This is a genomic window from Streptomyces sp. NPDC053665 (assembly GCF_055585285.1).
Map to the genome: position 1 here is coordinate 338595 of NZ_JBVJKK010000005.1, position 112258 is coordinate 450852.

At 73.4% G+C, this 112258-nt stretch carries 104 protein-coding genes, 1 tRNA gene, 2 pseudogenes and 1 riboswitch (1 of these 108 running past the window's edge); of the genes and pseudogenes, 61 read left to right on the forward strand and 46 right to left on the reverse strand.

The genetic code is table 11. From position 1 onward, the window contains the following. Window positions 1-577: the 5' portion of a hypothetical protein gene (locus ACZ6ZN_RS21605; protein ID WP_469648504.1), read on the reverse strand. The gene continues 392 nt to the left of window position 1, outside the view; only the first 577 of its 969 coding nucleotides appear in the window; it begins with the start codon at window positions 575-577; the stop codon falls past the left edge of the window. Between the two features lie 162 nt (window positions 578-739). Next, window positions 740-1180: a hypothetical protein gene (locus ACZ6ZN_RS21610; protein WP_469648505.1), complete on the reverse strand. Its 441-nt coding sequence runs from the start codon at window positions 1178-1180 to the stop codon at window positions 740-742. 124 nt (window positions 1181-1304) lie between these two features. On the opposite strand from ACZ6ZN_RS21610, the gene ACZ6ZN_RS21615 reads away from it, so the two are divergent. The 10 genes from ACZ6ZN_RS21615 (at window position 1305) to ACZ6ZN_RS21660 (ending at window position 12252) form a co-directional block, all read left to right on the forward strand. Further along, a complete protein-coding gene (locus ACZ6ZN_RS21615; protein WP_469648507.1) occupies window positions 1305-2549 on the forward strand; it encodes a PP2C family protein-serine/threonine phosphatase in 1245 nt (414 codons plus the stop codon). Between the two features lie 415 nt (window positions 2550-2964). Continuing rightward, the gene (locus ACZ6ZN_RS21620) at window positions 2965-4026 is read left to right on the forward strand and encodes a serine/threonine-protein kinase (RefSeq protein ID WP_469648510.1); all 1062 of its coding nucleotides are present in this window, start codon (window positions 2965-2967) and stop codon (window positions 4024-4026) included. Window positions 4027-4149: 123 nt separating this feature from the next. Next, window positions 4150-4440, forward strand: coding sequence for a hypothetical protein (locus ACZ6ZN_RS21625; protein ID WP_333932011.1), 291 nt, complete (start codon window positions 4150-4152; stop codon window positions 4438-4440). Window positions 4441-4444: 4 nt separating this feature from the next. Beyond that, window positions 4445-7045, forward strand: coding sequence for a hypothetical protein (locus tag ACZ6ZN_RS21630; RefSeq protein ID WP_469648513.1), 2601 nt, complete (start codon window positions 4445-4447; stop codon window positions 7043-7045). Beyond that, entirely contained in the window at window positions 7045-8442 is a 1398-nt protein-coding gene (locus tag ACZ6ZN_RS21635; RefSeq protein WP_469648933.1) for an extracellular solute-binding protein, read from the forward strand. Before ACZ6ZN_RS21630 ends, ACZ6ZN_RS21635 begins: the two co-directional genes overlap by 1 nt. A gap of 100 nt (window positions 8443-8542) precedes the next feature. Continuing rightward, the gene (locus tag ACZ6ZN_RS21640; protein ID WP_469648516.1) at window positions 8543-9421 is read left to right on the forward strand and encodes a helix-turn-helix domain-containing protein; all 879 of its coding nucleotides are present in this window, start codon (window positions 8543-8545) and stop codon (window positions 9419-9421) included. After that, window positions 9351-9545 (forward strand): DUF397 domain-containing protein, encoded by a 195-nt coding sequence (locus ACZ6ZN_RS21645; protein ID WP_469648519.1) that lies wholly within the window; start codon window positions 9351-9353, stop codon window positions 9543-9545. The genes ACZ6ZN_RS21640 and ACZ6ZN_RS21645 overlap by 71 nt, the downstream gene beginning before the upstream one ends. After that, entirely contained in the window at window positions 9542-9739 is a 198-nt protein-coding gene (locus tag ACZ6ZN_RS21650; protein WP_469648521.1) for a DUF397 domain-containing protein, read from the forward strand. Before ACZ6ZN_RS21645 ends, ACZ6ZN_RS21650 begins: the two co-directional genes overlap by 4 nt. A 258-nt stretch (window positions 9740-9997) precedes the next feature. Continuing rightward, window positions 9998-11341, forward strand: a complete 1344-nt coding sequence (locus ACZ6ZN_RS21655; protein WP_398109080.1) for a helix-turn-helix domain-containing protein — start codon at window positions 9998-10000, stop codon at window positions 11339-11341. Window positions 11342-11472: 131 nt separating this feature from the next. Then, entirely contained in the window at window positions 11473-12252 is a 780-nt protein-coding gene (locus ACZ6ZN_RS21660) for a GAF and ANTAR domain-containing protein (RefSeq protein ID WP_451875886.1), read from the forward strand. A gap of 19 nt (window positions 12253-12271) precedes the next feature. On the opposite strand, the gene ACZ6ZN_RS21665 is transcribed toward ACZ6ZN_RS21660, so the two are convergent. Beyond that, window positions 12272-13060 carry a hypothetical protein gene (locus ACZ6ZN_RS21665; protein ID WP_398109078.1) on the reverse strand — a complete coding sequence of 263 codons (789 nt, stop codon included), beginning with the start codon at window positions 13058-13060 and terminating at the stop codon, window positions 12272-12274. Window positions 13061-13397: 337 nt separating this feature from the next. Here ACZ6ZN_RS21665 and thrS point away from each other — a divergent pair, with 337 nt between their 5' ends. From thrS to ACZ6ZN_RS21680, 3 genes are all read left to right on the forward strand, one after another. Then, the gene (gene thrS / locus ACZ6ZN_RS21670) at window positions 13398-14639 is read left to right on the forward strand and encodes a threonine--tRNA ligase (protein ID WP_469648526.1); all 1242 of its coding nucleotides are present in this window, start codon (window positions 13398-13400) and stop codon (window positions 14637-14639) included. Between the two features lie 45 nt (window positions 14640-14684). Then, window positions 14685-15659: a nucleoside hydrolase gene (locus tag ACZ6ZN_RS21675; protein ID WP_451875883.1), complete on the forward strand. Its 975-nt coding sequence runs from the start codon at window positions 14685-14687 to the stop codon at window positions 15657-15659. Between the two features lie 70 nt (window positions 15660-15729). Continuing rightward, window positions 15730-17412 carry a glycoside hydrolase family 13 protein gene (locus ACZ6ZN_RS21680; protein ID WP_469648527.1) on the forward strand — a complete coding sequence of 561 codons (1683 nt, stop codon included), beginning with the start codon at window positions 15730-15732 and terminating at the stop codon, window positions 17410-17412. Window positions 17413-17611: 199 nt separating this feature from the next. Here the strand turns inward: ACZ6ZN_RS21680 and ACZ6ZN_RS21685 are convergent, their stop codons facing one another. Together ACZ6ZN_RS21685 and ACZ6ZN_RS21690 are read right to left on the reverse strand one after the other, a co-directional pair. Continuing rightward, on the reverse strand, window positions 17612-18100 hold the full coding sequence (locus tag ACZ6ZN_RS21685) for a hypothetical protein (RefSeq protein WP_451875882.1): 489 nt from the start codon (window positions 18098-18100) through the stop codon (window positions 17612-17614). A gap of 64 nt (window positions 18101-18164) precedes the next feature. Beyond that, window positions 18165-18539: a DUF6479 family protein gene (locus ACZ6ZN_RS21690; protein WP_398109073.1), complete on the reverse strand. Its 375-nt coding sequence runs from the start codon at window positions 18537-18539 to the stop codon at window positions 18165-18167. 352 nt (window positions 18540-18891) lie between these two features. On the opposite strand from ACZ6ZN_RS21690, the gene ACZ6ZN_RS21695 reads away from it, so the two are divergent. Continuing rightward, window positions 18892-19455 (forward strand): tellurite resistance TerB family protein, encoded by a 564-nt coding sequence (locus ACZ6ZN_RS21695; protein ID WP_469648531.1) that lies wholly within the window; start codon window positions 18892-18894, stop codon window positions 19453-19455. Between the two features lie 31 nt (window positions 19456-19486). Here the strand turns inward: ACZ6ZN_RS21695 and ACZ6ZN_RS21700 are convergent, their stop codons facing one another. Next, complete coding sequence (locus tag ACZ6ZN_RS21700) at window positions 19487-19609, reverse strand: hypothetical protein (protein ID WP_469648533.1); 123 nt, start codon at window positions 19607-19609, stop codon at window positions 19487-19489. A gap of 92 nt (window positions 19610-19701) precedes the next feature. Between ACZ6ZN_RS21700 and bla the strand changes: the two genes are divergently transcribed. Beyond that, window positions 19702-20679 (forward strand): class A beta-lactamase, encoded by a 978-nt coding sequence (gene bla, locus ACZ6ZN_RS21705; RefSeq protein WP_469648534.1) that lies wholly within the window; start codon window positions 19702-19704, stop codon window positions 20677-20679. Then, entirely contained in the window at window positions 20676-21038 is a 363-nt protein-coding gene (locus ACZ6ZN_RS21710) for a DUF952 domain-containing protein (protein WP_469648536.1), read from the forward strand. Before bla ends, ACZ6ZN_RS21710 begins: the two co-directional genes overlap by 4 nt. A 49-nt stretch (window positions 21039-21087) precedes the next feature. Here ACZ6ZN_RS21710 and ACZ6ZN_RS21715 read toward each other — a convergent pair whose 3' ends face one another. The 6 genes from ACZ6ZN_RS21715 to pip all read right to left on the reverse strand — a co-directional run bounded on the left by ACZ6ZN_RS21715 (window position 21088) and on the right by pip (window position 26053). Next, window positions 21088-21621 (reverse strand): hypothetical protein, encoded by a 534-nt coding sequence (locus tag ACZ6ZN_RS21715; protein ID WP_469648538.1) that lies wholly within the window; start codon window positions 21619-21621, stop codon window positions 21088-21090. Beyond that, entirely contained in the window at window positions 21605-22096 is a 492-nt protein-coding gene (locus tag ACZ6ZN_RS21720; RefSeq protein ID WP_398109068.1) for an RNA polymerase sigma factor, read from the reverse strand. Before ACZ6ZN_RS21720 ends, ACZ6ZN_RS21715 begins: the two co-directional genes overlap by 17 nt. Next, on the reverse strand, window positions 22093-22737 hold the full coding sequence (locus ACZ6ZN_RS21725) for a class F sortase (RefSeq protein ID WP_451875876.1): 645 nt from the start codon (window positions 22735-22737) through the stop codon (window positions 22093-22095). Before ACZ6ZN_RS21725 ends, ACZ6ZN_RS21720 begins: the two co-directional genes overlap by 4 nt. Next, the gene (locus tag ACZ6ZN_RS21730) at window positions 22734-23132 is read right to left on the reverse strand and encodes a sortase-dependent protein (protein WP_469648541.1); all 399 of its coding nucleotides are present in this window, start codon (window positions 23130-23132) and stop codon (window positions 22734-22736) included. Before ACZ6ZN_RS21730 ends, ACZ6ZN_RS21725 begins: the two co-directional genes overlap by 4 nt. A 122-nt stretch (window positions 23133-23254) precedes the next feature. After that, window positions 23255-24898: an alpha/beta hydrolase gene (locus ACZ6ZN_RS21735; protein ID WP_469648935.1), complete on the reverse strand. Its 1644-nt coding sequence runs from the start codon at window positions 24896-24898 to the stop codon at window positions 23255-23257. A gap of 174 nt (window positions 24899-25072) precedes the next feature. After that, window positions 25073-26053 carry a prolyl aminopeptidase gene (pip, locus tag ACZ6ZN_RS21740; RefSeq protein WP_469648543.1) on the reverse strand — a complete coding sequence of 327 codons (981 nt, stop codon included), beginning with the start codon at window positions 26051-26053 and terminating at the stop codon, window positions 25073-25075. A 52-nt stretch (window positions 26054-26105) separates the two neighbouring features. Here pip and ACZ6ZN_RS21745 point away from each other — a divergent pair, with 52 nt between their 5' ends. After that, window positions 26106-26588, forward strand: coding sequence for a MarR family winged helix-turn-helix transcriptional regulator (locus tag ACZ6ZN_RS21745; RefSeq protein WP_469648545.1), 483 nt, complete (start codon window positions 26106-26108; stop codon window positions 26586-26588). A gap of 152 nt (window positions 26589-26740) precedes the next feature. On the opposite strand, the gene ACZ6ZN_RS21750 is transcribed toward ACZ6ZN_RS21745, so the two are convergent. Further along, window positions 26741-27091 carry a winged helix-turn-helix transcriptional regulator gene (locus tag ACZ6ZN_RS21750; protein ID WP_451875872.1) on the reverse strand — a complete coding sequence of 117 codons (351 nt, stop codon included), beginning with the start codon at window positions 27089-27091 and terminating at the stop codon, window positions 26741-26743. A gap of 52 nt (window positions 27092-27143) precedes the next feature. Between ACZ6ZN_RS21750 and ACZ6ZN_RS21755 the strand changes: the two genes are divergently transcribed. Next, window positions 27144-28070: an imine reductase family protein gene (locus tag ACZ6ZN_RS21755; protein ID WP_398109062.1), complete on the forward strand. Its 927-nt coding sequence runs from the start codon at window positions 27144-27146 to the stop codon at window positions 28068-28070. Window positions 28071-28278: 208 nt separating this feature from the next. On the opposite strand, the gene ACZ6ZN_RS21760 is transcribed toward ACZ6ZN_RS21755, so the two are convergent. Together ACZ6ZN_RS21760 and ACZ6ZN_RS21765 are read right to left on the reverse strand one after the other, a co-directional pair. Continuing rightward, window positions 28279-29718 carry a DEAD/DEAH box helicase gene (locus ACZ6ZN_RS21760; RefSeq protein WP_469648548.1) on the reverse strand — a complete coding sequence of 480 codons (1440 nt, stop codon included), beginning with the start codon at window positions 29716-29718 and terminating at the stop codon, window positions 28279-28281. Between the two features lie 149 nt (window positions 29719-29867). Further along, entirely contained in the window at window positions 29868-30071 is a 204-nt protein-coding gene (locus ACZ6ZN_RS21765) for a cold-shock protein (protein WP_003991681.1), read from the reverse strand. A gap of 347 nt (window positions 30072-30418) precedes the next feature. On the opposite strand from ACZ6ZN_RS21765, the gene ACZ6ZN_RS21770 reads away from it, so the two are divergent. From ACZ6ZN_RS21770 to ACZ6ZN_RS21780, 3 genes are all read left to right on the forward strand, one after another. Continuing rightward, on the forward strand, window positions 30419-32626 hold the full coding sequence (locus ACZ6ZN_RS21770; protein WP_469648550.1) for an MMPL family transporter: 2208 nt from the start codon (window positions 30419-30421) through the stop codon (window positions 32624-32626). Window positions 32627-32748: 122 nt separating this feature from the next. Further along, window positions 32749-33984, forward strand: coding sequence for a sensor histidine kinase (locus tag ACZ6ZN_RS21775; protein ID WP_469648553.1), 1236 nt, complete (start codon window positions 32749-32751; stop codon window positions 33982-33984). Continuing rightward, window positions 33981-34658, forward strand: coding sequence for a response regulator transcription factor (locus tag ACZ6ZN_RS21780; RefSeq protein WP_469648555.1), 678 nt, complete (start codon window positions 33981-33983; stop codon window positions 34656-34658). Before ACZ6ZN_RS21775 ends, ACZ6ZN_RS21780 begins: the two co-directional genes overlap by 4 nt. An 11-nt stretch (window positions 34659-34669) precedes the next feature. On the opposite strand, the gene ACZ6ZN_RS21785 is transcribed toward ACZ6ZN_RS21780, so the two are convergent. The 5 genes from ACZ6ZN_RS21785 to ACZ6ZN_RS21805 form a co-directional block, all read right to left on the reverse strand. Next, window positions 34670-35833 carry a serine hydrolase domain-containing protein gene (locus ACZ6ZN_RS21785; RefSeq protein ID WP_469648558.1) on the reverse strand — a complete coding sequence of 388 codons (1164 nt, stop codon included), beginning with the start codon at window positions 35831-35833 and terminating at the stop codon, window positions 34670-34672. A gap of 94 nt (window positions 35834-35927) precedes the next feature. Continuing rightward, window positions 35928-36638, reverse strand: coding sequence for a response regulator transcription factor (locus ACZ6ZN_RS21790; RefSeq protein ID WP_469648560.1), 711 nt, complete (start codon window positions 36636-36638; stop codon window positions 35928-35930). Beyond that, the gene (locus ACZ6ZN_RS21795) at window positions 36635-37786 is read right to left on the reverse strand and encodes a sensor histidine kinase (protein WP_469648562.1); all 1152 of its coding nucleotides are present in this window, start codon (window positions 37784-37786) and stop codon (window positions 36635-36637) included. Before ACZ6ZN_RS21795 ends, ACZ6ZN_RS21790 begins: the two co-directional genes overlap by 4 nt. A 77-nt stretch (window positions 37787-37863) precedes the next feature. Beyond that, complete coding sequence (locus tag ACZ6ZN_RS21800; RefSeq protein WP_451875866.1) at window positions 37864-38184, reverse strand: GYD domain-containing protein; 321 nt, start codon at window positions 38182-38184, stop codon at window positions 37864-37866. Between the two features lie 125 nt (window positions 38185-38309). Then, window positions 38310-39344, reverse strand: a complete 1035-nt coding sequence (locus tag ACZ6ZN_RS21805) for a medium chain dehydrogenase/reductase family protein (RefSeq protein WP_451875865.1) — start codon at window positions 39342-39344, stop codon at window positions 38310-38312. 115 nt (window positions 39345-39459) lie between these two features. On the opposite strand from ACZ6ZN_RS21805, the gene ACZ6ZN_RS21810 reads away from it, so the two are divergent. The 8 genes and pseudogenes from ACZ6ZN_RS21810 to cobM all read left to right on the forward strand — a co-directional run bounded on the left by ACZ6ZN_RS21810 (window position 39460) and on the right by cobM (window position 48445). Continuing rightward, window positions 39460-40134, forward strand: a complete 675-nt coding sequence (locus tag ACZ6ZN_RS21810) for a TetR/AcrR family transcriptional regulator (RefSeq protein WP_469648566.1) — start codon at window positions 39460-39462, stop codon at window positions 40132-40134. Between the two features lie 148 nt (window positions 40135-40282). Next, window positions 40283-40795, forward strand: coding sequence for a hypothetical protein (locus ACZ6ZN_RS21815; protein WP_451875863.1), 513 nt, complete (start codon window positions 40283-40285; stop codon window positions 40793-40795). Between the two features lie 188 nt (window positions 40796-40983). Continuing rightward, window positions 40984-42480, forward strand: a complete 1497-nt coding sequence (locus ACZ6ZN_RS21820; protein ID WP_451875862.1) for an SPFH domain-containing protein — start codon at window positions 40984-40986, stop codon at window positions 42478-42480. Between the two features lie 698 nt (window positions 42481-43178). Beyond that, window positions 43179-44507 carry a cation:proton antiporter gene (locus ACZ6ZN_RS21825; protein WP_469648569.1) on the forward strand — a complete coding sequence of 443 codons (1329 nt, stop codon included), beginning with the start codon at window positions 43179-43181 and terminating at the stop codon, window positions 44505-44507. Further along, window positions 44494-45597: a PucR family transcriptional regulator gene (locus ACZ6ZN_RS21830; protein ID WP_398109051.1), complete on the forward strand. Its 1104-nt coding sequence runs from the start codon at window positions 44494-44496 to the stop codon at window positions 45595-45597. Before ACZ6ZN_RS21825 ends, ACZ6ZN_RS21830 begins: the two co-directional genes overlap by 14 nt. A 238-nt stretch (window positions 45598-45835) precedes the next feature. Continuing rightward, window positions 45836-46280 (forward strand): annotated as a pseudogene (locus ACZ6ZN_RS21835) (hypothetical protein). Window positions 46281-46423: 143 nt separating this feature from the next. Further along, window positions 46424-47665, forward strand: coding sequence for a precorrin-6y C5,15-methyltransferase (decarboxylating) subunit CbiE (gene cbiE / locus ACZ6ZN_RS21840; protein WP_451875859.1), 1242 nt, complete (start codon window positions 46424-46426; stop codon window positions 47663-47665). 30 nt (window positions 47666-47695) lie between these two features. After that, complete coding sequence (gene cobM, locus ACZ6ZN_RS21845) at window positions 47696-48445, forward strand: precorrin-4 C(11)-methyltransferase (RefSeq protein WP_369196736.1); 750 nt, start codon at window positions 47696-47698, stop codon at window positions 48443-48445. Window positions 48446-48475: 30 nt separating this feature from the next. Here cobM and ACZ6ZN_RS21850 read toward each other — a convergent pair whose 3' ends face one another. Next, window positions 48476-49615, reverse strand: coding sequence for a cobalt-precorrin-5B (C(1))-methyltransferase (locus ACZ6ZN_RS21850; protein ID WP_469648574.1), 1140 nt, complete (start codon window positions 49613-49615; stop codon window positions 48476-48478). 30 nt (window positions 49616-49645) lie between these two features. Between ACZ6ZN_RS21850 and ACZ6ZN_RS21855 the strand changes: the two genes are divergently transcribed. Together ACZ6ZN_RS21855 and ACZ6ZN_RS21860 are read left to right on the forward strand one after the other, a co-directional pair. Continuing rightward, window positions 49646-50410, forward strand: a complete 765-nt coding sequence (locus ACZ6ZN_RS21855; RefSeq protein ID WP_469648576.1) for a cobalt-precorrin-6A reductase — start codon at window positions 49646-49648, stop codon at window positions 50408-50410. 277 nt (window positions 50411-50687) lie between these two features. Continuing rightward, window positions 50688-50954 (forward strand): hypothetical protein, encoded by a 267-nt coding sequence (locus ACZ6ZN_RS21860; protein ID WP_469648578.1) that lies wholly within the window; start codon window positions 50688-50690, stop codon window positions 50952-50954. A 94-nt stretch (window positions 50955-51048) separates the two neighbouring features. Here ACZ6ZN_RS21860 and ACZ6ZN_RS21865 read toward each other — a convergent pair whose 3' ends face one another. From ACZ6ZN_RS21865 to cobG, 3 genes are read right to left on the reverse strand one after another with little or no spacing between them, the layout of a single operon-like run. Further along, complete coding sequence (locus ACZ6ZN_RS21865; RefSeq protein ID WP_469648581.1) at window positions 51049-52536, reverse strand: precorrin-2 C(20)-methyltransferase; 1488 nt, start codon at window positions 52534-52536, stop codon at window positions 51049-51051. Beyond that, entirely contained in the window at window positions 52533-53207 is a 675-nt protein-coding gene (locus ACZ6ZN_RS21870; RefSeq protein ID WP_451875855.1) for a precorrin-8X methylmutase, read from the reverse strand. Before ACZ6ZN_RS21870 ends, ACZ6ZN_RS21865 begins: the two co-directional genes overlap by 4 nt. Beyond that, window positions 53204-54628: a precorrin-3B synthase gene (gene cobG / locus ACZ6ZN_RS21875; RefSeq protein WP_469648939.1), complete on the reverse strand. Its 1425-nt coding sequence runs from the start codon at window positions 54626-54628 to the stop codon at window positions 53204-53206. Before cobG ends, ACZ6ZN_RS21870 begins: the two co-directional genes overlap by 4 nt. Before the next feature lie 105 nt (window positions 54629-54733). After that, window positions 54734-54807, forward strand: a riboswitch (cobalamin riboswitch). Between the two features lie 85 nt (window positions 54808-54892). On the opposite strand from cobG, the gene cobN reads away from it, so the two are divergent. Next, a complete protein-coding gene (cobN, locus tag ACZ6ZN_RS21880; RefSeq protein ID WP_469648583.1) occupies window positions 54893-58504 on the forward strand; it encodes a cobaltochelatase subunit CobN in 3612 nt (1203 codons plus the stop codon). 149 nt (window positions 58505-58653) lie between these two features. Here cobN and ACZ6ZN_RS21885 read toward each other — a convergent pair whose 3' ends face one another. Continuing rightward, window positions 58654-59436 carry a TSUP family transporter gene (locus ACZ6ZN_RS21885; protein ID WP_469648586.1) on the reverse strand — a complete coding sequence of 261 codons (783 nt, stop codon included), beginning with the start codon at window positions 59434-59436 and terminating at the stop codon, window positions 58654-58656. A 438-nt stretch (window positions 59437-59874) separates the two neighbouring features. On the opposite strand from ACZ6ZN_RS21885, the gene ACZ6ZN_RS21890 reads away from it, so the two are divergent. Beyond that, the gene (locus ACZ6ZN_RS21890; RefSeq protein ID WP_469648588.1) at window positions 59875-60120 is read left to right on the forward strand and encodes a hypothetical protein; all 246 of its coding nucleotides are present in this window, start codon (window positions 59875-59877) and stop codon (window positions 60118-60120) included. 45 nt (window positions 60121-60165) lie between these two features. Next, on the forward strand, window positions 60166-60720 hold the full coding sequence (locus tag ACZ6ZN_RS21895) for a CGNR zinc finger domain-containing protein (RefSeq protein WP_398109040.1): 555 nt from the start codon (window positions 60166-60168) through the stop codon (window positions 60718-60720). 105 nt (window positions 60721-60825) lie between these two features. Here ACZ6ZN_RS21895 and ACZ6ZN_RS21900 read toward each other — a convergent pair whose 3' ends face one another. Both ACZ6ZN_RS21900 and ACZ6ZN_RS21905 read right to left on the reverse strand, forming a co-directional pair. Further along, window positions 60826-61110 (reverse strand): DUF4190 domain-containing protein, encoded by a 285-nt coding sequence (locus ACZ6ZN_RS21900; RefSeq protein ID WP_398109039.1) that lies wholly within the window; start codon window positions 61108-61110, stop codon window positions 60826-60828. Window positions 61111-61256: 146 nt separating this feature from the next. After that, the gene (locus tag ACZ6ZN_RS21905; RefSeq protein ID WP_469648941.1) at window positions 61257-62801 is read right to left on the reverse strand and encodes a SulP family inorganic anion transporter; all 1545 of its coding nucleotides are present in this window, start codon (window positions 62799-62801) and stop codon (window positions 61257-61259) included. Between the two features lie 325 nt (window positions 62802-63126). Between ACZ6ZN_RS21905 and ACZ6ZN_RS21910 the strand changes: the two genes are divergently transcribed. The 4 genes from ACZ6ZN_RS21910 to ACZ6ZN_RS21925 all read left to right on the forward strand — a co-directional run bounded on the left by ACZ6ZN_RS21910 (window position 63127) and on the right by ACZ6ZN_RS21925 (window position 65578). Next, complete coding sequence (locus tag ACZ6ZN_RS21910) at window positions 63127-63516, forward strand: MerR family transcriptional regulator (RefSeq protein WP_451876079.1); 390 nt, start codon at window positions 63127-63129, stop codon at window positions 63514-63516. A 116-nt stretch (window positions 63517-63632) separates the two neighbouring features. After that, window positions 63633-64985, forward strand: a complete 1353-nt coding sequence (locus ACZ6ZN_RS21915) for a phosphatase PAP2 family protein (RefSeq protein WP_469648592.1) — start codon at window positions 63633-63635, stop codon at window positions 64983-64985. Between the two features lie 90 nt (window positions 64986-65075). Continuing rightward, the gene (locus ACZ6ZN_RS21920; RefSeq protein WP_469648595.1) at window positions 65076-65309 is read left to right on the forward strand and encodes a hypothetical protein; all 234 of its coding nucleotides are present in this window, start codon (window positions 65076-65078) and stop codon (window positions 65307-65309) included. 44 nt (window positions 65310-65353) lie between these two features. Further along, the gene (locus ACZ6ZN_RS21925; RefSeq protein ID WP_469648597.1) at window positions 65354-65578 is read left to right on the forward strand and encodes a hypothetical protein; all 225 of its coding nucleotides are present in this window, start codon (window positions 65354-65356) and stop codon (window positions 65576-65578) included. A 71-nt stretch (window positions 65579-65649) separates the two neighbouring features. On the opposite strand, the gene ACZ6ZN_RS21930 is transcribed toward ACZ6ZN_RS21925, so the two are convergent. From ACZ6ZN_RS21930 to ACZ6ZN_RS21940, 3 genes are all read right to left on the reverse strand, one after another. After that, window positions 65650-66237 carry a hypothetical protein gene (locus tag ACZ6ZN_RS21930; protein WP_469648599.1) on the reverse strand — a complete coding sequence of 196 codons (588 nt, stop codon included), beginning with the start codon at window positions 66235-66237 and terminating at the stop codon, window positions 65650-65652. 44 nt (window positions 66238-66281) lie between these two features. Further along, a complete protein-coding gene (locus ACZ6ZN_RS21935) occupies window positions 66282-66698 on the reverse strand; it encodes a hypothetical protein (protein WP_469648602.1) in 417 nt (138 codons plus the stop codon). Between the two features lie 162 nt (window positions 66699-66860). Further along, complete coding sequence (locus ACZ6ZN_RS21940) at window positions 66861-69887, reverse strand: FG-GAP repeat domain-containing protein (RefSeq protein ID WP_469648604.1); 3027 nt, start codon at window positions 69885-69887, stop codon at window positions 66861-66863. A gap of 202 nt (window positions 69888-70089) precedes the next feature. Between ACZ6ZN_RS21940 and ACZ6ZN_RS21945 the strand changes: the two genes are divergently transcribed. Continuing rightward, window positions 70090-70674 (forward strand): hypothetical protein, encoded by a 585-nt coding sequence (locus ACZ6ZN_RS21945; protein WP_469648607.1) that lies wholly within the window; start codon window positions 70090-70092, stop codon window positions 70672-70674. Between the two features lie 210 nt (window positions 70675-70884). Here ACZ6ZN_RS21945 and ACZ6ZN_RS21950 read toward each other — a convergent pair whose 3' ends face one another. Further along, window positions 70885-71271 carry a hypothetical protein gene (locus tag ACZ6ZN_RS21950; RefSeq protein WP_469648609.1) on the reverse strand — a complete coding sequence of 129 codons (387 nt, stop codon included), beginning with the start codon at window positions 71269-71271 and terminating at the stop codon, window positions 70885-70887. Window positions 71272-72656: 1385 nt separating this feature from the next. Between ACZ6ZN_RS21950 and ACZ6ZN_RS21955 the strand changes: the two genes are divergently transcribed. Beyond that, entirely contained in the window at window positions 72657-72986 is a 330-nt protein-coding gene (locus ACZ6ZN_RS21955; RefSeq protein ID WP_469648611.1) for a hypothetical protein, read from the forward strand. A 104-nt stretch (window positions 72987-73090) separates the two neighbouring features. Next, window positions 73091-73333, forward strand: a complete 243-nt coding sequence (locus tag ACZ6ZN_RS21960) for a hypothetical protein (protein WP_469648613.1) — start codon at window positions 73091-73093, stop codon at window positions 73331-73333. 261 nt (window positions 73334-73594) lie between these two features. Here ACZ6ZN_RS21960 and ACZ6ZN_RS21965 read toward each other — a convergent pair whose 3' ends face one another. Then, complete coding sequence (locus tag ACZ6ZN_RS21965; protein ID WP_469648616.1) at window positions 73595-74641, reverse strand: DUF1152 domain-containing protein; 1047 nt, start codon at window positions 74639-74641, stop codon at window positions 73595-73597. Window positions 74642-74838: 197 nt separating this feature from the next. Beyond that, window positions 74839-75060, reverse strand: coding sequence for a hypothetical protein (locus tag ACZ6ZN_RS21970; RefSeq protein ID WP_451875842.1), 222 nt, complete (start codon window positions 75058-75060; stop codon window positions 74839-74841). 264 nt (window positions 75061-75324) lie between these two features. On the opposite strand from ACZ6ZN_RS21970, the pseudogene ACZ6ZN_RS21975 reads away from it, so the two are divergent. Then, window positions 75325-75822: pseudogene (locus ACZ6ZN_RS21975) on the forward strand (tyrosine-type recombinase/integrase); the annotation flags it as partial. A gap of 79 nt (window positions 75823-75901) precedes the next feature. Here ACZ6ZN_RS21975 and ACZ6ZN_RS21980 read toward each other — a convergent pair. Then, a tRNA-Gly gene (locus tag ACZ6ZN_RS21980) sits at window positions 75902-75975 on the reverse strand. A 545-nt stretch (window positions 75976-76520) separates the two neighbouring features. On the opposite strand from ACZ6ZN_RS21980, the gene dcd reads away from it, so the two are divergent. Together dcd and ACZ6ZN_RS21990 are read left to right on the forward strand one after the other, a co-directional pair. Next, window positions 76521-77096, forward strand: a complete 576-nt coding sequence (dcd, locus tag ACZ6ZN_RS21985) for a dCTP deaminase (RefSeq protein WP_469648619.1) — start codon at window positions 76521-76523, stop codon at window positions 77094-77096. Window positions 77097-77148: 52 nt separating this feature from the next. Beyond that, window positions 77149-77646, forward strand: coding sequence for a phosphoribosyltransferase (locus ACZ6ZN_RS21990; RefSeq protein ID WP_398109029.1), 498 nt, complete (start codon window positions 77149-77151; stop codon window positions 77644-77646). Window positions 77647-77718: 72 nt separating this feature from the next. Here ACZ6ZN_RS21990 and ACZ6ZN_RS21995 read toward each other — a convergent pair whose 3' ends face one another. The 7 genes from ACZ6ZN_RS21995 to ACZ6ZN_RS22025 all read right to left on the reverse strand — a co-directional run bounded on the left by ACZ6ZN_RS21995 (window position 77719) and on the right by ACZ6ZN_RS22025 (window position 88950). Next, window positions 77719-78771, reverse strand: coding sequence for a Yip1 family protein (locus ACZ6ZN_RS21995; RefSeq protein ID WP_469648623.1), 1053 nt, complete (start codon window positions 78769-78771; stop codon window positions 77719-77721). 83 nt (window positions 78772-78854) lie between these two features. Continuing rightward, window positions 78855-80282 carry an FG-GAP repeat domain-containing protein gene (locus ACZ6ZN_RS22000; RefSeq protein ID WP_469648625.1) on the reverse strand — a complete coding sequence of 476 codons (1428 nt, stop codon included), beginning with the start codon at window positions 80280-80282 and terminating at the stop codon, window positions 78855-78857. 52 nt (window positions 80283-80334) lie between these two features. Continuing rightward, a complete protein-coding gene (locus ACZ6ZN_RS22005) occupies window positions 80335-81774 on the reverse strand; it encodes an FG-GAP-like repeat-containing protein (protein ID WP_469648627.1) in 1440 nt (479 codons plus the stop codon). A gap of 124 nt (window positions 81775-81898) precedes the next feature. After that, entirely contained in the window at window positions 81899-83317 is a 1419-nt protein-coding gene (locus tag ACZ6ZN_RS22010) for an FG-GAP-like repeat-containing protein (RefSeq protein ID WP_469648630.1), read from the reverse strand. Between the two features lie 35 nt (window positions 83318-83352). Continuing rightward, window positions 83353-84753, reverse strand: coding sequence for an FG-GAP-like repeat-containing protein (locus ACZ6ZN_RS22015; RefSeq protein ID WP_469648632.1), 1401 nt, complete (start codon window positions 84751-84753; stop codon window positions 83353-83355). A 79-nt stretch (window positions 84754-84832) separates the two neighbouring features. Beyond that, complete coding sequence (locus ACZ6ZN_RS22020) at window positions 84833-86353, reverse strand: VCBS repeat-containing protein (RefSeq protein WP_469648634.1); 1521 nt, start codon at window positions 86351-86353, stop codon at window positions 84833-84835. Window positions 86354-86616: 263 nt separating this feature from the next. After that, complete coding sequence (locus tag ACZ6ZN_RS22025) at window positions 86617-88950, reverse strand: (Fe-S)-binding protein (RefSeq protein ID WP_398109022.1); 2334 nt, start codon at window positions 88948-88950, stop codon at window positions 86617-86619. A 243-nt stretch (window positions 88951-89193) separates the two neighbouring features. On the opposite strand from ACZ6ZN_RS22025, the gene ACZ6ZN_RS22030 reads away from it, so the two are divergent. From ACZ6ZN_RS22030 to ACZ6ZN_RS22060, 7 genes are all read left to right on the forward strand, one after another. Continuing rightward, window positions 89194-90204: an MraY family glycosyltransferase gene (locus tag ACZ6ZN_RS22030; protein ID WP_469648637.1), complete on the forward strand. Its 1011-nt coding sequence runs from the start codon at window positions 89194-89196 to the stop codon at window positions 90202-90204. A 94-nt stretch (window positions 90205-90298) separates the two neighbouring features. Further along, complete coding sequence (gene dnaK, locus ACZ6ZN_RS22035) at window positions 90299-92152, forward strand: molecular chaperone DnaK (protein ID WP_469648639.1); 1854 nt, start codon at window positions 90299-90301, stop codon at window positions 92150-92152. After that, window positions 92149-92805: a nucleotide exchange factor GrpE gene (gene grpE, locus ACZ6ZN_RS22040; RefSeq protein ID WP_398109019.1), complete on the forward strand. Its 657-nt coding sequence runs from the start codon at window positions 92149-92151 to the stop codon at window positions 92803-92805. The genes dnaK and grpE overlap by 4 nt, the downstream gene beginning before the upstream one ends. Window positions 92806-92838: 33 nt before the next feature. Further along, window positions 92839-94017 (forward strand): molecular chaperone DnaJ, encoded by a 1179-nt coding sequence (gene dnaJ, locus ACZ6ZN_RS22045; RefSeq protein ID WP_469648642.1) that lies wholly within the window; start codon window positions 92839-92841, stop codon window positions 94015-94017. Between the two features lie 5 nt (window positions 94018-94022). Continuing rightward, window positions 94023-94475 carry a heat shock protein transcriptional repressor HspR gene (locus tag ACZ6ZN_RS22050; RefSeq protein ID WP_398109017.1) on the forward strand — a complete coding sequence of 151 codons (453 nt, stop codon included), beginning with the start codon at window positions 94023-94025 and terminating at the stop codon, window positions 94473-94475. A gap of 281 nt (window positions 94476-94756) precedes the next feature. Then, window positions 94757-95863: a sugar ABC transporter substrate-binding protein gene (locus tag ACZ6ZN_RS22055; RefSeq protein ID WP_451875833.1), complete on the forward strand. Its 1107-nt coding sequence runs from the start codon at window positions 94757-94759 to the stop codon at window positions 95861-95863. A gap of 295 nt (window positions 95864-96158) precedes the next feature. Further along, window positions 96159-97199 (forward strand): helix-turn-helix transcriptional regulator, encoded by a 1041-nt coding sequence (locus tag ACZ6ZN_RS22060; RefSeq protein WP_398109015.1) that lies wholly within the window; start codon window positions 96159-96161, stop codon window positions 97197-97199. On the opposite strand, the gene ACZ6ZN_RS22065 is transcribed toward ACZ6ZN_RS22060, so the two are convergent. Next, a complete protein-coding gene (locus tag ACZ6ZN_RS22065) occupies window positions 97162-98148 on the reverse strand; it encodes a helix-turn-helix transcriptional regulator (protein ID WP_469648646.1) in 987 nt (328 codons plus the stop codon). The two genes, ACZ6ZN_RS22060 and ACZ6ZN_RS22065, sit on opposite strands and share 38 nt — an antisense overlap. Next, the gene (locus ACZ6ZN_RS22070; protein WP_398109013.1) at window positions 98145-99104 is read right to left on the reverse strand and encodes a helix-turn-helix transcriptional regulator; all 960 of its coding nucleotides are present in this window, start codon (window positions 99102-99104) and stop codon (window positions 98145-98147) included. The genes ACZ6ZN_RS22065 and ACZ6ZN_RS22070 overlap by 4 nt, the downstream gene beginning before the upstream one ends. A 370-nt stretch (window positions 99105-99474) precedes the next feature. Here ACZ6ZN_RS22070 and ACZ6ZN_RS22075 point away from each other — a divergent pair, with 370 nt between their 5' ends. Continuing rightward, window positions 99475-99810, forward strand: a complete 336-nt coding sequence (locus tag ACZ6ZN_RS22075; RefSeq protein ID WP_094054633.1) for a Rieske (2Fe-2S) protein — start codon at window positions 99475-99477, stop codon at window positions 99808-99810. Window positions 99811-99988: 178 nt separating this feature from the next. Here the strand turns inward: ACZ6ZN_RS22075 and ACZ6ZN_RS22080 are convergent, their stop codons facing one another. After that, window positions 99989-100405 carry a pyridoxamine 5'-phosphate oxidase family protein gene (locus ACZ6ZN_RS22080; protein ID WP_469648649.1) on the reverse strand — a complete coding sequence of 139 codons (417 nt, stop codon included), beginning with the start codon at window positions 100403-100405 and terminating at the stop codon, window positions 99989-99991. Window positions 100406-100543: 138 nt separating this feature from the next. Here ACZ6ZN_RS22080 and clpB point away from each other — a divergent pair, with 138 nt between their 5' ends. Continuing rightward, the gene (gene clpB / locus ACZ6ZN_RS22085; RefSeq protein ID WP_451875830.1) at window positions 100544-103144 is read left to right on the forward strand and encodes an ATP-dependent chaperone ClpB; all 2601 of its coding nucleotides are present in this window, start codon (window positions 100544-100546) and stop codon (window positions 103142-103144) included. Between the two features lie 22 nt (window positions 103145-103166). On the opposite strand, the gene ACZ6ZN_RS22090 is transcribed toward clpB, so the two are convergent. Continuing rightward, the gene (locus ACZ6ZN_RS22090; protein WP_469648650.1) at window positions 103167-103661 is read right to left on the reverse strand and encodes a hypothetical protein; all 495 of its coding nucleotides are present in this window, start codon (window positions 103659-103661) and stop codon (window positions 103167-103169) included. 177 nt (window positions 103662-103838) lie between these two features. Between ACZ6ZN_RS22090 and ACZ6ZN_RS22095 the strand changes: the two genes are divergently transcribed. Together ACZ6ZN_RS22095 and ACZ6ZN_RS22100 are read left to right on the forward strand one after the other, a co-directional pair. After that, a complete protein-coding gene (locus ACZ6ZN_RS22095) occupies window positions 103839-104369 on the forward strand; it encodes a YbjN domain-containing protein (protein ID WP_398109009.1) in 531 nt (176 codons plus the stop codon). A 268-nt stretch (window positions 104370-104637) separates the two neighbouring features. Continuing rightward, entirely contained in the window at window positions 104638-105189 is a 552-nt protein-coding gene (locus ACZ6ZN_RS22100) for a Uma2 family endonuclease (RefSeq protein WP_469648653.1), read from the forward strand. A gap of 9 nt (window positions 105190-105198) precedes the next feature. Here the strand turns inward: ACZ6ZN_RS22100 and ACZ6ZN_RS22105 are convergent, their stop codons facing one another. Then, entirely contained in the window at window positions 105199-106395 is a 1197-nt protein-coding gene (locus tag ACZ6ZN_RS22105) for a pyridoxal phosphate-dependent aminotransferase (RefSeq protein WP_469648656.1), read from the reverse strand. 128 nt (window positions 106396-106523) lie between these two features. Here ACZ6ZN_RS22105 and ACZ6ZN_RS22110 point away from each other — a divergent pair, with 128 nt between their 5' ends. The 6 genes from ACZ6ZN_RS22110 to pyrE all read left to right on the forward strand — a co-directional run bounded on the left by ACZ6ZN_RS22110 (window position 106524) and on the right by pyrE (window position 112251). Beyond that, window positions 106524-106805 carry a hypothetical protein gene (locus ACZ6ZN_RS22110; RefSeq protein WP_469648658.1) on the forward strand — a complete coding sequence of 94 codons (282 nt, stop codon included), beginning with the start codon at window positions 106524-106526 and terminating at the stop codon, window positions 106803-106805. A 620-nt stretch (window positions 106806-107425) separates the two neighbouring features. Beyond that, window positions 107426-107953 carry a DUF2617 family protein gene (locus ACZ6ZN_RS22115; protein WP_469648661.1) on the forward strand — a complete coding sequence of 176 codons (528 nt, stop codon included), beginning with the start codon at window positions 107426-107428 and terminating at the stop codon, window positions 107951-107953. A gap of 129 nt (window positions 107954-108082) precedes the next feature. Continuing rightward, on the forward strand, window positions 108083-109747 hold the full coding sequence (locus tag ACZ6ZN_RS22120; RefSeq protein WP_469648662.1) for a polyamine aminopropyltransferase: 1665 nt from the start codon (window positions 108083-108085) through the stop codon (window positions 109745-109747). Window positions 109748-109868: 121 nt separating this feature from the next. After that, window positions 109869-110834, forward strand: a complete 966-nt coding sequence (locus ACZ6ZN_RS22125; protein WP_469648663.1) for an SRPBCC domain-containing protein — start codon at window positions 109869-109871, stop codon at window positions 110832-110834. Window positions 110835-110903: 69 nt separating this feature from the next. Then, window positions 110904-111692 carry an aldose epimerase family protein gene (locus ACZ6ZN_RS22130; protein ID WP_451875823.1) on the forward strand — a complete coding sequence of 263 codons (789 nt, stop codon included), beginning with the start codon at window positions 110904-110906 and terminating at the stop codon, window positions 111690-111692. A 10-nt stretch (window positions 111693-111702) separates the two neighbouring features. Further along, the gene (gene pyrE, locus ACZ6ZN_RS22135) at window positions 111703-112251 is read left to right on the forward strand and encodes an orotate phosphoribosyltransferase (protein WP_398109002.1); all 549 of its coding nucleotides are present in this window, start codon (window positions 111703-111705) and stop codon (window positions 112249-112251) included. The last annotated feature ends 7 nt before the right edge of the window (window positions 112252-112258 follow it).

Consider the following 112258-nt stretch of genomic DNA (forward strand, 5'->3'; position numbering starts at 1 on the left):
TCTCCAGCACGTGGTACCCCTTGCGCAGTCGGTCCGCCTCCTCGGCCGGGAGCAGCGCGATCCGGGCGTGCGTGACCGGGATGCGGTGGGCGAACGGCACATGATCGTCGGCGAGTTGCTGTTTGACGCGGGCGAGGACGGGAGCCGGGTCGACGGTGACCGGGGCGCCGTGTGCGCCGTCGTCGCGCAGGGCGCGCACCACGGCGTCGTGGACGGTCCGGTTCGTCGCGTCCCAGGCCGCGCGGAACGTCTCGGTGCGGGTGAAGGAGCGGGCCGCGTCGTGCACGAACGGGGCGATCGCACCGCGCAGCGACCCGGTGTCGAGGTCGTGCGCGGTCTCCCGCAGGACGCCGTCGCCGAGGGCGTCCGCGACCGCGAGGCGCACGTCCGGGTCGGCGGACAGCGGGGCCATCGCCCGGACGTAGCGGCCGGTGTCGGTCAGGCCGTGGGCCGCCCAGGACGCGACCGCGCCGAGCGGCAGGAGCAGGCACGCGAGGACGAGCAGAACGGCCGACAGGGCGTTCCGCAGGCGTGGGGGCGCCTGCGCGGCGGCGGGCGCCCGCTGGGGCTCGGGCACCCTTCCAGGCAAGGCGCCCCCGTCCGGGCCCGCGACCGCTGCACCGGGGCCCGGCCCCGCCCCGCAGTCCGGTGACCGCGCTCACCTGCGTGAACGGGCGCCGGGGCGGCCGCCGCCGGGCTCACCCGGACGGGTGGCCCGACGGGAGCCGGAACCGGCGGGTCAGGTGCGGTCGAGGGCCGCTCGATCCTCGCGGGTGAAGAAGCGGTAGACGTTGATCAGCAGGACGCCCACCCCGGTCACCAGCCCCACCCCGGCGGAGCTGAGGACGGACAGGTTGCTCTGGCTGGCGAGGAAACCGGCCGCGCAGCCGGCGAACACGAACCACACCACGGCGTGCGGGATGCGCCCCAGCCGTGGCGACACGCGCCAGAGGGCGGCGAACACCACCGCGAAGACCAGCGCGGTGACGAAGCCGAACAGCAGGTTCCAGCCGGTGATGGGCCCGCCGAAGCGCCGGTTGGCCGCGGCCCAGAAGCCGTAGATCAGCCCCAGGGCGACGGGCAGTGCCACGTTCAGGGCGGCGTGGGTGCGGGCGCTGAGGATGTCGGGCCTGCGCCGCTGCCGGGCCATCCTGCGTGGAGCGGGTGCCGCATGAGCCATGAGAGCTCTCCTCTCTGTCCCTGCCCCTGCTCTCCAGGGCACACCGGCGCGCCGGTACGGGCAAGTCGGCGGACGCGGCGCGCAACGGGATGCGGCCGGTGCGGGCCCGTGATTCGCTGATGCGGTGAGCCGCCAGCGCACGGGGCACGGCCCGTTCGACCGGTACGCCCGGGCCGGCCGCGGGGACGTCGTGCGACGGCAGGAGCTGCTGCGGGTGCGGGGGCGCAGCGTGGCCTGGGCGCCGCCGCTGCTGCTGCTTGTCGCGATCCTGTTCGGCGACTGGAACACCACCGGCGACTTCCGCATGGTGTCCTGGATCGTGCTGGTGCCGGGCATCGCCGCCGCGCTGTGCGGGGTGGGGGGAACGGCCGTGTTCGCGCTGCTGTCCCTCGTCGCCTACGTCCTGGCGGACGGGGCCTGGCCGCACGAGTACCAGGCCGGACCGGCCGACTTCGTCCTCGTGGCCATCGGCGGCGTCCTCGCCGTGCTGGCCTGCGTGGTCCGGGTGCGCGACGAGCACCGCGCGCTGCACCTGGGCGACGTCACCGACACCATCCGGCGCACGGTGCTGCGCCCGCTGCCACCGGGCTGGGGCGGGCTCGACCACGCCGGGGTCTACCTCACCGCCGACGCCCACGCCCGCGTCGGCGGCGACTTCTACGACATCCAGCCCGGCCCGCACGGCACCCGCGTGCTGCTCGGCGACGTGCAGGGCAAAGGGCTGGGGGCGGTGGAGGCGGCCGCCGCGCTGCTCGGCACGTTCCGGGAGGCCGCCTACCACGAGGCGGACCTGGCGACGGTCGCCGAGCGGCTGGAGACGCGGATGCTCCGGCACCGCCGGCACACGGTCGCCCTGGGCCGCTCGGACGGCGACCGGTTCGCCACGGCCGTCCTGCTCGGCTTCCCGGACGACGACCCGGGGGTCGTGGACCTGATGCTGTTCGGCCACGAGGCACCGCTCGCCGTCGGCCCGGGCGGGGTCCGCCGCCTGGCGGCCGAGCCCGGGCTGCCGCTGGGCCTGCGGGACCTTTCGCCCGGCCCGCCCCGGGCGCGGCGGGTGCCGGTCTGCGCCGGGGAGACGCTGCTGCTGGTGACGGACGGGGTGACCGAGGCCCGCGACGCGGCGGGGGCGTTCTACCGGCCGGCCGAGGACATCGCCCGGGCCGTCGCCGAGGACCCGGGCGTCACCGAGCCCACCCGGCTCGCCGCGTTCGTCCGCGACGGCACGCTGCGGCACGGCGGCGGGCGCCTCGCCGACGACACCACGATCTTCACCATCCGCCGCCACCCCACCCCCGACACTCCGGCCCCCGCCCCCGTCCCCGGCGGCCACCCCCCGCCCTCCGGCACCCCCGTCTCCGAAAACTGATCCCCCGCCCCCGGCGGCCACCCCGCGCCCTCCGGCACCCCCATCTCCGGAGGATGATCCCCCGCCCCCGGCGGCCACCCCCCGCCCTCCGGCACCCCCATCACCGGAGGCTGATCCCCCGCCCCCGGCGGTCACGCCCGCGCCCGTGGCGCCCCCGCCTCCAGGAGCCGTGCCTCCGGCGGCTAGCCCCGCCCCCGGCACCTCCGCCTCCGGCCCGCGTCCGGGAACCCCCGTCTCCGGCGGTGGCGGTGGCGGTGGCGCCGTCGCGTGACGCACCCCGTCCGGCGCGCACGCGGCGCCTGCCCGGGGGCGTGGAGAGGCCCCCGGGAGGCGGACGTTGGTGGTCCGTTGCCCCTCCGCGCCGTCGCAGCGGTTACGGTGCTGCCGTAGGCGATCGACGCGAGGGGGAGGGACGATGCCGGGAACCGTGCTGCTGCTGGCGGCCTCGCCGGTGGGCCGAGGGCGTCTGGTCGACGCCGCCTCCGTGCTTCCCGTCCTCGCGGCCGTGCCGCCCGCCGTACTGGCCGGCACGGACACCGCCAACGTCGTCGAACTCGCCGATCCGCTGGAGCCGCAGGCCGTCCTCACCCGGCTGCGCGCCGCCGCCGCGGCCCCCGGCCCGCTCACCGTGTACGTCGCCGGCCAGCTCCAGCTCGACCGTCGCCAGCGACTGCCCCACCTGGCGCTGGCCCGCACCACCGCCTCCACCGCCCGCTACACGGCGTTCCCCTGGCACTGGTTCCGCGAGGAGCTGCGGCTGCGGCCGGCCGGCGCCACCACCCTCCTGGTCGACCTGCACGCCGACGCCGAGACATGGGAGCTGCTGCGCGCCATCCCGCTGGACTCGGGGCGCGGCAACGCCGTCCACGGCCGTATCGCGCCGCCGCCGTCCCGGCGCACGGTCGCGGAACCCGCGTACATGAAGGCCGTCGCGACGATCCTGCGCAGCGGATTCAGGCCGCCCGCCGGGCAGTTGCACGAACAGGCGCTGGCGCGGATCGCGCCGGGGAGCGCGGGCCGGGACCTGGTGCTGAACACGCCCGGCCCGGTCGGCGGGGACCCGCACGCCGCCCTGGCCGCCGCCGTGCGGGCCGGCCGGCACGCCGACGCCGACGCCTTGGCCGCCCGGCACGAGCAGGCCGCCGTCGCCGCGCACGGACCCGCCTCCGAGGAGGCCCTGCACTGGGCCGAGGTCCGCGCCGACGTGGCGATGCTCGCCGGGGACGCCGCCCGCAGCTGCCGCACCTGGCTGACCGTCGCCACCACCCGCCTCAACGCCGGGCAGGCACCCGACGCCCCCGCGGTGGAGTCCGCGGCGGACCGGGCCCACCACCAGTGGGGGCGGATCCGCGATCCGCTCCGCGCCCGCGAACTGGGCCCGGCACTCGCCGTGTTGCGCAGCCGCGTGCCGGGCCGGCGCGAGGGGGCGCTCGACCATGTGCAGCGGCAGCTGCGGCAGTTGCAGACCCAGCCCTGAGACCCCGGGGGCACGTCACGGGTCTGCCGCCGGGGCCGGGTCGGGTGTCATGATGGCGGGATGACAGAGGGGGACCGAGTGGCTGTCTTAGGCGTACGCGTCCGGCTGGGTGCCGGCGCGACCATGGAGGACGTCAGAGCGCTGCGGGCGTGGCTGGAGCGCGACGAGCCGCTGGAGGAGCTGCTCTCGGGCGGGCACCTGCGCATCGAGGAGCGGACCACGGCCGACGGGCCGAAGGGACGCCTCGGGCCGGACGTGGAACTCGTCCTCCAACTGCTCGGCGACGTCGCCACGATCGCGGCGCTGACCGAGTACACCGCCCGCGCGGTGAAGACCTGGAAGAACAACCGCCGCAGGCTCCAGGGCGGCGAACCCGATTCGGACATCCGCCCGTTGGGACCCGACGGGGAGTAGCCGGGTGAGCCGCTTCGACCCGCGCGGCAGAGCGAACCGGGCGCTGCTGGCCGGCGTGTCCGAGTACGACCACACGGCACCCGACCCCCAGGGGGTCAGCGGACAGCTGCCCGCCGTCCGCCACAACCGCAAGGTGCTGGAGGACGCCCTGCACCGGGGCGGGGTCTTCCGCGCGGGCGAGATACGGGTGCTGGCGTCCCCGGCGCCGGACGACTTCACCGGCGAACTGCGCCGCGCCGTCCGCGAGACCGACGGTGTGCTGCTGCTGTACTTCGCCGGGCACGCCGTCGTCACCGACACCTCCGTGCACAAGCTGCACCTGCAGATGCGCACCGCGCGGATGGTCGCGGGCGAGGAACTGCCCGGCGCGGTGAGCTTCGCGGGCGTGCTGGGCGAACTGTGCGCCCCGGAGAGCCGCCCCGAGCGGGTCCTGGTGATCCTGGACTGCTGCTACGCGGGTAACGCCGCCGAGATCTGGCACCGTTTCGAGGCGCCGCAGGAGCGCAAGGAACGGGTCCTGCTGCTGATGAGCGTGCAGCCCAACCGGTACATCCTGGGCGGCGACGCCGACGGTGCGACGCCGTTCACCCACGAGGTGGCGCGCTTCCTCGACGAGGGCGGGGAGGTGTGGCTGTCCACGCTGTACCCCGCGCTGAAGCAGCGGATGGCCGCGGCGGGTTACCGGGCGGAGGACGACGACCTCCAGAAGCCGCAGGCCCTGGCCCCGCCCTGGAACCCGGACGCCGACGTGCTGCTGGCGGCCGGACCGGTCCCCGCGCCCCCCGCGCCGGGCCCCGTCCACGACCCGGACCCCCACCCCGCCCCGGACCCGCACCCCGCCCCGGATCCCGGCCGCGACCCGAACCCTCCGGGGCCCCCGCCCAAGCCCTGGCCGGTCAGGGCCGCCCGGGCCCTCGCCGGCCGTCTGGGCCGCACCGCCCTCACGCTGCTGCTGGCGCTGCTCGCCACCGGCGCCGGCGGCTACGGCCTCTACACCCTGATCGGCGACTCCGGGGACTGCGGCCCGGCCCTGGAGTTGCGGCTGCTCGTCGACCCGGACCTGGAACCGGCGCTGAACGCCGCCCGGGACGACTTCCTCACCTCCGGCGCCAACCGCACCGACGAGGGCTGCCGGCGCAGCGGCATCACGGTCTACAGCGCGGCCGCCGCCGACGTGGTGACCGCGCTGGGGGAGCGCACCGACGCCTGGCAGAAGCCCCGCGAGGACGTCAACCCGCAGCGCGACATCGGCCCGCAGCCGGACGTGTGGATCCCCGCCACCCGTGCGACCGCCGAGCGGGCCGTCGTCGACGCCGCCCGGCAGGACCGCGTCTTCGCTGCACTGGAGCCGGACACCGAGCCGTTCGCGTACTCGCCGATCGTGCTGGCCCTGCCGGACGGCCTCGACACGGGCGTCGCACGGACCGGGCAGTCCGTGACCTCCCTGGTCGGCGCCCTGGAGGAGGCGGACCGGGCGGCCGAGGTGCACCGCCCGGACCCGGACTTCACCGACGCGGCCCTGCTGGCGACGGTGGGCCTGTACGGCGAGGACGCCCCCGCCCGGGGTGCCGAACGCCTGCTCACGCGCGCGGGGCGGCCCGAGCCGTCGGCCGTGCGGCTGCTGTGCACGCTGCCGGACACCGACGCCGTGGACAACCGCAGTGCCGCCCTCGTGCCGGAGTTCCTGCTGGAGAGCGGCACCGGCTGCGACTCGGCCACCCGCGTCGCGCGCACCGCCGCCTACCCCGACGACGTGCCCCCGCTGGAGCCCACGTTCGTGCGGGTGCGCTGGGAGGACGGCGACCGGGACGCGGACGCGCGGGACGACGCGGTGCGCCGCTTCCGGGCCTGGCTGACGGGTGCGGAAGGCCGGGCGGTACTCGGCGAGCAGGGCTTCCGCTCGCCCTCCGGTGCCCACGCGCTCCTCGACCCGGGACGGGTCCCCGCGGGGTTCACGGCGTCCGTCCGTCCCGTGAAGTCGGCCGAGGCGGCGGCGCTGGACCTGACCCTGGAGCGGTACCGCAGGGCCCACGGGAACGGCCGGGTCCTGTACCTCCTCGACAGCTCCGGCTCGATGGCCCGGGTGTGGAAGGGACCCAGCGGCGGCCCCGGCATCCTCGGGCAGACGCTGCCGGGGCTCGGCGGGGAGGACGAGTACGGCGTGTGGGCGGTGCACGGCACCGGCCGGAGCACCCACACCCAGGTGCTGGGCTTCGGCACCCACGCCCGCGCCGAGGCCGAGGACAGGCTCGACGCCGCGCGCTGGCGGGACGCGGAGGCCGACCCGGCCGCGGCGCTGGAGGACGCCCTGGAGTTCATGCGCGAGCGGGGCAGCGGCGACGACCGTCCGCAGCTCATCGTGTACCTCAGCGACGGCGAGGACGACGACCGGCTGACCGGCGAGGCCCTCGCCGCGGTCGAGCGGCGGGCCCGCACCTCGGGCGTCCCGGTGGTGATGGCGTCCCTGAACAGCTGGGGCTGCGACCGGAACCGCCCGGCGCGCAGGATCGCCGACGCCGCCCGGGGCAGCTGCCTGGACACCGGGGACGACCTCGTGGCCATGGTGCACGACGAGGTGTCCCGCATCGGATCGGGGGAGGAATGATGGTCCGCCGCGTGACGGCCGCCGCACTGTCCCTGCTGTCGCTCGTCGCGCTCGCCTCCTGCACCGGCGGGGGCACGCAGGAACAGCCGCCGGAGACCGACCCGCCCCGGATCGTGGTGGCCAGCGGGCAGGACGTCACCGGCAAGAACGGCATCCGCCAGCAGCTCATCGACGTGTGGAACGACCGCCAGGGCGAGCACGGCTACCGGGCCCGGCTCGTCGAACTCCCCGGCTCCGCCGACCAGCAGCGCAGCCAGCTGCTCGGCGCACTCCAGTCCGGCAGCGCCGAGTACGACGTGGTGAACCTGGACGTGACGTGGGTCCCGGAGTTCGCCGCGGCCGGGGTGATCCGGCCACTGACCGGTGCGGCCGTCGAGTCGCCCGGGGACATCATCCCGTCCGTGGACAGCACGGCCCACTGGGACGGCGAGCGGTACGCGGTGCCGTTCAACAGCGACGTCGGGCTGCTCTACTACCGCAAGGACCGGCTGCGGGAGATCGGCGCCTCGCGGACCGACCTGAGCGCGGGCGTCACCTGGGACGAGGTGCGGGAGTGGATCAGCACCGAACCCCCCGACCCCGCGCCGGAGGACTTCGGGGACGGCTGGACCACCCAGCTCGCCCCCTACGAGGGCCGCACCGTCAACGCGATCGAGGCGTTCGCCTCGGCCGAGCCGGACTTCGCGCTCACCGACGACCGGGGCCGCTACGCCGCCGACGCCGCGCAGCTGACGGCCGGGGTGACCGAACTGCGCGAACGCACCGCCCGGCCCTACACGCTGGAGGAGGCCGCCGAGTCCCGGGAGGCCGAGTCCCTCAGCGCCTTCGCCGAGGGCCGCGCGATCTTCCTGCGGCACTGGCCCTACGTCTACCCGGCGCTGCGCGAGACGTTCGGCGACGACCTCGGCGTGACGCAGCTGCCCGGCAAGGCGGTGCTCGGCGGGCAGAACCTCGCCGTCGCCTCCTCCGCGTCCGAGCGGCGGGCCGCGAAGGCCGCCGAGCTCATCGCGTTCCTCACCGACCCCGACAGCGAACGCTGCCTGCTGCGCGCCGGGTTCGCCGCGACCCGGACCTCCGCCTACCTCGACTCCGGCTCGGCCCCGGAGTGCCGGCACGTCGCCGCCTACGCCGAGACGCCGTCGGCGTCCCCCACCGGCGAGAGCGCCGAGCACACGGTGCCCGACCTGCTGCCGTCCGGGGGCAGCTACTTCCGCCACGTCCTGCGGCCGGCGCTCCAGGAGGCCGTCCACCGCCCCCGCACCCCCCTGTACGGCGCGGTGACCCAGACCCTCATCACCGGCCTGGACCCCCTGTACGACCGCAAGAAGGACCGCCCCTCCGACGCGGAGATCGGACGCCGGCTCGACGCCGCCCTGCGCGAGATCCTGCCGGACTGACTTATCCGATTCGCCCCACCTGTGCGCAGCCGGGCGCTTACGCTCGGCGACGGAACGACAGGGGCGCCCCAGGGCGTTCGGACCCGGGGGTGACCGCTTCATGGCCAACGTCCGTCGACTCGACCCCACCGCGTCGCCGCTGGACTACTTCGGCTCGGAGCTGCGCCGCTGCCGCGAGGCCGCGGGGTTGTCCCAGAAGGAGCTGGGCGACTGCATCTACTGCACGGGCTCACTGGTGGGCCAGATCGAGACGGCCCACAAGGTCCCCACGAGGGAGTTCGCGGAACGCGCGGACGCGGCCCTCATGACCGACGGCTGCTTCTCGCGGCTGGTGGGGTTGGTGCTGCGCAGCCGTTTGCCGACCTGGTTCCAGGCCTACGCCGAGATGGAGGCTCGGGCGACGTACATCTCCGCGTATCAGGGGCAGTTGATCTACGGACTCCTGCAGACTACGGAGTATGCGCAAGCGGTCCTCACGACGGGCATGCCGGGCAACGTCGACGAACTCGTGGCGGCTCGAATGGAGCGCCAGCGCCTCCTGGCGTGCGGGCAACCGCCGCTGATCCTGGTGGTGCTGGACGAGGCGGCGTTGCATCGGCCGATCGGTGGCCGGGCGATCATGCGGGCGCAACTTGCTCACCTGTTGAGCTTTCGGGACCACCGCTGGGTGAGCGTCCAGGTGCTGCCCTTCGAGTCCGGTGAACACGCGGGCCTCATCGGCTCCTTCAACATTCTCCGCTTCGCCGACGACCCGGAGATCGTCTACACCGAGGACATGATCTCCGGCCACACGACGGCCAACCCCGACACTGTCAGGGAAGCCGCCCGCCGCTACGCTTCCTTGCAGGCCGCTGCCCTCTCGGTGAGGGACTCCGCGGCACTGATCGCTCGCGTGATGGAGGAGCGCTATGGGGAGCAGCCGGAACGTGACCGAACCGCGGTGGCGCAGGTCGTCGTACAGCGGCAATACGGGCGGTGATTGCGTCGAGGTCGCCGAACTTCCGTCCGCCGTTGCAGTCCGAGACTCCAAGCACCTCGGCGTCGGAATGGTCAGCTTCTCCCCGGAGGCCTACACCGCCTTCATCGCCGCTGTGAAGTCATGACCCGTAAAACGGAGTTCACCGAAGCGCACTGGCGTAAGTCGTCCTACAGCGGAAACACCGGCGGCGAGTGCGTGGAGGTCGCTCAACTCGGGTCGACCGTCGCCGTGCGGGACTCCAAGAACCTCCGCGGCGGAATGATCAGCCTGTCACCGGAGGCCTACGCCGCCTTCGTCGGTCACGTCACTGTGGAGTGACGGCTCGGGGCGGTGCTCCCCCGCCCTCGCCGGGCCCGCGTTCGCGGCCAGCAGCAGCGTGGCCACGGCGACGAGCGCGGCGGTGAAGCCTCGGGCGTACCGCTCGGCGGTGCGTGTGCGTTCGAGCACGGCGACCTCGCAACTGGGGCGGCTCCTGCGACGGGCAACGTATTAAGCAGGTTCGACAAATCTGCTTAACACTCCGTTTAACCTAGGGGCTGTTCCGGCCGAACGGCAAGAGGCACAAGGGGAGTTGGCGTGGGGGAGCGTGACGACCCGGGGACCATCGGGCGCCGGGTGCAGCGGTTGCGTGTGGAGCGCGGACTGACCCAGCGGCAGCTGGCGGAACCCGTGTACACACCCGCCTACATCTCCACCCTGGAGTCCGGCCGGGTGCGTCCCTCCGACGACGCCCTGCGGCATCTCGCCGGCCGGCTCGGTGTCGCGTTCGACGAGCTGGCCACCGGCCACTCCGCCCGCCTCGTGACCGAACTGCGGCTGCGGCTGACCGAGGCGCAGCGCACTCTCGCCCTGGGCGAGGCCGAGGCGGCGGCGGAGCAGTACACCGGGCTGCTGGCCGAGGCCGAGACGCACGGCCTGCCGGCCGAGCAGTCCGCCGCGCTGCTGGGACTGGGCGAGTGCGCCCTGGAGACGGGCGAGCTGGTGACCGGCCGGGAGCACTTCGAACGGGCCGAGGCCTGCCTGGCCGGTGCGCCGCTGCCCGCCCGGGTACCGGCCCTGCGCGGCCGGGCCGTCGCGCACTACCTCGCCGGTGAACTGCGCTACGCCGTCTACCTGCTGGAGACGGCCCTGGACGAGCTGAACCGCGGCGGTCTGCACGATCCGGACGCCCTGCTGCTGCTCTACGCCAGCGCCATCGGCCCGTACATGGACATGGGCGCGCACGCCCGGGCCGCCCAGGCCGCCGAGTTCGCCCTGGCGCTCGCCCCGCAGTCCGGCGACCCGGCCCTGGTGGCCCGGATGCACCGGTCGGTGGCCCGCACCCTGGTCGCCGAGGGCCGGCTCGCCGAGGCCGACGCGTCCCTGGCCAAGGCCGCCGAGCTGTACCGGGGTCTGCAGATCCGCACCGAGCTCGCCAACTGCCACTGGATGCGCGGCTACGTCTACGCCCAGGACGGCCGGCTGGAGCGGGCGGAGGAGGAGCTGCGCGAAGCCCTCGGCATGCTGTCGGCCCGCCGCGCGGCCCTCTACAGCAGTCAGGTCGCCGTGGAACTGGCCGACGTGCTGCACCGGCGCGGCAGGTCGGCGGAGGCCGAGGCCCTGCTGCACGACGTGCTGGAGCACCTGACGTCCGAGCGCGGTGCCGTGCACTCCGCCGCCGCGCACCGGCTGCTGGGCATCATCGCGGAGGACGCCCGCCGCACCGAGGACGCCGAGGAGCACTACGTGCGCGCCCTCAGCCTGCTGGAGCGGGCCGGGGCGGCCGGTGACCTCGCCGACCTGTGCCGGCTGCTCGGCGACCTGCTGCGGCGCACCGGGCGGGTGGAGGCGGCCCTGGACGCGTACCGGACGGGACTGGGCCACCGTACGGCCCCCGGCACCACCACCCTGGGACCCGCTCCTGCGCAGCCCCCGCTGTGAGGGTTTTGCCCCACCGGCACCGGGTAGTCGGGCCGGGATCGCGGGATGCACGCACCGGCCGGGTGCCGGTGCGCGTGCGCCCGTGACCCGTCGACGGTGTGTGCCGCGGTGATCGAAGGAGGCGGTGGCCCGTGCGGCCCAGGCACGACCCCCGAGGCGCCCCGGACGGCGAACCGGGCTGCGGCGCGGGCGGCGAGCTGGAGGTGGACGGGCTCCAGGCCGTCGACGCGATCGCCCGGGGCGTGCGCGGCGCCGAGCCCGTGGAGGTGCCGGGGCGGTTGTGCCGGGTGGCCGTGGAACTGCTGCCGGTGACGGGTGCCAGCGTCTCGCTGCGCAGCGACGGCATGCCGGTCCAGCTCAGCGCCAGCAGCGAGGAGGCCGCGCACCTGGCGCACATCCAGGCCACCCTGGGGGACGGCCCGTGCCAGAGCGCGCTGGAGGACGGTGCGCCCGTGCTCGCCTGCGACCTGACGACCGGCGCGGACGCCGGCCGCTGGCCGGTCTTCGCCCAGCAGGCCACGGCGGCCGGGGTGCGCGCGGTCTACGCGGTGCCGCTCGGCAACGAATCGGTGTGCGTCGGCACCCTCGACCTGTACCGCGACCGGCCCGGCGGCCTGTCCGAGCGGCAGCTGCACGTCGCCCGGATCGTGGCCGGGGTCATGACCGTGGCCCTGATGTCCCTGCCCCGCGGGGACGACCCCGAGGTCCCCGACGGCGAGGCCTGGCTGAGCGGGCTCGGCGCGGACCACGACGCCGTCTACCAGGCCGTCGGCATGATCATGGCGCAGCTCGGCGTGTCGGCCGACGAGGCGCTCGCCCGGCTGCGGGCCGACGCCTTCTCGCGCGGCCTCACCGCCCTCGACGCGGCCCGCGACGTGATCACCCACCGCAAACGCTTCGACCGGGACTGACGGACGCGCCGGGGGCGCCTCAGATCTGTGCCCGGCCCGACCTGCCGAGGTCGGCCAGCCGCTGCGCGCCGACCTGCACGGCGTGCCGGGTGACCTCCTCGTACACCTCGCCCAGACCGGCGTTGGTGACGGTGACGGCCTGCTCCCCGACGCGGACGCCCGCGATGTCGAACGTGAGGTAGGTCGACTCCCCGTCCTCCGTCTCACCGGCCAGGGTCACCCGCAGGGCCCGGCGGGCGTCCCCGGCCGAGGGCAGCGGCAGCTCGGAGACCTGCACCTCCTGGACGCCGCCGCGGGAGGCCGTCGCCTCGAACCGGCCGCAGCGCTCCGGCAGCGTCCCCAGCCAGTCGAGGGCGCGGTCGGCGTCCGCCGGGCGGTGGACGGCGACCTGGTAGCGCAGCTGGGCGTCGGTCTCGTCGTCGTCGAGCGCCGACTCCGCGCGCGGGCCGCGGGGGGCGCCGAACAGCTCCTCCGTGTACAGGACGTCCAGCAGCCGCCGGCACTCCGGGTCCTCGGTGGTGCCCTTGAGCACGCCGTCCCGCCACGTGCGGGCGCCCCGCGTCGGCACCCACGGCTCCCCCAGGTCGGCCTCGGTGATCAGCGCGGCCCTGACCAGCGCCGCGGCGAGGTCACCCCCCGGGGCGACGGGCTGCTTGCCGGCCGGTGACGCGGTGGTCGGCGAGGGCGGGACGGTGAACCACCGGGGCCGCGGTTCCTCCTGGAGCGAGCAGCCGGCCGCGGCGGGCAGGACGGTCAGGGACAGCGCGGCGAGCAGGAGGGCACGGGCGGCGGCCGGAGAACGGGTCATCGGGTGCCTCCTGAGGGCGGGCCGGGGCTCGGCCGGGATCTTCGGTGCTCTCACGGCACCACCGCGCCCGCGCGTCCACCAGCGTGACGGTCCGTCCGGGTGAGGAACGGCGGGGGAGCAGCGCGGCGGCGGCGCCGGGCCCGGAAATCGCCTCGCCCCGGCCTCGCCGTGCCTGTTACGTTCGCGCCATGCAGCGCGTCCAGCCCTTCCCGTCCGCCACGACGACGCCGGAGAGTGTCCCGGCGCGCTGACAGCTGACCCAGTGTCCGAAGCCCCGGGGCGAGTGCCCCGGGGCTTCGTCGCGCGGTGCTCGCTCCGTCCCCCTGGAGGAGCCCTCATGCACGACCACCGCCGACTCGGCCGTGAACTGGACCTGTTCGACACCGACCCGCTGATGGGCGCGGGACTGCCGTACTGGCTGCCCGACGGCGCGGTCGTGCGGCACACCCTGGAGGAGTACGTCCGCGACGCGGAGCGCCGGGCCGGGTACCGGCACGTGTACTCGCCCGTCCTCGGCAAACGGGAGCTGTACGAGATCTCCGGCCACTGGGACCACTACGGCGACGACATGTTCCCGCCGATGGACCTGGGCGCCGAACAGGTCCTGCTGCGCCCCAGCCTGTGCCCCCACCACGCCCTGATCTACCGCGCACGCTCCCGCAGCCACCGCGAACTGCCGTTGCGGATCGCGGAGGTGGGCGGCATGTACCGCTCCGAGCTGTCCGGGGTGCTGGGCGGGCTGACCCGGGTACGGGCCATCACCCTCAACGACGCCCACATCTTCTGCACCCTGGAGCAGGCCGTCGAGGAGGCCCGCGCCGCGCTGGAACTGATCGCCCGTGCCTACGCCGACCTGGGCATCAGCGCCGCCCGCCACCGGCTCTCCCTGCCCGGCGAGGGCGGCAAGTACGTGGCCGACCCGGAGCTGTGGCGGCGCGCCACCGCCCTGCTCCGCGAGGTCCTGGACGGCTCCGGCATCGCCTACGAGGAGGCCGGGGGCGAGGCCGCCTTCTACGGGCCCAAGATCGACGTGCAGATCACCGACCCGGCCGGGCGGGAGGCCACCCTGTCCACCGTCCAGATCGACTTCCACCAGCCCGAGCGCTTCGACCTGCGCTACATCGGGCCCGACGGCGCCCGGCACCGCCCGGTCATGGTCCACCGGAGCGTCATCGGCAGCGTGGAGCGCGCGGTCGCCCACCTGCTCGAGGCGCACGGCGGCGCCTTCCCGGTGTGGCTGGCCCCGGTGCAGCTGGTGATCCTGCCCGTCGGTCAGGAGCAGGCCGGGCCCGCCCACGACCTGGCCCGGAGCGCGCTCGGCCTCGGCCTGCGCGCCGAGGTCGCCGGTCCCGACCGGGGCACCCTCGCCGCGCGCGTCCGCGAGGCCCGGCTGGTGCCGTACCAGGCGGTGATCGGCGCCCGGGAGGCCACCGCGGGGCTGGTGGCGCCTCGTCTGCGCGACGGCCGCCGCCCCGGCGCCCTGCCCGCCGGGGAGCTGCTGCGCCGGATCGCGGAACGGGCCGCGGCGCGCGGGACCGGCCTGTGGGAGGGGGACGAGGCGGGCCCCGCACGGCCGTAGGGTCGCCGGTGGAGCCTCGGGCGTACCAGTGGAAGGAGCCCCGCCGTGACGGACGGTCAGCGCATCCCGGTGATCATCGACTGCGACACCGGCGTCGACGACGCCCTCGCCCTGCTGTTCGCGGTACGGCATCCGGCGCTCGACCTGCGGGCGGTCACCTGCGTGGCCGGGAACACGGACGTCGACGGGGTGGTCCGCAACACCCTGACCGTGCTGGAACGGGCCGGGGCCGGGGACGTCCCCGTCGCCCGGGGCGCCGAGCGGCCGCTGATCGAGGCGCCCCGCTCGGCCCGGCACGTGCACGGGCACGACGGCATGGGCGACCTGGGCCTGCCGGCCCCCGCCCGCGAGCCCGCCGGTGTCGACGCCGTCACCCTGCTGCGGCGCGAGATCCTCGCCTCCCCGCGGCCGGTCACCCTCGTGCCCACCGCCCCCCTCACCAACATCGCGCTGCTCCTGCGCACCCATCCGGAGGTGGTGCGCAACATCGAGCGGATCGTCTTCATGGGCGGCGCGGCGGCGACGGGCAACGCCACTCCCGTCGCGGAGTTCAACGTCTGGCACGACCCGGAGGCCGCCGCGATCCTGCTCACCGCGGGGGTGCCGATCACGATGTACGGGCTGGACGTGTTCACCCGGGTCGTCGTCCCGGCGGCGGACGTACGGCGCCTGCGCGCGAGCCGCGAACCGGGTGCGCGGCTGGCCGGCGACCTGCTCGCCCACCGCCCGGCCCACCCGGGCAGCCGCCCGGACGACCCCGCCGAGACGGCCGGCGGCCTCGGCGACGCGGGCGCGGTGTGCGCGGTCGCCGACCCGGAGGGCCTGACCACCCACCGCCTCCCGGTGGAGATCTCCCTCGCGCCCGGCCCCACCCGCGGCATGACCGTCGTGGACCGCCGCCCCCGCCCCGGCGAGTCCGAACTGCACGAGGGCATCCGGGAGCAGGCCCTGGTGGACGTCGGCCTGGACGTGGACGTGGAGCGCTACGTGAAGCTGTATCTGTCGACGGTCGAGGGGTGACGGGCGCCCCGGCACCCACACGGTGGTTCCTTTTTCCGGCATTCTGGACAGATTCAATGCTGTCGCCCGTATGCCCTGCCAAGGAGACCGCGTGACCGATCGCTCCGCTCCCGACCTGTCGTCCCGCGACCCCTACTGGTGGCGGCAGGCCGTCGTCTACCAGGTCTATCCGCGCAGCTTCGCCGACGCCGACGGTGACGGACTCGGCGACCTGCGCGGCATCACCCACCGCCTCGGGCATCTCGCCGCGCTGGGCGTGGACGCCCTGTGGCTGAGCCCGTTCTACCCGTCCGAACTCGCCGACGGCGGCTACGACGTCGCCGACCCGCGGGACGTCGACCCGCGCCTGGGCACCCTGGACGACTTCGACACGCTGGTGGCCGAGGCGCACCGGCTCGGCCTGAAGGTCATCGTCGACATCGTCCCCAACCACTCCTCCCACCAGCACGTGTGGTTCCAGGAGGCCCTGCACGCCGGGCCGGGCTCCCCGGCCCGCGACCGGTACGTCTTCCGCGACGGCCGCGGCGAGCACGGCGAACTGCCGCCCACCGACTGGCAGTCGGTCTTCGGCGGCAGCGCCTGGAAGCGGGTGCCCGACGGGCAGTGGTACCTGCACCTGTTCGCCCCCGAACAGCCCGACCTCAACTGGGACAACCCCGAGGTCCGCGCCGACTGCCGCACCACCCTGCGCTTCTGGTCCGACCGCGGGGTCGACGGGTTCCGCATCGACGTCGCCCACGCCCTCGTCAAGGACCTCGCCGAACCGCTGCGCGACCTCGGCCGGCCGGAGCTGAGCCGCGAGGAGGCCCTCACCGCGCTGCCGCCCGGCACGCACCCCTTCTACGACCGCGACGAGGTGCACGAGATCTACCGCGACTGGCGCAAGATCTTCGACTCCTACCGGCCGCCCCGGATGGCCGTCGCGGAGGCGTGGGTGCCCGGAGCACGCCGTGCGCTGTACGCCCGCCCGGACGAGCTGGGCCAGGCGTTCAACTTCGAGTACCTCCAGGCGAACTGGGACGCCGAGGAACTGAGGCGGGTCATCACCGACTCCCTCGACACCGCCCGGGCGGCCGGTGCCTCGGCCACGTGGGTGCTGTCCAACCACGACGTCGTCCGGCACGCCTCGCGCCTGACGCTGCCGCCGGACACCGACCTCAACGCCTGGCTGCTCTCCGGCGGCCACGCACCGGCCGTCGACCGGGAGGCCGGGCTGCGCCGGGCCCGGGCGGCCACGCTGCTGATGCTGGCGCTGCCCGGGTCGGCGTACCTCTACCAGGGCGAGGAGCTCGGGCTGCCCGAGGTCGCGGACCTGCCCACCGAGGTGCTCCAGGACCCGATCTGGGAGCAGACGGGCCACGTCCGCAAAGGCCGTGACGGATGCCGGGTGCCGCTGCCGTGGACGACGACCGGGCCGTCGTACGGCTTCGGGCCGGCCGGGGCGTGGCTGCCGCAGCCGGGTGTCTTCGGGGAGCTCGCCGTCGAGGCGCAGGACGGGGTCGAGGGGTCGACGCTGGAGCTGTACCGGACGGCGCTGAAGTTGCGGCGGAAGCTGCTGGAGGGGGAGGAGCTGACGTGGGCTGCGGACGCGCCGGAGGGGGTGTTGCAGTTCGACCGCTGCGAGGGGTGGCGGTGTGTGGCGAACCTGTCCGGGGAGGTGGTGCCGTTGCCGGCCGGTGAGGTGCTGCTGAGCAGCGGGCCGCTGGAGGAGGGGCGGTTGGGGCCGGACACGGTGGTGTGGCTGGGCCGCTGAGCGCTTCGCGGGGTGGGGGTGAGGTCGGTGGTGGTGTCCGTCGTGCCTTGGCCGCGGCGCCGTGGGGGTGTTTCCGCAGTTCCCCGCGCCCCTGAAGGGGGTGGGGGTGGCTGTTGGACCTCGGGTGCGGCGCCGTGGGGGCGTTTGCGCAGTTCCCCGCGCCCCTGAGGTCTTCGCGCCCCTGTTGGGTGTCGCGGGGTCAGTAGCGGACGGCGCGGGCTACGGCTGTGGTGATCTTTCCGGTCAGGTCGTGGGTGCTGCGGGCGGTGGCCGTGGCGGACTCGCCGGGCTGGACGTGGTCCACCGTCACGATGACCGTGTCCTTCACACGGCCCCCGCCGTCCGTGAAGTTGATCTGGACGGCGTAGGAGCGGGCGCTGTCGTCCGTGTTGGTGACCGTCACCTCGGCGCGGGCGCGGCCGCCTTGGGTGACGGACGGGGCGGCGACCTTCACGTCGCCCTTGGCGTCGACGCCGTCCTGGATGTCGTCGAGGCGGCGTCCGGCCTCCGCCGTCGCCGACTCCACCGCCTCGGTGGCCTGCGAGGCGATCGAACCGACCGCGGACTCGGCCTCGCGTGCGGTGTCCGCGGGACTGTCGCCGCTGCATCCGGTGAGCGCGGCGGCGGCCAGGCCGAGGGCCAGCACCGCCCCCGTCGTCGCCCGGCGCATCCGGTGGCGGGCAGCCATGTCCGTCCTCCCTGGGGTGCGGGGGCGCCGCCGGGAGACCTCCTGGCCTCCCGGCCTCACGACATCACGTACGTCCGGAGCCGCCGCCGCCGAAGGATCCGCTGGACCCGGGCGACCAGCGGCGGGGGTTCTGGTCCTTGCCGGTCCTGGTGCTCGCGCGGTGCAGTTCGTGCGGCATGATCCGCTGCCCGTCGCGCGTCACGACCGGCATGTCGTCGGGTTCCCGCATCTCCCGCGTCTCGCGGACCGGCCCGGTGTCGGGGAGGTGCGGCTGTTCGTCGGGGGCGGGGTGGTGGGTGTCCTTGTCCATCACCCGCATCCCGACCCGGACGGCCCAGATCAGTGCGCAGGCCACGATCAGACCGGCGACGAAGGCGATGGTCACGGCGACCGCGTGATCCGACGACGCCGCCAGCGAGTCATACGCTGCCGTATTCATGCTCCGATTATCACCGACGATCTGTGATAAAGCGCCCGGAATGTTCTGGTTCACCGCGGTGCCCCGTTCGGATCGTCCCAGGAGGCGCGGGGGCGGCGCGGGTGGCAGATTGCGGCCAGAGGAAGACCGGGCCGGGCCGTCGCGTCCCCGCGTGTGCCGCTCGGGAGCCCGGCCCGGCCTTCCCGCCGACCTGACGTGCCGGGCGGCCCGTTCCCCTTCGCCGGGAGCGGGCCGCCGCCGTTCGGCCCCGGCCGCGGGTTTGCGGAACCTTTACCCGGGGGCAGGGCGTTGGAGGAGTGCGCGCGCTGAGCGGGTGCGCCAGGTGATGCTGACGAAGACCGAGGTGGCGGCAATGGCAGTGTGGGACCGGCTCAAGGACCAGGCGAAGGCCCTTCAGCAGGGGCAGGCCGGGCGCGGTGCGGCGCCCGGAGGGCACGGCGGAGGGCACAGTGGCGGCGCGCGGTCCGGGGGCGGCGGCAAGGCGCAGCTGATCGGCCTGTTCAAGTCGCAGCTCGGCTCGCTGAAGAACGAGCTGAAGAGCGGCGCGTACCGGGACGCGAGCATGGCGATGTGCGCCCTGGTCGCGGCGGCGGACGGGCAGGTGGACCCGTCGGAGCGGCAGCAGGTGGAGTCGATGATCCTCGGCAACGAGGTGCTGCAGAACTTCCCGCCGGAGCAGCTGAGGCAGCGGTTCAACAAGCACGTCGACCAGCTGACCATGAACTTCCAGCACGGCAAGGCCGAGGCGATGCAGGAGATCGCCAAGGCCGCGAAGAAGCCCACCGAGGCCCGGGCCGTGGTGCAGACCGGCATGGTCGTCGCCGGTGCGGACGGGCACTTCTCCCAGGCCGAGGCGTCGGTCCTGCGCGAGGCCTGTGCGGCGCTGGGCTTGTCCCCGGCCGAGTTCCAGCTCTGACCTTCCGGCAGGTCGGGTGCGGCGGACCGGCTCAGGGGGCGCGCAGGGCGTCGACGGCGAGCCGGGCCGCCGTGCCGATCACGGCGTCGGCGGCGGGCAGAGAGGGGGTCACCGGCGGCGGATCGGCCGGCCCGATCGTCCGCGGCCTGCTCACCGCGGCGCCGGACGACTCGCAGTGATCCGCCCGCCTGCCGGCCGGTGCCCGGAACCGGCCCGGTGGTGCCCCCGAGTGAGGACAATCGCCGTATGACCGTCCACCCCTCCCCCTCGCCCCGTCGCGCCTTCCTGGCCGCAGCGGCCCTGCTGCCGCTCGCCGGGTGCGGCGGTGGCGAGGAGCGGACCCCGGCCCGGCCGGACCCCTCCGCCCCGGCCGGCCGCAGCGCCCCCGCGCCGGGCCGCCCCCCGGTCCGCCGGCTGCACCTGGCCGGGCTGGAGCGGGAGTACGGTGCCCGCGTCGGGGTCTGGGCCCTGGCGACCGGCACCGGCGAGAGCGCCGTCCACCGGGCCGGTGAACGCTTCGCGTTCTGCTCGACCTTCAAGGCCCTGGCCGCGGCGGCGGTCCTGCACCACCGCACCCTGCACGGCCTGGACCGGCGCGTCACCTACACCCGGGCCGACCTGCGCTCCACCACGCCCGTCACCGGCCGGCACGTCGATGCGGGCATGACCCTCCGCCAACTGTGCGACGCCGCCGTCCGCTTCAGCGACGGCACGGCCGGGAACCTGCTGATGCGCGAGATCGGCGGCCCGGCCGCGCTCACCGCCTACCTGCGCAGGCTCGGCGACTCCGTCAGCCGCATGGACCACTACGAGCCGGACCTGCACGACGTGCCCCCCGGCGACCCCGGCGACACCACCACCCCGCAGGCGATCGGCACCGACTTCCGGCACCTCCTGCTCGGCACCGCCCTGCCCGCCCGGGAGCGCGCCCTGCTCCAGGACTGGCTCTCGCGCAGCGCCACCGACGTCGGCGCCCGACGCATCCGCGCCGGGCTGCCCGCCGGCTGGAAGGCCGCCGACAAGACCGGCACGGGCGACTGGGGCCGCGCCAACGACGTGGCCGTCCTGTACCCGCCGCGCGCCGAACCGCTCGTCCTGGCCGTGCTGACCGACCGCCCGGGCCGCGACGCCGAGCCCTCGGACGCCCTGATCGCCGAGGCCACCCGCAGGACCCTCGCCGCCCTGGGGCACCGACCGCCGCCGGGGGCTATAACGGGGCCATGATCTATCACGTCGTACCGCACGCCGTCTGGAACACCGACCCCGGACGGCCGTACGCCCCGGCCTCCCTCGCCGACGAGGGCTTCGTGCACTGCTCCCCGGACGAGCCGACGACGCTGGCCGTGGTCAACGCCTTCTACCGGGACGCGCCCCGGCCGCTGCTGGTGCTCGCCCTGGACGAGACGCGGCTGAGCGCGCGGGTGGAGCGGGAGGCCGCCGCACCCGCCCCACCGCCCGGGGTCGCCGGGGACATCCTGTTCCCGCACGTCTTCGGCCCGCTCGACCGGGCGGCGGTCGACCACGTCCTCGAAGTGCGGTGGGACGACCAGGGACGGGCGGTGGGGCTCGGTACGGCAGGGTGACCGGGTGACCCCCCGCCGGAGGGCCGCCGTGGGCGACCTGCTGCCGCCGTCAGCGGCCCGTCGTGCGCTCCCCGTCGATGCCCCGGCGCTCCGGTGACGGGACGGGCCGGACCGTCGTGGGGGTGGCGGACGGGGCGCGGGACGGGTCCGCGGGGGTCGGCGGCTCCCCGCGGTCGTGGACGGCGGGACGGGACGGCACGCGCGATGCGGCCGGAGCGCGGGACTCGGCGGGCGCGTCCGAGGTGCGGGGAGCGCGGGACGGGGCGGGAGCCGGCGTCGCCGAGGGGCCGGGGGGTGCCGTGGCGGGGTCGGGCGGCGCCATGGGGATCGTCGCCGGGGCGGCGGGGGCGTCGGGCGCCGCGAGGCGCACCGGCAGGGCGACCAGCGCGGCCACCGCGCAGCACACCCCCGCACCCGCCGCCGCGCGCAGCAGGCGCCGGCGGGCCGCCCTGCGCCGGACCGCGGTGAACCGGCCGGCGGGCGCGCCCAGGTAGTCGGGCGAGGAGGGGCGCAGCAGCACCGCGAGGGGATCGTCGGAGCCGCACCGCCCGTCGTCCGGATCGCCGTCAAACCGTGTGGTCAAGGCTCCTCCTCAGATGGACGCGCAGCAGTTCGCGGGCCGCGTGCAGATCGGCCTTGACGGTCCCTTCCTTGCGTCCGGTCAGCACGGACACCTCCCGGATCGGCATGTCAGCGTAGTAGTGCAGCAGGATCGGCACGCGCAGCCGTTCGGGAAGCGACTGCACCAGCATCCGCACCGACGGATCGGCCTGCTCGGCGTGGGGGCGTACGGCGGCCTCCGAGGTGACGCGGTGCAGGGCCCGGCGTTCGCGTTCCAGCTTGCGCCAGTGGTCGCGGACGAGGTTGGCGGCGGTGACGTAGAGGAAGCCGCGGGGCTCCTCCACCTTCGTCCAGCGCGCCCACAGCCGGGTGAAGGCCTCCGAGGCGATCTCGTGGGCCGTCTCGTCGTCGTCGACGAGCCGGCGGCACCAGCCGGCCAGGCGCGGGTAGAGGGCGGCGAACAGGTCGGACGCCGCCGTCTCACGGGACCGTTTCAACGCTCTCCCGGGGTGGGGGGCTCGGTGCCGCTCAGCGCCGCGAACACGATCACGTTGTCGGCGTAGCCGTCACCGGTACGCGCGCCGCCGCACGTGATCAGCCGCAGCTCGGGGCGGTCCACGTCGCCGTAGACGTCGTCGGCCGGGAACGCGTCCTTGGGGACGGTCCGGACCGCCGTGACGGCGAACCACGCCGCCGTGCCGTTCTCCAGGCGAGCCACGATCCGCTCGCCCCGGCGCAGCCGGTCCAGGTGCCGGAAGACGCCGTCGCCGTACGGGCCGACCGTGACGTGCCCGAGGATCACCGACGGACCGGTGCTGCCCGGGGTGGGGGAGTGCCGGTACCAGCCCGCGCGGTCGTGGGCCGTCACCGGCGGCACCTCCACGGTGCCGTCCGCCGCCAGGCCCAGCCGGAGCAGCGGGGTGTCGACCCCGATCGCCGGGATCAGCAGCCGGACCGGCACCGACCGGGCGAGAGCCCGCCGGCGCCCGGCCGGCACCGGCGCGGACCCGCCGCGCCCCCGTGAGCCGGCCCCACCGGCGTCCGCCGGCCGGGACGCGCCGGCCCCCGGCCCGCCGCACGCCGTCAGCAGCGCCACCGCGGCAGCGGTCGTGAACGCGCGCCTGGAGAACGCGGTCATGCCCCGCTCGCCCGGCGACGCCGTACGACGACGACCGTGCCGCCGCCGAGGGCGAGCACCGCGGCCGCACCGGCGCCGACCGCCGTGCCGCCGCTCGCCGTGCCCGCGTCCGCCGTCACCCCGGTGTCGGGCGCGCCGCTCGGCACGACGGTCACCTGCCGGTCGGCCGGGGCCCGGGTCGGCGCGGGCCGCGCCGGGGCGGGACGGGCCGACTCCGGGTGGGCGGACTCCGGGCGGGCCGGCTCCGGGCGGGCCGTCGGCGCGGCGGTCTCGGCGGGCCGTTCCGACGCGGGCACCGGGGTGGGCGTGGTCCCGCCACCGGCGAACGCGGGCCCCGACCCCACCACGACGGCGGTGCCGGCGAGGGCCAGCAGGCTGAGAACAGTTCGGCGCATGGAATCGCACTCCTTCGTCGGAAACGGATCGTGCGCAGAGACGAGGCACCGAGGAGTGGGGTTGTAAAGAAACGGCAAAGCCGCCCGCGGGGGGCGGGCGGCTCGCGGGTGGTGCCGACGGCTCAGCGCGGGGTCGTGCCGAGGAGGTCGTGCCTCTCGTTCACGCCGTTGCGGAGTTCGGTGAGGGTCGTGCCCGTGGGGGCCTTGCTCGGGGTGACGGGCGGCGGCTGGGTCTCGTCCGCGCAGGTCGTGCCGCGGGGCGGGACGGTGCCGTCGACGAGGTAGCCCGTCACGGCGTCCGTGGCGCAGGCGCTGCGGCCGAACGCGGTGTGCCCCTCGGCCCGGAACGTCAGCAGCCGGCCGTTGTCGAGCTGCCGGGACAGGGCCACGGCGTCCTGGTACGGGGTGTCCGGGTCACCGGTGGTGCCGAGGACCAGCAGGGGCGCCGACCCCTCGGCCCGGAAGGACCCGGCGTAGCGGCTGGGCTTGTCGCCGGTCCACTGGGCGCACGTGGTGGCGTGCTGGTGGTCGTAGAGCGGCGGGCCGTAGGCGAGGGCCGGGCCCAGCAGCGGGGCCGCCTCGGCGTTGCGGGTGACCTGCCGCTTCAGCCGGGCCGGGCTGCGCGGGTAGTCCTTGTCGACGCACTCGACCGCGATGTTCGGGTTGAGGAAGTCGTAGCTGGCCGGGGACGGCGGCCGCAGCAGGAACGACGTGGTGTCCCGCTGCTGGGCCTTGCGCAGCGCCTCGCCGAGGGAGGGCCAGATGACCTTGCCCTCGTTGATGTTGAACATCAGGCGGTAGACGACGGTGTAGCCGTTGGCCTGGCCGCCGTTGGCGGTCGGCACGGGGTTCGCGTCGAGGTCGGCCTTGAGCTTCTCGAACGCGGCCCGCGGGTCGCCGTCGCCGAAGCCGCAGGTGGCCTGGTCGGTGCGGCACCAGTCGAGGAAGCGGCCCATCGCGCCGTCCAGGGCCAGGTACTGGGGGCGGTCGTAGGCGTAGGGCCGGTGCGCGTAGTGCCGCGGGTCGTAGGCGCCGTCGAGCACCAGGGCGCGGACCCGCTCGGGGAACATCGCCGCGTAGACGGTGCCGATGTAGCTGCCGAACGAGCGCCCGTAGTAGGTGAGTTGCTCCTCGCCCAGGGCCTGGCGCAGCAGGTCGATGTCGCGGGCGACGTACCCGGTGCCGATGTACGGCCGCAGGTCGCCCGCCCGGTCCTGGCAGGCCCGGTCGAACGCGGCGCCCTGGCGCACGGCCTCCTCGTAGGCGTCCGGTCCGGGCGCGCCCTTGGCGGCCCTGATGGCGGCGGTGTACGTCGCGTCGTCCCAGCACTCCACCTGCGCACTGCGGGCGACGCCCCGTACGTCGTACCCGAAGACGTCGAAGGAGTCCTTCAACCGGCCCGGCAGGTCGGCGTAGTTGTTGCGGACGAAGTCGACGCCCGAGTTGCCCGGCCCTCCCGGCTGGAGGAACAGGGTGCCCTTCTTCAGGCCCTGGTCGGGGGCCTTCTTGCGGATCACCGCGAGGGTGAGCTTCCTGCCCTGCGGATCCCGGTAGTCCAGGGGCACTTCGGCGTTCGCGCACTCGAAGCCGCCCTGGCAGTCGGACCAGGTCAGGTTCGGTACGGCGGGCTGCGCCGGTGCCGGGTCCGGCTGAGCGGCCGTCGCCTGGACCCCGCTCCCGGCGACGACGAAGGCGGCCGCGGCGGCCAGGGCGATCCTGAGGCGCGGGACGCGTCTGCGTCCCCCGGGGCCGAAGCGGCCCGTCATGTGGTCGTGTGTGGTCACTCTTCCTGTTCCCCCTCGGACGGACGCGCCTGCGGGCACGTCCGGATGCCGACGTGTTTCCGCCGCATGTCTAGCCCAATCCGAGACGGACCGCGACCGGATCCGGCGACTCCTGTGCGCTATCTGCACAGCACCTGACCGGAGTTGAGCCGCCGGTCACCCGCGGAGGGACGAACTCCGGCCGCCGAAGCGGTCGGTGGCCTCCAGCACGGCCCGGGTCGTGCCGCCGCCGGACAGGCCGTGCCCCTCGCCGCCGATCAGCACCAGCTCGGCGTCCGGCCAGACCTGCGCCAGCCGCCAGGCGACGTCGGCCGGCCCGCTGATGTCCAGCCGGCCGTGGATCAGCACACCGGGGATGCCGGCGAGCCTCCCCGCGTCGCGCAGGAGCACTCCGTCGTCCAGGAACGCGGCGTGCCGCCAGTAGTGCGTGACGAGCCGGGCGAAGCGCATCCGGAAACGCGGGTCCTCGAAGCGGGGGTCGGGCCGGTGCCCGGGGTCGGTGGACACGTGCACGTCCTCCCACCGGCACCACTCCCGCGCGGCCCGTTCCCGTACGACGGGGTCGGGGTCGGCGAGCATCCGGGCGTAGGCGTCCACCAGGCTGCCGTCGCGCTCCGCCGCGGGGACGGCGTCCCGGAACCGGGCCCACTCGGCGGGGAAGATCCGCCCCATGTCCCGTGTCACCCACTCCACTTCACGGCGGGTGGTGTTCGTGACGCTGAACAGCACCATCTCGGAGACGGCGCCCGGGTGCCGCTGGGCGTAGGCGAGGGCGAGGGTCACGCCCCAGGAGCCGCCGAGGACGAGCCAGGTGTCGATGCCGAGGTGACGGCGCAGCCGCTCGATGTCGGCGACGAGGTGGGGCGTGGTGTTGGTGGCGAGCGAGGTCGCCGGGTCGGCGGCGTCGGGGGTGCTGCGGCCGCAGCCGCGCTGGTCGAACAGCACGATCCGGTACGTCCGCGGGTCGAACAGCCGGCGCCAGAGCGGCCCCGCCCCCGACCCGGGCCCGCCGTGCAGCACCAGGGCGGGCTTGCCCGCCGGGTTGCCGCACGTCTCCCAGTGGACGAGGTTGCCGTCGCCGACGTCGAGCATGCCCTGCTCGTACGGCTCGACGAGAGGATGGAGCTCCCCGCTCACGCCTTCCCCCTCCGCCCGACCGCAGATCTGACAGCGCTGTTAGATTAACAGCATGACCGGTCACCCCGGCCCCTCCGCCGTCGGCACGCTGCTGCGCCATGTCCTGGAACTGCTCGACGGCGGCGTGGCCGAGGTCTACGCGGAGCAGGGCGTTCCCGAGTACCGCCCTCGCTTCTCCCCGGCGGTCCGGGCCCTGGTGAGCGAAGGCCCCCTGTCCGTGGGGGACTTGGCGGGAGCGATGGGCGTCACGCACTCGGCGGCGAGCCAGACGGCCGCGCAGATGGCCCGGGCGGGCCTGGTCACCCACACCCCGGACCCCTCCGACGCGCGCCGCCGGCTGGTCGTCCTCACCGCCAGGGCCCGGGAACTCCTGCCGCGGATCGAGGAGGAGTGGGAGGCGACGGCGGCGGCGATGGCGGAACTGGACGCGGAACTGTCCGTGCCGCTGGCCCGGGTGCTGACGGAGACGGTGGAGGCGGTGACCCGCCGCCCGTTCCGCGAGCGCCTCGCCTCCGCGCGGGAGCGGCGCGGGTGACCCGGCGCCTGCCGTTCGGAGCACCCCGGTGCCGCGGGGCCGGCCCCACCCACTTTTTTGTGCGTACTGGGCAGCGTGCGGCCGTCCGGGGAAGCTGGTGAGGGGCGTCCGGCGGCAGGGGCGACACGATCGGGGAAGGAGGCGGACACCGCTCAGGCAACCGGCCGGCCGGAGCCGGTGAGCCGCTCCAGGCGGCGGTGGCCCCAGTCGGCCAACGGGGCCAGCGCCTCGGAGAGTTCACGGCCGAACCCGGTCAGGGAGTAGACGGTCTTCGGCGGCAGCACGTCGTACACCTGCCGGTGCACCAGCCCGTCCGCCTCCATCTCCCGCAGCGCCTCGGTCAGCACCTTCTCGGTGAGCCCGGGCAGCTTCCGGCGCAGTTCCGCGGGCCGGTGCGGGCCCGACTCCAGCAGCCACAGCAGGGCCGTCTTCCACTTGCCGTCGATCACCCCGATCGCGGCGGTCACTCCGCACACGTCCGTGTCCTGGCGTCGTCGCGTCATCCGGACCCCGTCTCCCGTTCGTTCCGTTCCGTGATTCCCGAGGAGTTCCTCCGTGTCCACGTACAGCACGTCCGCCTCCCCCGCGCATTCCGGCGCCCGGCCCGATGCCCCCGCCGCCGTCACGGTCCTCGGTCTCGGGCCGATGGGCCGGGCCCTGGCCGGGGCGTTCCTGGCCGCGGGTCTGCGCACCACGGTCTGGAACCGCACCCCGGGCCGGGACAAGGACCTCGTCGAGCGGGGCGCGCAGGGTGCCGCGTCGGTGGCGGAGGCGGTGGCGGCCAGTGCCGTGACCATCGTCTGCGTGGTGAACTACGACGCCGCCGACGCCGTCCTGCGCCAGGCCGGGGCCGCCGCCGCGCTCCGGGGCCGTACGGTCGTGAACCTGACCGCCGACACCCCGGCCCGGGCCCGCGACACCGCCGCCTGGGCCGCCGCCCACGGCATCCGCTACCTCGACGGCGCGATCATGACGCCGACCGACACCATCGGCACGGCCGACGCGGTCCTGCTGTACAGCGGACCGTCGGACCTCTACGAGGAAACGGCCCCCGTGCGGCGGGCGCTGGGCGGCAGCCACACGCATCTCGGTGAGGACGTGGGCCGGGCCGCCGCCTACGACATCGCCCTGCTGGACATCTTCTGGACGGCGATGGCGGGGTACGCGCACGCGGTGGCGGTGGCCCGGGCGGAGGGCGTCACCGCGGGCGAACTCGCGCCGTTCGCGCAGGGGATCGGCGCGATCCTGCCGCCGGTGTTCGCGCAGACCGCCGCGGACGCCGACGCCGGCACGTACAGCGGCGAGGGCAACCCGCTGACCTCGGCCGTGTCGTCGATGGCCCACATCGTGCACGTCTCCGAGTCGCACGGCATCGACGCGGGCGTCATGCGCGCGGCCGAGGGCATGGCCCGCCGCGCGGTCGGTCTCGGCCACGGCGAGGACGGCTTCCTCCGCATCGCGGAGGTCATCGGCCGCCGATGACGGCGGAGCCGCCTTCCCCTCTGTGAACGCCGGGCGGCACACCCGGACCCGGACCCGGACCCGGCCCACGGTCGAGGGTGCCCCGGCAGGGGTCCGGCGGCCTGCCCCCGGGCCCCGGTCGGCATGCGGCGGCTCGGCCTGGCGGCTGATCCGCGTCACGCGCGAGCCGCCCGGGCAGCCCGGGTGGTTCACCGGCCCAGAGCCGGTGTCAGCGGCGGCGGCGGCGGGAGGGGCCGCCGCGGCGGGGGCCCTGGCCGGAGCCCGTGCGGGCGGGGCGGTTCTCGGCGGGCGGCGGGGTGAGGACGACCGGCACGCCGGACGGCTCCCGCGCGCCGGTGATGCGGCTGAGCTCGGCCTCGTCCGGACGGACCCGCGTGACCTGCGGGGCGATGCCCGCGTCGGCCATCAGCCGGTTCATCTCGCGCCGCTGGTGCGGCAGGACCAGCGTCACGACCGTGCCGGACTCACCGGCCCGGGCCGTGCGGCCGCCCCGGTGCAGGTAGTCCTTGTGGTCACCGGGCGGGTCGACGTTGACGACCAGGTCGAGGTTGTCGACGTGGATGCCGCGCGCCGCCACGTTGGTCGCCACCAGGACCGTGACGTGCCCGTCCTTGAAGCGCTCCAGGGTCTTGGTGCGCTGGGACTGGGTCTTGCCGCCGTGCAGCGCCGAGGCCCGCACACCGACCGCCAGCAGCTTCTTCGCCAGCCGGTCGGCGGCGTGCTTGGTGTCCAGGAACATGATCACCCGGCCGTCGCGGGCGGCGATCCGGGTCGTCGTGGCGTGCTTGTCGTCGTCCTCCACGTGCAGCAGGTGGTGCTCCATCGTGCTGACCGCGCCGGCGGACGGGTCGACCGAGTGCACCACCGGGTCGTGCAGGTAGGTCCGGACCAGCTTGTCGACGTTGCGGTCCAGCGTGGCCGAGAACAGCATCCGCTGGCCCCCGGGGCGCACCTGGTCCAGCAGCGCGGTGACCTGCGGCATGAAGCCCATGTCGGTCATCTGGTCGGCCTCGTCCAGGACGGTCGTGCCGACCTGGTCCAGCCGGCAGTCGCCCCGGTCCAGGAGGTCCTTCAGGCGACCGGGCGTGGCGACGACGACCTCGGCGCCGGAGCGCAGGGCGTGCGCCTGCCGGCCGATCGACAGACCGCCGACCACCGTGGCGAGCCGCAGGCGCAGCGCGCGGGCGAACGGGGTGAGGGCGTCGGTGACCTGCTGGGCCAGTTCGCGCGTGGGCACCAGGACGAGCGCCAGCGGCTGGCGCGGCTCGGCGCGACGGCCGTCGAGCCGGGCCAGCAGGGCCAGGCCGAAGGCCAGCGTCTTGCCGGAGCCGGTGCGGCCGCGGCCCAGGACGTCCCGGCCGGCCAGCGAGTTCGGCAGGGTCGCCGCCTGGATGGGGAACGGCTCGGTCATGCCCTCGGCGGCCAGTGCGGTGAGCAGCGGCGCGGGCAGGTCGAGGTCGGCGAACGCCTCGACGGCCGGGAGCGCCGGGGTGACGGTGACGGGCGGGGCGAACTCCCGGCCGGCGGCCGGGCGGCGGCCACCGCCGCCGCCGGAGCGGGGCGCGGGGGCGCGGCCGGTGTTCTTGCGGGTGCGGTGCCCGTGGTCCCGGGAGCGGGAGGGGTTGTTCCTGCGAGCGGTGCGGTCCATGGAAGGCCTTCCTCGATGCGGCACGTATCGGGGAATGCGCGACGGCGCCTGAGGGCCGCGGATTCGCAAGAGCGAGCCGGAACGGACGGAAAAGAACCGGGGCCCGCACCGCAGGGGTGCGGGCCCCGGTCAGGGCATGCGCGTCAGCGTCAGGCGGGAACGATGTTCTCGGCCTGCGGGCCCTTCTGGCCCTGCGTGACGTCGAAGGTCACCTTCTGGCCTTCCTGGAGCTCACGGAAGCCCGAGGTGGCGATGTTCGAGTAGTGGGCGAAGACGTCGGGGCCGCCACCCTCCTGCTCGATGAAGCCGAAGCCCTTTTCCGAGTTGAACCACTTCACGGTGCCGGTAGCCATAGGAATCTCCCTTGAGGGGCAGTACTCAGATCCGCACCTCGCGGACCCGTAGTCGCCGAAATGATCACCCTGTGGAGAGATCCGAAAATCCTCGGAAACAAAAAGAGTGCTCGTCGACGGAGGTCGAAAGAGCACTCGAAGTCTCTGGGAACCAAAACTGCAACGCCATCGAAGGTAGCACAGGCGTCGGCACATGGCCCGGGTTTGTCGTACCCGAGGCTGATCCGCAGCCCCGCCCCTACTGCGTTTCGAGTACCGCGGATTGTCGGCAGCCGCACGACGACGGGACGGCGGGCGAGCGGACAGGCTGGGCGGACGATCGACACCGGATGTGGAGACCTTCTGCCGTGGCTGAATTCCTGTATCGCGTGGGCCGTCTGGCCTTCCGGCGACGCTGGTCCGTCGTCCTGGTCTGGGCGGCCGTCCTGGCCGCCGTCGGACTGGGCGCCCTGAAGGCGCCGGGACCCGCCGAGGAGGAGTTCTCGATGCCCGGCATCGAGTCCCAGCAGGCCTACGACCTGCTCGAGGAGCGCTTCCCGGGCACGACGGCCGACGGCGCGACCGCCCGGGTGGTGTTCATCGCCCCGGGCGGGGAGAAGGTGACCGCCGCCGAGCACCGGCAGGCCGTCGAGAAGGCCGTACGGGATCTCGGCGACGGCGCCCAGGTCGCGAGCGCCGTCGACCCGTTCCGGGCGAAGACGGTCAGCCGGGACGGCTCGACCGCCTTCGCGACCGTCACCTACGAGGTCGGGGCGGGGAACCTCACCGACGCCAGCCGCGCCCACCTGGAACGGGCCGTCGAGCGGGCCCGGGACTCGGGGCTGACCGTGGAGGCCGGCGGCGACGCGCTCGCCACCGAGGGCGGGCCGGGCGGCTCCGCCGAGGTGATCGGCGTCGCCATCGCCGCCGTCGTGCTCCTCGTCACCTTCGGCTCCCTGGCCGCCGCCGGGCTGCCGCTGCTGACCGCCGTCGCCGGTGTCGGCGTCAGCATGGCCACGATCCTCGCCCTGTCCGATGCCCTGGGTCTGTCCACCACGACCGGGACCCTGGCGATGATGCTGGGGCTGGCCGTCGGCATCGACTACGCCCTGTTCGTCGTCTCCCGCTACCGCGAGGAACGTGCCCGGGGGCGCGCCCCGCAGGAGGCCGCCGCGACCGCCGTCGGAACGGCCGGCTCCGCCGTGGTGTTCGCCGGTCTGACCGTCGTCATCGCCCTGGCCGGGCTGGCGGTGGTCGGCATCCCGATGCTCACCAGGATGGGACTGGCCGCCGCGGGCGCGGTCGTCGTCGGCGTGCTGGTCGCCCTGACCCTCGTCCCGGCGTTCCTCGGCCTGTGGCCCGACGCCGTGCTGAGCAGGCGCTCCCGCCGCGGCGGCCGCACCGGGCAGGACGGCCGGGCGAACGGCGGCACCCGCTGGGCCTCCCTGGTGCTGCGCCGGCCGATACCCGTGCTGCTCCTCGGCGTCGTGGGCCTCGGCGCGCTCGCCCTGCCCGCGGCCGATCTGCAGCTGGGCATGCCCGGCGACGAGGCCAAGCCCACCTCGGCCACCGAACGACGGGCCTACGACGCGCTCGCCGAGGGCTTCGGGCCGGGCTTCAACGGGCCGCTGACCGTCGTCGTGGACGCCCGGGACGCCGCCGACCCCCAGGGCGCCGCCGCCAGGGTCGCCCGGGAGATCGGCTCCACCGAGGGCGTGGTGACCGTCTCGCCGGCCCGGTTCGACCGGAGCGGGGACACCGCCGTCCTGTCGGTCGTGCCCGCCACCGCGCCCACCGACCCGAGGACCGAGGACCTGGTGACGACGATCCGGGACGAGCGCCCCGGCATCGAGTCCGCCACCGGCGCGAGCTACGAGATCACCGGCACCACCGCCATGAACATCGACATCGCGGCGAAGGTGCAGGCCGCGCTGGTGCCGTACCTGGTGGTCGTGGTCGGTCTGGCCATCGTGCTGCTGATGGTGGTCTTCCGGTCCCTGCTCGTCCCGCTGAAGGCGGCGGTGGGCTTCCTGCTGTCGGTGCTGGCCTCCCTCGGCGCGGTCGTCGTGGTGTTCCAGCAGGGGCACGGCGCCGGACTCCTCGGCGTGGAGCAGACCGGCCCGATCATGAGCCTGATGCCGATCTTCCTGGTGGGCATCGTCTTCGGCCTGGCGATGGACTACGAGGTGTTCCTCGTCTCCCGGATGCGGGAGGCGTACGTGCACGGCGCCTCGCCCGGCCGGGCCGTCACGACCGGCTTCCGGCACAGCGCCCGGGTGGTCGTGGCCGCGGCCCTCATCATGATCGCGGTGTTCGCCGGGTTCGTCGGCGAGAGCGACTCCATGATCAAGATGATCGGTTTCGGGCTCGCCTCGGCCGTCCTCTTCGACGCCTTCGTGGTCCGCATGGCGATCGTGCCGGCCGTCCTGGCCCTGCTCGGCGACAGGGCGTGGTGGCTGCCGGCGTGGCTGGACCGGATCCTGCCCCGCGTCGACGTGGAGGGCGAGGCGCTCGGCCGGGCGCCCGCCGGACCGGCCGCGGACAGCGCGCCGGAACCGGAGCCGGCCCGCACCTGAGGCGGACCGGCCGCTCCTCGGCCCTGCCCGGGCCGCCCGTGGCGAAGGACACGGGCGGTCACCGGGCGGGCGCGCCCGCGGGCGGCCACGATGGTCGTCGGCCCACCCACCCGGAGAACCCCATGATCCTCACCCCGGAGCGGCGCTACGCGGATCGCCTCGGCGAGTTCACCGACCGCCACGCCTTCCTCGTCGACCTGACGACGGTGCTCGCGCTGATGGGCTGCGCCGCGTACGGCGGCTCGCTCACCCTGCCGGGCACGAACCCGCCGGACCGGGACGAGGCCGCCACCGTCCTCATGGTCGTCTCCTGCCTCGCCCTGCTGAAGCACCGCGCCTACCCGCGCACCGGCGTCGTCGTCACCACGCTGTGCACGGTCGTCGCGGTCGCCTTCGGCTACCTGATCACCCCGCTGCTGCTGGCGCCGGTCATGGCGGCGCTGTACTGGCTGGCCGCCTCCACCGATGCGCGGACCACGCGCGCGTACGGCGTCACCACCCTCGTCGCGGTGATCGTGGCCGCCGTGTTCGCCGACTCCATGAACCACCTGTCGCTGCTGCTGCGGACCATCGGCCCGTTCTTCTGGCTGATGCTGCCCCTCGCCGCCGGGCAGGGCACCCAGGCGCGGCGCGCCCACCTCGCGTCCGTGCAGGCCCGGGCCGAGCACGCCGAGCGCACCCGGGAGGAGGAGGCCCGGCTGCGGGTCACCGAGGAGCGGGTGCGCATCGCCCGGGAGCTGCACGACGTCGTCGCCCACCACATGGCCCTGGCCAACGCCCAGGCCGGCACCGCCGCACACCTGGCCCGCACCCACCCCGAGCAGACCCGCAAGATCCTCACCGACCTGACCGGTACGACGTCCTCCGCGCTGCGGGAGCTGAAGGCGGCCCTCGGCCTGCTGCGCGACGACGGCGAGACGTCCGGCCCGGCGGGCCTCGAACCGTCGCCGGGTCTGTCCCGGCTGCCCGAGCTGGTCTCCGCGTTCGGGTCGGCGGGCCTGCGCGTCACGGTCACCACCGACGGCGAGCCGCAGCCGCTGTCCCCGGGCGTGGACCTGACGGCGTACCGGATCGTGCAGGAGGCGCTCACCAACGTCAGCAAGCACGCCGCGGACGACGACGCCCACGTCCGCCTCGCCTACACCGGCTCCCGCCTGCTGATCACCGTCACCAACGAGGGCGCCGGGAGGCCGGAGGCCACGGGGCGCGGCTTCGGCCTGGTGGGGATGCGCGAACGGGCCCGGTCCATCGGCGGTGAACTGTGCGCGGGGCCCCGGCCCCAGGGCGGCTTCGAGGTGGCCACCGCGCTGCCGCTGCCGCCCGCCGCCCGCCTCGTGGAAGGAACCACCCCCGCATGACCATCAGGGTGCTGCTCGCCGACGACCAGGCCCTGCTGCGGGCCACCTTCCGGATCCTCGTCGACTCCTGCCCCGACATGGAGGTGGTCGCCGAGGCCTCCGACGGGGCCGAGGCGGTCGAGCTGGCCCGGGCCCACCGCCCGGACATCGTGCTGATGGACATCCGCATGCCGGGCACCGACGGGCTGACGGCGACCTCCGTGCTGTGCGCGGACCCGGAGCTGTCCGCGACCCGCGTGCTCATCCTGACCACCTTCGAGACGGAGGACTACGTCGCCCAGGCCCTGCGCGCCGGCGCCAGCGGCTTCCTCGGCAAGGACGTCACCGCCGACACCCTGCTGAGCGGCCTGCGCACGGTCGCCTCCGGCGAGGCCCTGCTGTCACCCGGCGCGACCCGCTCCCTCATCACCCGCTTCCTCACCGCCCCCGCCCCCGGCACCCACATGGCACCCCCCGAGCGCCTCGCCGACCTCACCACGCGCGAACGGGAGGTCATGGCCCTGGCCGCGGAGGGCCGCTCCAACGCCGAGATCGCCGACGACCTGACCGTCAGCCCGCTGACCGTGCGCACCCACATCCACCGCGCCATGACCAAACTCGGCGCCCGCGACCGCGCCCAGCTGGTCGTCATCGCCTACCAGACGGGCCTGGTCCGGGCGGCACCCCCGAACTGAGCGCTGTGGTGTCACGGCCTGCCGTAGACCGCCACCATGATGTTCTCCGCCACCGGGTTCATGCCCTGTCCCTTGGCGTCGGTGGAGTTGACGCTGTAGACGAGGGTGCGCGCTCCGTCGCGGGTGGAGGCGATCGCCGTGCTGTACCCCCAGCGGCCACCCGTCTTGCCCCACACCTCCCGGCCGCCGAGCACCGTCCTCGACAGCCCGGCGGAGTAGGCGGCGGGCCTGCCGGTCGTGACGTCGGTGACGCGGGGCAGCGTGAACATCTCGCGCAGCATCGGCCCCCGCACGACCCGCCCACGGAAGAGGGCGGTGGTGAACCGCTCCAGGTCGGCGGTGGTCGAGACGATGTCCCCGGCGGCCCAGGCGTCCGTGGCGCCCCACACGGTCACGTCACGCAGCCCGGTCGTGCCGTCGTCGAGGCGCATCCTCTGGTAACCGTGGTTGTGCGGTCCGGCGATGCGCGGGTCCGCCCCGGGGAAGTACGTGTCCCGCAGCCCCAGTGGCCGGAGCACCCGGCGGGCCACCTGGTGCTCGTAGGTGTCCCCGGTGACGTGCTCGACGAGGAGACCGGCGAGGGTGTAGCCGATGTTGAGGTAGTGCTGCCGCTCGCCCGGCGCGAACTCGGGCTTCTTCGCCAGCGCCGAGCGGACGGTCTCCTGGGGGTCGTGGATCCGGAAGCGGTTCGCGTACCACTCCTCCACCGTGCCGCCGGGCCCGTCGGCGGCCGGTATGCCGTGCGTGTGGTCGAGCAACTGCCGCACGGTGACGCCCCGGTACGCCGCCGGCACCAGGCCGGGCAGGTAGGAGCGGACGCTGCGGCCGAGCTCCAGCTTCCTCTCGGCGGCCAGTTGCAGGACGACCGCCGCGGTGAACACCTTGGTCACCGATCCGGCGCGGAACCTCCCGGCGGGATCGGCCGGACGCATGGTCCGCAGGTCGTGCACCCCCGCACTGCCCCGCCGGACACCCTCCTTGCCGCCGACCCGGACGAGCGCCGCCGTCGCGTCGCCGTCGGGCAGCCCGGCGAGGGCGCCCTCCAGGGTGGGGTACGGGGCCGGGGCGGGTGCCACGGCGGCGGGGGCGGGGGCGGATGCGGCGGCCGGCAGGGCGGACGGCCCCGCCACCGCTCCGGCGACGAGCGCGGCGAGCAGGACGATGCGGACGTTCACGGCAACTCCGTTGCGGAAGGCGGGTGTTGGGGACGTCTCCATCCTGTGCGGCGGCGGTCCGCCGCGGATCACCCCTGCGGGCGGTCCCGGCCGGTCACCTCCTCGCCGGAGAGGGGGAGGGACCGCTCCCGCCGGATCCACCGGGCGGGGGATCCCCGGCCGTGACCAGGCCGGTCTCGTAGGCGCAGATCACGGCCTGGATCCGGTCGCGCAGCCCGAGTTTGGCCAGCACATTGCCGACATGCGTCTTCACGGTGTGGTCGCTGACCACCAGGGCGGCGGCGATCTCGGCGTTCGACAGCCCCCGCGCGAGCAGCAGCAGCGTCTCCCGCTCCCGGCCGGTCAGCGCGTCCAGCCGGGGGTCGGGCCGCCGGGGCCGAGCGGCGGGCCGGGTGTACTGCTCCACCAGGCGCCGGGCCACCGAGGGCGCGAGCAGCGAATCGCCCCGGGCGACCACCCGCACCGCGTGCACCAGGTCGTCCCGCCGGACGTCCTTGAGCAGGAAGCCGCTCGCGCCCGCGTGCAGCGCCTCGTAGACGTACTCGTCGGAGTCGAACGTCGTCAGCATGACGGTCCGGCAGCCGCCCGCCGCGCTGATCGCACGGCAGGCCGCTATGCCGTCCATGCGCGGCATCCGGATGTCCAGCAGCGCCACGTCGGGCGCGTGCCGCCGTACCGCGTCGACCGCCCCGGCGCCGTCACCCGCCTCCGCGACGACCTCGATGTCCGGCTGCGCGTCCAGGATCATCGCGAAGCCGCTGCGCACGAGTTCCTGGTCGTCGGCGACGACCACGCGCAGGGTCATCGTCCCGCCTCCACGGCGGTGGGCGCCGGCGCCGGGATCCGGACCCGGACCTCGAAGCCGCGCCCGTCGGGACCCGGCCCGGTGACGGCACTGCCCCCGTGGGCCGCCGCCCGCTCCCGCATCCCGGCCAGGCCGTGCCCGCCGGTGCCGGTCCCGCGCGGCCCGCGGCCGTCGTCGGTCACCCGCACCTCGACGTCGCACGCCCCGTAGGCCAGCCGGACGGTCGCGGTGTGCGCACGAGCGTGCCGGACGGCGTTGGTGAGGGCCTCCTGCACCACCCGGTAGACGGTGGCGCCGACCGGCTCGGGCAACGCGCGCACGTCCCCGGCCGTCTCGCGCACCACGTCCAGTCCGCTGCCCCGGACGCGGTCCAGCAGGGCGGGCAGGTCGGCGAGGCCGGGCTGGGGCGAGCGCGGGGAGCCGTCCGGGTCGTCGCCGTCGCGCAGGACGCCCAGCATCCCGCGCAGGTGCGCCATGGCCTCGCGCCCGGTGGCGGAGATGGCGTCGAAGGCGGCCTCGGCCCGCTCGGGCGCGGCCCGTACCGCCACCGGTCCGGCCTCCGCCTGCACGATCATCAGACTCACGGCGTGGGACAGGACGTCGTGCATCTCCCGCGCGATGCGGGCGCGTTCACGGGCGGCGGCCCGCTCGGCCTCCACGCGGTGCGCCCGCTGCCGGGTGTCGGTGAGACGGCCGAAGGCGTAGGCGGCGGCCAGGACGAAGAAGGAGAAGGTCAGTTCGCGCGCGGAGCGGGTGTTGAACCAGACGCCCACGGGCACGGCCGCGGCCAGCGCCGACGCGGCGACGGCACGCGTGCGCGCGGGCGAGAGGACGGCGACCGTGTACGCGACGACGAGCGCGGTGTACGGCAGGGGCTGCCCGGGACCCTCCATGGTCAGCCGGTACAGCGCGTTGGCGGCCAGCACCGCGAACAGCACGGTCAGGGGCGCCCGCCGCCGCCACACCAGCGGTACGACGGTGAGGGTGCTCAGCCCGTAGGCGCCCCAGGTCGCCGGGGGCAGACCGGCGTCCCGCGGCACCACGAACGGCATGGTCATGGCGCCCTGGACGAGCAGCGCGACCCCGATGTCGACGAGCAGCGGATGCGTCGCGGCCAGGGCCCGTCCCCGCTGCCACCACCCACGCATCCCGTCCCGTGCACCCGTCACCTGTCACGACCCCCGTTCCGTGCCGGCCGCTCACACCGTAACGGGACGGCGCCGGTTCACGCCCCGGGTGCGCGGAAGGTGACCTGGCGGCGGGTGGCCTCGTCGATCTCGTCGAGGGAGAGGAGAGGGGTGGCACGGGTGCGCAGGGCGCCGCTTGCCTTGACCGTGAGGCTGACGGCGGCCATGGAGACGGCGTCGGGGAAGTCCACGACGAGCACGACGTCGTCGCCCCCGAAGGTGAAGTACATCGCCTCGAGGCGGCCGCCGAGTCCGGTCACGACCTGCTCGACGGCGTCGCGCCGGCCGCTCGCGCCCTCCCGGAGCAGCCCCCTGGTGCCCTCGGACGTGTAGGTGGCCTGGATGAGGAACTTCGGCATGGGGGGACCGTCCTGCCCGTCGAAGGTGCGGTACGCCCCACCTTTCCCCGTCCCCTCGCCGCCGCTCACCCCCCGACCCCGCAATTCACCCGCCGGCCCCGCATGGCCGGGCGCGGCGGCGCGCGCTACGGGACGAGGACGACCTTCCCGGCGACCGTGCCGGACTCGGCCAGCCGCAGGGCATCGGCCGCGCGGTCGAGCGGTAGCCGCGCGGCTATGCGCGCACCGACCTCGCCGCGTTCCAGCGCGGCGAACACCTGCGTGAGATCGGCGTGCAGCCGGGCGCGGAAGCGGTTGCGGGACAGGGACCGCCCGGCCCAGACGTTGTAGAAGTACGCGCGGCGGCGGTTCGGCAGCGCGTTCCACAGCCACACCCGCCCGAGCAGCTTGAGCACGGGCCACTGCCTGGAGCCCTCGGCGTCCCGGGTGGAGGCGCTGCCGTAGGAGACGAGCGTGCCGCCGGGGGCGAGGAGCCGCCAGGAGTCGACGATGCCGTGGCCGCCGACATGGTCGAAGACCGCGTCGACGCCGTCGGGGGCCAGGGCGCGGATCCGGGCGGCGAGGTCGCCGGCGCGGTAGTCGACGGGCACCACCGCCTGGGCGCGCAGGGCCTCGTGGTGGCGGGGGGACGCCGTGCCGATCACCCGGGCCCCCGCCGCCAGAGCGAGCTGGACCAGCACCGAGCCGACGCCCCCGTTCGCCCCGTAAACGACCACGGTGTGGCCGGGCCGCACGCGGGCCTTGCGGTGCAGCATCTGCCAGGCGGTGACGCCATTGACGACCAGGGTCTCGGCCTCCGCCGCCCCGATCCCGTCGGGCACCGGCACCGCGTCGGCCGCGTCCACCAGGACGTGGCTCGCCCAGCCGCCGACCTTGACCAGGGCGGCGACCCGGGTGCCGGCCAGCGCCGGATCGACGCCCTCGCCGGCCGTCAGGACCGTGCCGACGAGGTCGTAGCCGGGCACGAACGGGAACGGGGGCTGGTCGTAGTAGCGGCCGCGCCGCATCTGCTGCTCGGCGAAGGAGACGCCGGTCGCCTCCGTGCGGACCAGGACCTGCCCGGGGCCGGGGACGGGCACGGGACCGCGCCTCATGGCCAGTCCCTCGGGTTCGACCTTGCCCGGCAGGACGATCTCGACGAGTTCCTCGGTGGGGTTCATGACGGCCTCCGTGCGGCGCCTCGGATCTGAGGTGGGCTATTGCTTGTTGTGTTCGTTAGAGGTTGTAACTCAGGCGTGGAGTGAGTGTCAATAACGAGAGTGATAGCCTCTAACCATGACGGAGGCAGAGAAGGGCACGACGCCCCGCGAGCGGTACCGCGCCCAGGTCCGGGCGGAGATCAAGCAGCGCGCGTGGGAGCAGATCGCCACGGCGGGGGCGTCCGCGCTCTCCCTGAACGCGATCGCCAAGCAGATGGGCATGAGCGGCCCGGCCCTCTACCGCTACTTCGGCGGCCGGGACGAACTGATCACCGAGCTCGTCCGGGACGCCTACCGCAGCCTCGCCGACACGATCGGCGGAGCCGCCGCCGACGGGGGCGCCGACGTGGCCGTCCTCGCCCACGCCCTGCGCGAGTGGGCCCTGACCGACCCCCAGCGCTACTTCCTCGTCTACGGCACGCCGATCCCCGGCTACCACGCGCCCGACGACATCACAGCGATCGCCTCCGAGGTCATGGCGGCGCTGCTCGACGCCTGCGCGAAGCTGCCGGGGGACGGCCCGGGCACCCCCTTCGACGCCCACCTCGCCGGCCACCGCGACTGGGCCGCCGACCACCCCGCCCCACCCGCCGTCCTCCACCGCGCCCTGACCTTCTGGACCCGTCTGCACGGCGTCCTCTCCCTCGAACTGGCAGGCCACTTCACGGGCATGGGCTTCGACCCGGCCCGCCTCTACGAGACCGAACTCGACGCCCTCACCGAAGGATCGTCCTCCGACGGCACCGCCTGACCGGCACCCCCGGCGGGTGGCGCCGGCGGCAGGGAAGGCGGGGGGAACGTTGCCGGGATCGGGCAATGTCCGCCGCCGCGCCGGCGTGTGAGCATGCGTTCACCACGGGGGAGCGGGCAGGGACCGCACGGGGAGGCGGTGAGAACGCATGGCCTGGTTTCTGGGTCTCGGTATCACGGGGGTCGTCCTCCTCGTGCTGTCCCTGGTCCTCGACGGAGTGCTCGAGGGCTTCCTCAGCGCCGTCGACGCCGTCGACGCACTCGACGGGCTGCTGTCGCTGCCGGTCGTCGCCGCCTTCGTCTCGATGCTCGGCTTCTCCGGGGCGATCGCGCTGGAGACGACCGGGTGGGGCGTGGCCGGTGCGGTCGGAGTCGGGGTACCGGCCGGTGCCGTCACCGGCTGGCTCGCCTACCGCCTCGGGCGGGTGCTGATGGACGACCGGTCCGGCGCGGCACCGCGTGACGACGACCTGGTCGGCGTCTGCGGCTCCGTCGTGACCGCGATCCCGGCCGCCGGCTACGGCGAGGTGCTGGTCCGGCTGTCCGGGCAGCCCGTCAAGCTCGCGGCCCGCAGCGCGGTGCCGATCGCCCGCGGCGCCGAGGTGTGGGTCGAGCAGGCGCTGTCGTCGACCGCGGTGACCGTGCGCGCCGTCGAACGGTAGACGGAGACGGGCCCGCTCGTCGGGCGCCGGACATCATCGGCCGGCCCGTCCGCGGACCGGGACTCGCCGACCTCGGCCGGGGCGTCCCGTCCGTCGCCCCGCACCACCTGCCGCCGTGAGCCGCGGCACCGCCATCCCCACCGCTCATCGTCATCACCGTCCACACGGGCGGGCCGAAGGGACCCGGAATGAGTTCTGTCGTCATAGCCGTCGCGGGGGTCGTCGTCCTCCTCGTCCTCGTCGCCCTGGTCGTCGTCAGCCGGTACAAGGTCGCCGGGCCCAGCGAGGCGTTCATCGTCACCGGGCGGCGCGGCAAGAAGGCCACCGACCCGGAGACCGGGCGGATCTTCACCGACAACAGCGGCCAGAAGGTCGTGGTCGGCGGCGGAGTCTTCGTCGTGCCGTTCGTGCAGCAGAAGTTCACCCTCGACCTGTCCTCCCGGCACATCCCCGTCGCCGTGCGCGGCGCGGTCACCCTGCGCGGGGTGAAGGCCAACCTGGAGGGCGTCGCCATCGTCAAGGTCGGCGGCAGCGAGGACTCCATCCGGGCCGCCGCCCAGCGGTTCCTCATGCAGCAGGACGGCATCGTCGGCTTCACCCAGGAGGTGCTGTCCGGCGCCCTGCGCGCGATCGTGGGCCGGATGGCGGTCGAGGACATCATCCGCGACCGGGCCGCCTTCGCCGGGCAGGTCGCCGAGGAGGCCGAGGCCAGCCTGTCGGGGCAGGGCCTCGTCCTGGACGCCTTCCAGATCCAGGACATCACCACCGAGGGCTCCTACCTGGAGGACCTCGGCCGGCCCGAGGCCGCCCGGGCCAAGCAGGAGGCCGACATCGCCGAGGCGGTCGCCCGGCGGGCCGCCGAGCAGGCCCGGCTGAAGGCCGAGGAGGAGATCGCCGTCGCCCAGCGGACGTTCTCCCTGAAGCAGGCGGAGATCAAGGCGGAGACCGACGAGGCCACGGCCCGTGCCGCCGCGGCCGGGCCCCTCGCCGAGGCGGCCCGGCAGCAGGAGATCCTCACCGAGCAGGAGAAGGTCGCCGAACGGCAGGCCGCGCTGACCGACCGCCAGCTCGACACCCAGGTCCGCAAGCCCGCCGACGCCCAGCGCTACGCGGCCGAGCAGGAGGCCGAGGCCCGGCGCGTGGCCCGGGTCAAGCAGGCCGAGGCCGAGCGGCTGGCCCAGATCGCCGCGGCCCAGGCGGAGGCCGAGCGGGCCCGGCTCACCGGCGAGGGCGAGAAGCAGCGCCGCAGCGCGCTGGCCGAGGCCCAGGCCGTGGAGGGCCTCAAGCAGGGCGAGGCCGAGCGGTCCCGGCGCGCGGCGATCGCGGAGGCCGTCCGGCTGGAGGGCGAGGCAGAGGCCGCGGCGACCGGCGCCCGGGGCGCGGCGGAGGCCGAGGCGATGCGCAAGAAGGCCGACGCCTTCGCGCAGTACGGCGACGCGGCCGTCCTGCAGATGCTGGTGGAGGTGCTGCCGCAGGTGGTGGCCAAGGCGTCCGAACCGCTCGCTGCCGTGGACAAGATGACCGTCATCTCCACGGACGGGGCGAGCCAGTTGACGCGCACGGTCGCCGACAACGTGGCGCAGGGCATCGAACTGCTCGGCTCCACCACCGGGGTCGACCTGGCCGAACTGCTCCAGGGCGTCACCCGCAGGGTCAACGGCGGCGCCCACGCCGTCACCGGCTGACCCGCGACCCCGTCGGGAGTGGACCGAGGCGCCGTTCCCCGCCCGCACGCCGGGCGGGGCGGCGCCTCCCGTCCGGCCCCGGACCCGCCCTCTGGCAGAACACGTGAACGATCACCGTCCGTTGACGTGCGCTAGGATTCCGTCACGAGCCTCGTGCTCCGCTGAGCGCCGCCGCGCCCCGTCGCCCGGCCGCTCGTTCGCATCGTCGCAAGGTGGTCGCCCGGTCCCGGGCCGGCTGATGAGGGAGCGTGACATGGGTCGTGTGATGCGCGTACGCGTCCACAACGCCGCCCGTGACGGCGTTCCCGATACCGACCGGGCCGTGTGACCCGCTCTTCCTCGGCCGAGGCGCGCACCCCGGCGGCGACGGCCGCGGCGATCCGCCCGCCCCGCTGAACGGCACGGCCCGAACGCCCCCGCGACGCCCCGGACCTGCCCGGCCGGTCCGTGCCCGGCCGGTCCCGGCTCCGCGTCCCGGACGCCGCCCCCGGCCCCGTCGCCACCGTCGCCCGGCACACCCCACCGCCCGCCCGACGCTCACCCACGCCCACCGGCCGCAGCCCCGGTCACGCCACCGGCCCCGCGGCCGCCGCCGCAGCCGCACCGCGGTGGGGTGCGCGCCGCCCGGCCCCGCGCCCGGCCGTCGCCACCCGCCCCGGCACAGACGCCGCAGACCCGATCACGGAGGTCAGACGCCCGTGCACGACACCACCGCCCTGCTCATCGAACTCGGGGCCATCATCCTCGCCCTGGGCCTGCTCGGGCGCCTCGCCGGACGCGTGGGCCTCTCGCCCATACCCCTGTACCTGCTGGCCGGACTCGCCTTCGGCCAGGGCGGCATCCTGCCGTTGCAGGCCAGCGAGGAGTTCGTCGCCACCGGCGCCGAGATCGGCGTCATCCTCCTGCTGCTCCTGCTCGGCCTGGAGTACAGCGCCTCCGAGCTCGTCACGACCCTGAAGACGCAATACCCCTCCGGAGCCGTCGACTTCGTCCTCAACGCCGCCCCGGGCGCCGCCATGGCGTTCCTGCTGGGCTGGGGACCGGTGGCCGCCGTCGCCCTGGCCGGGGTCACCTGGATCTCCTCCTCCGGCGTCATCGCCAAGGTGCTCGGCGACCTGCGCCGGCTCGGCAACCGCGAGACACCCGTCGTCCTCGGCGTGCTGGTCCTGGAGGACCTGGCCATGGCGGTCTACCTGCCGATCCTCACCGCCCTGCTGGCCGGGGTGAGCCTGGCGGGCGGCGCCGTCACCCTGCTCATCGCGCTCGGCACCGTGGGCGCCGTCCTCTACGTGGCGCTGCGTCACGGCCGCCTGGTCAGCCGCGCGGTCTCCTCCGACAACGCCGAGATGCTCCTGCTGGTCGTGCTGGGACTGACCCTCCTCGTGGCGGGCCTCGCCCAGCAGTTGCAGGTCTCCGCCGCCGTCGGCGCGTTCCTCGTCGGCATCGCGCTGTCCGGTGAGGTCGCCGAGGGCGCCAGCAGCCTCCTCACCCCGCTGCGGGACCTGTTCGCCGCGGTGTTCTTCGTCTTCTTCGGCCTGCACACCGACCCCGGCGCCATCCCGCCCGTGCTGGCGCCGGCCCTCGCGCTGGCCGTCGTCACCACCCTGACGAAGATCGCCACCGGCTACTGGGCCGCCCGCCGGGCGGGCGTCTCGGCGCGGGGCCGCTGGCGGGCGGGCGGCACCCTCGTCGCGCGCGGCGAGTTCTCCATCGTCATCGCCGGGCTCGCCGTCGGCGTCGAGCCCCGCGTCGGCCCCCTGGCCACCGCCTACGTCCTGATCCTGGTGATCCTCGGCCCGCTCGCGGCCCGCTGGACCGAACCCCTCGCCCTGCGCCTGACCCACCGCCCCGCCCCGGCCCCCGGGACGGCACTCCCGGACACGACGACCGGACCGGCCCGGACCGCGGGCCCGGCCTCCGCCCCGGGGTTTGATCCGCCCCCCGGGCCCCCCGGATCCCCCGAGGGGGACGCCACCGCCCGGCGTCGGCCCGGGCCCGGTCAGGAGGTCGTCCATGCGCACCGCTGACACCGGGCGGCAGGAACTCGCCGGGACCGCCGAGGTCTTCCTCGACGGGTTCGAGGAGATCCTGCGGGACGCCTGTGCCACCGGCCGGCGTCTGACCCGCGACGAGATCGAGTCGCGCCGGGCCCTCGGTGCCCGGGCGGCCGAGGCCGGGCACGGCTGGCGGGCGCTGGTGCGCGCCCATCTCGCCGTCGGCCGGGCCTGCCGTCCCCCGGCCGCCGACCCGGACAGCGTCCTCGCCGTCGTCGAGCAGGCGGTGGACGCCTTCGCCGACGGCTACGAACGCGCGCAGCGCATCGTCGTGCGCAAGGAGGAGGCCGCCCGGCGGGAGTTCATCGACGACCTGCTGCACGGGCGGGGCGACCCGGGCCAACTGGCCGCGCGCTCCGAGCGGTTCGGGCTGCGCCTGTCCCGCGCCCACGCGGTCGCCGTGGCCGAGGCACCGGAGCCCTGCGACGAGACCGACCCTGTCGCCCGGCAGATTGCGGGCGAGCTGTTCGCCCGGTTCGAGAACCGCCGCATCCTGTTCACCACCAAGGACGGGCGCATGGTGTGCATCGCCCCCGGCGACCAGGAGGACGTCCTCACGCACTTCGCCCGGCTCGTGCACGCCGTCACCGGGGCCGGTCAGGTCGCCCTGGGGCGGCCGCGCAAGGGCGCGGTCGGCATCGGGCACAGCTACGAGGAAGCCCTCAACGCCCTCGACGTCGCGCAGCGCATGGGATTCGACGACCCGCTACTGCGCGCCGCCGACCTGCTGGTCTTCCCCGTCCTCGCCCGGGACCGGCAGGCCCTGATGGACCTCGTCCAGCACACGCTCGGGCCGCTGGAGCGGGCCCGCGGCGGGGCGCGGCCGCTGCTCGACACCCTCAGCGCGTACTTCGACTCCGGGTGCGTGGCCGCGGCGGCCGCCCGGCAGCTGTCGCTGAGCGTGCGCGCGCTGACCTACCGGCTGGAGCGCATCCACAGCCTGACCGGCAACGACGCCACCGACCCCGACCACCGCTACGCCCTTCAGACGGCCGTCCTCGGCGCCCGGCTGCTCGACTGGCCGGCCAGGGAGCTGTGGAGCGGGGCGGTCCCCGAGTCGTGACGGAGCGAACGGAGCGAACAAACCGGGGGCCCGGGACGCCGTGCCGCCGCCGGGCTCCGGGACGGCCGGGCCATCCGGTTCGACCGGGCCATCCGGGTCGCCCGGTTCGGCTGGTTCGGCCGTTTCCGGCGACCCGCCGTCCTGGCACTCTGGCGAGCACCCGCGAACCGACCGCCCACGCCCGGCGGACGGGCGGAGGGACAATTCCCGTGCAGGAGCACCGGAAGGGAGTACCGGCATGATCGAGTGGAAGCCGCTGGGAGCCGGAGCCAGACCCGTGCCGGAGCCCGTGGCCACCCCGCTGGTCTGGGTCGGGGCGGGCGTCGGGGCCCTGCTGCTGGTGGCGCTGCTGAACACGGTGGCCGGGCCGGGCCGTGCGGACCTCGCGCTGGCCGCGCTGTCCCTGCTCGCCGCGGTGCTGGGTCTGTGCGCCCGGTTCACGGCCGCCCCCGGGGACGGCCGTCCTGTGCTGGCTGTTCCTCAACGGGTTCGCCATCCCGCCCGCCGGTGTCCTCACCTGGACCGGGCACCGGGACACCTCCTGGCTGGTCTGCCTGTGCACCGCCGCCCTCGTCGGCACCGGCCTGGCCCGGCTCGTGCACGCCCGGGCCGCCTACCGCCGCCTCGCCCCCGCCCGCCCCGGGCCCGGCGTCCGGGATGCGGACGGGCCGTACGACGCCTGAGACCGCCGGGGGCCGCCCGGGGCCGCGGCCGCGCGGCGGGGGGCCGCGCGGCGGTCCGTCCAGGGCGCACCCGAGCGCGGGAGCGCAGGCCACCGCCCCGTAAAGTGCCTCGGAGTCGTCCCCGAGCCCCGAGGTACCGAGCCGTGACCCGCGAACGCCCCGCCGACCCCGCCGCGCCGGCCGCCGTGACCGTCGTCGGGATCGGCGCCGACGGCTGGGCGGGACTCCCGGACGGCTCCCGAGCCGTGCTGCGCGACGCCGAGGTCCTCCTCGGCGGCCCGCGCCAGCTCGACCTGCTGCCGTCCGAGTGCGCCGGTGAACGCGTCGCCTGGCCCTCGCCCCTGCGCCCGGCCGTCCCCGGCCTGCTCGCCGCGCACGCCGGCCGCAGGATCGCCGTACTGGCCAGCGGGGACCCCATGTTCCACGGCATCGGACGCACCCTCACCGAGGTGCACGGGCCCGTCCGCGTGCTGCCGCACCCCTCCTCGGTGTCCCACGCCTGCGCCCGGCTCGGCTGGCCCGTCGAGGACACCGAGGTCGTCACCCTGGTGGGCCGCCCGGCCGCCCGGCTCGCCGCCGCCCTGCACCAGGGGCGGCGAATCCTCGTCCTGAGCGCCGGCGCCCACACCCCCGCCGAGGTCGCCGCCCTCCTGCGGGACCGCGGCTACGGGCCCAGCCGCCTGCGGGTCCTGGAGCAACTCGGCGGACCGGGGGAGCGGGTGGGCGACGCCGTCACCGCCGACGGCTTCTCCCTCGCGCCCGGCGACCCCCTCAACGTCGTCGCCGTGGAGTGCCGCCGCGCTCCGCACGCCCCGCGCCTGGGCGCCGCACCGGGCCTGCCGGACGAGGCGTACGAGCACGACGGGCAGCTCACCAAGCGGCACGTGCGGGCCGTCACCCTGGGCGTCCTCGCCCCGGCCCCCGGGGAACTGCTCTGGGACGTCGGCGGCGGGTCCGGCTCCATCGCCGTCGAGTGGATGCGCACCCACCCCTCCTGCCGGGCGGTCAGCGTCGAACGGGACCCGGTGCGGGCCGCGCGCATCGGGCGCAACGCCGAGCGCCTCGGCGTGCCCGCCCTGCGCGTCGTCACCGGCGCCGCCCCGGAGGCCCTGGCCGAACTGCCGCCGCCGGACGCGGTGTTCATCGGCGGCGGGCTCACCGCGCCCGGACTCCTCGACTCCTGCTGGGCGGCCCTGCCCGCCGGCGGGCGGCTCGTCGCCAACACCGTGACGCTGGAGTCGGAGGCGTTGCTCGCCGACGCCCGCCGGCGCCACGGCGGCGAGCTGGTGCGGCTCGCCGTGTCCCACGCGGTGCCCGTGGGCGGCTTCACCGGGTGGCGGCAGGCGATGCCGGTGACCCAGTGGGCCGTGCGCAAGGACGCGTAGGAACCCTCCGACCCTCCCAGGAGCAGACAGATGACCGTGTACTTCATCGGTGCCGGCCCCGGCGCCGCCGACCTCATCACGGTGCGCGGCGCCCGGACGCTGGCCGCCTGCCGGGTCTGCCTGTACGCGGGCAGCCTGGTGCCGCGCGAACTGCTGGCCGAATGCCCGCCCGGCGCGCGCCTGGTGGACACCGCGCGGCTCGACCTGGACCAGATCACCGCCGAACTGGTGCGCGCCCACGAGGAGGGCCACGACGTGGCCCGGCTGCACTCCGGGGACCCGTCGGTGTTCAGCGCGGTCGCCGAGCAGATGCGGCGGCTGGACGCGGCCGGGGTGCCCTACGAGGTGGTGCCCGGCGTGCCCGCCTTCGCCGCCGCGGCGGCCGCGCTGAAGCGGGAGCTGACGGTGCCGACCGTCGGCCAGACCGTCATCCTCACCCGGATCGCCCAGCAGGCCACCGCCATGCCCGAGGGCGAGGACCTCGCCACCCTCGGCCGCAGCGGCGCGCTCATCGTGCTGCACCTGGCCGCCCGGTACGTGGACCGCGTCGTGGCGGAGCTGCTCCCGCACTACGGCGCCGACTGCCCCGCCGCTGTCGTCGCCTACGCCTCCCGCCCCGAGGAGCTGGTCCTGCGCGGCACGCTCGACGAGATCGCCGGGCAGGTGAAGGAGGCCGGGGTGCTGCGCACGGCGGTCATCATGGTCGGCCGCACGCTGGGCGCGGAGCACTTCCGCGACAGTCACCTGTACTCCCCGGAACGCGACCGCCACTCCTGCTGAGGCCCCCGCCCCCCCGGTTCCGGCCGGAGCTCAGGGCCGGCCGGGACCCGGGCCCGCCACCTCGCTGCGTCCCACCACCGTGCCGGCCCGGTCGATGCAGATGACGTCCACCGCCACCGGTGCGCCGCGCAGGACGGCCAGTGCCTCGTCGCGGGCCGTCGTCGCGACCAGGTCGCCCAGCGGGACCCCGGCCGCGAGGCACAACTGGAGTGCGGCGAGGCCGGTGTTGGCGTCGGCGACCTGTGCGGCCAGCGCCTCGTCCGCCCCGCCCTCGCGGGCCAGCGACGCCAGGAAGCCCTTGTCGACCTGGGAGCGGGCCGAGTGCAGGTCCAGGTGGCCCGCCGCCAGCTTGGACAGCTTGGCGAAGCCGCCGCAGATGGTGAGGTGGTCCACCGGGTGGCGGCGGACGTACTTCAGCACGGCGCCCGCGAAGTCGCCCATGTCCAGCAGCGCGTCCAGGGGCAGCCCGTACTCGGCGACGACCGTCTTCTCCGAGGTCGAGCCCGTGCAGCCCGCCACATGGGTGCGGCCCGCCGCCCGGGCCACGTCCACCCCGCGCCGGATCGAGTCGATCCACGCCGAGCAGGAGTAGGGCACGACGATCCCGGTCGTGCCGAGGATGGACAGCCCGCCCAGGATGCCCAGCCGGGGGTTCCAGGTGGAGCGGGCGATCTCCTCGCCGTGGTCGACGGAGAGCGTGATCTCCACGTCCCCGGTGCCGCCGTGCCGCCCGGCGACCTCCGCGACGTGGTCGCGCATCATCCGGCGCGGCACCGGGTTCACGGCCGGTTCACCGACGTCCAGCGGCAGGCCCGGACGGGTGACCGTGCCCACCCCGGGGCCCGCCCGGAAGACCACCCCGGACCCCTCGGGCAGCAACCGCACGGTCGACCGCACCAGCGCGCCGTGCGTGACGTCCGGGTCGTCACCGGCGTCCTTCACGATCCCCGCCATCGCCGACGCGCCGGTCAGCTCCTCCGCGGCGAGCGCGAACGCCGGGGTCTGCCCCTTCGGCAGGGTGATCGTCACCGGGTCGGGAAACTCACCGGTGAGCAGGGCGGTGTAGGCGGCCGTCGTCGCGGCGGTCGCGCAGGCACCGGTCGTCCAGCCGGGCCGCAGACCGGTGTGCTTGAGTTGGGCGCTGCGACCGCCCTCGGCCTCGCTGGTCATGGCTGGCTCTTCGGAAGGGACCGGACTGTCGTGCACGTACTCATCCTCGGCGGCACCACGGAGGCCCGCCGCCTCGCCGAGCTCCTGGCGGCCGGGGCGCCGCCCGGCACGCGGGTGACGAACTCCCTGGCCGGGCGGGTCGCCACGCCCCGGCTGCCGCCCGGCGAGGTGCGGGTGGGCGGCTTCGGCGGTACGGAGGGGCTCGCAGCCTGGCTGCGCGAGCATGAGGTGGACGCGCTCATCGACGCCACGCATCCTTTCGCCGGGACGATCAGTTACAACGCGGCGCGGGCCGCCGCCACCGCCCATGTTCCCCTGCTCGCGCTCCGGCGTCCCGGCTGGGTCCCCGTGCCGGGCGACGACTGGCACGAGGCCGGCTCCCTCCAGGAGGCCGCGGCGCTGCTGCCCGCGCTGGGCCGGCGGGTGTTCCTCACCACCGGCCGCATGGGCCTGGCCGCCTTCGCCGGCCTCGACGGCCCGTGGTTCCTCGTGCGGTCCGTCGACCCGCCCACCCCGCCACATCCGCCCCGCATGGAGGTGCTGCTCGACCGGGGGCCGTTCACCCTGGACGGCGAACGCGAGCTGCTGCGCCGGCACCGCATCGACGTGCTGGTGACGAAGGACAGCGGGGGCACGGCCACGGCCCCGAAACTGACCGCGGCGCGGGAGGCGGGCGTCCCCGTGGTGGTGGTGCGCAGACCCCCGGCCCCCGAGGACGTCCCGGTGGCCACGGACGCCCCCGAGGCAGCGGCCTGGATCACCCGCCTGGCCGCACAGCACGGCCCGACCGACTAGCCGCCCCGACGCCTGCCGGGCCTGCCGAGCCTGCCGAGTCCGGCTCGACCACGCGACCGCGTCCCCGCCCGGGCACTGATGGTGTGGCGCTTGCCGGGGCGCCGGGTTGAGGGAGGGGGAGTGTCCCCGGCGGGTGCTGGTTGGTGGGGTGCTCGGCGGGTGCTTGCCCGCGTGGGCTCGCGGCCGAGTCTCCGTCCGGGCGCTGATGGTGCGGCGCCTGCGGGGCGCGGCGCACCGGGTCGGCCCGTGGTGAGGCAGGGCTCGGGGCGGTGCCCGGGTGACGATCAAGGCCACGTACACGGCGGCCCAGGCCACTGGGCGCGGCGGGCAGGCCGTCGACGACCTGGCGTGGATGCGCAAGTGCGCGGCGATCCGGGACGCGCTGCGCGTCGACCCCGCACAGCGCGGCGACCAGCACGCCCGCCGCGGTGGTCCCGCCGACGCTCACATCGCCGAGCCGGGTTCGGGGGTGCGTCTCCGGCCCGGGCGTCGATTCCCTGGGCTCACCGTGCGGGCCGGACCGGTCCCTCCCTGCGGTGGCTGACGGAGGGGCCGGCCGGGCGCATGGGACCGCTGCCCGGCCGATGGCACGGCCGGGACGGCGCGGGGGCGGGCCCGCGCCGTCGGGCACGGTCCGGTCAGTCCTCCGGGTAGCGGCGCGGCGTCCAGGCGATCTCCTCGCCGCCGCCCCGGCGCACCACCCGGGTCTGCGTGGAGCCGACCAGCAGGATCGTGCGCATGTCGACCTCCTCCGGGACGAGTTCGCCGAGCCGGACGACGCGTACCTGCTCGCCGGGGCCGCCGACGTCCCGGGCCACGACGACCGGCGTCTGCGCGTCCCGGTACTCCAGCAGCAGGTCGCGCGCCTTGCCCACCTGCCAGGTGCGGCTGCGCGAGCCCGGGTTGTACAGGGCCAGCACCAGGTCCGCCGAGGCCGCCGCGCGCAGCCGCTCGGCGATGACCTCCCAGGGCTTGAGCCGGTCGGACAGGGAGATCGTGGCGTAGTCGTGGCCGAGCGGCGCCCCGGCCCGGGCCGCGGCGGCGTTCGCCGCGGTCACCCCGGGCAGCACCCGCACCGGCACGTCCGCGTACTCCTTCTGCGACGCGACCTCAAGCACCGCCGTCGCCATCGCGAAGACCCCCGGGTCGCCGCCGGAGACCACGGCCACCCGCCGCCCCCGCTGCGCGAGCTGCAACGCGAACTCGGCGCGCTCGGACTCGACCCGGTTGTCGGAGCCGTGCCGCCGCTGCCCGGCCCGCACCGGCACCCGGTCGAGGTAGGTGGTGTAGCCGACGAGTTCGTCGGCGGCGGCGAGCGCGCCCCGCGACTCCGGTGTCAGCCACAGCGGCCCGGCGGGCCCGGTGCCCACCACCACGACCTCGCCCCGCTCCCGCACGACGGGCTCGGCGTCGACCTGGCTCGGCAGCACCGCGACCGCGAAGTACGGCACCGACTCCGGGTCCACGTCCGCCAGTTCGGCCAGCCGCTCCCCGGCCATCGTGGCCCGCTCGACGTAGCGCGTCTGCTCCAGCCGCCCCGAACTCTCCAGCGCCCGCCGGACCTTGGGGAAGGTGCGGCCGAGCTTCATCACCACCGCCACGTCCGTCGCGGCGAGCCGGGCCGTCAGCTCCTCCTCGGGCAGCGTGCCCGGCAGGATCGTCAGCACCTCCTCGCCCTCGGCCAGCGGCGTGCCCAGCCGGGCCGCGGCGGCGGACACCGAGGTGACACCGGGGATCACCTCGGTGTCGTAACGGTCCACGAGCCGCTTGTGCATGTGCATGTAGGAGCCGTAGAACAGCGGGTCGCCCTCGGCGAGGACCGCGACCGTGCGCCCGGCGTCGAGATGCGCCGCGAGCCGCTCGGACGCCTCCGCGTAGAAGTCGTCCATGGCGCCCTGGTAGCCGCCCGGGTGGTCGGTCGTCTCGGTGGTGACCGGGTAGACCAGCTTCTCCTCGATGTGGTCGGCACGGATGTGCCGCGCCGCGATCGAGCGGGCGATGGACCGCCCGTGCCGGGCGCTGTGATACGCGATCACGTCCGCCTCGGCGATGACCTCGACGGCCCGTACGGTCATCAGGGACGGGTCACCGGGGCCGAGCCCCACCCCGTACAGCTTCCCGCTCACTCTTCCTCACTCGCGATCGCGTTGAGCGCGGCGGCGGCGATGGCGCTGCCTCCGCGACGGCCCCGGACGACCAGGTGCTCCAGGCCGGACGGGTGTGCGGCCAGGGCGTCCTTGGACTCGGCGGCCCCGATGAACCCGACCGGGACACCGATGACCGCGGCGGGCCGGGGCGCCCCCGCGTCGATCATCTCCAGCAGCCGGAACAGCGCGGTGGGCGCGTTGCCCACGGCGACGACCGAGCCCTCCAGTCGGTCCCGCCACAGCTCCATCGCGGCGGCGCTGCGCGTCGTGCCGAGCTTCGCGGCCAGTTCGGGGACCGACGGGTCGGACAGGGTGCACAGCACCTCGTTGTCGGCGGGCAGCCGCTTGCGGGTCACACCGCTGGCCACCATCTGCACGTCGCAGAGGATCGGCGCCCCGGCGCGCAGCGCCTCCCGGGCCCGGGCCACCACCGCCGGCGAGTAGGCCAGGTCCCGCACCAGGTCGACCATGCCGCAGGCGTGGATCATCCGGACCGCGACCTGGCCGACGTCGGCGGGCAGTCCCGCGAGGTCCGACTCCGCGCGGATGGTGGCGAAGGACCGGCGGTAGATGGCCGCCCCGTCCTTCTCGTAGTCGTACGTGGTCACGGTGGTGTTCTCGCTGCTCTCGGTCGTCGGCCTACGGCTCATGGGGTGATCGCCGCCAGGGCGGTGGCGAGGTCGGACGGGTCGTCCAGGGAGGCGGTGCGCGCCGGGCGGCCGGGGGCGACGGCGGACAGCTCGTAGCCGCCGCCGGGCGCGGCCACCACGTCGATCCGGCGGCCCGTGGGGTGCCCGCACCGGCGTTCGCAGCCCGACCAGTACAGAGGGAGGGCGGAGCGGCCGGCGGCGGCCAGGGTGCGCGCCGCGTCGGCCCGTACGTCCGCCCGGGACTTGGCGCACCCGGGCCGGCCGATGCACGCCCCCACGCGCAGCCAGGGCGAGCCGGGCTCGGTGACCAGGCCGGTGGCGGACAGGCGGGGCAGCGCGGCGGCCGCGTCGCCCGGTGCGGGGACGGGCACGACGACACCGCGCCAGGGCGTCAGCCGCAGCTCCCCCTCGGCGACCTCCGTCAACTCCCGCCACTGCGCGGCCGTGAGACGGCCGAGGGGGACATGCACGGACACGGCGGACCCGACGACCCCCGGCGACGGCGGCCCCGCGGTCTTGGTGACCCCCGGCGACGGCGGCCCCGCGGTTTCGGCTACCCCCGGCGACGACGGCCCCGCGGTCTTGGTGACCCCCGGCGACGGCGGCCCCGCCGTTTCGGCTACCCCGGGCGACGACGGTCCCTCAGTCTCGATGACCTCCCGGACGCCGTCCCGGAAGGCGATGCCCGCCCCGGCCAGCCGGTCGCGAACCGCACGCGCCAACACACCCGGTCCACCGGGCAGTTCGTCCACGCGCCACACCCGGGCCCCGCTCTCGCGCACGAGGTCGACGAAGGTCTCCGCCGCGAGCAGCGCGGCCCGCGCCGCGTCGTCCCCGGACACGTACAGCACGTCGTCGCCCGAGCCCGGCGCGAGCAGCGCCCCGTCGCCGGGCACCGCCCGCACGGTCACGTCGGCCCCGAGCCCGGCCACGTCCCCGCGCCCGTCGTCCAGCGCAAACAGGAAACGGCCCGACAGGGCGGTCGCGGACGCGCTCGCGCACAGCGCCGCGTCCAGCTCCGTCAGCCAGGACCGCACGTCCCGCAGGCCCCGCCCGTCCAGGCCGGACAGCGGTGAGGCGACGACGTTGCGCACCCGCTCGTGCGCGGGGGACGGCAGCAGCCCGGCCGCGTCCAGCAGCCCGGCCAGCTCCGCGCCGCACGACTCCCGCAGGCCCCGCAGCTGCACGTTGCCGCGCGAGGTGAGATGCAACTCCCCGTCGCCCAGCCGTCCGGCCGCCTCCGCCAGGGTCCCGGCCTGCGCGACGGTGAGCACACCGCCGGGGATCCGGACCCGGGCCAGCGCCCCGTCGTCCGCCGCGTGCAGCCGCAGCGTCCCCGGGCATGCGTCACCGCGGGCCCGTGAGGCCGCTGTGGCCTGGGGCGATGGACGAGGGGCAGCCGTGGACATGGCGGCGAGCATACCGACCATCACACCGGCTGTACGCTCTGCCCTTTTCCCTCGCCCCTTACTATGCTCGTCGGCGGATCATCAGGTCCGTCACCACCGCCACCACGGCGACCAGGGGAGGAAGCCCGGTGTGAATCCGGCGCGGTCCCGCCACTGTGAACCCGGCCACAACCCGGGCAAGTCAGGAACTCCCTTCCCCCGGCTCCCTCCTCCGCAGGAGCCGGGACCCCACACCACCACCCGGGGCGCGGACACCCCGAGGAAGGCCGACGCCGCATGATCCTCCTGCTGTCGACGTCCGACACCGACCTGCTCAGCGCCCGAGCGGCGAACGGCCCGGTGCCCTACCGCTTCGCGAACCCCGCCCGGCTGCCCCTGGAGGACCTGCCCGGCCTCCTCGACGGTGTCGACCTGGTCGTCGTCCGCCTCCTCGGCGGCGTCCGCGCCTGGCAGGACGGCCTCGACCTGCTCCTCGCCGACGGCCGCCCGGTGGTCGTCCTCACCGGTGAACAGGCCCCGGACGCCCAGCTGATGGCCGCCTCCACGGTCCCCGTCGGCATCGCCGCCGAGGCGCACGCCTACCTCGCGCACGGCGGCCCGGCCAACCTCGAGCAGCTCGCCCGCTTCCTGTCCGACACGGTCCTGCTGACCGGCCACGGCTTCGAGGCCCCGGCGGCGGCGCCGACCTGGGGCCCGCTGGAGCGCGAGGCCCGCACGGCCGACGGCCCCACGGTCGCCGTGCTCTACTACCGCGCCCACCACATGAGCGGCAACACCGCGTTCGTCGGCGCCCTGTGCGAGGCGATCGAGGACGCGGGCGGCCGGGCCCTGCCGCTGTACGTGGCGTCCCTGCGGGCCCCCGAGCCCGAACTGGTCGACGCGCTGCGCTCCGCCGACGCCATCGTCACCACCGTCCTCGCCGCCGGCGGCACCAAGCCGGCCGCCGCCTCCGCGGGCGGGGACGACGAGTCCTGGGACGCGGGCGCGCTCGCCGCCCTGGACGTGCCGATCCTCCAGGCCCTGTGCCTCACCGGCTCGCGCGCCGCCTGGGAGGAGAACGACGAGGGCGTCTCCCCGCTCGACGCGGCCACCCAGATCGCCGTCCCCGAGTTCGACGGCCGCCTCATCACCGTCCCGTTCTCCTTCAAGGAGATCGACGCCGACGGCCTGCCCGCCTACGTGCCCGACCCGGAGCGCGCGGCCCGCGTCGCCGGCATCGCCGTACGCCACGCCCGGCTGCGGCACATCCCGGCCGCGGACAAGCGCCTGGCGCTGGTGCTGTCCGCCTACCCGACCAAGCACTCCCGCATCGGCAACGCGGTGGGCCTGGACACCCCCGCCAGTGCCGTCGCGTTGCTGCGCCGGCTGAGGGCGGAGGGCTACGACTTCGGCGACGCCGACATCCCCGGCCTGGTCTCCGGCGACGGCGACGAGCTGATCCGCGCGCTCATCGAGGCCGGCGGCCACGACCAGGAGTGGCTCACCGAGGAGCAGCTCGCCCGCAACCCGATCCGCATCCCCGCCGCCGACTACCGCCGCTGGTTCGCCACGCTGCCGAAGGAGCTGCGCACGGCGGTCGAGGAGCACTGGGGCCCGGCGCCCGGCGAGATGTTCGTCGACCGCAGCCGCAACCCCGAGGGCGACATCGTCCTGGCCGCACTGCGGTTCGGGAACCTGCTCGTCCTCATCCAGCCGCCGCGCGGCTTCGGCGAGAACCCCATCGCCATCTACCACGACCCGGACCTGCCGCCCTCGCACCACTACCTCGCCGCCTACCGCTGGATCGCGGCCCGCGCCGAGGACGGCGGCTTCGGCGCCGACGCGATGATCCACCTCGGCAAGCACGGCAACCTGGAGTGGCTGCCCGGCAAGAACGCCGGCCTGTCCGCCGCCTGCGGCCCCGACGCGGCCCTCGGCGACCTCCCGCTGATCTACCCGTTCCTGGTCAACGACCCGGGCGAGGGCACCCAGGCCAAGCGCCGCGTGCACGCCACCCTCGTCGACCACCTCGTGCCGCCCATGGCCCGCGCCGACTCCTACGGCGACATCGCGCGCCTGGAGCAACTCCTCGACGAGTACGCGCAGATCTCCGCCATGGACCCGGCCAAGCTGCCCGCGATCCGCGCCCAGATCTGGACCCTCATCCAGGCCGCCCGCCTCGACCACGACCTCGGCCTGGAGGACCGCCCGGACGACGACGGCTTCGACGACTTCCTGCTGCACGTCGACGGCTGGCTGTGCGAGGTCAAGGACGCCCAGATCCGCGACGGCCTGCACGTGCTGGGCAACCCGCCCGCCGGCGCCGACCGCGTCAACCTCGTCCTGGCCATCCTGCGCGCCCGCCAGATCTGGGGCGGCACCACCGCCCTGCCCGGTCTGCGCGAGGCCCTCGGCCTGGACGAGTCCGCCGCGACCCGCACCACCGCCGACCAGGCGGAGGAGCAGGCCCGCGCCCTGGTCCAGGCCATGGAGGACGCGGACTGGGACCCGGCCGCCGTACCCGCGGTCGTGGCGGCCGGAGTCGACGCCGGACGCGCCGAACAGGTCGCGGCCATCCTGCGGTTCGCGGCCGACGAGGTCGTCCCGCGCCTGTCGGCCACCACCGGCGAGATCGACCACGCCGTGCACGCCCTGAACGGCGGTTTCGTCCCGGCGGGTCCGTCCGGCTCGCCGCTGCGCGGCCTGGTCAACGTGCTGCCGACCGGCCGCAACTTCTACTCCGTCGACCCCAAGGCCGTCCCCTCCCGCCTCGCCTGGGAGACCGGCCAGGCCCTCGCCGACTCCCTCCTGGAGCGCTACCGCACCGACAACGGCGAGTGGCCCACGTCCGTCGGCCTGTCCCTGTGGGGCACCAGCGCGATGCGCACCGCCGGCGACGACGTGGCCGAGGCGCTCGCCCTGCTCGGCGTGCGCCCCGTCTGGGACGACGCCTCCCGCCGCGTCACGGGCCTGGAGGCCGTGCCGTACGAGGAGCTGGGCCGCCCGCGCATCGACGTCACGCTGCGCATCTCCGGCTTCTTCCGCGACGCGTTCCCGCACACCGTCGGCCTGCTGGACGACGCGGTGCGGCTGGCCGCGTCGCTGGACGAGCCGGCCGAGGCCAACCACGTGCGCGCCCACGTCCAGGCCGACCTCGCGGGCCACGGCGACGAACGCCGCGCCACCACCCGCATCTTCGGCTCCCGCCCCGGCACCTACGGCGCGGGCCTGCTGCAGCTGATCGACTCCCGCGACTGGCGCACCGACGCCGACCTCGCCGAGGTGTACACCGTCTGGGGCGGCTACGCCTACGGCCGTGAACTGGACGGCCGCCCGGCCCGGGAGGAGATGGAGACGGCGTACAAGCGGATCGCGGTCGCGGCGAAGAACACCGACACCCGCGAGCACGACATCGCCGACTCCGACGACTACTTCCAGTACCACGGCGGCATGGTCGCCACGGTCCGCGCGCTGCGCGGCACGGCGCCCGAGGCGTACATCGGCGACTCCACGCGGCCGGAGACGGTCCGCACCCGCACCCTCGTCGAGGAGACCTCGCGCGTCTTCCGCGCGCGGGTCGTCAACCCCAAGTGGATCGAGGCGATGCGCCGCCACGGCTACAAGGGCGCCTTCGAACTCGCCGCCACGGTCGACTACCTCTTCGGCTACGACGCCACGACCGGCGTGGTCGCCGACTGGATGTACGACAAGCTCACCGAGGCGTACGTCCTGGACCCGGCCAACCGCGAGTTCCTCCAGCAGGCCAACCCCTGGGCGCTGCACGGCATCGCCGAGCGGCTGCTGGAGGCGGAGTCGCGCGGCATGTGGGAGAAGCCGGACCCGGCGGTGCTGGAGGCGCTGCGGCAGGTGTACCTGGAGACCGAGGGCAACCTGGAGGACGAGGACTGAACCGGCCCGTCCGCCGGTCCTGCCGACGGTGGGGGCGGAGCGGGGGGCGTCGCGCCGCCTCCCCCCGCCGTCCCCGTCGGCCACGCCGTCCCCGTCGGCCACGCGGCCGCTCGCCCGCGCTGTGCGTCCGCGCTGTGCGTCCGTGCACGTCAGCGCACCGCCTGCACCGCATAGAGCGCGCCGACGGACGCGGCGAGGGTGCCGAGCAACAGCCTCAGGAACCGCTCGGGCAGGCGGGGCTGGAGGCGGGCGCCGAGGTAGCCGCCGGTCAGACCGCCCAGGCCGCAGGCGCACCCGAGCAGCCAGTCGGGCGCGATGTCCTCACCTCCGGTCAGCGACAGCACGGCGTACGTGCCGGCACCCACCAGCGAGGTCACGAAGGTCGCGGCGAGCGCGGCCGGGGCGACCCGGGCCACGGGCATGCCCCGGCCGACCAGCAGCGGCCCCAGCAGGGAACCGCCACCGATGCCGTACACGCCGCCGACCACGCCGACCGCCACGGCCACCGCGCTCACCGACCGGCCGGACGGCTCCGCGGGCCCGCGCCGGCGGGCCGGGCGCAGCGTACGCACGACGAGCCACAGCCCGAGGGGGAGCAGCAGCACGGCGACCAGGGCCCGGAAGACGACCGGGCCGGGCAGCGCGAAGACGCGGACGAGCGCGCCGAGGACCACCCCGGGCACGGTCCCCGCGACGAGCCGCCGGGTGAGCGGACCGCCGAGCACCCCGTCCCGGCGGTAGCGCAGCAGCGCACCGGGACCGGCGACGACGTTGTACAGCAGGTTCGTCGGCGTGACCGACGGGCTGGGCACGGCGAGCACGCTGAGCTGCACGGGCAGCAGGAACACCGCCCCGGAGACCCCGACGGGTGCGGTGACCAGCGAGATCACCACGCCCGCCGCGAACCCCAGCGCTCCGCTTCCCCACTCCACCGCGCCTCCCTCACCGCCCGGGCGGCCCGGACCGTTCGAGCCCGGCCACCTGGCCGCCTGGCCACCCGGCCACCCGGCCAGTATCCGGCCGCGGCGCAAGGCGGCCGGGCCGGAGTCGTCGTTCTCGGCATGGGGGACGACCTCTGCGGAGACGGCCGTACGTTGCTGAGCGTCACCCGTCGAGCTGGTGACTTAACGCGTAAGCATGGCGTTGATAGGGGCTGAGTCACTGTCTTGACCGGTGACTCAGGGCGTGTCACAGTCAGGGTGTGGCGCCGGTCGTGCGCAGGCTGGCCAGGGAGAGGCGAATTCCCTCAGTCGGCGGGCGCGACGGGTGCCCCGGGGCGGACCACCTGTTCGACAGGTGACGTACCGCTCGGCACCCGGCGCCGCACGGCCGGTCACGCACTCGGCAGCACCCGAAGGGAGCCCACGCTCATGGATCAGCTCGGCACCGGGACGGACACCCGCACCAGCACCTCCCGCACCCCCGGCATCCCCCGCCCACCGGCTGATGCTGCGGCGGCCCGCCGCGCCCGGTTCGGCGCGCTGCCCGCCCGGATCCGGCCCGAGGACCTGGTCGAGGAGAGGCCCGCCGCCCCGAACGACCCGGCCCGGTACGGCTCGGATCCCGAGGGGTCCTGGCGGGTGTTCGCCTGCCTGGCGGCCGACCTCGGCCTCTGAACCCTCGCCTTGCCACCGGCGACGCTCACCGGCCAGGATGGTGATGTGAATCTCGACCATGTCTTCGTGTGCGGGAACCCGGCCCTCGACTTCGCGGCCACGCTCCGGGCGCGCCGGACGGTGCGGTTCGAGATGTTCGCGACGCCGGACCGGCTGAACGCCTGGTACGTGGAGTCCGGCGTCGTCGACGCGGTCTCCCCGTGCCGCGAGGCGGACGTGGAGGACGCGAAAGCCGTGCGCGAGGCCGTGTACCGGCTGGTCACGGCCCGCCGGCTCGGCGAGGAGTACGAGAAGACGGCGCTGACCGTCCTGAACAACGCGGCACGCAGGCCGCCCGCCGTCCCCCAGCTCACCCCGGCGGGCCGGTGGACGCAGGCGACGCCCGAGGAGGCCCTGTCGACGGTGGCCCGGCTCGCCGTCGAGCTGCTGAGCGGCGAGGACGTGCCGCTGCTGAAGGAGTGCGGCAATCCCGAGTGCACCCGCGTCTACCTCGACCGCTCACGCGGGATGCGCCGGCAGTGGTGCGGGATGGACTCGTGCGGCAACAAGATCAAGGCGGCGGCGTACCGCGCGCGCAAGAAGACAGCCGCGGCCCACTGACGGACCCGTCCGGTCCGTCCGTGACCGCGGCTGCCGGGTCGTGCGGGGGGCGGCCGGTGCCCGGCCTGCGCCCGCCCGCGGACCCCGGGTCTGCGGGGCGCTGCGTCAGCCGCCCACGTACCAGCTGAATCCACCGTTGTTGGCGGCGACGGCCAGCAGGATCAGCCACAGGACGACGTCGACGACACCGAGGATGATGCCGGCCTTCGCCATGCCGGCGCCGTTCTTGACCGACGCCTGGCGGCGGGCTACGGCACCGAAGACGATGGCCAGCGGGCCCAGGATGATGTTCAGGAAGAACAGGCCGATGATGCCGCAGCACAGGCTCGCGATGGCCAGGCCGTTGGTGCGCGATCCGGACGCGGCAGAGGAACCGCCGTAAGTCGCCATTGGATACTCCCAGTTGTCGGTTGCACGGACCGAACGGGCCGCACTCTCCTCACTCTTGACGACATCCGAATGCCCCTGTGTGACGGTCCCATGTCCATGAATCCGCAACTGTGAAGCTCCTGCGGAGTGACGCTCGGGGCGGCGGCTCACTGACCGCCCGTGAGCTCACCGCTCAGCGTGCGGTGCATCCGGGCGCTGGCCTCGTTCAGGCCGGTGATCTCGACCGCCTTGCCGCGCTGGGCGTACTTGGTCTCGACGGCGTCCAGTGCCGCCACCGACGAGGCGTCCCAGATGTGCGCGGCGGACAGGTCGATGACGACCCGGTCGGGATCGGTGGCGTACCGGAAGCGGCCGACGAGGTCGTTGGAGGAGGCGAAGAACAGCTCACCGGTGACCCGGTAGACGACGGATCCGCCGTCGGGGTCGGTGACCGCCGTGACGTCGGCGAACCGGGCGACGCGCCGGGCGAAGACGACCATCGCGGTCACCGAGCCGACGACGACCCCGATGGCGAGGTTGTGCGTCGCGACCACGCACCCCACGGTGACGGCCATCACCGCGATCTCCCCGGCCGGCATCCGCCGCAGCGTCCTCGGCGCGACGGAGTGCCAGTCGAACGTCCCCACCGACACCATCACCATCACGGCGACGAGTGCGGCCATCGGGATGTCGGAGACCACCGGCCCGAAGACGACGCAGAGCACCATCAGGAACGCCCCGGCCAGGAACGTCGACAGCCGCGTCCGGGCGCCGGACACCCGCACGTTGATCATCGTCTGGCCGATCATGGCGCACCCGCCCATGCCGCCGAACAGACCGGTGACGATGTTGGCCACGCCCTGCCCGACGGACTCGCGCGTCTTGGAGGAGCGCGTGTCGGTGATGTCGTCGACCAGCTTGGCCGTCATCAGCGACTCCATCAGCCCCACCAGGGCCATGGCGAGCGCGTAGGGCGCGACGGTCCTGAGCGTGTCCAGCGTGAACGGCACGTCCGGCAGCCCGGGCACCGGGAGCGAGGACGGCAGCTCACCCCGGTCGCCCACGGTCGGCACGGCGATGCCCGCGGCGACGGTGAGGACCGTGAGGACGACGATCGACACCAGCGGCGCCGGCACCACGCGGGTGACCCTCGGGAAGAGGATCAGCAGCGCCAGCCCCGCGGCGATCAGCGGATAGACCGGCCAGGGCACGTCCGTCATCTCCGGCACCTGCGCCATGAAGATCAGAACGGCGAGGGAGTTGACGAACCCGACCATGACGCTGCGCGGCACGAACCGCATCAGCTTCGCCACGCCCAGCGCGCCGAGCACGATCTGCAGGACGCCGGCCAGGATGACCGCGGCGACGAGATGGCCGAAGCCGTGCTCCCGGTTGAGCGGGGCGATCACCAGCGCGACGGCGCCGGTGGCCGCCGAGATCATCGCGGCCCGGCCGCCGACGACCGCGATCGTCACGGCCATCGTGAACGAGGCGAACAGCCCGACGGCCGGGTCGACCCCGGCGATGACCGAGAAGGAGATCGCCTCCGGGATCAGTGCCAGGGCGACCACCAGCCCGGCCAGCACCTCGGTGCGCAGCACCTTCGGGTCGGACAGCCAGGACGGACGCCACAGGCCGCGCAGCCGACCGGTCGGGGAGAGGGCGGGGAAGGACAAGACGGAGGACACCTGTCGTGCTCGGGCACCCGGCATCGGGACGGGCGCGCGGAGGGAGGGGATGCGGCGGACGGCGGCGGCGGCCGGGGCGGGGGCGTCGTCGGCCCCGAGGCAACGCACGGCGGCGGGACGGCGTCCCGCATCATGAGGACCTGAGTACGCGACGGGAACGGACACGGCGGACAGCCGGCGGCCCCGACCGGGGCAACTCTACCCTGACGTTAGGGTAGAGATCGAAGCGGGACCTCCCGGCCCGGGCCGGCCCGGCGAGAGACGAGGAAGGCACGGCGTGAGCAGCGAGCACATGCGGACCGGCGAGCACTTGGGGGCCGGCGAGCAGATGCGGACCGCCGGCGAGCACATGCAGATCGGCGAGGTCGCCGCCCGGACGGAGCTGTCGCTGCGCACCATCCGGCACTACGAGGAGACCGGCCTGGTCATCCCGTCGGCGCGGTCCCAGGGCGGATTCCGCCTCTACACCGAGGCCGACGTCGCCCGCCTCATGGTCATCCGCCGCATGAAGCCGCTCGGCTTCACCCTCGACGAGATGCGCGCCCTGCTGGAGGCCACCGACCGCCTCGACTCCGGCGAGGAGCTCGGCCCGCAGGCGCGCGAGGAACTCCTCGACCGCCTCCGCGGCTACGAACAGGCAGCCCGGCGCAGGGTGGAGGACCTGCGTGTCCAGCTGTCCCGGGCCGAGGACTTCGCCGCGACGCTGGCGGAGCGCCTGGCCGCCTCCGCGGGCCACTGACGCCCCCTCCGCCTCGCCGATAGCATGTTCGAGCCCGCGATGGCGCCCCCATCGCCTCCCCTCCACTCGGCGGTCCGCACGGACCGGCCGTCGGATCGACAGCAGGAGCAGCGCGCGTGGTTTCGCGAATAGGCGGCACGGCCTCGTCGGCCCCGTGGCGCCACGGACGCGCGGTGCTCTGGGGCGCGGCGGCCGTGGTGGCGCTCGGCTTCCTCACCGCACTGGAGATCGCCTCCCGCCGCTACGGCGAACCCGGACCGCTCACCACCCAGGTGAGCGCCCTGGTCCTCGCCCCCAAGCCGGGCCCGCTGTACGGCGGCCTGGTGCTGATGATGGTGGTGCTCACCTGGCGGCAGCGGTTCCTGGCGGCCGGCGCGGCGCTCGGCATCGACGCCGTCCTGCTGCTGGTGCGCTGGGCGGCGGGAGCCGAGGCGCCCGACGGCCACTCCGCCGGCACCGGCGCGCTGTGGGTGATGCTGGCCACGGCCTTCGTCGCCGTCACGCGCCGCACCGGCGAGGAGCGCGTCCTGCTCCTGAAGGGCGTGGGGCTGGGCCTGCTGCTGGTCGCCGCCCGCAAGACCGGTGACGCCTGGCTGTTCATCACCGCCAAGGCCCGCCCAGCCGTGCTCGACCAGTACGTCGCCACCGCCGACCACGCCCTGGGCAACCCGTCGTGGCTCGCGGGCCGGATCGTCGAGGCGACCCACCCGGTCAGCACGCACGTGCTCCAGCTGATCTACGCCCAGCTCGCCGTGGCGGCCGTCGTCGTCGCCGCCTACCAGCTGCGCCACGTGACCGTCGAGCGCCGCTTCCCGCGCCACCACCTGGTCCGCACCTTCCTGCTCATCGGCCTTCTCGGGCCCGGCGTCTACATGCTCTTCCCGGTCGTCGGACCCGTCTTCGCCTACGGCCCGGGCGCCTCCGGCACGGGCGGCGTCGAGTGGGCCGTGGCCGACCTGTGGCCCCACACGTCACCGCAGCTCACGGCCCCGCTGCCCATGACGTACGACGGGCTCACCCCGCGCAACTGCATGCCCAGCCTGCACACGGCCTGGGCGGTGGCGATCTTCGTCCACACCCGCAGGGCCCCGCGGCTGCTGCGCTACGCCGGCGCGTTCTGGCTGGTCACCACGCTCGCCGCGACCCTCGGCTTCGGCTATCACTACGGCGTCGACCTCATCGCCGGTGTCGTCTTCGCCCTCACGGTCGAGGCGGCACTGCGCGCCACGCAGCACGGCTGGGACCGGCGCGGCATCCAGCTGGTCGCCTACGGCACCGCCGTCTTCGTCGCGCTCCTGCTGTCGTACCGCTACCTGCCGATGCAGCTGGCCCGGTTCCCGGAGGTGTCCGGACCCCTCCTCGTCCTGGCGATGGTGTCGGTCGTCTACGGCTACCTCCGCACGACCAGGCAGTGGGACCCGGCCCCCACCCCGTCCCCGCGCCCGGAACCCCAACCGGAACCGGCCTGACGGCCTCCCCACCCCCCCCGGAACCCGCACAGCCACCGCCCGGCTGCTCCCGCTGGCCTCGAAAATCGAACACATGATTGAATTCGAAGCATGCGAACGTTTCCCGACGACCTCGTCCGAGTGCAGCGGGAGTGGAGCGCCACCTACCGTCAGCTCGCCGACCGCCCCGGCCGCACAGAACTGCGCCGGCGCCTGCACCGCCTCTCGGTCCGGGCGTTCTTCCACCCCTACTGGCGGCAGCGGCGCCCGAGCCCCGCCGCCTGGTGGGAACTGCGCGAGCTGGCCCACCGGGCCGGGGACACGTCCGGCCGGGTCGCCGGATGACGCGCCGGCATGCGGGTGACCACACCGCGGACGATCCTGAAGACATGGCCGGACCGATCCGGGTGATCGTGCACCCCCCGTCACCCTCCGGGGGCCGGCGCGTGCGCGTGGACGGCGAGATCCTCGGCCTCGCCCACAACCTGGCCGACGTGGCGGAGTTCCTCCGCCGGGCGGGCCTGGACGTGGAGCCGTCGGACGTGGCGCGGGCCCCGTGGATCGACTGGCGCGGCACGGGCCCGGACATCTGGGGCCCGGACCCGACGGACTGAGCCCGCCTTTCTACGGACGCCGGGAGCGGTCGGTGTCCCAGGGGGTTACTCGGCAGGAGACGGTGTGCCGGCTAAGGGGAGTCGTCGACACCGAGGTCGGCACGCATGGCGTCCTTCTGTGCCCCCACGCAGGGCCAGACCTGCTGATGCAGTTCGTCCTCGAGAGCCTGGAGCCCGGCCGCCGACCCGGACAGGGCGGGCGCCTGCTGCTTGATCTTCCCGTACGCGGCGTTCAGCCGACGCTTGGCGACACCGCAAGCGTGCAGTACGGGCTGCGGCGCGATCATCTGCGCCTCCGAGTAGCGGTCCCGGTAGGCCGCCCGACTGGCTTCCAACTCCGCCAGCGCGGCGTCGGCATCGCCGTCGCGCCGAAGGGCGTGCAGATAGTTGTTCATGGTGGTCAGGAACTGCCGGGACGCGGTGTTCAGCTCGATGTAACACCGCCGCCGCAGGTCGAGGCTCTCGCGCTGCCGTACCTGGGCCTGCTCGGCCCGCAACAGCGCCTCGGCGTGCTGCCGTTCCTCACGCCGCTGCTCGGCGGCGGCCTGCAACTCCAGCCGCTTGGTGCGATCGGCACGGTTCTGCGTCAGCAGCGCGGCCCCCAGGGTGCCCACCACACCGACGACGGCGACGACCAGCCCGGCCCAACTCCCGCCCACGCACCCTGCCTTCCTCGCACGAAGACCCGCAAGAAGGCTCCAAGCTAGCGCTTCGACAGCCGCCCGCGCCGCACCGATGCGGGCCGCACTCGCACGGCCCACGTGTACACGGCCAGACCGAGCGAGACCCGCACCATGGCGTCGGCCCACGCCGGCACCAGGCTGCTCCAGGAACCCCACCCGAGGCTCCACAACGCGAGCAGACCGAGGGCGCCCGCCACCAGGACGGCGCAGCCGTACCGGACGAACGCCGAGCGGTCCCTGCCCCACCACGCGCCGACGAGCCCGGCCGGCACCTGCACGAACACGTGAAGACCCACGCACGCGACCGGCACGGCGAGAAGCAGAACAAAGGGAGCATCGCCGGTAGAGCTACTGCCCGAGCCCGCGTAACCGGCGTCCAGCATCCACAGCGGCGGCAGGAGAAAGGTGAGCAGCAGGACGACGCCACTCAGATGCATGGCACCGATGTGCCTCAGCGCGGCCCGCCGGACCCTCGCCCCTGAGGTGTGATCAGTTCTCGCGCCCACATCTCCTCCCCTCACCGCCACCCTCCGGAGCAGCTGCGCACCGCCGTGCCGTGGCAGCCGGGTGCGGGTGTCGCCGTCACGCGTCACGGCCGGTCAGTACAGGGCCTTGTAACCCTGCCACCCCGTGGCGATCCCGGTGCGGGAACCGAAGGAGCCGTCGCCCTTGCCGTTGTTGCGCCAGAGCCTGCCGGAGGTGTCGCGGCAGACGAGGTCCGCCTTCCCGTCCCCCGTGATGTCGCCGGCGCCCACCACGACGTTGTAGGAGGCACCCCAGTCGTCGGCCACCTTGACCCGCGCCTTGAAGCCGCCGGTCGCCGTGCCCGTGTACCGCCACAGCTCGTTCGAAGTGTCCTGCGCCAGCAGGTCACCGCGTCCGTCACCGTCGAGGTCGCCGACGCCGACGATCTTCTTGTACCCGGACCACTTGGAGAAGATCTTCACCCGTGCCGAGAGCTTCCCGCTGCTCGTGGCCTTGTACAGGTAGACGTCGCCGGTGGACGCCTGGCGGGCGATCAGGTCCGCCCGCCCGTCACCGGTGACGTCCCCCGGCGAGGTCAGCACGTTGTACCGGTCCCAGCCCGTCGTCCCCAGGGCGGTGTACGGCGTGGAGGTCGTCAGGGCTTTGCCGCACCCCGGGCGGTACGCCCGCAGCGCACCACCGCTGACCCGCACGAGCACATCGTTGCAGCGGTCACCGTTCAGGTCCCCGAACGGCACCACCGTGGTCGAGGCAGGCCATCCGGACGCCGACGTCTTCGTCGAGAACTTCCCGGTGCCGTCGCCCCGATGGAAGGTGAGTCCACCCTGGGAGTTGAGTGTGAGCAGGTCACCGACGCCGTCGGAGCCGACATGGTCGCGCCTCACCGCGGCACCACCGGTCAGCTTCAGCGTGCCGGACGCGGTCGCCGACGCACCGCGCTGGTCGGCCGGGGCCACTGTCAGCGTCCAGCCGTACGTGCCGTTCGGCGCATACGCGCCCGTCGACGTCCTGCCGTTCCAGGACGCACGGACCGCGTCCTGCGCGGCGCTCCCGGACAGTGTCCGCACGGTGGCCCCGGTCGCCTTGTTCCTGAGCACCAAGGTCCACGACGCGGCCGGCTTCGAGAGCCACCAGGTGCCGTCCCACGAGGACGACGAGTCCACCACGCTGACCGAGGCTTCCGTCCTCGCTCCCAGGACCGCGAGGTCCGTCGTGGGGACGCCGCTGCGGAGGACGTGGATGTCCAGGGTGGCCGGGTTCACGTAGCCGACCAGGCCGGTGTACGGATCGACGTCCCACTTCCCGGCCTTGGCCGCCAGCGTCCGGTTCACCGCGGAGCCGCTCGTGACGTCCGTGAGAGTCAGCTCCCCGGATGCGGGGCCGCCCGTGATCAGGAAGCCGTCGCCCAGGCGCGTCTTCCGGTCGGCGGGCACGGCGATGAGCGCCTTCCTGCGGGTGTCGTAGACGTAGGCCTTGTGCTCGCTGCCTTGCGCAGAAGTGCACGAGCCGGACCAGTACACCCAGCGCCCCACCGCCTGGAGGCCGTCGGCCCGGCAGTCGCCGCCGACCACCCGGAACGACGTGATCGTGCTTCCCGAACGGACCTCGGTCCCCGTGACGGTGCCGTCCGGCGCCGCTGCCCACAGTGCCGGTCCCCACAGGGCGAAGGGGCCCACGCCGGCCGTACCCGTACGGGTGAGCACGACCTTCCGGGTGTCCAGGTCCGCGACTGTCAGGCCTTCACCCGTGGAGGTGGGCCCGTGCCAGGCCGCGTACCGGCCCGCCACGTCCACGAGGCCGTCGGTGTCCTGCAGACCGGAGGCCACCAGGGTGCCGGGAAGGGGCTGTCCCCGGTCCAGGACGGACACCTCCCCGGCCGTGTTCGCCAGGACGGCCCGGCCGTCACCCGTTCCCATGAGCTCGGGACAGCTTCCGTAGTCCCCGCTTGCGGTCCCGCACCGCGAGGTCCTTCCCCGGTCCGTGCGGGTGCCCGCCGTCAGAGCCTCCCCTGTGATCAGCGAGCGGCTGTACAGGTGCGTCGCCCCGTCACCGGACTCGTAGGTCATCAGCTCACCACCACTGAGGTCGAGCGACTCGATCCCGAGGGGCACGGGCGGAAGGTCCACGATCCGGTGGGTCCGGGGCAGACCGTCGGGGCCCGCCTCGATCTTGGCGATCCCGTAGTCCCGAGCCGACGCTCCCCCGGTGAGGACCAGGCCGCCGTCGGGGGACACGACGACGGTGGGATCGGCCTGCTGGAACAGGGGCAGTTCCGCGGAGCCGTCGAAGGGCAGCGCCGACACGCTCCAGACGGAGGAGGCGTCGCGCCGCGCGACGACGAGCGCGTCACCGACGACGCCGAGGATCTTGTTCGACGAGGTGCGGGGGAACGCGACCTCGTGCGTGGGCTCGTCGAAGGCGCCCTGGGCGTACACCCGCACCTCGGACGAGCTGTACCAGCTGATCAGATGGTCGGATCCCACCACCGTGTCCACGCCCGCCACCAGCGGTGACAGGCTCGTGGCGGCACCGGTCTCCGCGTCCACCCAGGCGTACTGGAGGTGCCGGTCGGGGTCGAAGTAGTTGACGAGAATCCCGGAGGCGGAACCCCTGGGGGAGAAGGGGAAGACCGCCCCGGCCGGGAGTCCGGTGACAGGCTTCTGCACCGTGCTGCCGTTCTCGTCGCGCAGCAGGAACAGCCGAGTGCGTTCCCCGTCTGTCGACGTGCTGGTCAGGACCGTACGTCCGTACGTCTGCAGGTAGTTCTGGCCCGCCGGGATGGCCACGGTCTCCGTCGTACCGGTGCGCATGTCCCGCAGCAGGACCTGCCCACCACTGCCCTGGGAGGAACGCAGGGCGACGACGTCCGAGGCGGTGCCGTACACACCCGCGGTGCGCGGCTCGAGTCGCTCACCGCCTTCGACCGGCTTTCGGCTGCCGTCGTAACCGGTCCACCAGAGGCCGTGAGCTTCGGCGGTGGAGCGGTACTCGAGAAAGCCGGAGGCCCCGGCGCTCTGCAAAGACGCCGTGCGCGGAGTGGTGCGCATGGTGGCCGGAACGACGATCTCGGTCGCGGTTGCGGGCTCTGCGTGCGCGGGTGCCACCAGCGGCACGGCGGACACGGAGAGCGCCAGCCCCATGAGCATGACAAGAGAGCCACGCGTGAAGGCATGACGAGCCACTTGCTTCCCCTCCCTGACGGAGGGCCCCATCCCCCCGAATCCCCCGAACAAGTGGGCGGATCGTAGCACCGGCCGACGCGGAATGATCACGCCGAACCGGGTGGTCGGCGGCCCGTGTACGGATGTGGCTCTGGACTGGACGTCGACGCATGATCACGTCATGACGTCTCCTGCTGCTTTCCGAAACCCGGCCAACTGGTCCGGCGGCTTCTATGAGCTGGCCATCGAGGTCGGGGCGACCGATGATGCACGCGTGCAGGATGTGCTGACTGCCCTGTGGGCTGCGGCAGGCATCCAGGGGTGCTTCGGGCGGAGCGACCTCGAGCCTGAGGAGCAGGACCCGGTGCCGTGCACAGTCAGCTCTCTGACCGAGTACGGCCACCTCTATGGTCAGGTCCGTCTTCCGACGAACCAGCTGGCCGTGTGTGGTTGTGTGGCCATCCGTGGCGGCGATGACAGCAGCGACTGGCTGGACTTCTACATCCCGGTGGGTGCGCTGGACGCCGCCGGCATTGCCTACTGGGACGGCCGGCCCTTCTTCCGATCCGACGTGATGGACGGCTGGCTGGCTGCCATCGGCAGGGAGACGTTCAGCAGAGCTGCCTTCAGCCTGGGGGTTGTCGGGTTCGAGGTCTCCGGCTGCGCGGACGCCGAAGCGCTGGCAGGGCAGATGCCGCAGGAGCGGGGCGTTGGCTACTTGCTGCCCTTGGGCGGCGCCCTCCACTACGGCGCTGCCAACACCTGAGCGCTCGAGCGGCCTCTCCCAGACCTGAGTCGGCGGAAGCAGACGAGGGTGCACGCGAGGCTGGTGAAGGCGAGGAAGCGCTACACGGGCGTCCACCTGCGTTCGTGGACGGCTGACCCGTGAGGCGAACTCGGTGAGCGGTCCCGGACGAACGACCGTGAACGGGGCTGAACGAGCCGGGGACTGAGACGGTCGCGCAGTGGAGGCGCTTCACTCCTCCCCAGGTGGGATGAGGCGATCCGCGCTCTCGGCGTCGTCCACGTGACCGTGGGCGTCGACGGTGATCGGGGTAGCTCGCCCCTTGGCTGTGACGAGCCATGCCAGCACCTGTTCGGTCAGGGGACCGTTGTCGGGGCCTTGGTCCTCCCAGTGCGCGCGCCAGCCTCCTCCGGGGATGGCGGCGACCACCTGGTCGGCTTGCTCAAGGTGGGAGAAGTCCGGGTAGTCCGTGACCGGCCGGCGGGCACCGCGCTTGGGATCAACCACGAGGGCCACGCCGGTCGTCTCGTCCCAGTCGTCCACGTGCACGGTCCGGCCGATCATCGTCTCGGTGCCAGTGAATATGGCGAGCCATCCTGTGCCGTTGAAGTAGCGCATGCGGTCATCGTCCATGACCTGGGGCGAGGCGACTGCAGGGACTGATCGGACGACCTCCTGGTCCTAGCTGTGCCCCGAGGGCCCCCGTACACCTGGCACGGTTGCGGCAGGTCTTTTCCCGGACCATCGACTGAGGGTTCACCAGGGTCACCGGGCACACCCGTTCCACGTTCCGGCGCCACCATCCGGAATGCTCGGGTCACAGGAGAAAGCAAAACGACCCAGGTCTCTGACCTGGGCCTTCTTCGTGGAGCGGGTGACGAGAATCGAACTCGCGCTCTCAGCTTGGGAAGCTTGGGTCCTCCGCACTCGATCGGCACGCTGACCTGCTGCCCAGCGGCGTCACGACATGGCGACGTGCTCGGTGAGTGACCGCTGTTCCCCGTGGCTCCCCGCGCTATCTGGCACGGGTCTGGCACGGTGCTCACCGCAGTCCTGGCGGCTTGGGGACGCCCTTGTCCATTAGCGCGTTTGTGAACTCAACGGCGAACCGGTGTGTCTCAGGTGACACGTCGGTGGGCTCACTGGCGTACCAGCGGAAGGTGTCCGGGTTTCGCTCAGCCTCGTGTAACCAGCGGGCCAAGCGGTGAAGCTCTCCTTCGCTGAGCCTGGTGGCGGCCTGATGAACCCACGTCTCATCTGGCCCGGTGTAGGTCCTCAGAGCCATAACGGCCAACTCCACCACGTCCGGAGCGAAGACGGACCGACACAGATCGCGAGTATCAGGAGAGACCGGCATACGCCGAGGATGCGGTGTCCAGGGTGGCAGGGCAATGGAGAGCCGTCGCCGACTTCTCACCCCTGACGCCCGCCGGACTGTACACGCGACCTCTTCGTCCCGAAGCAACTTGGGCGGGGGCGCTGCCTTAGGCTGATGTGCCTCTCACCTGCGCTGATGATCCGTGGACGTTCGCGCTCGTCCGCCAATGTTCGCCGGCGTTGTCACGCAGTTAGACACTCACCGCTCGACGGTCGATCGCTGGCGAGTCGGTTGTCAGTGCTTGCGCCTATGGTCTCAAGCGCGCGGTCGGCTTCCGGGGGTTCCAGCTCTGTAAGGAATGGTTGCATCCCCGGCCTGTCTGGGGGCGGCCCGGAGAGTCGTCCGGGACCTAACCGACGGTCGGGCTTCGTCGATGGCCAGCGGATGACCTGCCAGAGCCGACCGTGCACCCCCTCTGCGCGAGCAGATGCCCGCTTTCCAACTGTGTTGGTGCCTCGCGGGGCCGCGTCCAGGGCCGTTCACCTGCGTGCACGGTCGACTGGTCGCCGGAGCGGTTGCGGGCGTCGGTGCCGTCCGAACGTCCGCGAACGACGCTAATGAGACGGAAACTGAGACGGCCGACGGGGCTAGGCTCGCTAGCATCTTCGCTGCTGGAGGGGGAGTCATGACACTGGTCCGCAAGCGATCACGGCGGATCGTTGTCGACGGCACGGCCTACCGCTGGCGGCTGCGAGACAGACCGACGTACCTCCAGGGCCTGGCCTGGTCGCCGTGCACGTTCGCGGTCGAGCATGCGGACGCCCCGGGCATGACGCTCGTGGTCACCACCGACCATCCCCATCCGAGTAACTGGATCGGCCGCGAGGCTGAGCCCGTGTTGCCGTCCCACGTTGCCGCGACTGTGCGAGTTGCCCTGCGTCAGGGATGGATTCCGACGGCTCCGGGTTCTGCGTTGCACCTCGACCAGTCCGCCGGCTTCACAGCCTCGCTTTGACGCGGAGAGCACCGCTTTAGGAGTTCGATCACCGACTCAGCCCACGTCGGGCAACGTGCCGTGGGGCTGCATCAGCATCGATTGATCGGACCGACCTAGTCCGCTTGGCTTCTTCGCAAGGGATGCAAACCATTGGCGATCTCAGAGATTTCCTGCAGGAGGTCGAGCAATATGTTGAGCCGGTATTGCTTGAGCTATCGAAGATTGAGGGCGATCACCCGGCGCCTTCCGTTGAAGACCTAGTAACTCAAGTCATCCTCGTTTGCAAGAAGTTGTCTGTTGAAGTGTGGAATGACTACTATCTGCAAGCCGATGAATTCAAGGAAGCGCAATCGCTCATCCCATAGGTGTATCCACAAAGGTCGGCGGAGCCGCTTTGGGGCGAGTGATCATGGCCCCGTAAGCTTGCGGCGCGTCGGGCAGTCTGCGGACCTGCCCGGTAAAGCACGACGTTGGGGCCATGATCTTCGAGGCTCGCGCCAAAGTGGCTGCCTAAAGCCGTGGAGCCGACCGCCCCGGCCGCGACGTACCTCTTCTCTGGCCTCAGGCGGCTGACTGCTGCGCGCGGTGAGCGGAGCGAGCCGCCTTGAAACCCGTGAAGAAGGTTGTTACTCAGTGGTGGCTGTGATGCGCCACAAGGGAGCGTCGTACTGCTGTGGACGGCTGTTGATGAGCAGCTGGCGTAGGTCCTCGCGCAAGGAACCGTTGAGGTTCAGGGCTTCTGTGATGCGTCGGAAGGTCATGTGGGTGACTCCGCGGTTGTGGGCCTCGGCTTCGAACTGGTCGAGCTGGGACAGTACGGCCTTCGGGTCGAGCTGTGCCGGTGGCTGGTCCTTGAGCCATGCAGTCTTGTTGCGCTCGTAGTCGATTTCCGAGTAGCCGCAGATTTCGCGGCTGTGTGCCTCGACCTCGTCCAGGGTGGCGGTGGTCAGGATGGCGCGGGCCAACTGGTTGCGGGTGAGCGCCTCGTCCAGGTCGACTTCATGGACCGTCGGGCCTTCGTCGGTGAGGGGGACCGGGAGGGCGGCGTCTCGCATTTCGCAGGTGCCGTGTACGCCTCGGGCTGTCGCCGCGAGCATCCCGGTTGCCTCGGACGGGTGCCACTCCAGGACTGAGCTGATCGACTCGACGTCCTTCGCTGTGAGGGTGTGGAGGAGCGGGCCGAGCAGGTCGCGCAGTTCGTCGAGAGGGAGCTCGCCATCGAGGCCGGGACCCGCCACCAGGGGGCCCCGGGTTGCATTCACCTGACAACACGAGGCGAGGGTGAGGGCGTCGGCAAGCGGGCTCTTCAGCGTTGGCTCATCGCCGCGGGCGAGGATGTCGCCGCCCACGTCCAGCAGGTCGATCGACTCTGGTGAGAAGTGGTCCACCAGTTCTTCGAGTTGGCGGGTGACGCCTTCGACCCCGTAGCGCGGGTCGATCAGCGCGAACGTGTGCAGGACTTCTGCTGCGAGTCGGGGGAGAGTCGAACCTGCCGGAGCGATGGGGCGGGCTTCGGCCGGCACTGCCCAGACTGCTGGGGTGAGGGGCTGGAGGCCGGTGAAGTTGTCTGGTCCTCGGGGGCCCGGTACCGGGTCGATCAGGAGGCGGTCCCACGCGTACGTGAGGCGCGAGCACCTGGAGGCGAGGAAGAAGATCCGGTTCGACCATGTCACGGAACGGGTCTCAGCTCGGCTCCCTGAGACAGATGAAGCAGGGCTCTTGGGCCTGCCGGACGTGTGCCCGTGCTGAGCGTCCTGGTCATCGCGTGCGACGCGTCAGGGCAGGCATTTCGGGTTTCTGACGTGCTGCTTCCTGCTGACCGGCAGAAACTGGAAGACACCTACCGCCTCAGCTAACGGGAGAACGGGCCTCAGCTGCGAGGTTGGCGGCTGGCAAGCCGGTAGATCACGTATGTCAGGGCCAGGATGAAGTCCGCGGCTACCCAGAGCCCGATCACCAGGCCGACGCCGATCGTGGTGCCGACGTCGTTCGCGGCGTTGCACAGGTCCAGATCGTCTCCCGTTAGGCCGCGGCATTCTTCGGGCGTGCCGCTGGCGTTCGTGGCGCCCCATATGACCCAGGCGAGGAACAAGAGCTGCACTGCGAGGAAGACCCACAGGAAGACACGGTGCCGCTTCCTAGGTGGGGGTGCCGTACTGCCCTGATATGGGGGCTGACTTGGGGGTGATCCTTGAGGAGGTCCCGGCCAGGTGCCCGGCGGTGGTGCTGCTCGCTGTGGAGTACGAGGGCTCCATGACTGTGGTTCTGGAGCGCGGTTCTTCTTACTCATTTCGCGCCCTCCCTTGCTGCTGAACTCCATGGTGCGCTCGGGGCTCCAGGGCCGCTCGCTGACCACATCCGCGTCCGCGTGGTCGAGCCCGAGAGGACGAACGGCAGACGCGCCCCCGGGGAGACCAAGTCCGACGCGGGCGTCCGCACGGTCGTCCTCCCGGCCTTCCTGCACAAGGGAGTGAAACGGCACCTGTCTTGGTACGCGGAGAAGGGACCCGAAGGCCTGTTATTCGTGGGGGGGAAGGGCGCACCCTTCCGGCGCACCTCCTTCGGTCGGAAGTGGCGCCGTGCTCGCGCGGTCGCCGGCCTCGCGGACGGCTTCCGCTTCTACGATCTCCGCCATACCGGGCACACCCGGTCGACCCGCTCCGGCGCCACCCTCAAGGACACCATGGGGCGTGCCGGGCAGTCCTCCGAGAAGGCCGCGCTGATCTTTCAGCATTCCGACGAGGAGCAGCAGCGGGAGGTGGCGGCCGGGCTCGATGACCTGGTGCGCGCCGAGCGTGCGAAGTGCCGCAAGGATGACCCCGCGCACCACAGCGAAGAGGCTGCAGAGGGCTGATGGTGCGGTTGTGGTGCGCGACCGGCTCACCGGGATAGACAACAAAGAACCCCCGGGTCGATGACCTGGGGGTTCGGAGTGGAGCGGGTGACGAGAATCGAACTCGCGCTCTCAGCTTGGGAAGCTGATGTTCTACCATTAAACTACACCCGCGTAAGACGCCGACGGGTCGGTGTCCGAGCGATCGCCACTTTACCTCATGTCAGGCCCCCGGTGTTGATGCCGTGGGGCCTGAGGCCGTTTCAGGCATGGGATGCGGCTGCGGGGGAACCGAGTTGGAGCGTACGGTGGTGCGGTCGAAGAGGCCCCCGACGGCACCGGAGTGCCGCCTGGAGGGCCGTCCCTTTGATCCCGTACTGTGGCTTTTGTCGTCAGGTGAGCAGCAGCCCGACGCGGCTCTTGGGGAAGGGACTCTTGGACTTGATGGAGCGCACCGTCGTCCGTTGTGCCGATGGGCACGTGTTCAGCACCGCTTCGTTCCCGATGCAAAAGGCCGAGCGACTCGGCCCCGGCCGGCTGCTCCGGTGCCCGCGTTGTGCGCGGCTTCGGAGCGTCGTGCCGGTGACCCTGCAGAAGCAGTAACCCGGCGGAGCGCAGGCGTAGCGGACAAAGCAGGCATACGCCAGCATACAGCAGTACACAGGCGCGTGGAGTCGTCCGGTTGCGGGCGCTCCGCGCGCCTTGCGTATCCTCGGGGCGTGCTTCTCTCAGACAAGGACATCCGGGCCGAGATCGACGCCGGGCGGGTGCGTATCGATCCGTATGACGACGCGATGGTGCAGCCGTCGAGCATCGATGTGCGGCTGGACCGCTACTTCCGGGTGTTCGAGAACCACCGCCACCCCCACATCGACCCGGCCATCGAGCAGGCCGATCTGACCCGGCTCGTGGAGCCGGAGGGGGACGAGCCGTTCATCCTGCACCCCGGCGAGTTCGTCCTCGCCAGCACCTACGAGGTCATCACCCTGCCCGACGACCTGGCCTCCCGGCTGGAGGGCAAGAGCTCGCTCGGCCGGCTGGGCCTCGTGACGCACTCCACCGCCGGCTTCATCGACCCGGGCTTCAGCGGGCACGTCACCCTCGAGCTGTCCAACCTCGCCACCCTGCCCATCAAGCTCTGGCCGGGCATGAAGATCGGGCAGCTGTGCATGTTCCGGCTGACCTCGCCCGCCGACTTCCCGTACGGCAGCGAGCGGTACGGGTCGCGGTACCAGGGGCAGCGGGGGCCGACCGCCTCCCGGTCGTTCCAGAACTTCCACCGGACCCAGGTGTGAGCCGACCGGTGATGAGCGACGCTGGCAAGAGGACGGGCGAGGGGATACCGGCATGAGTGACGTACGCGAGAACCTGACCTACGAGAAGTTCGGCGTCGCCGTGCGCGAGCTGGCGCAGACCATCGCCGACGACGGCTACGAACCCGACGTCGTGCTCAGCATCGCCCGCGGCGGCGTCTTCGTGGCCGGCGGGCTCGCCTACGCCCTGGACTGCAAGAACATCCACCTGGTCAACGTGGAGTTCTACACGGGCGTCGGCACCACCCTGGAGATGCCGGTCATGCTGGCGCCCGTGCCGAACGTGATCGACTTCTCGCAGAAGAAGGTGCTGATCACCGACGACGTTGCCGACACCGGCAAGACGCTCAAGCTGGTGCGCGACTTTTGCCTCGACACCGTCGCCGAGGTGCGCAGCGCCGTGGTCTACGAGAAGTCGCAGTCGCTGGTGAAGTGCGAGTACGTCTGGAAGCGCACCGACGAGTGGATCAACTTCCCGTGGTCCGTCGAGCCGCCCGTCGTGCGGCGGGACGGGCAGGTGCTCGACGCCTGAGCCGAGCGCGGGGCGGTACGAGACGCGGGAAGGGGCTCCCCTCGGGAGCCCCTTCCCGTGTGTGCGGGTGTCTCAGACCGTGCCCAGCTTGACGATCGACAGCAGGGCGATCAGCTGGATCGCCGACGCGCCGAGCGCCTTCGGCCAGGGCAGGTCGTGGGAGCGGCCGACCATGAGCGTGAGCAGCAGGCCGCCCGCGACCCAGGTGGCCCAGCCCAGCAGCTGCACGAACGTCGCGTCGCCGCCGGCGAACATCGCGAAGACCAGGCGCGGCGCGTCCGTGAGGGACATGATCAGCATGGACAGGCCGACCGTGGGCTGCCAGGCCCCGTCGCCGCCGAGCTGGCGGGCCAGGGTGTGGGTGACCACGCCCAGGACGAAGGCGCTGAGCACCATCGCGACGGCCGTCGTCAGCACGATGGGGATGGCGTTCGACAGGGTCGCGTTGATCGCGTCCTCGCGGGCGCCGTCGAAGCCGAAGACCGCGAGCAGGCCGTAGAGGAACGTCACGATGAGGGCCGGGCCCCACATGGCGTAGTCCCGCATCTGCAGGAAGGTCTGGTTCGGGGCGAGGAGGATCCCCTTCAGCAGGGCCTTCCAGTGCAGGCGCGGGCCGACCGGGCCGGGCGGCGGGGCCGCGGAGCCGGCGCGGTAGGTGTCGCCCTGGGTGTAGGGGTCCTCTCCGACGGAGAAGGCCTGGGTGTGGCCCGGGTTGTTGGCCGCGTACGGGTCCTGCGGGCCCTGGGGGCCGGGCGGGTACGCGCCGTCGCCGAAGTACTCCGGCTCGCCGCCGCCCTGCCCGCCGTAACCGCCGCCGTGCCCGCCGTGACCGCCGCCGTGTCCGCCGTGGCCGGCGTTCGGCTGCGGCCAGCCCGGGCCGCCGCCGCTGCCGCCGCCGTACGGAGGCTGCTGCGGGTACGGCTGCGGCGCCTGCGGGTAGCCGTAGGACGGCCCCTGCGGCGTCTGCTGCCCGTACGGAGGGTTGTGCGGTCGCGTCTGAGGAGCGCCGTTGTTACGGCCGCGTCCGATCCTGAATCCAGCCACGTCTTCGAACGTACCTGGTCCCGCGCGGTGGCGTGCCGGGCCCGGGGTTCCGGGCCCGGCTTTGCGGCCGAGCTGTGACATCCCTTAAGGGGCAGGGGCCTTGGGCGTCGGTGGGGCGTCGGGGTTCCGCCGTACGGGGGTCGCCCGGCGCCCGCCGGTGTGGGCTAGAGCATGTCCTGGCCGAGCCTCAGGTAGCCGGTCGTGGACATCCCGAAGGAGCCGGGGCCGAAGCTGACCGCGTTCTTCGTGGTGATGCCCGACGCGGATCCGCGCAGGCTGTAGATCGCGCCGGAGGGGTGATTCTCGCCGTCGGAGCCGATCGACAGGTCGGCCTTGCCGTCGCCGGTGAGGTCGGACAGGCGGACGGCGGAGCCGAAGCGGTCGGCGGACTCGGCGGTGCCGGGGACGCCCTCGGTGTTCTGCGTGAACGACCGGGCGCCGGTGCCGGTCAGGCCGGTGGCCGAGCCGCGCAGCACCGTGACGCTGCCGGCGATCTTCGCCGAGCCGACGGTCTCGTGGATCGTGCCGACGGCCAGGTCGCCGTAGCCGTCGCCGTTCACGTCGGCGATGGAGAGGTCGTTGCCGAACCAGTCGTCCTCCTCGTCGGCGCCCGGGACCCCGGCGGTGGCCTGGTTGATCGTGGTCTGCGGGCGGCTGTGGACGCCGTCGGCGCTGCCGGGCCAGACGCTGACCGAGCCGCCGAGGCTGCGGCCGTCACCGCCGTAGGACGCGGTGACCACGTCGGCGAAGCCGTCCTTGTCCAGGTCGCCGACCGCGGCGACCTCCCAGCCGCCGCTGACCAGGAACGTCTGCTCGGTGAGGCCGGAGGCGCCGCCCAGGTAGACGAAGCTGCCGTCCTCGTACGTGGACGCCCTGCTGCCGGTGGCGACCAGGTCGTCCGTGCCGTCGCCGTCGACGTCCCCGGCGGCGAGGTGCTGGGCGCCGCGGATGCTGTTGCCGGGCTGGAGGCCGGTGGCGAGCTCGTCGCGGGCCGTGGAGCCCGAGGTCTTGGTGAAGGCGCGGTGGATCCAGACGTCGCTGCCGGTGCTGCCGGTCGCGAGGTCGGGGCGGTGGTCGCCGTCGAAGTCGCCGACGGCCAGGGACATGCCGTACTCGTCGTGGGCCGCCACGGCCGGGTCGGGGACGGTTCTGCCGCCGGACAGGCCGTTCTTGCCGCCCCAGACGACGGTGACGGAGCCGCCGTCCGTGTCCGAGCCGACGTCCTCGCCGGTGCTGCCGATGACGAGGTCGGCGTAGCCGTCGGCGTTCAGGTCACCGGAGGCGAGGGCCTTGCCGAAGCGGTCGCCCTGCTCGGCGGTGCCGGGGATGCCGGTGGTGTTCTGGGTGAGGACGGTGCGCCGGGCGGCGCTGATGCCGTTCGCCGACCCGTAGGTGACGACCACGGCACCGGCGTCGGTCCTGCCGCCGACGGGGGCGTAGGGGGCGGCGGTGGCCAGGTCGCGGAAGCCGTCGCCGTTGAAGTCGTCGGCGTACTTGGCGGGTGCGGCGGAGGCCGGTCCGGCGAGGAGCGCCGGGGTGAGCCCGGCCGCCAGCAGGGTGGCGGCCAGGGCGGCTGCTGTGTGCCTGCGCATGCGTGACCTTCCTGGTTGGGGGTGTGTGCGGGTGGGGGCCCCGACCCGGGCCCTAGCCCGCGAGGACGTCTCCGAAGGCGGCGCCCGTGACCGGGCCGGCCACCGTCGCGGCACCGAAGGACGTGGATCCGGTGGCCGTGACGCCGGACGAGGTGGACTTCAGCAGCCACACCGCGCCGTTGCCGTCGTTCTCGAAGGGCGCGCTGGACACCAGCTCCGCGCGGCCGTCGCCGCTCGCGTCGGTGAGCCGCACGGCGGAGCCGAAGGAGTCGTAGGCCTCGGCGGTGCCGGGGACGCCCGCGGTGTCCTGGGTGAAGGACCTGGCGCCGCTGCCGGTCAGGCCGGACGCCGAGCCCCGCAGGACCGTGACCGCGCCCGCCTGCCGCCGCGAGCCGATGGCCTCGTACGGGGCACCGACCGCGATGTCGGCGTAGCCGTCGCCGTTGCTGTCGCCGGCCGACAGGCTCCAGCCGAAGCGGTCGTTCTTCTCGGCGGCGCCGGGCACACCGGTGGTGTCCTGGGTGATGCGCACGGGGGTGCGGGTGCTCAGCCCGCCGGCCGCGCCGTAGGTCACGGTGATCGCGCCGCCGGGTCCGCCGTTCGGCTCGGTCGCCGACTTCTCCATGAAGTTGCCGGTGACGATGTCGCCGAAGCCGTCCTTGTTCACGTCGGCGATGACGGCGTCGTAGCCGCCGGCGACCTTGCTGCCCGGCGTCAGCCCGGTGGCGGTGCCCTTGTAGAGCACACTGCGGGTGCGGTAGTCGTCGCCGGACGCCTCCTGGCCCATGACGAGCAGGTCCGAGCGGCCGTCGCCGGTGACGTCTCCCGCGACGATCCGGTCGGTGTTGACGCCGGACTGGGCCTGGGTGTCGATGCCGGTGTGTCCGGCGGCCCTGCCGGCGCGGGTGAACGGCCCCTTGAAGAGGTTCAGTTCGGGGGAGGCCATGTTGGCCGCGGCCAGGTCCGTGTCGCCGTCGCCGTCGAAGTCGCCGGTGGCCACGGACCAGCCCAGTTCGTTGCGGTACTCGGGGAGCGGACCGGTCAGGTCCGTCGCCGTCGTGAGACCGCCCGCACCGCCCCAGACGACGGTGATGACGCCCGAGTCGTCCGTGGAGCCGATGCGCTCGGCGTGCACGCCGACGATCAGGTCGGTGTAGCCGTCGCCGTCCAGGTCGCCGGTGGTCATCCGGTCGCCGAAGTAGTCCTGCGCCTCGGGCACGCCCGGGACGCCGTCGGTGGCCTGGCTGATGATCTGCCGCTTGGAGATGTCCAGGCCGGCGGAGGTGCCGTACACGACGGCGACGTACCCGGCCGCCGTCCTGCCGCCGACCTTGCCGAGCGGCGCGGCGATCGCCAGGTCGCGGTGGCCGTCGCCGTTGAAGTCGCCGGACAGGCCGGAGGGGGCGGTGGGCGCGGCGGTCGCCGTCGCCGGGAGGGCCGTGAGGAGGCCCGTGGTGAGGGTCGTGGCCAGGAGGAGGGTGCGGGTGCGCATCGGTTCGTTCGGTCCCCGTCGTCGGCTGTCTTGTCGTGGGCTGTCTCGTCGGTGGCGCTGGTCGCGCTCGTCGCGCGGGTCGCCGGTGGGTCGGTGGGTCGGTGGTGTCGGCGTGGGCCGGTGGTCAGGAGTTGAGGGCCGTGCCGTAACCCGGGGTGCCGGCCGTGGAGACGCCGGTCGCGGCCGGGCCGAAGCTCGTCGAGCCGGGCGTCGCCGGGCCGGTGGCGGTGCCGCGCAGGAACCACACCGCGCCGTCGCCGGAGTTCTCGCCCGGCGCCGCGACCGACAGGTCGGCGCGGCGGTCGCCCGTGACGTCGGTGAGCGTGATCCGCTCGCCGAACCGGTCGCCCGGCTCCGAACCGCCGGGCACACCCGCGGTGTTCTGGGTGTACGACGTGGAGCCCCTGGTGGTGAGGCCGGACGGCGAGCCGTACAGCACGGTGACGGCGCCCGAGGAATCGTTCTCGCCCGCGGTGCCGACCACGAGGTCGGCGTGACCGTCGCCGTCGACGTCGCCGAGGGCCACGTCGCTGCCGAACCGGTCGCCCTTCTCCGCGGCCCCGGGCACGCCGGGGGTGTCCTGCGTCAGGACGAGCGGCGCCCGGTCCGCGGCGAGGCCCTCGGGGCCGCCGTAGACGACGGTGACCTTGCCGCCGAGGGCGCCGCCCGGGTCGGCGGAGGCCTCGCGGTCGTTCCCCACGACGATGTCGGCGTGACCGTCCCGGTCGATGTCGCCCACGGCGGAGACCTGCCCGCCGGGCAGCTTCTGGAGCCAGTCGTTGTAGTTGCCGATCTTCAGGTCGGCGAGGCCGGTGGCCGCGGCGCCGTCGTGCGCGGTGCGGCCGTGCAGCACCACGCGGGGGTGGCCGTCGCCGGCGACGTCCCCGGAGGAGAGGTGGCTGACGCCCGCGGAGGAGGACCACCAGGAGTTGCGGCCGCCCGAGGCGCCCGCGGGCGGACTCGTCCTGGTGATGGGCCCGTTGACCAGGGTCAGGGTGACCGGGCCGGTGGATCCGGCGGCGACGTCGAGGTCGCCGTCGCCGTCGAGGTCGCCCGCCGTCAGGGTCCGGCCGTAGCGGTCGTAGTCGGTGTCGAACGGGCTGTACAGCGAACGGCCGCCGCTCAGACCGGACTTGGAGCCCCAGACGATGGCGACCGTGCCGTTGTTGGTGTCGTAGGAGTCCTCGCCGGGGACGCCGACCAGCAGGTCGGCGTAGCCGTCGGAGTCGAGGTCCGCGGAGGCCAGGGCCGAGCCGAAGGCGTCGTCGGCCTCGGCGGTGCCGGGGATGCCGGCGGTGTTCTGGGTGAGCAGGGTGCGCGTCGCGGTCCTCGGCCCGGAGGTGGCGCCGTAGAGGACGCTCACCGCGCCCGCCCGGGCCTTCCCGGCGACGGTGGCGCCGGGTGCGCCGATCGCGAGGTCGGCGCGGCCGTCGCCGTTGAAGTCCCAGGGGGCGGCGGCGACCGGGGCGGCGTGCGCGGTGGCGGTGAGGGCGAGCGGGGTGAGGGCGGCCGCGAGCGCCGCGGCGGCGATACGGGTGCGCATGGGGGTGGGTGCCTCGCTGGGGAGTCGTCGGGGGGTCACGGGGCGAGGACGGAACCGAGGCCGGCGTAGCCCTTCAGGCCGGCACCGGTGGCCGTGATGCCCTGGGCGCCGCTGGTGGTCAGGCCGGAGGCCGAGCCGCGCAGCGTCCACAGGCCGCCCGTGTCGTTCTCGCCGCTGACGCCGACGGCCAGGTCCGCCTTGCCGTCCTTGGTCACGTCGGTGAGGCCGAGCGACGAGCCGAAGCGGTCCCCGGCCTCGGCGGTTCCGGGCACACCGGCGGTGTTCTGCGTGTACGACTTCACGCCGGTGGCCGTCCTCAGGCCGGAGGCGGAACCGAACAGCACGGTGACCGAACCCGCGTCCCGCGCCGTGCCGACGTCCTCGCCGGGGGCGGAGACCACGACGTCGGCGTAGCCGTCGCCGTTGATGTCGCCGGTGCTCACCGCCGAGCCGAAGGCATCGTCGGCCTCGCCCGCGCCGGGCACCCCCGCCGTGTCCTGGTGGACGACGGTCGGCTGCTGCGCCGGGTCGGGGCCGTTCGGGCCGCCGTACCAGACGGTGATCCGGCCGCCCTGGTGGCCGCCGGGCGTGAGGTCGGACGCGTCGCCGAGGACGAGGTCGCCGAAGCCGTCGCGGTTGATGTCGCCGATCGCACCGGCGTAGCCGTCCGCGTGCGTCAGCTCGGCCATCTCGTACGTCATGCCGGTCCAGCGGAACCAGTTGATCTGGCCGCCGGTGTCGCCGTCCACGTTGAACGGGTAGACGCGCTCGGCCGTCCCGTCGCCGGTGAGGTCGCCCGCGATCACCTCGAAGGTGGTGCCGACCTCGCCGACGCGGACGTTGCTCACCGGGCCCGAGGTGCGTGTGAAGGGGCCGTTGTAGAGGCGGGTGTGGCTCTGGCCGGTGAGGGTGACGTCCGTGTCGCCGTCGCCGTCGAAGTCACCGGTGGCGATGCCCCGGGAGAAGTTGCCGTACTCCGCGAGGGTGCTCGGCTGCGGCAGGCTCTTGCCGCTGGTCAGGCCGGACTTGCCGCCCCACAGGACGGTGCCGGAGCCGACGCCGTCGCGGTCGCCGACGCTCTCGTTGGAGGCGCCGACCACGAGGTCGGAGTAGCCGTCCCGGTCCAGGTCGCCGGCGGCGAGCGCGGAGCCGAACAGGTCGCCCGCCTCGGCCGTGCCGGGTACGCCCGCGGAGTTCTGGGTGATGACGGCCTTGCGGGCGGCCGAGACGCCGGACGACGAGCCGTAGAGCACGACGACGGCACCCGCGCAGGAGGCCGAGCCGACGTCGGCGCACGGGGCGCCGGCCGCGAAGTCCCGGTACCCGTCGCCGTTGAAGTCCCCGGAGAGCCGGGAGGGGGCGGCCGAGGCGGGGCCGGCGGTGGTGAGGAGGCCGGTGGTGAGGGCGGCGGCCAGCAGGAGGGTGCGCTTGCGCAAGGGAGTGCTCCGGTGAGGAGGGGACCGGACCTGGGCGGCCCGGCCCCCGAGGGGTGGAAAGGACGGCTCGGGCGCGGGCTCAGTCGCCGAAGTTCGCGCCGAACTCGGGGTAGCCGCTGGTGGAGATGCCCGTGGCGGCGGGACCGATCGCGCGGGACCCGGTGGCGGTGATCTTCGTGCCGGTGGACGGCAGGTAGAGGACCGAGCCGTCGCCGGCGTTCTCGAAGGTGCCGGCGAGCAGGTCGGCGCGGCCGTCGCCGTTGACGTCGTCGAGCTTGACGTCGGCGCCGAGCATGTCGCCCTTCTCGTCCGAGCCGGGGACGCCCGCGGTGCTCTGGGCGAACGACTGCGCGCCGGACGCCGTGTCGATGCCGGAGCCGGAGCCGTACAGCACGACCAGCTGCCCGGCGTCGGTGACGGAGCCGATGTTCTCGCCCGCGACACCGATGACCAGGTCCTGCTTGCCGTCGCCGTTGACGTCGCCCAGGTCCAGCTCGTAGCCGAAGTAGTCGTTCTTCTCCGAACTGCCGGGCACGTTACCCGTGTTCTGGGTGATGCCGGTGGTCGAGCCGACACCGTCCGCGGCGCCGTAGGTGATCCACACCTTGCCGCCGTCGGCGGCGCCGGGGAACTCCACGCCGTCGTCCGCCTTGTTCCAGTACATGCCGCTGACGATGTCGCCGAAGCCGTCCCCGTCGATGTCGCCGATGCCGGTGACGGGACCGGCCTTCAGCTGCCGGGCCCCGGCGGCGGACAGGCCCGTGCTCGTGCCCATCAGCAGGTAGTTGGCGTTCCAGTAGCGGCCGGTCTCCGTCTCGAAGCCGTCGACGACGAGGTCGGTGCGGTGGTCGCCGTTGACGTCGCCGGCGGTGAGGTTGATCGCCCCGCCCCCCGTGTCCACGGGCGCCTTCACCGAGGCGCGGCCCTTGACGGCGGTGCCGGTGGGGCTGATGCCGCCCTTGAGCACGTAGACGACGTTGGAGGTCGTGCCGACGGCCAGGTCCGCCTTGCCGTCGCCGTCGAAGTCGCCGGCGGCGAGCTTCCTGCCCCAGCGGTCGTGCTTGGTGGGGGCCGCGTCCGCGATGGTGACGCCCTTGCCGGTGATGCCCTGCGCCGAGCCCCACAGGACCGCGACGGTGCCGCCGTCCTTGTCGCTGCCGACGTCCTCCATGGGGGCGGAGACGGCGAGGTCGTCGTAGCCGTCGCCGTTGAAGTCGGCGTAGGCGCTGTCGGTGCCGAACCCGTCGCCCGCCTCGGCGGTGCCCGGGGTGCCGGCGGTGTCCTGGCTGAGCACGGACCGCTTCGCGGAGGTCACGCCGCTCTTCGTGCCGTACAGGACGACGAACTGACCGGCGTCCTTCCTGCCGCCCACGTACGCGCCGACGGCGGAGAACGCCACGTCGCCGATGCCGTCGTGGTTGAAGTCGGCCTGCGGGGTGTGCGTCGCGTCGGCGGCGGCCGCCGTGCCGGCGGTGGCCGTCAGCAGGGTGCCGGTCAGCGCCGCGGCGGCGGCCGTCGCGAGGGCGAGGCGCAGGCGCGGCTGCAGGCCGAGGCGCGGGGAGGGGTGCGGGCGCCCGGCGGGGCGCTCGTGCTGGTGCATGCGAGGTCTCCTGCTGCATGCGGGGGATGTCTGGCCGACATCCGCAGTCGATGGGGGGCCGGTGCCGTCCGGTTCGCCGGGAGTTGTCCGGGCGTTCACGGGCGGTCGGCGATCAAGAGACCTGCGCGGAGGCGTAAGGGTTGTACGTGAGTTCGGTTGATTTTCGAACCCGACGGGTGCGAGGCCGGCCGGCCCGGCCCGAACGCCGACACCCCCTGCCCGGTGACCCGGGCAGGGGGTGTCCGACGTGAGGTGGGCCGGGGTTACTTCACCGGCTCCGGCGTCGGCGTGTCCGCGGAGTCCGACGTGCCCGCCGGCGGCTCGCCGTCGTCGCCGGAGTCGTCCGGGCCGTCCTCGGCGGTCTCCGCCGGGACCGGCGTCTTCACCGAGTCCAGCAGCAGCTGGGCGACGTCGACGACCGTGATCGACTCCTTCGCCTTGCCGTCGTTCTTCTTGCCGTTGACCGAGTCGGTCAGCATGACCAGGCAGAACGGGCAGGCCGTCGAGACGATGTCGGGATTGACCGACAGGGCCTCGTCCACGCGCTCGTTGTTGATGCGCTTGCCGATGCGCTCTTCCATCCACATCCGCGCACCGCCCGCGCCGCAGCAGAAGCCCCGCTCCTTGTGGCGGTGCATCTCCTCGTTGCGCACGCCCGGGACGGCGGCGATGATCTCGCGCGGCGGCGTGTAGATCTTGTTGTGGCGGCCCAGGTAGCACGGGTCGTGGTACGTGATGATGCCCTCGACCGGCGTCACCGGGATGAGCTTGCCCTCGTCCACCAGGTGCTGGAGCAGCTGCGTGTGGTGGATGACCTCGTAGTCGCCGCCGAGCTGCGGGTACTCGTTGCCGATGGTGTTCAGGCAGTGCGGGCAGGTCGCGACGATCTTCTTGGCCGACCTGGGCTTCGCCGACTCGGGGACGACCTTGCCCTCGTCGTCCATCTCCTCGCCGAACGCCATGTTCAGCGCCATGACGTTCTCCATGCCGAGCTCCTGGAACAGGGGCTCGTTGCCCAGGCGGCGGGCGGAGTCACCGGTGCACTTCTCGTCGCCGCCCATGATCGCGAACTTGACGCCCGCGATGTGCAGCAGCTCCGCGAAGGCCTTCGTGGTCTTCTTGGCGCGGTCCTCCAGGGCGCCGGCGCAGCCGACCCAGTACAGGTACTCGACCTCGGTCAGGTCCTCGATGTCCTTGCCGACGACCGGGACCTCGAAGTCGACCTCCTTGAGCCACTCCAGGCGCTGCTTCTTCGCCAGGCCCCAGGGGTTGCCCTTCTTCTCCAGGTTCTTGAGCATCGTGCCCGCCTCGGACGGGAACGCCGACTCGATCATCACCTGGTAGCGGCGCATGTCGACGATGTGGTCGACGTGCTCGATGTCCACCGGGCACTGCTCGACGCAGGCACCGCAGGTGGTGCAGGACCACAGGACGTCCGGGTCGATGACGCCGTTGTCCTCCAGCGTGCCGATCAGAGGACGCTCGGCCTCGGCCAGGGCGGCCGCGGGCACACCGGCCAGCTGCTCCTCGGACGCCTTCTCCTCGCCCTCCATCGTCTTGCCGCCGCCGGCCAGCAGGTAGGGCGCCTTGGCGTGCGCGTGGTCGCGCAGCGACATGATCAGCAGCTTGGGGGAGAGGGGCTTGCCCGTGTTCCAGGCCGGGCACTGCGACTGGCAGCGGCCGCACTCGGTGCAGGTGGAGAAGTCCAGCAGGCCCTTCCAGGAGAACTGCTCGACCTGCGAGACGCCGAAGACGTCGTCGTCACCCGGGTCGGCGAAGTCGATCGGCTTGCCGCCCGAGGTCATGGGCTGCAGCGCGCCGAGGGCCGTGCCGCCGCTCGCCTCGCGCTTGAACCAGATGTTCGGGAAGGCCAGAAAGCGGTGCCAGGCCACGCCCATGTTGGTGTTGAGCGACACCACGATCATCCAGACGAACGAGGTGCCGATCTTGATCATGGCGACCAGGTAGACCAGGTTCTGCAGCGCCGTGACCGACAGGCCCTTGAAGGCGAGGACCAGGGGGTACGAGGCGAAGTAGGAGGCCTCGTAGTGGTCGACGTGGTGGAGCGCGCCCTCCAGGCCCCGCAGGACGTAGATCGCCAGGCCGATGGTGAGGATGACGTACTCGACGAAGTAGGCCTGGCCGGCCTTCGAGCCCGCGAAGCGGGACTTGCGGCCGGGCCGGTTCGGCAGGTTGGCCAGGCGGATCGCGATGAGCACCGCGATGCCCAGGACCGTCATCACGCCGATGAACTCGATGTAGAGCTCGAACGGCAGGAACGTGCCGATGACCGGGAGCACCCAGTCGGCCTGGAACAGCTGGCCGAAGGCCTGGGCCAGGGTCGGCGGCAGCGTCAGGAAGCCGATCGCGACGAACCAGTGCGCGACGCCGACGATGCCCCACCGGTTCATCCGCGTGTGGCCGAGGAACTCCTTCACCAGCGTGACGCTGCGCTGGTAGGGGTTGTCGGTCCGGGTGCCGGCCGGGACCGGCTGGCCCAGCTTGAAGTACCGGACGAACTGGCCGATCGCGCGTGCGAGCAGCGCGACGCCGACCACGGTCAGAACCAGCGACACGATGATCGCGGCGAGTTGCATGGGGGCTCCTCGGGCCTGCGAGGGGTTTCGTCGGGGTGACCTGTCGTTCTTCAGGCCTACCCGAAATTACTAAGCGGTAACTTATGCAGTCCGTCTGAGACTACCCCTATCTTCCGCCGCACTGTAGCCGGGTGGGCAGTGATCTGAATCGCTGAGGGTCGCCTCAGAAGCGGTGCGGAATCCGGTCCCGTTCCCCTCGTGTTATTCGTACCGAATTGTCATAGTGACGCCTAACTTATATCCGTGCTCTACGGGATCGTCGCCGCCGCCACCGCCCTGCTGCTCACCGCGCTGCTCGCGGCCGCCCTGCGGGTGCCCGCCCGGCGGCTGCGCCTGTGCGATCGGCGGTCCCGGCGCGAGGTGCCGCTGTCCGGCGGGGTGGCCGTCGTCGCGGTCACCGGGGCGGTGGTGGCGGTGAAGGACTGGTCGTCGGCCCCGAGCGGCGCGGGCGGGCTGCTCGCCGCCGGCGGCGCGGTCGCGCTCCTCGGGCTCGCCGACGACGTCTGGCGGCTGCGGCGCCGCGTGCTGGCCGGCGGTACGGCGGTCGCGGCCCTCTGCGTCGCGCCGTACGCGGAGGCGGGCGTGGCGACGGGACTGCTCGGCGCGCTGTGGGTCGTCGGGGTGACGCTGGGCTTCCGGGGGCTCGATCACGCCGACGGGCTGGCCGGGGCCGTCGGGGTGGTCGCCGCCTTCGGGGCGGCCGCCTGCGCCGCCGTCGACGTCATGGACGGCATCGCCGGGCTGCTGAGCGTGCTGGCCGCCGCGCTGACCGGGTTCCTGCTGCACAACTGGCACCCGGCGCGCGCGGGGCTCGGCAGCTGCGGGTCCATGGCGGCCGGGTTCGTGATCGCCGCCGGTGCCGTGCAGGTCCGGGCCGGGTTCGGGCTGCTGGAGAGCGCCGGGGTGCTGTTCGCGCTGAGTGCCCTCGCGGGCGCCGACGTCGTCCTCGTGCTGCTGTCGCGGCGGCTGGCCGGGCGGCCCCCGGGGCGCAGCGGGCCGGACCACCTCGCCCACCGGCTGCGGCGGCTCGGGCTGACCGTGCCGGGCGTCACCCTGCTGCTCGGCGCCCTCGCGTTGTGCGGGGTGCTCGCCGGGGTACTGGTCCATGCCGGGTGGGTCGGGGCGGATGCCCTGTGGTGGGTGGCGGGAGCGGCCCTCCTGGTCGCGTTCGCTCTTTCGCGTGTCCCTGTGTACGCCGCTCGACGCAGCGTATCGCCGCAGGTCGGAGCGCCATTGCGCGTAAGGAACGGATAAGAGTTGAGCCCGCTCGACTCAGCTCTGTTGACCGGTCGCGAACCGTCGTGCACACTTGAGTCCGTTGCACTCAAGTCAGCTGGAGGAACCAACCATGGCACGTGCGGTCGGCATCGACCTGGGCACGACTAACTCCGTCGTCAGCGTTCTGGAGGGCGGCGAGCCCACCGTCATCACCAACGCCGAGGGCGCCAGGACCACGCCGTCCGTCGTCGCCTTCGCCAAGAACGGTGAGGTGCTCGTCGGCGAGGTCGCCAAGCGCCAGGCGGTCACGAACGTGGACCGGACCATCCGGTCCGTCAAGCGCCACATGGGCACCGACTGGAAGATCGAGCTCGACGGCAAGCCCTTCAACCCGCAGCAGATCAGCGCCTTCGTGCTGCAGAAGCTGAAGCGGGACGCCGAGGCGTACCTGGGCGAGAAGGTGACCGACGCGGTCATCACCGTCCCGGCGTACTTCAACGACTCCGAGCGCCAGGCGACGAAGGAGGCCGGCGAGATCGCCGGTCTGAACGTCCTGCGCATCGTCAACGAGCCCACCGCGGCCGCCCTGGCGTACGGCCTCGACAAGGACGACCAGACCATCCTGGTCTTCGACCTCGGTGGCGGTACGTTCGACGTCTCGCTGCTGGAGATCGGCGACGGCGTCGTCGAGGTGAAGGCCACCAACGGTGACAACCACCTCGGTGGTGACGACTGGGACCAGCGCGTCGTCGACTACCTCGTCCAGCAGTTCCAGTCCGGCCACGGCGTGGACCTGGGCAAGGACAAGATGGCCCTGCAGCGTCTGCGCGAGGCCGCCGAGAAGGCGAAGATCGAGCTGTCCTCGTCCACCGAGACCTCGATCAACCTGCCCTACATCACCGCCTCCGCCGAGGGCCCCCTGCACCTCGACGAGAAGCTGACCCGCGCCCAGTTCCAGCAGCTGACCGCGGACCTCCTGGAGCGCTGCAAGACGCCGTTCCACAACGTCATCAAGGACGCCGGCATCTCCATCAGCGAGATCGACCACGTCGTCCTGGTCGGCGGCTCGACCCGCATGCCCGCCGTCGCCGAGCTCGTCAAGGAGCTGACCGGCGGCAAGGACGCCAACAAGGGCGTCAACCCGGACGAGGTCGTCGCCATCGGCGCCGCCCTCCAGGCCGGTGTCCTCAAGGGCGAGGTCAAGGACGTCCTGCTCCTCGACGTCACCCCGCTGTCCCTCGGCATCGAGACCAAGGGCGGCATCATGACCAAGCTCATCGAGCGGAACACGACGATCCCGACCAAGCGGTCCGAGATCTTCACCACCGCCGAGGACAACCAGCCGTCCGTGCAGATCCAGGTCTACCAGGGCGAGCGCGAGATCGCGGCGTACAACAAGAAGCTCGGGATGTTCGAGCTGACCGGTCTGCCGCCGGCGCCCCGCGGCGTCCCGCAGATCGAGGTCTCCTTCGACATCGACGCCAACGGCATCATGCACGTGACCGCGAAGGACCTGGGCACGGGCAAGGAGCAGAAGATGACCGTCACCGGCGGCTCCTCGCTGCCGAAGGACGAGGTCGACCGCATGCGCCAGGAGGCCGAGCAGTACGCGGAGGAGGACCACAAGCGCCGCGAGGCCGCCGAGACCCGCAACCAGGGCGAGCAGCTCGTCTACCAGACCGAGAAGTTCCTCAAGGACAACGAGGACAAGGTCCCGGGCGAGATCAGGACCGAGGTCGAGGAGGCCGTCGCCGAGCTGAAGGAGAAGCTCAAGGGCGAGGACTCCGCCGAGATCCGCACCGCCACCGAGAAGGTCGCGGCCGTCTCGCAGAAGCTCGGCCAGGCCATGTACGCGGACGCCAACGCCGCCCAGGCCGCCGGCGGTCCCGCCGGTGACGCCGGTGCCGCCGGTGGCGCCAAGGCCGACGACGACGTCGTCGACGCCGAGATCGTCGACGAGGACCGCAAGGACGGTGCCGCGTGACGGAGGAGACCCCGGGCTTCGACGAGCAGCAGCCCGACGTCCCTTCCGGCGCGACCTCCGACGACGCCGAGCCGAAGGCCGCCTCCCCCTCCGCGGAGGAGGGGGCGGCCCCGGCCGGGGACACGGGCCAGGACGTGGCCCTGGTGGCCCAGCTGGACCAGGCCCGCTCCGCGCTCACCGAGCGCACGGCGGATCTCCAGCGCCTCCAGGCCGAGTTCCAGAACTACCGCCGCCGGGTCGAGCGCGACCGGATCGCGGTCAAGGAGATCGCCATCGCGAACCTCCTGACCGAGCTCCTGCCCGTGCTCGACGACATCGGCCGCGCGCGCGAACACGGCGAGCTGGTGGGCGGCTTCAAGTCCGTCGCCGAGTCGCTGGAGAGCACCGCGGCGAAGATGGGCCTGCAGCAGTTCGGCAAGGAGGGCGAGCCCTTCGACCCGACGATCCACGAAGCCCTGATGCACAGCTACGCCCCGGACGTCACCGAGACGACCTGCGTGGCGATCCTGCAGCCCGGGTACCGGATCGGCGAGCGCACCATCCGCCCCGCGCGGGTGGCCGTGGCCGAGCCCCAGCCGGGCGCGCAGACGGTCAAGGCGGAGGAGTCCGCCGACGCCGACGACAAGGAGAGCGGTGGCCCGGACGAGGGCTGACGTCACGTACGAAGGGAAGGAGGGGCGTCGGGGATGAGCACCAAGGACTTCATCGAGAAGGACTACTACAAGGTCCTCGGCGTCCCCAAGGACGCCACCGAGGCCGAGATCAAGAAGGCGTACCGGAAGCTCGCCCGCGAGTTCCACCCGGACGCCAACAAGGGGAACGTCAAGGCGGAGGAGCGCTTCAAGGAGATCTCCGAGGCCAACGACATCCTCGGCGACCCCAAGAAGCGCAAGGAGTACGACGAGGCACGCGCCCTCTGCGGCAACGGCGGGTTCCGCCCGGGGCCGGGCGCGGGCGGCGGCTCCTTCAACTTCGACCTGGGCGACCTCTTCGGGGGCGCCCAGGGCGGGCAGGGCGCCGGCGGGTTCGGCGGCGGACTCGGTGACGTCTTCGGGGGCCTGTTCAACCGCGGCGGCGCCGGCCCGGGCACGCGGACGCAGCCCAGGCGCGGCCAGGACATCGAGTCCGAGGTGACCCTCACCTTCACGGAGGCGATCGAGGGCGCGACCGTCCCGCTGCGGATGTCCTCGCAGTCGCCCTGCAAGGCCTGTTCGGGCACCGGCGACAAGAACGGCACACCGCGCGTGTGCCCGACCTGCGTCGGCACCGGGCAGGTCGCCCGGGGCAGCGGCGGCGGGTTCTCCCTCACCGACCCCTGCCCCGACTGCAAGGGCCGCGGCCTGATCGCCGAGACCCCCTGCGACGTCTGCAAGGGCAGCGGCCGGGCCAAGTCCTCGCGGACGATGCAGGTGCGCATCCCCGCGGGCGTCAGCGACGGCCAGCGGATCCGGCTGCGCGGCAAGGGCGCGCCGGGCGAGCGCGGTGGTCCGGCGGGCGACCTGTACGTGGTCGTGCACGTCGACTCCCACCCGGTGTTCGGCCGCAAGGACGACAACCTCACCGTCACCGTCCCGGTCACCTTCACCGAGGCGGCCCTCGGCGGCGAGGTCCGGGTGCCGACGCTGGGTGGCCCGCCCGTCACGCTCAAGCTGCCCCCCGGCACGCCGAACGGCCGTACGATGCGCGCCCGGGGCAAGGGCGCGGTCCGCAAGGACGGCACCCGCGGCGACCTCCTGGTCACCGTCGAGGTGAGTGTCCCGAAGGACCTGACGGGGAAGGCTCGTGACGCGCTCGAGGCGTATCGCGAGGCGACCGCGGACGAGGATCCGCGGGCGGAGCTGTTCCAGGCCGCGAAGGGAGCATGAGGCAGATGGACGGTCGTCGACGCAACCCGTATGAACTGACCGAGGAGACCCCGGTCTACGTCATCTCGGTGGCGGCCCAGCTGTCCGGCCTGCACCCGCAGACCCTGCGCCAGTACGACCGGCTCGGCCTGGTCTCCCCGGACCGTACGGCCGGCCGGGGCCGGCGCTACTCGGCCCGCGACATCCAACTGCTCCGGCAGGTGCAGCAGTTGTCGCAGGACGAGGGCATCAACCTGGCCGGAATCAAGCGCATCATCGAACTGGAGAACCAGGTCGCCGCGCTCCAGGCCCGGGTCGCCGAGATGCAGGACGCGCTCGACGGCGCGGCGGCGGCCATGCGCCAGCGCGAGGCGGCGGTGCACGCCTCCTACCGCCGTGACCTGGTGCCGTACCAGGAGGTGCAGCAGACCAGCGCCCTGGTGGTGTGGCGGCCGAAGCGGCAGCAGCAGACCGACTGAGGCGGCCGCGCCCGCGAAAGCACCGCGGAGGGACCGGGAGTTGACTCCCGGTCCCTTTCGCGCGTCTTGAGACGGTTTCGCCCCGCCTCCTGTCGATGACCGTGTGGTGCAGAGCACTTGGAGATGATTCCGCAGAGTCTTCACAACTGCTGCGGAGCGTGGTGTTGCCATCTCGTTAAGTGGTTCCGCTTGACGCTGGGGGCGCGTCGGCGTTGGCTTTTCAGTCACATGGGCCACAAAGCTGTGCCCACGTCCGAATCACACGCGAAGTGAGCTTCCCGATGCGTCGTATCGCCATATCCGTGGCAGCCGCCACGATGTCCGTCACGCTGGCCGGTTGCGGCGTGCTCAACGCGAGCGGGAGCAGTGACGACGCGAGCCCGGCCAAGGGCGACGACATCACCGTGGGCCTGCTGCTGCCGGAGAAGGCGAACACCCGGTACGAGAACTTCGACTACCCCATCATCAAGCGCAAGGTCGAGTCCCTCACCAACGACAAGGGCCGCGTCGAGTACGCGAACGCCGAGGCCAGCGCGGACAAGCAGGCCGGCCAGCTGCAGCAGATGATCGACGACCGGGTCGACGTGATCCTGTTGGACGCGGTGGACTCGCATGCCATCGCGAGTGGCGTGAAGAAGGCCAAGGAGGCCGGCATTCCGGTCATCGCCTACGACCGGCTGGCCGAGGGCCCGATCGACGCGTACATCTCCTTCGACAACGAACTCGTGGGCGAGGTGCAGGGGCGCACCCTGCTGGAGGCCATCGGCGAGGACGTGAGCGTGTCCGACAAGATCGTGATGATGAACGGCTCGCCGACGGACCCGAACGCCAAGCAGTTCAAGGCCGGTGCCCTGTCCGAGCTGAACGGCAAGGTCACGATCGCGAAGTCCTACGACACCACGGACTGGAAGCCGGAGAACGCCCAGGCGAACATGGCCCGGGCCATCGCCGCCATCGGCAAGGGCAACATCGCGGCCGTCTACTCGGCCAACGACGGCATGGCCGGCGGCATCGTCAACGCCCTGGAGGCCGCGGGCGTGACCAAGCTGCCGCCCATCACCGGGCAGGACGCGGAACTGGCCGCGGTGCAGCGGATCGTCTCCGGCGAGCAGTACATGAGCGTGTACAAGTCGTACCCGCAGGAGGCCGAGAACGCCGCGGAGATGGCGGTCGCGAAGGTCCAGGGCCGGGACATCCAGTTCGCCGCCCTCACCCGCGACCGGGTCGACAGCCCCACGGACAAGGGCATCCCGGCCCAGCTCGTGCCGGTGGTCGCGCTCACCAAGGAGAACATCCAGGACACGGTCGTCGCCGACGACATCTACAAGCTGTCCGACATCTGCACGGCGAAGTACAAGGCGGACTGCGCGGCGGCGGGCCTGAAGTAGGCGGGGGCCCGGCACCTCCGGGCGGCTCTCCTCCCTTCGCTGCTCGTCCTCGGCGCACGCCACCACCCCCCTCCGTAAGGTTTCCGGCGGCTCTGCCCGGCACGCACCCGTGCCCCGTGGGGTCGCCGCCGACCGCCGTCCCCGGCGTTGAAGCAGGCCGTCAACGGGCATGCGGATACCGGATTCAAACGGGTGGAAACGAATCGCCGCCGGGACGGAGCCGTGTTGCGGACCACCGTCCGGCCGCGCATAGTTGCCGCTGCGGCGAGACGCGAAACCGGGGGTGGGATGGGCGATGGCCGGGCACGGGGCGGAGCAGCATCCACATGGTGCCGACCGACTGTGCGAGGCCGGGGATCGCGTGTATTCCCGGGCCGTACGGCGCGGCCGGGTGCCGCGCCGGGACGCGGAACCGGTGCCCTGCCTGCTGGAACTCGCCCTGCTGCACCCCGACCCGGACGACATGGACTGGCTGGTGCCGACCTCCCCGCAGGAGGTCATGACCCGGCTGCTGCGCGGGATGTACGACGAGGTCAGCGCGAACCAGCGGCGGGTGGGCTCGGCCGTGGCCGCCGTGGAGTGGTACGCCGGACTCGGCCGCCAGGTCCGGCCCGCCCCGTCGGCAGGTGAGGGTTCGGCGATCCGGGTCCTCGACGGACTCGCCCGTATCCAGGCCGCGATGGACGAGGCCACCGAGGCCTGCACGACCGAGGTGCTCACCGTCCAGCCCGGCGGCATCCGCCGCGAGGCGGAGCTCTCCGAGGGCCTGCACCGGGCGCTGGCGCTGCGCGGCAGGGGCGTGCGGATGCGGGACCTCTACACGCACGTCGCCCGGCACGGCCAGGGCCTGCTGACGTATCTGGAGATCATGGGCGACGCCGTGGAGGCGCGCACGCTGGACGAGGTCATCGACCGGCTGATCCTGTTCGACCGGACGGTGGCGTTCGTCCCCGCCAACAGCGACCGCACGATGGCCCTGGAACTGCGGCACCCCGCGCTCGTGGCCTACCTCGTGACGGTCTTCGAGCGGCTCTGGCGCCTGGCGATCCCGCTGACCGCGCCGCTGCCCGACACGGGCATCGAGGGCATCTCGCACCGGGAGCAGTCCATCGCGGCGCTGCTGGCGGAGGGGCACCAGGACGCGGTCATCGCGGAGCGGCTGGGCATCAGCGTGCGGACGTGCCGGGCGCACATCGCGCGCCTGTCGGAGACGCTGGGGGCCGCCAGCCGTACGCAGCTGGGCGTGCGCATCGCCCAGGCGGGCCTGGACGGGCCGCGGGCGGGCGCCTCGCCGACGCTCAGTGCCCCTGGTCGAGGATCCCGGACCGCCCGATGAGATAGCCGAGCTGGGCCCTGCTCCCGCTCCCCAGGGCCGCGGCGAGCTTGGCGATGTGGACCCGGGCGGTACGGACGTTCATCCCGAGCCGCTCGGCGATCACGGCGTCGGTGTGCCCCTCCACGAGCAGCGCGGCGATGGCGTGCTGCCGGGCGGAGACATCGCCGGGGGAGGGCTCGGGGGCGGCTTGCGGGTGCATGGGTGTCGCGAGTCGCCAAAAGCGGTCGAACGTGGTCGTGAAGTGGCTTATGAGGGCCGGGTGGCGGACTTCCAGGGCGAGGCCCGCGTCCTTGTCGGCGGGGATGAAGGCGACCGAGCCGTCCACGACGATGAGGCGGTCGGTGACCTCGTCCAGCGTGCGGGCCTCGACGTCCCCGCGCAGTCGCTCGTAGCGGGCCAGGGCGATGGGCACATGACGGATCGTGTGCGGGTAGAGCGTGCGGATGCGGCCGCCTCGGTCCAGCAGGGCCTGGTCACGGGCGAGAGCGACGGGGTGGGCCGCCTGCCCGCGCTGATCGCTGTAGTGCGTGTTGGGCTGGATGCAGAGCAGTTCCTCCGTCGCGTCGGCCATGGCCTCGGTGATGGCCCGGTTGATGCGCTCCGGGCCGCTGAGGAGGGTCAGCGAGGGAGTCTCACCCGTACCGGCGGCGGTGTCGATCCGCATCAGCGGCTGGAACAGCTCGGCGAGCCGCTCCTCGCGCAGGCGCTCCCGGGCTATCCGGTGCGCGGAGATTCGCAGCAGGCGGTGCAGCGCGACAGCCGGTGCGGCGGGCTCCAGCCGGCTCGGATCGTCGGCCGCCGGGTGCAGCAGACCGAAGTCGATCAGACACGGAGCCGTGAGCGCTTCTCCGGCGGGGACGCGACCCTCGCGCAGGGCACGTGCGTACAACTCCGTTCCCGCTGCGCACAACTCGTCGTCGTCATGTGGCCGGTGGGCCGATGGGGTCAACCGCCGAGTCCTTCCTCGTCCTGGTTCAGGATGCCGGACTGGGCGATCAGGTAACCGAGTTGGGCACGGCTGCCGCTGCCGAGGGCGGACGCCAGCTTGGCGATGTGGGCCCGGCAGGTGCGCACGTTCATGCCGAGCCGCCGTGCGATGGCCTCGTCGACGTGTCCTTCGACGAGGAGCTTGGCGATGGAGTACTGGATCTCCGTGATGCCGTCGCGGGAGGTCCCGTACGGTGTGCCGGTGCTGAGCGGTACCGACCGGTCCCACAGGTACTCGAAGAGCTTGATGAGGTAGCGGACCAGGCCGGGGTGGCGCAGTTCCAGGGCGACCTGCTGGTCGTCGCGGGCGGGGATGAAGGCGACGGACTCGTCGCAGATGATCAGGCGCTCGACGAGTTCGTCGATGGTCCGGTACTCGGCCTTGCCGTTGGAGAGCTGGGCGGCGTAGGCCAGTTGCTCGGGGTTGTAGCGCGCGGTGTGCTGGTACAGGGTGCGGATGCGCACACCACGTTCGATCAGCGGCCGGTCGCGCTCCAGGCCGAGCAGGAGGCTGCGCTCCGACATCCGGTCGGTGGGCTGGACGGTCAGCATTTCGGTCTGGCACTGCAAAGTGGCCATGTTGAGCGCCGCGTTGATTCGTTCGCCGCCTTCCAGGACAGTGATGGAGTCACTGGTGGCGGTCAGCTGGGTACCCAGGGCCATGAACGGCTCGAAGGTCTCGGTCAGGCCGGTCGCCAGCCGCCGGCGGTCGGCTATCTCCTGCTCCAGCGGGTTGAGCTGCCGTGACAGGGCGACGGCGGGCGGGACCGGCCGCAGCCAGCCCGGGTCGTCCGGGTCGGGGTGGAGCAGGGCGAACTCGATCAGGCACGGAGCCGGTGCCACGTCCTCGCGTGCGATGCGTCCGGCGCGCAGTGCGGTGGCATACAGACGGCCGCCCTCGTCGCACCAGTGAGTCATCGCATGGGGATGTGTCTCCTTAGTCCGATTTGATGTCAAATCTCCACCCCCCAGGGTCCTGAACATGCAGGAACATGATGCATCGATTGTGTGGCCATGACGTGCCCGAATGAGCCATCGTCGTACTCGACGGGGGAAAAGGGGACCTTCAAGTGAGGACGAAGCCGACTATGCGTAACAGAATGCTTCGCTCGGTGCTTGTCGTTGCCTTCTCCGCCGTTGCAGCCCTCGGCGCGCTGAGTGGCTTCTCCGATGTGAAGGACGATGCCCGGGCCAACAGCAGCTGGCCGTCCGTCGCCGTGAACAGTGCTCACGGAGCCGAGAACAGCAGCTGGCCGAGTCCCGGGTCCGACGGAGCCGGGGGCTGATCGTGACCACTCCACCCGACGACCGCTCCTTCCGTCGTGAGATGGCCACCGCCTACCGCTCCGGCTGGCACTTCATCGACCTGGTCACCGCCATCCCCCACAGCGGTGACTCCCTGATGGTGACCGTGTTCGGAGAGCCGGTCGTCGTCACGCGGGACGAGGACGGCGACGTACGGGCCTACCGGTGCCTGCGGCGGCCCCGGGGGGCGCCGCAGCCCGTCCGGTGCGCCGTACGGTACGGAATGATCTTTGTGAACCTGGACCAGCGGGACCATCAGCAGGTGGAGGCCGACTCCCCTGTCCCGCGGACCATCTCTGCCACCCCCCGCAGTGCCTGACGCGATTCCCCCGTCGTAACAGATCGCTCAGGTGCTTCCCCCCGCAGCGGCGTCACCGTGACCTGAACACGGTGACGCCGCTGCAGTTTTCCGGGACATGTCCGGGTATCGCCGCCGCCGGGCCGCCTCGCGCGGTGGCCGGATCCGGCCGGTGCCGGCCCGGGGGCGTCCTCGTGGCTCAACCCCGCCCCATCGCCCGCGTCAGCCGGATCTCGATGACCACCCGGGCCGGATTGGGCGACGGCGTCCTGCCGTAGCGCTCCGCGTACCGCCGCTCCGCCTCCGCGACCCGCTCCGGTTCCCGGCGCACGACGGCCCGGCCCTCCAGCGTCGCCCAGCGGCGGCCCTCGAACTGGCAGACCGCGACGGCCGCGCCCTCCTCGCCCGCGGCCAGCACGTTGCGCACCTTCCTGCTCGCCCCGTTGGCGATCACCCGAGCCAGACGGGCCTCGGGATCGTATGTGACCCCGACGGGTACTACGTGCGGTGTGCCGTCCGGACGCGGAGTCGTCAGGGTGCACACGTGCCGTTCCCGCCAGAAGCCGAGGTACGAGGGGTCGGGCGCACCCGGATCGACGGAGTACTTGGTCGCCATGGACGGAACTTAGCGCTCCGACCCTCCCGGGATCGGCCTTGAGTGGAATAGACTCAACTTTGTGGACGTTGGCCCAGTCAGTACGGACTGCCCGAGGAGACGTCGCACACCGCTGCACGCAAGGAGGAGAACGCGAACGTGGACGCCGAGCTGACCAACCGGAGCCGGGACGCGATCAACGCTGCCAGCAACCGGGCCGTGACCGAGGGGCACCCCGACCTCACCCCCGCCCACCTGCTCCTCGCGCTGCTCCAGGGGCAGGACAATGAGAACATCACCGACCTGCTCACCGCGGTCGACGCCGACCAGGCGGCCGTGCGCGCCGGGGCCGAGCGCGTGCTCGCCGGGCTGCCCAGCGTCACCGGGTCGACCGTGGCGCCGCCCCAGCCCAACCGCGAGATGCTCGCCGTCGTCGCCGACGCGCAGTCCCGCGCCAAGGAGCTGGGCGACGAGTACCTGTCCACCGAGCACCTGCTCATCGGCATCGCCGCCAAGGGCGGCGCGGCCGGCGAGGTGCTCGCCCGCCAGGGCGCCGAGGCCCGGAAGCTGCAGGCCGCCTTCCAGAAGACACGAGGACAACGCCGCGTGACCACCGCCGACCCCGAGGGCCAGTACAAGGCCCTGGAGAAGTTCGGGACCGACTTCACCGCCGCCGCCCGCGAGGGCAAGCTCGACCCCGTCATCGGGCGGGACACCGAGATCCGGCGGGTCGTGCAGGTGCTGTCCCGGCGCACCAAGAACAACCCGGTGCTGATCGGTGAGCCCGGCGTCGGCAAGACCGCCGTCGTCGAAGGGCTCGCCCAGCGGATCGTCAAGGGCGACGTGCCCGAGTCGCTCAAGGACAAGCGGCTCGTCGCGCTCGACCTGGGCGCGATGGTCGCGGGCGCCAAGTACCGGGGCGAGTTCGAGGAGCGGCTGAAGACCGTGCTCGCGGAGATCAAGGACTCCGACGGGCAGATCATCACCTTCATCGACGAGCTGCACACCGTCGTGGGCGCCGGCGCCGGTGGCGACTCCGCCATGGACGCCGGGAACATGCTGAAGCCGATGCTCGCCCGCGGTGAGCTGCGCATGGTCGGCGCGACGACCCTGGACGAGTACCGCGAGCGGATCGAGAAGGACCCCGCCCTGGAGCGCCGCTTCCAGCAGGTGCTGGTCGCCGAGCCGACCGTCGAGGACTCCATCGCGATCCTGCGCGGACTGAAGGGCCGCTACGAGGCCCACCACAAGGTGCAGATCGCCGACAGCGCGCTGGTCGCCGCCGCCACCCTCTCCGACCGGTACATCACCTCCCGCTTCCTGCCCGACAAGGCCATCGACCTCGTCGACGAGGCGGCCTCGCGCCTGCGCATGGAGATCGACTCCTCGCCCGTCGAGATCGACGAGCTCCAGCGCGCCGTCGACCGGCTGAAGATGGAGGAGCTGGCGATCGGCAAGGAGACCGACGCCGCCTCCCGCGAGCGGCTGGAGAAGCTGCGCCGCGACCTCGCCGACAAGGAGGAGGAGCTGCGCGGCCTGACCGCCCGCTGGGAGAAGGAGAAGCAGTCCCTCAACCGCGTCGGCGAGCTGAAGGAGAAGCTCGACGAACTGCGCGGCCAGGCCGAGCGCGCCCAGCGCGACGGCGACTTCGACACCGCCAGCAAGCTGCTGTACGGGGAGATCCCGACCCTGGAGCGGGACCTGGAGGCCGCCTCCGAGGCCGAGGAGGAGGTCGCCAAGGACACCATGGTCAAGGAGGAGGTCGGCGCCGACGACATCGCCGACGTCGTCGCCTCCTGGACCGGCATCCCCGCCGGGCGGCTCCTGGAGGGCGAGACGCAGAAGCTGCTGCGCATGGAGGACGAGCTGGGCAAGCGGCTCATCGGCCAGACCGAGGCCGTGCGCGCGGTGTCCGACGCCGTACGCCGCTCCCGCGCCGGAATCGCCGACCCCGACCGTCCCACCGGCTCCTTCCTCTTCCTCGGCCCGACGGGCGTCGGCAAGACCGAACTCGCCAAGGCCCTCGCCGACTTCCTCTTCGACGACGAGCGGGCGATGGTCCGCATCGACATGTCGGAGTACAGCGAGAAGCACAGCGTGTCACGGCTGGTCGGCGCCCCGCCCGGGTACGTCGGCTACGAGGAGGGCGGCCAGCTCACCGAGGCCGTGCGCCGGCGGCCGTACTCCGTCGTCCTGTTGGACGAGGTGGAGAAGGCCCACCCCGAGGTCTTCGACATCCTGCTCCAGGTGCTCGACGACGGGCGCCTCACCGACGGGCAGGGCCGCACGGTCGACTTCCGCAACACCATCCTGGTGCTGACCTCCAACCTCGGCAGCCAGTTCCTGGTCGACCCGCTGACCAGCGAGACGGAGAAGAGGGAGCAGGTGCTGGAGGTGGTCCGGGCCTCCTTCAAGCCGGAGTTCCTCAACCGCCTGGACGACCTGGTCGTGTTCTCGGCGCTGACCAAGCCCGAGCTGGAGCGCATCGCCAAGCTCCAGATCGACCGCCTGGCCAAGCGCCTGGCCGAGCGGCGCCTCAGCCTCGACATCACGCCGGAGGCCCTGGCGTGGCTCGCCGAGGAGGGCCTGGACCCGGCGTACGGGGCCCGGCCGCTGCGGCGGCTGGTGCAGTCCGCCATCGGCGACCGGCTCGCCAAGGAGATCCTGTCCGGGGAGATCAAGGACGGCGACACCGTCCGGGTGGACCGGTTCGAGGACGGCCTCCTGGTGGGACCGGCCACCGGCGGCAAGACGCTCTAGGAACGGGCCCCGGGGCCGGACGTCACATCGTGAACGCCGAGAAGCGCACCAGCGCCGTCTCGGCGTTCTCGTTCTCCACACGCACCTGCACGACGTGCGCCCCGGCCGTGCCGGGCAGCCCGTTCTCCCGGGTCACGTCCAGGCAGAGGGCGCCGCACACGCCCCCGCCCGTGCGGGGCCGCGGCGCGTCCGGGTACGTCGCGCGCAGCCAGCCGCGCACGTCCGCGCGGGGCATGCGCAGCACCGCGCTGTAGGAGGTGTCGATGCCGCGCTGCACCGTGCAGTCGCGCACGGTCGCGCCCGGCGGGCGTTCGGCGGCCCCGAAGGCCAGGGCCTCGGCGCAGGGGACCCCGGCCGCGGCGCCGGTACGCCCGCCGTCCGTACGCCCGCCGTCCTCGTCGCCGGTGAACGCGAACAGGGCGATGCCCGCGACCAGGGCCCCCAGGACGATCACCGGCACCGCGAGGATCGGCAGGAGCAGCTCCCACCGGGTACGGCCTCGCTCCGGTGCCGCCATGACCACCGCCCCCTTCCTCCGCCACCCGGGAGGACGGTGCCGCGGGGGCGGAGGTTGTCCGGCCCCCGGCGGGTGACCGGATCGTGTCAGCCGAGGGCTGACAGGGCCTGTCGGGGCTTGCCACCCCCCTCCCCGCATGGGGGAGGATGGCGGGATCCGTACGAAGGGAAAATCACGGTGACCATCGACCCGTCCTCGATTCCGAACTTCGGGGGCCAGCCCGAGCCGCAGCCGCAAGGACCGGCGGGCCCCGTCGTCCCGGATCAGGACCTCGTGAAGCAGCTCCTCGACCAGATGGAGCTCAAGTACGTCGTCGACGACGAGGGAGACCTCGCGGCGCCGTGGGAGCAGTTCCGCACCTACTTCATGTTCCGTGGAGAGGGAGACCAGCAGGTCTTCTCCGTGCGGACCTTCTACGACCGGCCCCACGAGATCGAGGCCAAGCCGCAGATCCTGGAGTCCATCGACGACTGGAACCGCCGCACCCTGTGGCCCAAGGTCTACAGCCACACCCACGACGACGGCACGGTCCGCCTGATCGGCGAGGCCCAGATGCTGATCGGCATGGGCGTCAGCCTGGAGCACTTCGTCTCCTCGACGGTCAGCTGGGTCCGCGCCGCGATCGAGTTCGACAAGTGGCTCGTCGAGCAGCTCGGCCTGGAGCAGGAGATCGACGAGGCGGACAAGCCCGGGGACGACGAGCAGTAGTCCCGCAGGCGGCCTCTCACGGCGCGTCGGCACGCACGAACCGTGCGCGCCGCACGCGCCGTCTGCCGTGCAGCCGGCCGTCGTCACCCGGCCGACACCTCGTCGGCCCACCTGTTCGCCGGCGGTGCGGCAATGCGCCTGAGGATCTTCGGCACCGGCGGCGAGCCGGCCGCGCAAGCCGTCCGGACCGGCCTGCCGGCCGCACCGCCGGGCCCGGCGACGCGCCATTGTCCGTCGTATCCTGACCGCACACGGGAAGGAGCCGTCCATGAGCGTCGACGCGATCGTGCACACCGAGTTCCCCAAGGGGTACACGGTCCTGTTCGGGGCCGACGGAAAGGTGATCATGACCCCGCAGAGCGAAGAGCACTCCAGCACCATCAGGTCGATGCAGATCGACTCTCTCGCCCTCGGTCGTCACGCCAAGGTCACCTCTGACGTTTACATCGACTTCCCCGCCGACGAGAACTCCGCCCCCGACTTTGCGATCCTGCGAGAGGACGCACGCAAGGAAGGCAAGCGCTACAGCTTCGAGGACGTCCTGCTGATCTCGGAGGTCGTCTCGACGTCCTCCGCGCGCAAGGACTACGACGACTGCACCGCCAAGTACGGCCGCTACGGCATCCCGACCTACCTGGTCGTGGACCCCTACGCCCAGGAAGTCGTCCTCCACACCCAGCCGACCGGCACCGGTTACATCGCGGCGCACACCCACAAGTACGGCACGGGCAAGCTCCCCATCCCCCTGGCCGACGGCCGTACCTTCACTCTCGACCTCGACGAACTCCCGCGCCCTGAGCCCGACGCGGAAGCTCGCTGACCGCTGCTGTCACGCGCCCAGCGTCTTGAGCCGGGAGGCCGCCTCCTTCAGCACGCCCGTCTGCTTGCAGAAGGCGAAGCGGACGAACGGGGCGCCCTCCTCGCGGTGGTCGTAGAAGACCGCGTTCGGGATGGCGACGACCCCGGCGCGTTCCGGCAGGGCGCGGCAGAAGGCGAACCCGTCGCTCTCGCCGAGGGGCCGGACGTCGGTGGTGACGAAGTAGGTGCCCGACGGGCGGAAGACCCGGAAGCCGGCCTCCTCCAGTCCCGCGGCCAGCAGGTTCCGCTTGGCCTGCATGTCGGCGCGGAAGTCCGTGAAGTACGACTCGGGCAGCGACAGCGCCTCGGCGATCGCGTACTGGAGCGGCCCCGCCGAGACGTAGGTCAGGTACTGCTTCGCCGAGCGCACCGCCGTGACCAGGTCCGGGGCCGCCGTCACCCAGCCGACCTTCCAGCCGGTGAAGGAGTAGGTCTTGCCGCTGCTGGAGATGGTCACCGTGCGCTCGCGCATCCCGGGGAACGTCGCCAGCGGCACGTGCTCGGCGTCGTCGAAGACCAGGTGCTCGTAGACCTCGTCGGTCACCACCAGCAGGTCCCGCTCGACCGCCAGCTCGGCGATCGCGGCCAGCTCCGCGCGGGTGAGGACCGTGCCGGTCGGGTTGTGCGGCGTGTTGACCAGCAGCAGCCGGGTGCGGTCGGTGACGGCGTCGCGCAGCTCGTCCAGGTCGAGGCGGAAGCGGCCCCCCTCGACGTCGGCGCGCAGGGTGACCGGCACCCGGCGCCCGCCCGCCATCGCGATGCACGCCGCGTAGGAGTCGTAGTACGGCTCCAGGGCGACCACCTCGTCGCCCGGCTCCACCAGGGCCAGCAGGGCGGCCGCGATGGCCTCGGTGGCGCCCGCGGTGACCAGGACCTCGGTGTCCGGGTCGAGGGACAGACCGTAGCGGCGCTGCTGGTGGGCGGTGATCGCGGTGCGCAGCTCGGGGACGCCGGGGCCGGGCGGGTACTGGTTGCCGCGGCCGTCGCGCAGGGCCCGCACGGCCGCCTCCCGGATCTCCTCGGGGCCGTCGGTGTCGGGGAAGCCCTGGCCGAGGTTGATGGCCCCGGTGCTCAGGGCCAGGGCCGACATCTCGGCGAAGATCGTCGTCCCGAACTCGGCGAGCCGGCGGTTGAGGAGGGGGCGCGCGCTGGAGGTCATGCCGGCCATCCTGCGCCGAAGCTCTGGAGTTCCTCAACTCTGCTTTGGCGCGCGCGGCGGACGGGCATCTCCCGGTCACGCAAGAGCGAGGCGCCCACGGGGGGCCGCTTCGGGGGAAACGGAAGGAGGGTGACGCCATGTTCCTCGGCATCATCCTGGCGGTGATCGCGATCCTGTTCGTGGGGGCGCTGGTGTCGCTCGCCCGCCGGGGCGGCTCCCGCCGTCCGGCGACGGCGCGGACGGGCGGCAGGTCGTCCCGCGACAGCGGCAGCACGAGCTGGTGGGCGGGCGGGGGAGACTCCGGCACGTCCGGCGGTGGCGACAGCCACCACGGGGGAAGCTCCTGCGGCGGAGGCTCGTCCTGCGGAGGCGGGTCGTCCTGCGGCGGAGGCGGCGGCTGCGGCGGCGGAGGCAGCTGACCGAGCCGCGCCCTCCCCGCGGGAGGGCCACGGCCACCGCACGCGGGGCCCGCACCTGGGGCGGACCCCGCGCCGCCGCGCCCGGACGCCGCGCGGACGCGCACCGGCGGCGCACGCCTCGCGGGCTGTCGTTCCCCGTGCGGTGGATGCCTCGAACCTCTGGCCCCATGCGTCAGGGGTGAGCGCGCGGTCGCGTCCGGTCACAGGGTCGGCCTGGGACAGGGACGCGGGGCCCTCGTCGCCGCCTCGGCAACTACGGCTCGTGGCCGATGACTTCGGTCGGCCGCCGGTGCGTACGGGCGTCCGTCCCCGCCCGCCGCGTGCGCGGCCGCGCCGCGCACCGGCGCACGCCTCCGGTCCCTGCGCGCGCCGTTGTTGAACAGGTGAGCAAGGGAGCCCTCTGAGGGATGGAAACCCTCCGAACTTGGGTAAAAACGCTGTGACGAGGGCAGGGTTCATGATTCCCTCTGAATCAACCGACGCAGCCTCTCGGACGTTCTGCGGACACCTCCCAGTAACCGGCCGACCGCGCTGACCGGGCCGACATCCTCCGGTACGTCCGGGGCGCCACGGACCCAACTCCCCTCCTCGCTCTCCTTGTGTGCTTGCGGAGCCGATCGATGCTCACGACCCTGAACACCTCCTACACCGACACGCGCGCGGACGATCTCGCCTGGGCCCTGGGGCGCGAGCCGCTCCCGGCGCTGGCCACGCTCGACCTCGAACTGACGGGCATAAAACTCCAGTTGAGGCTGCTCGGCGCGTCGCACCAGGTCGTACTGGAGGAGCAGGGCGGCATCCGCTCGGAGACGGTGGCCTGCATCCCGGGCAGCAGCGCCCCGCTCCCGCTCGGCGTCGCCAAACGGGTGGGCGACTGGGAGTACGAGTTCGCGGCCCGGGTCGAGGTCCTCTCGCCCGGCTCCTTCGCGGGCCGGGCCCAGGAACTGCTCGACCTGGTCTCCGACCATCCGCACGGGCTGGCCGGAGTCTTCCCCGGCAGCCCGCACGCCTTCACCGCCCTGCTCGCCCAGCACCACGAGGGGCAGGTGCACTGGCGGACCTGGCACGCCTATCCGCAGGAGGGGCAGCTGGTGGCGACCCGGACCCGGGTGGGGGTGCGCAGCGGGACGGCCGTCCCCGTCCTGTGACACCCACGGCCGGGGAGTGCGGAAGGTGCCGGGCGGCCCGGAGGCCCTCGTACCGGCGGCCGGCCGTGCAAACCAGCACCACTCCTGTGGGTGACGAACCGTCGTCGGTGCGTGACGTAACGTCGCAGGGTGATCGAGCCGCACGCGCCCGCCCCGCCCGGTTCCCGGCCGCCCCGGAGCGACTCGGGCGGCCCGGTGGGCGGGCTTCCGCACGCGGCGGGCGGTCCGGCGGACCCGGTGCGGCTGCCCGTGCGCCCCGGCACCGGACGGTTCCTCGTCCTCGCGGGCGTGTTCGTCTGCGCGGCCTGCGGACTCGTGTACGAACTGGAACTGGTCGCCGTCGCCTCCTACTTGATGGGCGACTCCGTCACGCAGGCCTCCGTCGTGCTGTCCGTCATGGTCTTCGCGATGGGCCTCGGTTCCCTCGCCGCCAAGCGGCTGCGCGGGCTGGCCGCGGCCGGGTTCGGCGCCGTCGAGGCCCTCCTGGCCCTGGTCGGGGGCTCCAGCGCCATGGCGCTGTACGCGGTGTTCGCCTGGACCGGTGACGGGGGCGGCATGGAGGGCGACGGGTCGCGCGGGCTCCTGGTCGCCTTCTCCCTCGCCACCGGACTGCTCATCGGCGCCGAGATCCCGCTGCTGATGGAGCTGATCCAGCGCATCCGCCGCCAGGACCCGGGCGGCGCGGTCGCCGACCTGTTCGCCGCGGACTACGTCGGCGCCCTCGTCGGCGGACTGGCGTTCCCCTTCCTGCTGCTGCCCTGCCTCGGCCAGCTGACCGGCGCGCTCCTCACCGGTGCCGTCAACGCCGTGGTCGGCTGCGCCCTGGTGTGCGGCCTGTTCCGGCGGGACCTGAGCCGGCGCGCCCGCCGGCTGCTGCTGCTCGCCAACGTCCTCGTCCTCGCGCTCCTCGCCACCGCGGCCCTCCTCGCCGACGACTTCGAACGGGCCGCCCGGCACGCGGTGTACGGCACGGACGTACGGGTGGCCCTGCGCAGCGGCGTGCAGGAGATCGTCCTGGCCGGGGGCACCGGCGGGCGGCCCCTGCACCTCTTCCTCGACGGGCGGCTGCGGGCCGGCGGGCCCGACGGGCGGCGCCACCACGAGGCCCTGGTCCATCCGGCCATGGCCGGGCCGCACGCGCGCGTGCTCGTCCTCGGCGGCGGAGACGGCCTGGCGCTCCGCGAGGTGCTGCGTCACCGGGGGGTGGAGCGGATCGACGTCGTCGACGCCGACGCGGAGGTGGTCCGGCTCGCCCGCACCGACCCGGGCCTGTCCGCGCTGAACCGGCACGCCTTCGGCGACCGCCGCGTGCACGTGACGATCGACGACGCCTTCGGCCGGCTGCGCGCCATACCCCCGCAGGCGTACGACGTCATCGTCTGCGACCTGCCGGACCCGGACCTCACGCCCGGCACGAAGCTGTACTCGCAGGAGTTCTACGGCCTGGCACGGCGCGCCCTGGCCCCCGGTGGCCGGCTCGTCGTGCACGCCGGGGGTGTCACGGCCGGGCCGCGCGTCTTCTGGACCGTCGAGGCGTCCGTCCGCGCCGCCGGCCTGCGCACCGCCCCCTACGGCGTGAGCGCGCCCCGCCCCGGCCGGGCCGGGCGCCCCCGGGACCCGGGCGACCACGGTTTCGTCCTGGCCGCGCGGGCACAGCCGCGGCCGCGGATCGACCCGGCGGGGCCGCGGCCCGCGGTCCTGACACCGGCCGCGCTGCGGGCGGGGACCCGGCAGGTCCGCGCGACGCGGATCGGCGGCCTGCCGGCCTCCACCCTGCTGCACCCCCGGTACTGACGGGACGTGCGCGGCGGCCCCGCGGAGGAGGGGCGGGAGCATACGCCCGGTGGGGGTGGATCGGGGGTGAATCCCTCGGTCGGGGGTGCGATCCGGCGCGTGCTGGGTAGAGTCCGTCGACATGGAGCACGAGGTGTTCGTTCCGGTCCCGGCCGAGCGGCTCAGGGGGGTGCTGGACGACCCCGCGCGGGTCGCCCGGGCCGTTCCCGGGCTCCAGCAGGACGCGGGCGCCGAGCCCGTCGCCGGCCGGCTGAAGCTCCGGGTCGGCAGCCACTCCGTCACCTACCGCGGTGCCGTCCGGCTGTCCCGGCGGGACGACGGTTCGTACACCGCCGACGGGCAGGCCGAGGAGGCGCGCGGCAGCGGTACCGTCACCCTCGCGCTGCGGATCGCCCTGCGGGAGTCGGAGGACGGCTGCACGGTCGTCTTCGACGGCACGGCGACCGCCGACGGCCGCATCAAGGACCTCCCGGCGGACGCGGTGGACAGTGCCGTCACCCGGCTGCTGAACCGTTTCGCGGAGCACCTGGCCGGGGCCGCCCCCGAGCCGGCGGCCCGGCCCGGGCCGACGACACCGCCCGTCACGCAGGACTTCGAACCCCGCGCCACGACCGATCACGAGACGACCCCCGACGCGGACGACCCGCCCCCGCCCCCGGCGCCCTCGGGGCAGGACACCGCGGCCCGGGAGGACACCGCGGCCCGGCAGGACACCGCGGCCCGGGAGGACGACGCGGCCGGGCAGGACACCGCGGCCGGGGAGGGCGGCGAGCCCGCCGGGCCCGGTCTCACCGAGGAACCCCGCCCCGCCTTCGGCGCCGGCCTCCAGCCCTCCGCCGCCGCACCGCCGGGGGAGGACGACGACGAGGACGAGGACGGCATGGCCGAGGCGGCCCACGCCCGCCGGACCATGATCGGACGCAGTGCCGAGGAGGTGGACCACGCTCCGCCGCGCGGCCGGTACGCCCCCGTGCCCGCCCCGCAGACCGTGTCGCCCCCGGCCCCGCTGCGCTGGGCGGCCCCGGCGGCGGCCCTCGCCCTGGCCTCGGCCGTCGTCGCGGTCCGGGCCCTGCGCCGCCGCCGCTGAACCCCCCTCCGGCCGCGGACACCCGCCACGAGCCCGGGCCCTCTTGATCCACCCCAGTAGGGTCGTCCCGTGAGCGACGAAGAGATCACGCTGACCGCGGGTGACGCGGAGGCGACGGTGCAGCCGGGCAACGGCGGCCGGATCGGTGGGCTGCGCATCGGCGGTGCGGAACTGCTGCGCCAGGGCGAGCGGTTCGGCTGCTTCCCGATGGTGCCCTGGTGCGGACGCACCCGCGACGGCCGCTTCCTCGACGGCGCCGAGGTGCGGCAGCTGCCGCTCAACGCGCCGCCCCACGCCATCCACGGCACCGTCCGCGACACCGCCTGGCGCACCGCCCGCCGGTCCGCGTCCGAGGCCGTCATCACCTGCGAGCTCACCGACCCCTGGCCGCACCCGGGCCGCGTCACCCAGGTCGCCGCCCTCACCCCGGACTCCCTGACGCTGACGATCTCGGTGGAGACGTACGCGTCGTCCTTCCCGGCGCAGATCGGCTGGCACCCCTGGTTCAACCGCAACCTCGGCGGCGAGGACGTGACCCTCGACTTCGCCCCCGCCTGGCAGGAGGAGCGCGGCGACGACCACCTGCCCACCGGCAACCGCCTCGACCCGAAGCCCGGCCCCTGGGACGACTGCTTCGGCATGCCCGGCGGCGTCGAGGCCACACTGACCTGGCCCGGGCAGCTGGAGCTGACCGTGTCCAGCCGGGCGGAGTGGGTCGTCGTCTACGACGAGCAGCGGGAGGCGGTGTGCGTGGAGCCGCAGACCGGCCCGCCCAACGGGCTCAACACCCTGCCGCGCCTGGTCACGCCCCTGGAGCCGCTGGAGGCCACCACCACCTGGAGCTGGCGCCGCCTCTAAGCTGGGCGGCATGACGGACACACGCGGCGCGCTGCTGCAGCAGATCAAGGACAAGGCCGTGGTGCACGGCAAGGTGACCCTGTCGTCGGGTCTCGAGGCCGACTACTACGTGGACCTGCGCCGCGTCACGCTCGACGGCGAGGCCGCCCCGCTGGTCGGGCAGGTGCTGCTGGACCTGACCGCGGAGCTGGACTTCGACGCCGTCGGCGGACTGACCATGGGCGCCGACCCGGTCGCCGCCGCGATGCTGCACGCGGCCGCCGCCCGCGGCAGGCGCCTGGACGCCTTCGTCGTGCGCAAGGCCGCCAAGGCGCACGGCCTCCAGCGCCGCGTCGAGGGCCCGGACATCGCCGGCCGCCGCGTGCTGGTCGTCGAGGACACCTCCACCACCGGCGGCTCCCCGCTCACCGCCGTCGAGGCCGTGCGCGAGGCCGGGGCGGAGGTCGTCGCCGTCGCGACCATCGTCGACCGGGCGACCGGTGCCGCGGAGAAGATCCGCGAGGGTGCCGGTGTGCCGTACCTCTTCGCCTTCTCCAAGGACGAGCTGGGCCTGGACTGACCAGGGC

Coding starts and splice junctions, on each gene's coding strand:
- ACZ6ZN_RS21610 (WP_469648505.1), bottom strand. CDS start 1,180: ATGGCTCATGCGGCACCCGCTCCACGCAGGATGGCCCGGCAGCGGCGC.
- ACZ6ZN_RS21620 (WP_469648510.1), top strand. CDS start 2,965: ATGCCGGGAACCGTGCTGCTGCTGGCGGCCTCGCCGGTGGGCCGAGGG.
- ACZ6ZN_RS21625 (WP_333932011.1), top strand. CDS start 4,150: ATGGAGGACGTCAGAGCGCTGCGGGCGTGGCTGGAGCGCGACGAGCCG.
- ACZ6ZN_RS21635 (WP_469648933.1), top strand. CDS start 7,045: ATGGTCCGCCGCGTGACGGCCGCCGCACTGTCCCTGCTGTCGCTCGTC.
- ACZ6ZN_RS21640 (WP_469648516.1), top strand. CDS start 8,543: ATGGCCAACGTCCGTCGACTCGACCCCACCGCGTCGCCGCTGGACTAC.
- ACZ6ZN_RS21645 (WP_469648519.1), top strand. CDS start 9,351: ATGGGGAGCAGCCGGAACGTGACCGAACCGCGGTGGCGCAGGTCGTCG.
- ACZ6ZN_RS21650 (WP_469648521.1), top strand. CDS start 9,542: ATGACCCGTAAAACGGAGTTCACCGAAGCGCACTGGCGTAAGTCGTCC.
- ACZ6ZN_RS21665 (WP_398109078.1), bottom strand. CDS start 13,060: ATGACCCGTTCTCCGGCCGCCGCCCGTGCCCTCCTGCTCGCCGCGCTG.
- thrS (WP_469648526.1), top strand. CDS start 13,398: ATGCACGACCACCGCCGACTCGGCCGTGAACTGGACCTGTTCGACACC.
- ACZ6ZN_RS21680 (WP_469648527.1), top strand. CDS start 15,730: ATGCCCTGCCAAGGAGACCGCGTGACCGATCGCTCCGCTCCCGACCTG.
- ACZ6ZN_RS21685 (WP_451875882.1), bottom strand. CDS start 18,100: ATGGCTGCCCGCCACCGGATGCGCCGGGCGACGACGGGGGCGGTGCTG.
- ACZ6ZN_RS21690 (WP_398109073.1), bottom strand. CDS start 18,539: ATGAATACGGCAGCGTATGACTCGCTGGCGGCGTCGTCGGATCACGCG.
- ACZ6ZN_RS21695 (WP_469648531.1), top strand. CDS start 18,892: ATGGCAGTGTGGGACCGGCTCAAGGACCAGGCGAAGGCCCTTCAGCAG.
- bla (WP_469648534.1), top strand. CDS start 19,702: ATGACCGTCCACCCCTCCCCCTCGCCCCGTCGCGCCTTCCTGGCCGCA.
- ACZ6ZN_RS21710 (WP_469648536.1), top strand. CDS start 20,676: ATGATCTATCACGTCGTACCGCACGCCGTCTGGAACACCGACCCCGGA.
- ACZ6ZN_RS21725 (WP_451875876.1), bottom strand. CDS start 22,737: ATGACCGCGTTCTCCAGGCGCGCGTTCACGACCGCTGCCGCGGTGGCG.
- ACZ6ZN_RS21730 (WP_469648541.1), bottom strand. CDS start 23,132: ATGCGCCGAACTGTTCTCAGCCTGCTGGCCCTCGCCGGCACCGCCGTC.
- ACZ6ZN_RS21735 (WP_469648935.1), bottom strand. CDS start 24,898: ATGACGGGCCGCTTCGGCCCCGGGGGACGCAGACGCGTCCCGCGCCTC.
- ACZ6ZN_RS21745 (WP_469648545.1), top strand. CDS start 26,106: ATGACCGGTCACCCCGGCCCCTCCGCCGTCGGCACGCTGCTGCGCCAT.
- ACZ6ZN_RS21750 (WP_451875872.1), bottom strand. CDS start 27,091: ATGACGCGACGACGCCAGGACACGGACGTGTGCGGAGTGACCGCCGCG.
- ACZ6ZN_RS21760 (WP_469648548.1), bottom strand. CDS start 29,718: ATGGACCGCACCGCTCGCAGGAACAACCCCTCCCGCTCCCGGGACCAC.
- ACZ6ZN_RS21765 (WP_003991681.1), bottom strand. CDS start 30,071: ATGGCTACCGGCACCGTGAAGTGGTTCAACTCGGAAAAGGGCTTCGGC.
- ACZ6ZN_RS21775 (WP_469648553.1), top strand. CDS start 32,749: ATGATCCTCACCCCGGAGCGGCGCTACGCGGATCGCCTCGGCGAGTTC.
- ACZ6ZN_RS21780 (WP_469648555.1), top strand. CDS start 33,981: ATGACCATCAGGGTGCTGCTCGCCGACGACCAGGCCCTGCTGCGGGCC.
- ACZ6ZN_RS21790 (WP_469648560.1), bottom strand. CDS start 36,638: ATGACCCTGCGCGTGGTCGTCGCCGACGACCAGGAACTCGTGCGCAGC.
- ACZ6ZN_RS21795 (WP_469648562.1), bottom strand. CDS start 37,786: ATGCGTGGGTGGTGGCAGCGGGGACGGGCCCTGGCCGCGACGCATCCG.
- ACZ6ZN_RS21800 (WP_451875866.1), bottom strand. CDS start 38,184: ATGCCGAAGTTCCTCATCCAGGCCACCTACACGTCCGAGGGCACCAGG.
- ACZ6ZN_RS21805 (WP_451875865.1), bottom strand. CDS start 39,344: ATGAACCCCACCGAGGAACTCGTCGAGATCGTCCTGCCGGGCAAGGTC.
- ACZ6ZN_RS21810 (WP_469648566.1), top strand. CDS start 39,460: ATGACGGAGGCAGAGAAGGGCACGACGCCCCGCGAGCGGTACCGCGCC.
- ACZ6ZN_RS21815 (WP_451875863.1), top strand. CDS start 40,283: ATGGCCTGGTTTCTGGGTCTCGGTATCACGGGGGTCGTCCTCCTCGTG.
- ACZ6ZN_RS21820 (WP_451875862.1), top strand. CDS start 40,984: ATGAGTTCTGTCGTCATAGCCGTCGCGGGGGTCGTCGTCCTCCTCGTC.
- ACZ6ZN_RS21830 (WP_398109051.1), top strand. CDS start 44,494: ATGCGCACCGCTGACACCGGGCGGCAGGAACTCGCCGGGACCGCCGAG.
- cobM (WP_369196736.1), top strand. CDS start 47,696: ATGACCGTGTACTTCATCGGTGCCGGCCCCGGCGCCGCCGACCTCATC.
- ACZ6ZN_RS21850 (WP_469648574.1), bottom strand. CDS start 49,615: ATGACCAGCGAGGCCGAGGGCGGTCGCAGCGCCCAACTCAAGCACACC.
- ACZ6ZN_RS21870 (WP_451875855.1), bottom strand. CDS start 53,207: ATGAGCCGTAGGCCGACGACCGAGAGCAGCGAGAACACCACCGTGACC.
- cobG (WP_469648939.1), bottom strand. CDS start 54,628: ATGCTCGCCGCCATGTCCACGGCTGCCCCTCGTCCATCGCCCCAGGCC.
- cobN (WP_469648583.1), top strand. CDS start 54,893: ATGATCCTCCTGCTGTCGACGTCCGACACCGACCTGCTCAGCGCCCGA.
- ACZ6ZN_RS21890 (WP_469648588.1), top strand. CDS start 59,875: ATGGATCAGCTCGGCACCGGGACGGACACCCGCACCAGCACCTCCCGC.
- ACZ6ZN_RS21900 (WP_398109039.1), bottom strand. CDS start 61,110: ATGGCGACTTACGGCGGTTCCTCTGCCGCGTCCGGATCGCGCACCAAC.
- ACZ6ZN_RS21905 (WP_469648941.1), bottom strand. CDS start 62,801: ATGCCGGGTGCCCGAGCACGACAGGTGTCCTCCGTCTTGTCCTTCCCC.
- ACZ6ZN_RS21910 (WP_451876079.1), top strand. CDS start 63,127: ATGCAGATCGGCGAGGTCGCCGCCCGGACGGAGCTGTCGCTGCGCACC.
- ACZ6ZN_RS21920 (WP_469648595.1), top strand. CDS start 65,076: ATGCGAACGTTTCCCGACGACCTCGTCCGAGTGCAGCGGGAGTGGAGC.
- ACZ6ZN_RS21925 (WP_469648597.1), top strand. CDS start 65,354: ATGGCCGGACCGATCCGGGTGATCGTGCACCCCCCGTCACCCTCCGGG.
- ACZ6ZN_RS21935 (WP_469648602.1), bottom strand. CDS start 66,698: ATGCATCTGAGTGGCGTCGTCCTGCTGCTCACCTTTCTCCTGCCGCCG.
- ACZ6ZN_RS21940 (WP_469648604.1), bottom strand. CDS start 69,887: ATGGGGCTGGCGCTCTCCGTGTCCGCCGTGCCGCTGGTGGCACCCGCG.
- ACZ6ZN_RS21945 (WP_469648607.1), top strand. CDS start 70,090: ATGACGTCTCCTGCTGCTTTCCGAAACCCGGCCAACTGGTCCGGCGGC.
- ACZ6ZN_RS21950 (WP_469648609.1), bottom strand. CDS start 71,271: ATGCGCTACTTCAACGGCACAGGATGGCTCGCCATATTCACTGGCACC.
- ACZ6ZN_RS21955 (WP_469648611.1), top strand. CDS start 72,657: ATGACACTGGTCCGCAAGCGATCACGGCGGATCGTTGTCGACGGCACG.
- ACZ6ZN_RS21990 (WP_398109029.1), top strand. CDS start 77,149: ATGAGTGACGTACGCGAGAACCTGACCTACGAGAAGTTCGGCGTCGCC.
- ACZ6ZN_RS21995 (WP_469648623.1), bottom strand. CDS start 78,771: ATGTCACAGCTCGGCCGCAAAGCCGGGCCCGGAACCCCGGGCCCGGCA.
- ACZ6ZN_RS22000 (WP_469648625.1), bottom strand. CDS start 80,282: ATGCGCAGGCACACAGCAGCCGCCCTGGCCGCCACCCTGCTGGCGGCC.
- ACZ6ZN_RS22005 (WP_469648627.1), bottom strand. CDS start 81,774: ATGCGCACCCGCACCCTCCTCCTGGCCACGACCCTCACCACGGGCCTC.
- ACZ6ZN_RS22010 (WP_469648630.1), bottom strand. CDS start 83,317: ATGCGCACCCGTATCGCCGCCGCGGCGCTCGCGGCCGCCCTCACCCCG.
- ACZ6ZN_RS22020 (WP_469648634.1), bottom strand. CDS start 86,353: ATGCACCAGCACGAGCGCCCCGCCGGGCGCCCGCACCCCTCCCCGCGC.
- ACZ6ZN_RS22025 (WP_398109022.1), bottom strand. CDS start 88,950: ATGCAACTCGCCGCGATCATCGTGTCGCTGGTTCTGACCGTGGTCGGC.
- dnaK (WP_469648639.1), top strand. CDS start 90,299: ATGGCACGTGCGGTCGGCATCGACCTGGGCACGACTAACTCCGTCGTC.
- dnaJ (WP_469648642.1), top strand. CDS start 92,839: ATGAGCACCAAGGACTTCATCGAGAAGGACTACTACAAGGTCCTCGGC.
- ACZ6ZN_RS22050 (WP_398109017.1), top strand. CDS start 94,023: ATGGACGGTCGTCGACGCAACCCGTATGAACTGACCGAGGAGACCCCG.
- ACZ6ZN_RS22055 (WP_451875833.1), top strand. CDS start 94,757: ATGCGTCGTATCGCCATATCCGTGGCAGCCGCCACGATGTCCGTCACG.
- ACZ6ZN_RS22060 (WP_398109015.1), top strand. CDS start 96,159: ATGGCCGGGCACGGGGCGGAGCAGCATCCACATGGTGCCGACCGACTG.
- ACZ6ZN_RS22070 (WP_398109013.1), bottom strand. CDS start 99,104: ATGACTCACTGGTGCGACGAGGGCGGCCGTCTGTATGCCACCGCACTG.
- ACZ6ZN_RS22080 (WP_469648649.1), bottom strand. CDS start 100,405: ATGGCGACCAAGTACTCCGTCGATCCGGGTGCGCCCGACCCCTCGTAC.
- ACZ6ZN_RS22090 (WP_469648650.1), bottom strand. CDS start 103,661: ATGGCGGCACCGGAGCGAGGCCGTACCCGGTGGGAGCTGCTCCTGCCG.
- ACZ6ZN_RS22100 (WP_469648653.1), top strand. CDS start 104,638: ATGAGCGTCGACGCGATCGTGCACACCGAGTTCCCCAAGGGGTACACG.
- ACZ6ZN_RS22105 (WP_469648656.1), bottom strand. CDS start 106,395: ATGGCCGGCATGACCTCCAGCGCGCGCCCCCTCCTCAACCGCCGGCTC.
- ACZ6ZN_RS22110 (WP_469648658.1), top strand. CDS start 106,524: ATGTTCCTCGGCATCATCCTGGCGGTGATCGCGATCCTGTTCGTGGGG.
- ACZ6ZN_RS22115 (WP_469648661.1), top strand. CDS start 107,426: ATGCTCACGACCCTGAACACCTCCTACACCGACACGCGCGCGGACGAT.
- ACZ6ZN_RS22125 (WP_469648663.1), top strand. CDS start 109,869: ATGGAGCACGAGGTGTTCGTTCCGGTCCCGGCCGAGCGGCTCAGGGGG.
- pyrE (WP_398109002.1), top strand. CDS start 111,703: ATGACGGACACACGCGGCGCGCTGCTGCAGCAGATCAAGGACAAGGCC.